Annotated in this window: 80 protein-coding genes, 2 tRNA genes, 2 pseudogenes and 2 riboswitches; of the genes and pseudogenes, 50 read left to right on the forward strand and 34 right to left on the reverse strand. The window is 63.6% G+C overall.

Annotated features, from left to right (window positions below):
• Window positions 1-128 precede the first annotated feature (128 nt).
• Window positions 129-683, reverse strand: coding sequence for a BA14K family protein (locus FJ938_RS20390; RefSeq protein WP_140696777.1), 555 nt, complete (start codon window positions 681-683; stop codon window positions 129-131).
• A 189-nt stretch (window positions 684-872) separates the two neighbouring features.
• Here FJ938_RS20390 and FJ938_RS20395 point away from each other — a divergent pair, with 189 nt between their 5' ends.
• Together FJ938_RS20395 and FJ938_RS20400 are read left to right on the forward strand one after the other, a co-directional pair.
• On the forward strand, window positions 873-1,988 hold the full coding sequence (locus FJ938_RS20395; protein WP_140696780.1) for an endonuclease/exonuclease/phosphatase family protein: 1,116 nt from the start codon (window positions 873-875) through the stop codon (window positions 1,986-1,988).
• A 21-nt stretch (window positions 1,989-2,009) separates the two neighbouring features.
• The gene (locus FJ938_RS20400) at window positions 2,010-2,726 is read left to right on the forward strand and encodes a hypothetical protein (RefSeq protein WP_140696782.1); all 717 of its coding nucleotides are present in this window, start codon (window positions 2,010-2,012) and stop codon (window positions 2,724-2,726) included.
• A gap of 23 nt (window positions 2,727-2,749) precedes the next feature.
• On the opposite strand, the gene FJ938_RS20405 is transcribed toward FJ938_RS20400, so the two are convergent.
• The 3 genes from FJ938_RS20405 to FJ938_RS20415 are packed head-to-tail and all read right to left on the reverse strand — an operon-like array spanning window position 2,750 to window position 5,967.
• Window positions 2,750-3,967 carry an ABC transporter permease gene (locus FJ938_RS20405; protein ID WP_140610448.1) on the reverse strand — a complete coding sequence of 406 codons (1,218 nt, stop codon included), beginning with the start codon at window positions 3,965-3,967 and terminating at the stop codon, window positions 2,750-2,752.
• A gap of 2 nt (window positions 3,968-3,969) precedes the next feature.
• Entirely contained in the window at window positions 3,970-4,671 is a 702-nt protein-coding gene (locus FJ938_RS20410) for an ABC transporter ATP-binding protein (RefSeq protein WP_140696784.1), read from the reverse strand.
• Between the two features lie 3 nt (window positions 4,672-4,674).
• A complete protein-coding gene (locus FJ938_RS20415; RefSeq protein ID WP_140696786.1) occupies window positions 4,675-5,967 on the reverse strand; it encodes an efflux RND transporter periplasmic adaptor subunit in 1,293 nt (430 codons plus the stop codon).
• A 101-nt stretch (window positions 5,968-6,068) separates the two neighbouring features.
• Here FJ938_RS20415 and FJ938_RS20420 point away from each other — a divergent pair, with 101 nt between their 5' ends.
• The 4 genes from FJ938_RS20420 to map all read left to right on the forward strand — a co-directional run bounded on the left by FJ938_RS20420 (window position 6,069) and on the right by map (window position 8,384).
• Window positions 6,069-6,977: a PhzF family phenazine biosynthesis protein gene (locus FJ938_RS20420; protein WP_140696789.1), complete on the forward strand. Its 909-nt coding sequence runs from the start codon at window positions 6,069-6,071 to the stop codon at window positions 6,975-6,977.
• Window positions 6,978-7,105: 128 nt separating this feature from the next.
• Window positions 7,106-7,181: transfer RNA gene (locus FJ938_RS20425), tRNA-Lys, on the forward strand.
• Between the two features lie 215 nt (window positions 7,182-7,396).
• Window positions 7,397-7,609 carry a ParD-like family protein gene (locus tag FJ938_RS20430; RefSeq protein WP_140696791.1) on the forward strand — a complete coding sequence of 71 codons (213 nt, stop codon included), beginning with the start codon at window positions 7,397-7,399 and terminating at the stop codon, window positions 7,607-7,609.
• On the forward strand, window positions 7,572-8,384 hold the full coding sequence (map, locus tag FJ938_RS20435; protein WP_140696794.1) for a type I methionyl aminopeptidase: 813 nt from the start codon (window positions 7,572-7,574) through the stop codon (window positions 8,382-8,384). The genes FJ938_RS20430 and map overlap by 38 nt, the downstream gene beginning before the upstream one ends.
• A 79-nt stretch (window positions 8,385-8,463) precedes the next feature.
• Here map and cobT read toward each other — a convergent pair whose 3' ends face one another.
• Genes cobT through cbiE form a run of 7 tightly spaced genes read right to left on the reverse strand, consistent with a single transcriptional unit; the run spans window position 8,464 to window position 14,799 of the window.
• Window positions 8,464-9,474, reverse strand: coding sequence for a nicotinate-nucleotide--dimethylbenzimidazole phosphoribosyltransferase (gene cobT / locus FJ938_RS20440; RefSeq protein ID WP_140696797.1), 1,011 nt, complete (start codon window positions 9,472-9,474; stop codon window positions 8,464-8,466).
• Window positions 9,475-9,498: 24 nt separating this feature from the next.
• The gene (locus FJ938_RS20445; RefSeq protein ID WP_140696799.1) at window positions 9,499-10,275 is read right to left on the reverse strand and encodes an adenosylcobinamide-GDP ribazoletransferase; all 777 of its coding nucleotides are present in this window, start codon (window positions 10,273-10,275) and stop codon (window positions 9,499-9,501) included.
• A complete protein-coding gene (locus tag FJ938_RS20450) occupies window positions 10,272-11,591 on the reverse strand; it encodes a cobyrinate a,c-diamide synthase (RefSeq protein ID WP_140696802.1) in 1,320 nt (439 codons plus the stop codon). The genes FJ938_RS20445 and FJ938_RS20450 overlap by 4 nt, the downstream gene beginning before the upstream one ends.
• Window positions 11,588-12,406, reverse strand: a complete 819-nt coding sequence (gene cobA / locus FJ938_RS20455) for a uroporphyrinogen-III C-methyltransferase (protein WP_140610456.1) — start codon at window positions 12,404-12,406, stop codon at window positions 11,588-11,590. The genes FJ938_RS20450 and cobA overlap by 4 nt, the downstream gene beginning before the upstream one ends.
• Window positions 12,403-13,167 (reverse strand): precorrin-4 C(11)-methyltransferase, encoded by a 765-nt coding sequence (gene cobM, locus FJ938_RS20460; RefSeq protein ID WP_140696805.1) that lies wholly within the window; start codon window positions 13,165-13,167, stop codon window positions 12,403-12,405. Before cobM ends, cobA begins: the two co-directional genes overlap by 4 nt.
• Complete coding sequence (locus FJ938_RS20465; RefSeq protein WP_140696807.1) at window positions 13,164-13,550, reverse strand: cobalamin biosynthesis protein; 387 nt, start codon at window positions 13,548-13,550, stop codon at window positions 13,164-13,166. The genes cobM and FJ938_RS20465 overlap by 4 nt, the downstream gene beginning before the upstream one ends.
• Before the next feature lie 19 nt (window positions 13,551-13,569).
• Window positions 13,570-14,799 carry a precorrin-6y C5,15-methyltransferase (decarboxylating) subunit CbiE gene (cbiE, locus tag FJ938_RS20470; RefSeq protein ID WP_140696810.1) on the reverse strand — a complete coding sequence of 410 codons (1,230 nt, stop codon included), beginning with the start codon at window positions 14,797-14,799 and terminating at the stop codon, window positions 13,570-13,572.
• Window positions 14,800-14,948: 149 nt separating this feature from the next.
• Here cbiE and FJ938_RS20475 point away from each other — a divergent pair, with 149 nt between their 5' ends.
• The gene (locus FJ938_RS20475) at window positions 14,949-15,713 is read left to right on the forward strand and encodes a cobalt-precorrin-6A reductase (RefSeq protein ID WP_140696813.1); all 765 of its coding nucleotides are present in this window, start codon (window positions 14,949-14,951) and stop codon (window positions 15,711-15,713) included.
• Here FJ938_RS20475 and FJ938_RS20480 read toward each other — a convergent pair.
• The 8 genes and pseudogenes from FJ938_RS20480 to FJ938_RS20515 all read right to left on the reverse strand — a co-directional run bounded on the left by FJ938_RS20480 (window position 15,677) and on the right by FJ938_RS20515 (window position 26,001).
• Window positions 15,677-16,441 (reverse strand): precorrin-3B C(17)-methyltransferase, encoded by a 765-nt coding sequence (locus FJ938_RS20480; RefSeq protein WP_140696814.1) that lies wholly within the window; start codon window positions 16,439-16,441, stop codon window positions 15,677-15,679. The genes FJ938_RS20475 and FJ938_RS20480 overlap by 37 nt on opposite strands.
• On the reverse strand, window positions 16,438-17,211 hold the full coding sequence (locus tag FJ938_RS20485) for a precorrin-2 C(20)-methyltransferase (RefSeq protein ID WP_140696817.1): 774 nt from the start codon (window positions 17,209-17,211) through the stop codon (window positions 16,438-16,440). The genes FJ938_RS20480 and FJ938_RS20485 overlap by 4 nt, the downstream gene beginning before the upstream one ends.
• On the reverse strand, window positions 17,208-17,840 hold the full coding sequence (locus tag FJ938_RS20490; protein ID WP_140696821.1) for a precorrin-8X methylmutase: 633 nt from the start codon (window positions 17,838-17,840) through the stop codon (window positions 17,208-17,210). Before FJ938_RS20490 ends, FJ938_RS20485 begins: the two co-directional genes overlap by 4 nt.
• A 5-nt stretch (window positions 17,841-17,845) precedes the next feature.
• Window positions 17,846-19,303, reverse strand: a pseudogene (gene cobG / locus FJ938_RS20495) (precorrin-3B synthase); the annotation flags it as partial.
• Window positions 19,300-23,043: a cobaltochelatase subunit CobN gene (gene cobN, locus FJ938_RS20500; RefSeq protein WP_140696826.1), complete on the reverse strand. Its 3,744-nt coding sequence runs from the start codon at window positions 23,041-23,043 to the stop codon at window positions 19,300-19,302. The pseudogene cobG and the gene cobN, both read right to left, overlap by 4 nt.
• Window positions 23,044-23,060: 17 nt before the next feature.
• A complete protein-coding gene (cobW, locus tag FJ938_RS20505) occupies window positions 23,061-24,098 on the reverse strand; it encodes a cobalamin biosynthesis protein CobW (protein WP_140696829.1) in 1,038 nt (345 codons plus the stop codon).
• 2 nt (window positions 24,099-24,100) lie between these two features.
• Window positions 24,101-24,529, reverse strand: a complete 429-nt coding sequence (locus tag FJ938_RS20510) for a DUF1636 family protein (RefSeq protein WP_140696832.1) — start codon at window positions 24,527-24,529, stop codon at window positions 24,101-24,103.
• Window positions 24,530-24,566: 37 nt separating this feature from the next.
• Window positions 24,567-24,772: riboswitch (cobalamin riboswitch) on the reverse strand.
• Window positions 24,773-24,801: 29 nt separating this feature from the next.
• Window positions 24,802-26,001: a winged helix-turn-helix domain-containing protein gene (locus tag FJ938_RS20515; RefSeq protein WP_140696835.1), complete on the reverse strand. Its 1,200-nt coding sequence runs from the start codon at window positions 25,999-26,001 to the stop codon at window positions 24,802-24,804.
• A gap of 329 nt (window positions 26,002-26,330) precedes the next feature.
• Between FJ938_RS20515 and FJ938_RS20520 the strand changes: the two genes are divergently transcribed.
• From FJ938_RS20520 to FJ938_RS20630, 23 genes are all read left to right on the forward strand, one after another.
• Window positions 26,331-26,696, forward strand: coding sequence for an NADH-quinone oxidoreductase subunit A (locus FJ938_RS20520; protein ID WP_140610469.1), 366 nt, complete (start codon window positions 26,331-26,333; stop codon window positions 26,694-26,696).
• Window positions 26,687-27,268: an NADH-quinone oxidoreductase subunit B gene (locus tag FJ938_RS20525; protein ID WP_015317338.1), complete on the forward strand. Its 582-nt coding sequence runs from the start codon at window positions 26,687-26,689 to the stop codon at window positions 27,266-27,268. Before FJ938_RS20520 ends, FJ938_RS20525 begins: the two co-directional genes overlap by 10 nt.
• 4 nt (window positions 27,269-27,272) lie before the next feature.
• The gene (locus tag FJ938_RS20530; protein WP_140696837.1) at window positions 27,273-27,878 is read left to right on the forward strand and encodes an NADH-quinone oxidoreductase subunit C; all 606 of its coding nucleotides are present in this window, start codon (window positions 27,273-27,275) and stop codon (window positions 27,876-27,878) included.
• Window positions 27,879-27,887: 9 nt separating this feature from the next.
• A complete protein-coding gene (locus FJ938_RS20535; RefSeq protein WP_140696840.1) occupies window positions 27,888-29,078 on the forward strand; it encodes an NADH-quinone oxidoreductase subunit D in 1,191 nt (396 codons plus the stop codon).
• Window positions 29,079-30,380, forward strand: coding sequence for an NADH-quinone oxidoreductase subunit E (locus FJ938_RS20540; RefSeq protein WP_140696843.1), 1,302 nt, complete (start codon window positions 29,079-29,081; stop codon window positions 30,378-30,380). It begins immediately after the preceding gene.
• A gap of 10 nt (window positions 30,381-30,390) precedes the next feature.
• Window positions 30,391-31,695 carry an NADH-quinone oxidoreductase subunit NuoF gene (gene nuoF / locus FJ938_RS20545; protein WP_140610474.1) on the forward strand — a complete coding sequence of 435 codons (1,305 nt, stop codon included), beginning with the start codon at window positions 30,391-30,393 and terminating at the stop codon, window positions 31,693-31,695.
• A gap of 63 nt (window positions 31,696-31,758) precedes the next feature.
• Window positions 31,759-32,454, forward strand: coding sequence for an NADH-ubiquinone dehydrogenase (locus FJ938_RS20550; protein ID WP_140610475.1), 696 nt, complete (start codon window positions 31,759-31,761; stop codon window positions 32,452-32,454).
• A gap of 73 nt (window positions 32,455-32,527) precedes the next feature.
• The gene (nuoG, locus tag FJ938_RS20555; protein WP_140610476.1) at window positions 32,528-34,609 is read left to right on the forward strand and encodes an NADH-quinone oxidoreductase subunit NuoG; all 2,082 of its coding nucleotides are present in this window, start codon (window positions 32,528-32,530) and stop codon (window positions 34,607-34,609) included.
• A gap of 2 nt (window positions 34,610-34,611) precedes the next feature.
• Window positions 34,612-35,655: an NADH-quinone oxidoreductase subunit NuoH gene (nuoH, locus tag FJ938_RS20560; RefSeq protein WP_140610477.1), complete on the forward strand. Its 1,044-nt coding sequence runs from the start codon at window positions 34,612-34,614 to the stop codon at window positions 35,653-35,655.
• 205 nt (window positions 35,656-35,860) lie between these two features.
• Window positions 35,861-36,352, forward strand: a complete 492-nt coding sequence (gene nuoI / locus FJ938_RS20565) for an NADH-quinone oxidoreductase subunit NuoI (protein WP_140610478.1) — start codon at window positions 35,861-35,863, stop codon at window positions 36,350-36,352.
• A gap of 232 nt (window positions 36,353-36,584) precedes the next feature.
• Window positions 36,585-37,205, forward strand: coding sequence for an NADH-quinone oxidoreductase subunit J (locus tag FJ938_RS20570; RefSeq protein ID WP_140610479.1), 621 nt, complete (start codon window positions 36,585-36,587; stop codon window positions 37,203-37,205).
• A 1-nt stretch (window position 37,206) separates the two neighbouring features.
• The gene (gene nuoK / locus FJ938_RS20575) at window positions 37,207-37,515 is read left to right on the forward strand and encodes an NADH-quinone oxidoreductase subunit NuoK (RefSeq protein WP_019858930.1); all 309 of its coding nucleotides are present in this window, start codon (window positions 37,207-37,209) and stop codon (window positions 37,513-37,515) included.
• Between the two features lie 9 nt (window positions 37,516-37,524).
• Window positions 37,525-39,498 carry an NADH-quinone oxidoreductase subunit L gene (gene nuoL, locus FJ938_RS20580; protein ID WP_140696846.1) on the forward strand — a complete coding sequence of 658 codons (1,974 nt, stop codon included), beginning with the start codon at window positions 37,525-37,527 and terminating at the stop codon, window positions 39,496-39,498.
• Window positions 39,498-41,003 (forward strand): NADH-quinone oxidoreductase subunit M, encoded by a 1,506-nt coding sequence (locus FJ938_RS20585; protein ID WP_140696849.1) that lies wholly within the window; start codon window positions 39,498-39,500, stop codon window positions 41,001-41,003. Before nuoL ends, FJ938_RS20585 begins: the two co-directional genes overlap by 1 nt.
• Window positions 41,004-41,022: 19 nt before the next feature.
• A complete protein-coding gene (gene nuoN / locus FJ938_RS20590) occupies window positions 41,023-42,459 on the forward strand; it encodes an NADH-quinone oxidoreductase subunit NuoN (RefSeq protein WP_140610482.1) in 1,437 nt (478 codons plus the stop codon).
• A gap of 168 nt (window positions 42,460-42,627) precedes the next feature.
• The gene (locus FJ938_RS20595; RefSeq protein WP_140610483.1) at window positions 42,628-43,449 is read left to right on the forward strand and encodes a biotin--[acetyl-CoA-carboxylase] ligase; all 822 of its coding nucleotides are present in this window, start codon (window positions 42,628-42,630) and stop codon (window positions 43,447-43,449) included.
• Window positions 43,450-43,470: 21 nt separating this feature from the next.
• Entirely contained in the window at window positions 43,471-45,141 is a 1,671-nt protein-coding gene (locus FJ938_RS20600; RefSeq protein WP_140696851.1) for a ribonuclease J, read from the forward strand.
• A 116-nt stretch (window positions 45,142-45,257) separates the two neighbouring features.
• A complete protein-coding gene (gene mce / locus FJ938_RS20605) occupies window positions 45,258-45,662 on the forward strand; it encodes a methylmalonyl-CoA epimerase (protein WP_140696854.1) in 405 nt (134 codons plus the stop codon).
• Window positions 45,659-45,943: a DUF1467 family protein gene (locus FJ938_RS20610; RefSeq protein ID WP_010910093.1), complete on the forward strand. Its 285-nt coding sequence runs from the start codon at window positions 45,659-45,661 to the stop codon at window positions 45,941-45,943. The genes mce and FJ938_RS20610 overlap by 4 nt, the downstream gene beginning before the upstream one ends.
• Before the next feature lie 654 nt (window positions 45,944-46,597).
• Window positions 46,598-47,926 carry a proline--tRNA ligase gene (gene proS, locus FJ938_RS20615; protein ID WP_140696857.1) on the forward strand — a complete coding sequence of 443 codons (1,329 nt, stop codon included), beginning with the start codon at window positions 46,598-46,600 and terminating at the stop codon, window positions 47,924-47,926.
• Window positions 47,923-49,209: a lipoprotein-releasing ABC transporter permease subunit gene (locus tag FJ938_RS20620; protein ID WP_140696859.1), complete on the forward strand. Its 1,287-nt coding sequence runs from the start codon at window positions 47,923-47,925 to the stop codon at window positions 49,207-49,209. The genes proS and FJ938_RS20620 overlap by 4 nt, the downstream gene beginning before the upstream one ends.
• Complete coding sequence (locus FJ938_RS20625) at window positions 49,206-49,889, forward strand: ABC transporter ATP-binding protein (RefSeq protein WP_181165635.1); 684 nt, start codon at window positions 49,206-49,208, stop codon at window positions 49,887-49,889. Before FJ938_RS20620 ends, FJ938_RS20625 begins: the two co-directional genes overlap by 4 nt.
• 130 nt (window positions 49,890-50,019) lie before the next feature.
• Window positions 50,020-50,313, forward strand: a complete 294-nt coding sequence (locus FJ938_RS20630; RefSeq protein ID WP_140610489.1) for a GYD domain-containing protein — start codon at window positions 50,020-50,022, stop codon at window positions 50,311-50,313.
• 462 nt (window positions 50,314-50,775) lie between these two features.
• On the opposite strand, the gene FJ938_RS20635 is transcribed toward FJ938_RS20630, so the two are convergent.
• Entirely contained in the window at window positions 50,776-51,411 is a 636-nt protein-coding gene (locus FJ938_RS20635) for a tetratricopeptide repeat protein (RefSeq protein WP_181169149.1), read from the reverse strand.
• Window positions 51,412-52,335: 924 nt separating this feature from the next.
• Between FJ938_RS20635 and FJ938_RS20640 the strand changes: the two genes are divergently transcribed.
• Entirely contained in the window at window positions 52,336-53,586 is a 1,251-nt protein-coding gene (locus tag FJ938_RS20640) for a site-2 protease family protein (RefSeq protein WP_140696864.1), read from the forward strand.
• A 162-nt stretch (window positions 53,587-53,748) separates the two neighbouring features.
• Here the strand turns inward: FJ938_RS20640 and lipB are convergent, their stop codons facing one another.
• Window positions 53,749-54,492 carry a lipoyl(octanoyl) transferase LipB gene (gene lipB, locus FJ938_RS20645; protein WP_140610492.1) on the reverse strand — a complete coding sequence of 248 codons (744 nt, stop codon included), beginning with the start codon at window positions 54,490-54,492 and terminating at the stop codon, window positions 53,749-53,751.
• A 234-nt stretch (window positions 54,493-54,726) separates the two neighbouring features.
• Here lipB and FJ938_RS20650 point away from each other — a divergent pair.
• Window positions 54,727-54,811 (forward strand) — tRNA-Leu (locus tag FJ938_RS20650).
• Between the two features lie 81 nt (window positions 54,812-54,892).
• On the opposite strand, the pseudogene FJ938_RS20655 reads toward FJ938_RS20650, so the two are convergent.
• Window positions 54,893-55,117 (reverse strand): annotated as a pseudogene (locus FJ938_RS20655) (tyrosine-type recombinase/integrase); the annotation flags it as partial.
• Window positions 55,118-55,527: 410 nt separating this feature from the next.
• Between FJ938_RS20655 and FJ938_RS20660 the strand changes: the two are divergent.
• Window positions 55,528-56,658 (forward strand): ionic transporter, encoded by a 1,131-nt coding sequence (locus tag FJ938_RS20660; RefSeq protein ID WP_140696866.1) that lies wholly within the window; start codon window positions 55,528-55,530, stop codon window positions 56,656-56,658.
• A gap of 282 nt (window positions 56,659-56,940) precedes the next feature.
• On the opposite strand, the gene FJ938_RS20665 is transcribed toward FJ938_RS20660, so the two are convergent.
• The 7 genes from FJ938_RS20665 to FJ938_RS20695 all read right to left on the reverse strand — a co-directional run bounded on the left by FJ938_RS20665 (window position 56,941) and on the right by FJ938_RS20695 (window position 66,037).
• On the reverse strand, window positions 56,941-57,624 hold the full coding sequence (locus tag FJ938_RS20665) for a hypothetical protein (protein ID WP_140696869.1): 684 nt from the start codon (window positions 57,622-57,624) through the stop codon (window positions 56,941-56,943).
• 405 nt (window positions 57,625-58,029) lie between these two features.
• Window positions 58,030-60,714, reverse strand: a complete 2,685-nt coding sequence (locus tag FJ938_RS20670; protein WP_140696872.1) for a phosphoenolpyruvate carboxylase — start codon at window positions 60,712-60,714, stop codon at window positions 58,030-58,032.
• 229 nt (window positions 60,715-60,943) lie between these two features.
• A complete protein-coding gene (gene sucD / locus FJ938_RS20675; RefSeq protein ID WP_140696875.1) occupies window positions 60,944-61,843 on the reverse strand; it encodes a succinate--CoA ligase subunit alpha in 900 nt (299 codons plus the stop codon).
• Window positions 61,844-61,857: 14 nt separating this feature from the next.
• A complete protein-coding gene (locus tag FJ938_RS20680; protein WP_140696878.1) occupies window positions 61,858-63,042 on the reverse strand; it encodes a malate--CoA ligase subunit beta in 1,185 nt (394 codons plus the stop codon).
• A gap of 44 nt (window positions 63,043-63,086) precedes the next feature.
• Window positions 63,087-64,040: a CoA ester lyase gene (locus FJ938_RS20685; RefSeq protein ID WP_140696881.1), complete on the reverse strand. Its 954-nt coding sequence runs from the start codon at window positions 64,038-64,040 to the stop codon at window positions 63,087-63,089.
• A gap of 13 nt (window positions 64,041-64,053) precedes the next feature.
• Window positions 64,054-65,244 (reverse strand): aminotransferase class V-fold PLP-dependent enzyme, encoded by a 1,191-nt coding sequence (locus FJ938_RS20690; RefSeq protein ID WP_140696884.1) that lies wholly within the window; start codon window positions 65,242-65,244, stop codon window positions 64,054-64,056.
• 124 nt (window positions 65,245-65,368) lie between these two features.
• Window positions 65,369-66,037, reverse strand: a complete 669-nt coding sequence (locus FJ938_RS20695) for a response regulator transcription factor (protein ID WP_140696887.1) — start codon at window positions 66,035-66,037, stop codon at window positions 65,369-65,371.
• A gap of 392 nt (window positions 66,038-66,429) precedes the next feature.
• Here FJ938_RS20695 and mgtE point away from each other — a divergent pair, with 392 nt between their 5' ends.
• Both mgtE and FJ938_RS20705 read left to right on the forward strand, forming a co-directional pair.
• Entirely contained in the window at window positions 66,430-67,848 is a 1,419-nt protein-coding gene (gene mgtE, locus FJ938_RS20700) for a magnesium transporter (protein ID WP_140696889.1), read from the forward strand.
• Window positions 67,849-67,984: 136 nt separating this feature from the next.
• Window positions 67,985-68,371, forward strand: coding sequence for a MerR family DNA-binding transcriptional regulator (locus FJ938_RS20705; protein ID WP_006203215.1), 387 nt, complete (start codon window positions 67,985-67,987; stop codon window positions 68,369-68,371).
• Between the two features lie 349 nt (window positions 68,372-68,720).
• On the opposite strand, the gene FJ938_RS20710 is transcribed toward FJ938_RS20705, so the two are convergent.
• Entirely contained in the window at window positions 68,721-69,197 is a 477-nt protein-coding gene (locus FJ938_RS20710; protein WP_140696892.1) for an isoprenylcysteine carboxylmethyltransferase family protein, read from the reverse strand.
• Window positions 69,194-70,192, reverse strand: coding sequence for a DUF1624 domain-containing protein (locus FJ938_RS20715; protein ID WP_140696895.1), 999 nt, complete (start codon window positions 70,190-70,192; stop codon window positions 69,194-69,196). The genes FJ938_RS20710 and FJ938_RS20715 overlap by 4 nt, the downstream gene beginning before the upstream one ends.
• Window positions 70,193-70,427: 235 nt before the next feature.
• Between FJ938_RS20715 and FJ938_RS20720 the strand changes: the two genes are divergently transcribed.
• The 5 genes from FJ938_RS20720 (at window position 70,428) to cobO (ending at window position 74,134) form a co-directional block, all read left to right on the forward strand.
• Window positions 70,428-71,627 (forward strand): MFS transporter, encoded by a 1,200-nt coding sequence (locus FJ938_RS20720; RefSeq protein WP_140696898.1) that lies wholly within the window; start codon window positions 70,428-70,430, stop codon window positions 71,625-71,627.
• Between the two features lie 156 nt (window positions 71,628-71,783).
• Window positions 71,784-71,982: riboswitch (cobalamin riboswitch) on the forward strand.
• A 35-nt stretch (window positions 71,983-72,017) separates the two neighbouring features.
• A complete protein-coding gene (locus tag FJ938_RS20725; protein WP_140696901.1) occupies window positions 72,018-72,197 on the forward strand; it encodes a CbtB-domain containing protein in 180 nt (59 codons plus the stop codon).
• A 15-nt stretch (window positions 72,198-72,212) separates the two neighbouring features.
• Complete coding sequence (locus FJ938_RS20730) at window positions 72,213-73,016, forward strand: CbtA family protein (RefSeq protein ID WP_140696904.1); 804 nt, start codon at window positions 72,213-72,215, stop codon at window positions 73,014-73,016.
• Entirely contained in the window at window positions 73,009-73,524 is a 516-nt protein-coding gene (gene cobU / locus FJ938_RS20735) for a bifunctional adenosylcobinamide kinase/adenosylcobinamide-phosphate guanylyltransferase (protein WP_140696907.1), read from the forward strand. The genes FJ938_RS20730 and cobU overlap by 8 nt, the downstream gene beginning before the upstream one ends.
• Window position 73,525: 1 nt before the next feature.
• On the forward strand, window positions 73,526-74,134 hold the full coding sequence (gene cobO / locus FJ938_RS20740) for a cob(I)yrinic acid a,c-diamide adenosyltransferase (protein ID WP_140696910.1): 609 nt from the start codon (window positions 73,526-73,528) through the stop codon (window positions 74,132-74,134).
• A 52-nt stretch (window positions 74,135-74,186) separates the two neighbouring features.
• Here cobO and cbiB read toward each other — a convergent pair whose 3' ends face one another.
• Window positions 74,187-75,158: an adenosylcobinamide-phosphate synthase CbiB gene (gene cbiB / locus FJ938_RS20745; RefSeq protein WP_140696913.1), complete on the reverse strand. Its 972-nt coding sequence runs from the start codon at window positions 75,156-75,158 to the stop codon at window positions 74,187-74,189.
• On the opposite strand from cbiB, the gene cobD reads away from it, so the two are divergent.
• Entirely contained in the window at window positions 75,157-76,203 is a 1,047-nt protein-coding gene (gene cobD / locus FJ938_RS20750) for a threonine-phosphate decarboxylase CobD (RefSeq protein ID WP_140696916.1), read from the forward strand. The genes cbiB and cobD overlap by 2 nt on opposite strands.
• The gene (locus tag FJ938_RS20755) at window positions 76,203-76,712 is read left to right on the forward strand and encodes a tyrosine phosphatase family protein (RefSeq protein WP_140696928.1); all 510 of its coding nucleotides are present in this window, start codon (window positions 76,203-76,205) and stop codon (window positions 76,710-76,712) included. The genes cobD and FJ938_RS20755 overlap by 1 nt, the downstream gene beginning before the upstream one ends.
• 4 nt (window positions 76,713-76,716) lie before the next feature.
• On the opposite strand, the gene FJ938_RS20760 is transcribed toward FJ938_RS20755, so the two are convergent.
• Both FJ938_RS20760 and FJ938_RS20765 read right to left on the reverse strand, forming a co-directional pair.
• Window positions 76,717-77,520, reverse strand: a complete 804-nt coding sequence (locus FJ938_RS20760) for a creatininase family protein (RefSeq protein ID WP_140696919.1) — start codon at window positions 77,518-77,520, stop codon at window positions 76,717-76,719.
• 214 nt (window positions 77,521-77,734) lie between these two features.
• Window positions 77,735-78,118: a RidA family protein gene (locus FJ938_RS20765; protein WP_140610510.1), complete on the reverse strand. Its 384-nt coding sequence runs from the start codon at window positions 78,116-78,118 to the stop codon at window positions 77,735-77,737.
• Between FJ938_RS20765 and FJ938_RS20770 the strand changes: the two genes are divergently transcribed.
• From FJ938_RS20770 to FJ938_RS20810, 8 genes are all read left to right on the forward strand, one after another.
• Window positions 78,111-78,482: a hypothetical protein gene (locus FJ938_RS20770; RefSeq protein WP_140696922.1), complete on the forward strand. Its 372-nt coding sequence runs from the start codon at window positions 78,111-78,113 to the stop codon at window positions 78,480-78,482. The genes FJ938_RS20765 and FJ938_RS20770 overlap by 8 nt on opposite strands.
• Window positions 78,406-79,410: an ABC transporter substrate-binding protein gene (locus FJ938_RS20775; protein ID WP_140696925.1), complete on the forward strand. Its 1,005-nt coding sequence runs from the start codon at window positions 78,406-78,408 to the stop codon at window positions 79,408-79,410. Before FJ938_RS20770 ends, FJ938_RS20775 begins: the two co-directional genes overlap by 77 nt.
• A gap of 13 nt (window positions 79,411-79,423) precedes the next feature.
• Window positions 79,424-80,254: an ABC transporter ATP-binding protein gene (locus tag FJ938_RS20780; RefSeq protein WP_140610513.1), complete on the forward strand. Its 831-nt coding sequence runs from the start codon at window positions 79,424-79,426 to the stop codon at window positions 80,252-80,254.
• Window positions 80,241-81,092: an ABC transporter permease gene (locus FJ938_RS20785; RefSeq protein WP_140610514.1), complete on the forward strand. Its 852-nt coding sequence runs from the start codon at window positions 80,241-80,243 to the stop codon at window positions 81,090-81,092. The genes FJ938_RS20780 and FJ938_RS20785 overlap by 14 nt, the downstream gene beginning before the upstream one ends.
• Window positions 81,093-81,514: 422 nt before the next feature.
• Window positions 81,515-82,816, forward strand: a complete 1,302-nt coding sequence (locus FJ938_RS20790) for a cytosine deaminase (RefSeq protein WP_140610515.1) — start codon at window positions 81,515-81,517, stop codon at window positions 82,814-82,816.
• Window positions 82,816-84,219 (forward strand): FAD-binding oxidoreductase, encoded by a 1,404-nt coding sequence (locus FJ938_RS20795; RefSeq protein WP_140696931.1) that lies wholly within the window; start codon window positions 82,816-82,818, stop codon window positions 84,217-84,219. Before FJ938_RS20790 ends, FJ938_RS20795 begins: the two co-directional genes overlap by 1 nt.
• Before the next feature lie 205 nt (window positions 84,220-84,424).
• Window positions 84,425-85,006 carry an NAD(P)H-dependent oxidoreductase gene (locus FJ938_RS20805; protein WP_140612874.1) on the forward strand — a complete coding sequence of 194 codons (582 nt, stop codon included), beginning with the start codon at window positions 84,425-84,427 and terminating at the stop codon, window positions 85,004-85,006.
• A complete protein-coding gene (locus tag FJ938_RS20810) occupies window positions 85,006-85,593 on the forward strand; it encodes an NAD(P)H-dependent oxidoreductase (protein ID WP_140612873.1) in 588 nt (195 codons plus the stop codon). The genes FJ938_RS20805 and FJ938_RS20810 overlap by 1 nt, the downstream gene beginning before the upstream one ends.
• Window positions 85,594-85,743: the final 150 nt, after the last annotated feature.

Here is an 85,743-nt window from a genome sequence, read left to right on the forward strand (position 1 = left end):
TCAGGGGCGGGTCGCTTCAACATGACCCAGTGAATCAAAAACCCCCGGCAAATGCCAGGGGTTTGTCAGCAGTCTGACGGCGCCTCGCGGCGCCGTTTTCATTTCGACCCGACCGATCTGGTCGCACCTCACCTATAAGGCGACCAGCACTGCTGGCGCGGGCCATTGTAGGGCTGGAACGTATTGTCCCAGGCGCGATACGACCGGTACCTGTTATAGCACCACCGGACATGGGCACTCGAAAGCCGGCCCGCGCGATAATAGTGGCGCGGCGGCGGCGCATAATAGTCGTAGTTATTGTACAGGCTGCCAAGGCCGAGACCCAGGCCAAGGCCCAGGATCGCGGCACCCGCGCCATCATCGTAGTAGCCGCCGCGGTAGTGGCGATGGCGCCAACGCCAATTGTCGCCGCGGTTCCAGTCGCCACGATTCCAGTTGCCGCGTCCCCAGTTGCCGCGGTTCCAGTTGCCAGACCGGCGCCATCTCCATTCGTTGTTGAACGTTCCGTTGTTGTTGCCCGCCCAGTCTTCGCGGACCGGCGTGACGGTCGGCGCTGCTGTGCTGACGGGAATCGACAGGTCCGGCTGCAGGATCGGTCCGGCGGCGGACGGCGCCGTTATGCCGGAGACAATGCCGAGCGCAATCAGCCCGGATTTGATGGTGGAAGAAAAGAGCGAATTCATTGCACTCTCCAAGAGGTACAGGCCCCACGCCTACCCTAGGAATGGAGCCAATGTGGATGTTTGCGTCTGAACGGCGGATGAACGGAAAGGTTCCGTCAACCATGGCGCGAAATGCCACAGGTCCAGACGATCTGGGCTTGTGGCCCTGCCGGCTTGTTTTCTCCGCCGCTTGCAGGCAAAGGTCACGGCATGTCGCTGCGCCTTGCCACTTTCAATGTCGAGAACCTGATGAACAGGTTCGATTTTTCCGGCTATCGCAATCAGCTCAACGAGGATCGGACGCTGGCGCTGTTCGATATCCAGAGCGAGGCCGAGTACAAGATCCTGGAGCAGGCCCGCGCCATCGCGCAATCAGACGACACGCGCCAGCTGACGGCGCTGGCGATCGCCGCCACCCAGGCCGACATCATCTGCATGCAGGAGGTCGACAACATCGAGACGCTTAAGGCCTTCGAATACGGCTATCTGTTCAAGATGGTGGGGCAGGGCTACCGCCAGAAATACACCACGTCAGGCAATGATTCGCGCGGCATCGACGTCGCCGTGATGATGCGCAGCGAGTCCGCGCAGGGACAGCCGATCGAATTCGTGCGCATGACCAGCCACGCCTATACCACCTATGAGCAGTTCGGGTTGCACACGCCGGAACTCGAGGCGCTCGGCAAGCAGGCCAATGAGCGCATCTTCCGGCGCGACTGCCTTGAAGTCGACATCACCGTGGGCGGTGCCCCATTGACTCTCTACCTCGTGCATTTCAAATCGATGGGGCCGCCCCGCAACGGGCTCGACGGTCGCGAGGCGACGATGCCGGTCCGCATCGCCGAGGCGCAAGCGGTGCGCCGCATCATTGAGGAGCGCTTCGGCAAGGAGCACGCCGCCGACAAGCGGTGGGCGATCTGCGGCGACATGAATGATTACCGCCAGCGGGTGAAGATTGCCGGCGATGATGTCGGCGGCTACCGTTTCGAGGTGGTCGACGAGGCCCGGTCCAGCATCGACGTGCTGACGGCTGGCGGCTTCTGCGAGAACGTCGTCGAGCGGCGACCGGAAATGAACCGTTGGACTTTTTACCATACCCGTGGGCCCGAAGAGCGGCATCTCTGCCAGCTCGATTATATCCTGCTCTCCAGGGGACTGGCGGCCAGGAATGCCACCGCCGTTCCCGACATCATCCGCAGTGGCCAGCCCTGGCGCACGATCTTTCCGGCAGGCCAGGAAGTCGAGCGCTTCCCACGCGCCGGCTGGGACCGGCCAAAGGCATCCGACCATTGCCCGGTGGCGATCACACTGGACATGGTTCGATAGGCGGCACTGGGGTTGATACAGATGAGTTTCGACCTGCCGCGCAATGTCATCCTGCCGGTCGATACCATCGACGTCCGGCTCGATCCCGGCCCGCACCCTTTCGCGCGGGACAATGAAAGGGCAATCGCCGAAAACTGGCAGCGCGAGATAGCAGCCAATCCGGCGCTGTTCGACGGCACCGTGGTGTTGCTCTCGCGACTTGCCTGGGGCGACAACCGCCTCGTCGGCCGCTGCCATGCGGTCAACTATTCCACCTTCATGCTCTGGCGTAAGCGGCGCGAGAATTCCGGTGCCGAGCACGCCTATGCCCATGCCATGCTGGTGGCCGGCGACAACGCGCTGGTGGCGATCCGTATGGGCGCGCGAACGGTCAGCCCCGGCCGCGTCTATTTCGCAGCCGGCTCGTTCGAGCCGCTCGACTTCCGCGACGGGCGGGTCGATGTCGATTTCAACATGATCCGCGAGGTGCGCGAGGAAACCGGCCTCGACCTGTCGAATGCCGAACGAGGCAAGCGCTACCACGCCCTGTCGACGGCAAGCGGTACGGTGATCTTCCGCCGCTATCACCAGACGGAACCGGCCGACGAGATCGCGCGGCGAATCTCGGCCTTCGTTGCCACCGAAACCGATCCGGAGATCGAGGGGCCGGTGATCATCCGCCATGCCGCCGACCTTCCGGATGGCCTGGCGCCGCACATGAAGCCGCTGGTCGAGTGGCATTTCGAAAGCGGCAAGTAGGATAGTCCTGGCCTCGGTGCCTTCTACTCGTGCCGCAGCGCGTCGATCGGGTCGAGCCTGGCGCCGCGTAGCGCCGGAAAGAAGCCGAACACCATTCCGATCAGCGCGGAGAAGCCGACGGCGAGCAGGATGACGGCCGGGCTTGGCGCGAAGGGGATGGTCAGGGTCACCGAGGCGAGGCCGGCCAGTGCCAGGCCGATGAGGATGCCGATGATGCCGCCGAGCAGCGACAGCACCGTGGCCTCGACCAGGAACTGGATGAGGATGTGCTTTTCATGCGCGCCGATGGCGAGCCTGATGCCGATCTCGCGCGTGCGTTCGGTGACCGAGACCAGCATGATGTTCATGATGCCGATGCCGCCGACCAACAGGCTGACGCCGGCGACCGCGCCCAGCATGCCGGTCATGGTGGTGGTGGCGCTGGCCATGGCGTCGGCGATCTGCGTCATGTCGCGGATGGCGAAATCGCTTTCGCGGTCGGGCGTGACGCGGCGTGCGTCACGCAAAATGTCCTCGACGCGCGGCTGCAACTCGCTGGTTGGCGTGCGATCGTCTGCGGCGATATAAATGTTGTCGATATCGCGGTTGCCGGCGATGCGACGCTGATAGGCATGCAGCGGCATCAAAACGACGTTGTCCTGGTCCTGGCCGAAGCCGGTATAGCCCTTGGGCTCGAGCAGGCCGATGATCTTGCAGGAGGTGCGGTTGACGCGGATGATCTCGCCCTCGGGATCGCCGGCGCCGAAGAATTGCTGGCGCACCGTCTCGCCGATCAGGCACACGCCGGTGCCGGAACGGGTTTCGGAATCGCTGAAGGGGCGGCCGGACACCAGCTTCCAGTCGCGTGCGTCGAGATAGGCACTGTCGGTGCCGGTGACGCCCGAAGTCAGGCTCTCGGTGCCGAAGATGACGCGCACCTGTTTCTGCGAGGCTGGCGAGATGGCGCGCGCGCCGGTGAGATGTGCGACCAGCGCCGCCAGGTCTTTCTCGGCCAACGGACGCACCACCTGGTCAAGCCCGCCCGGGCCTCCCGGACCTGCAGGGCGGCCGGCCCTGACGACCAGCAGGTTGCTGCCGAGCTTCGAGATGTCCGCCTTGACCTTTTGCGTGGTGCCGGAGCCGATGGTCAGCATGGCGATGACGGCGGCCACGCCGATGACGATGCCCAGCAGCGTCAGGAACGAGCGCAGCACGTTGCGGCGGATGGAACGAAGCGAGAGGCGGACGGTTTCCCAGATCATGGTCAGGCCGTCTCCATGGTGTCGGAGGCGACGTGACCGTCCAGGAAGCGGATTGTGCGTTCGGCGTATTCGGCGACATCGGCCTCATGCGTGACCATGGCGATGGTCAAGCCAAGCTCCTTGTTCAGCTGCGTCAGCAATTCCATGATCTCATGGGTGCGGGCAGTGTCGAGGTTGCCGGTTGGTTCGTCAGCGACCAGAAGGGTCGGCCTGGTGACGATGGCGCGCGCGATCGCCACGCGCTGCTGCTGACCGCCGGAGAGTTCCGCCGGCGTATGGTGCTCGCGGCCGACAAGGCCGACCTGGGCCAACGCCTGCATGGCAAGGTCGCGGCGCTCGCGGGCGGCGACGCCGCGATAGATCAGCGGCAGTTCGACATTCTCTGCGGCGGTGGTGCGCGCCAGCAGATTGTAGCCTTGGAAGACGAAGCCGACATAGAGGTTGCGCAGCATGGCGCGGCGGTTACGGTCGAGCCGGCCGGCGTCGACGCCCATGAAGGAATAGGTTCCGGCCGTCGGTGTGTCGAGGCAGCCGATGATGTTCATTGCCGTCGACTTGCCGGAGCCGGACGGCCCCATGATGGCGACGAATTCACCGCGCCGGATCGCAAGGTCGACGCCGGCCAGCGCGTGCACCCGCGCCTCGCCTTGGCCATAGCTCTTCCAGACCTTGTCGAAGGTGATGAGGGGCGCACCCGCGGCCACGGCTTAGCTCCGCAACTGCGAGGCGGTGATCACCTGTGCGCCTTCCTCAAGGCCCGAGGTGATCTCGGTCAGTTCGCCATCGGTCGAACCGATCTTGACGTTGACCGGATGCGGCCGGCCGTTCTCCAGCACATAGAGCGTGCGCGAGCCGTCGGTGGGGGCCGTTGCCGCCTGACGCTGGCGATTGCCGCCGGGACGCCCCATGCGGCCGGTGAACAGATCGCTGAGACTCCAGCCACGCGCGGCCTGTTGCGCCGGGCGATAGCGGAAGGCGGTTGCGGGTACGGTGAGCACATCCTTGGCTTGCCTCGTGACCACAGAAACAGTGGCGGTCATGCCGGGGCGCAGCAACAGCTCGTTGTTGTCGACCTCGAGCCGCGCATTGTAGGTGACGACGCCATCGGTCGTGACCGAGGCATAGGAGATGTCGCGGATCTCGGCATCGAATGGCCGGTCGGGGAAGGCATCGACGGTGAAGCGCGCATGCTGGCCCGGCTTGACCGCGCCGATATCGGCCTCGTCGACCGCCGCCACCAGTTCCATGTTCCTCAAATCCGCGGCGATGACGAACAGCACCGGCGCCTGCAACGAGGAGGCAACGGTCTGGCCCGGGTCGACCGAGCGCGTCAGCACGATGCCGTCGATCGGCGCGTAGATGGTGCTGTTGGCAAGATCGGTCTGCTGCGACTTGAGATCCGCGTTGGCGATGGCGAGATTGGCCTGGGCGCTGTCGAGTGCGGCCTTGGAGCGGTCGCGCGTCGCGGTCGCCGCCTCCAGCGACTGGTCGGTGGCCATGCCGCGCTTGGTCAGGGCCGCCGCGCGCGCCAGCGCGCTCTCGTTCTCGGCCAGCGTCACCCTTGCATCCTCGACATTGGCGGCCGCCGCCTTGGCCGAGGCCTGCGCCCGCTCGATCTGGACCTGCAGCTTGGCGGTGTCGAGCGCGGCCAGCACGTCGCCCTTCTTGACCTGCTGGTTCTCGTTGACCGAAACCGAGCGTATGATGCCGGAGAGCTGGCTGGAAATGTCGACCTGAGTGAGCGGCTGCAGCTTGCCCGTTGCCGACACCTGGACGGTGAGGTCGGCCCTGGCGGCTGGCACGGTGGTGTAGTCGATCCTGGCAGGCGTGCCGGCATACCATTGATACAGGCCAAGGCCGGCGGCAAGCACGATCAGGGTGAGCAACGCATAGAGCCAGCCACGCCGCCGCGTCTTGCGCCGGCCCTTGCTGTCGAGGCCGAGCGCCGTCTCGATGGCGGAATCCGATTCCGTCTTTGGCGGATTGACAATCTGGTCCACGCTGGACCCCTATGATGCGTAATGACCGTATCCGTGCACAGATCAGGCTTGACGGTTCAAATATCAAATTAAATTTCGCCCATGTTGGGATTGAGGCAGGAATGCAAACCCGGAATTACTTGCTTTACGACGTGTTTACGACCGAGCGGCTGGCCGGCAACCCGCTGGCCGTGGTGTTGGATTGCAAAGGGCTGGACACGGCCGCGATGCAGGCCATCGCGCGAGAGTTCAATCTGTCCGAAACGGTTTTCGTGCTGCCGCCGGACAACCCCAAGCATAGAAACCGCATCCGCATCTTCACGCCCGACTATGAAATGCCGTTCGCCGGTCATCCGACTGTCGGGTCAGCCATCGCGCTGACGGAATTGGAGGGGGAGGGCAGCGCCGGCATTTTCGTGCTGGAAGAGAATATCGGACCGGTGCGCTGCGCCGTCAGCAAGCATAATGGCGTCACCTTCGCCGAATTCGATCTCGCCAAACTGCCGGAACCCCTGGACCTGTCTGCCGATCCGCAGGCGATCGGCGCCGCGCTCGGGCTGGCGCCGCATGAGATCGGTTTCGAGAATCACCGTGTCGCGTTCTGGTCGGCGGGCGTGCCCTATGTGACCATTCCGGTTGCCAATCTCGAAGCGGCGGGCCGGATCCGGCTGGATAACCAGGCCTGGTCCGAACTGGCGCCGCGCAAGAGCGAATGGGCCTTCGCCAGTCCCTACGTCTACTGCCGCGAGACCGTGAATCATGAAAGCGCGTTCCATGTCCGCATGATCGTCCCCGGCACGCCCTCTTATGAAGACCCGGCGACCGGTTCGGCGGCGGCGGCCTTTGCCGGCGCCATTATGCATTTCGACGGCCCGACGGACGGGGTTTCGCAACTGTGGATCGAGCAGGGGCTCGAAATGGGCCGCCCGTCGCGCATCCGCCTGGAACTCAACGTGGAGGGCGGAAAACTGGCCTCCGCGCGCATTGGCGGCCATGCAATCAAGGTGGCGGAAGGCAAGCTTTTCGGGTGATCTGCCGGGCTTCGCCAAAGGTTTGAGAGACCCTCGGTACGATTTGTCGGGAAATGATTCCGGCAGGGCTGGACAGGATCGGTATCGGCGGCTATATGCCCGCCAACGCCGGTTTTTGCCGGCCGAGTGGGTGCGTAGCTCAGTTGGTAGAGCAGCTGACTCTTAATCAGCGGGTCCACAGTTCAATCCTGTGCGCACCCACCAAATTTCTTCAAAGACTTGGTGGATAGACCCTGAAAGCGAGACACGTTTAGCGCGTCTCGGGCCATACGTCTTATCGTGATCTTTTGACCTGCAACGATGCTCGGCCGGCCTGTAGTCAGGCCCTGTTGAGCGGCTTGCGGTGGTGAGGCCGACGCCCTTGGCTTTCTCGGTTGCTCTATATATATTTCATATACGAACCGTATATGGAGGTGCCGATGGGCATCGTGAACATTGATGATGACTTGCACGACCAGCTGCGCAGGGCGAGCAAGGTATCGTATCGTTCGATCAACGCGCAGGCCGCCTATTGGATCAAGGTCGGCATGCTGTGCGAGACCAATCCGACGCTCAGTTTCACGGAGATCATCGAGCGCGAACTCGGTTCCGCAGGTGTTTCGGCTCAATCACTGGCTTTCAGCGAAGCATGACGAAGCAGCCCGGGAACTGGCCTTGCTCGCCGAATCCGGCCGGCTGCTGGCATCCGTCTTCGGGCTGCTGGATCGAACCTCGCTCGCCGGTGTGTCGACACTTCAGATCAATGACATGGTCGAGCGTTTCATCGTTCACGATCTCCAGGCCCGACCCGCGAGCAAGGGCCAATATGGCTATGGTTTTGTGTTGAATTCTTCGGTGAACGATGTGGTCTGCCACGGCATTCCGTCGCAATCGGACGTGCTTCGGGACGGCGATATCGTCAATTTCGACATCACGCTGGAGAAGGACGGCTATATCGCCGATTCCAGCAAAACTTATCTCGTTGGCGAGGTCGCTCCAGCCGCCAGGAGGCTGGTCCAGACCACCTACGAGGCCATGTGGATGGGCATCCGGGCTGTTCGCCCGGGCGCACGGCTCGGAGACATCGGCTGGGCGATCGAACGCCATGCCAAGCGAAATGGCTATTCCGTGGTGCATGACTATTGCGGTCACGGCATCGGCAGGGAGATGCATGAGCAACCGCAGGTTCTGCACTTCGGAAAGCCGGGAACCGGCCTCGTGCTCCGCGAGGGCATGGTCTTCACGATCGAGCCGATGCTCAATCGAGGCCGACGGACTGTCAGAACCGAGGCTGACGGCTGGACTGTCGTGACCAGAGACGGGTCGCTTTCCGCGCAGTTCGAGCACACCGTCGCCGTCACGGCTTCCGGTGTATCGGTGCTGACGCTGCGCCCTGACGAACCGGCCGCGCTGAAAAACGCGGCTTAGAAACGGCCCAACCGGAAAGCAATGCTCTTTTCCAGGGCAGCAGCATCGTCAGCGCCAATTCCGCCTTTGCTGCCTGAGCCTATTTCTCCGAAACACCTGCCTCGGCAAAGCTTGCCATGCGCGCATGGCACTCCAGCGCCGAGCGGACGATGTTGACGGCGAGGCAGGCGCCGGAGCCTTCGCCGAGCCGCATGCCGAGATCGAGCAGCGGCGGCAGATCGAGGGCTTCGAGCAAGCCACGGTGGCCCGATTCGGCCGAAACATGGGCGGCGATGGTGTGAGCGAGCCCGGTCGGATGCAGCCTTGCCAGCGGAGCGGCCGCGGCGGTGCAGACGAAGCCGTCGAGCAGCACGGGTATGCCCAGATGCCGTGCGGCCAGCGTGGCGCCGAAGATGGCGGCAAGCTCGCGCCCGCCGAGCGCGGCAGCAATCCCCAGCGGGTCGGCGAGGGCGGCGGCATGGCGCTTCAGGCCGGCTTCGATGGCGACCACCTTGCGCTTCAGGCCGGCGTCGTCGACGCCGGTGCCGCGCCCGGTCCATTTTTCCGCTCCACCGCCGAACAGCGCCGCCGAAATGGCGGCGGCCGGCGTGGTGTTGCCGATGCCCATCTCGCCAAAGCAGACGAGGTCAAGGTCTTTTGTGACCGCATCATAGCCGGCCGAGACGGCGGCAAGGAATGTTTTCTCGTCCATTGCCGGCACTTGCGTGAAGTCGCCGCTGGGATGATCGAGATCGAGCGGGATGACGTCGAGTTCGGCGCCGGCGACGCGGGCGAGCTGGTTGATTGCGGCGCCGCCGCCGGCGAAATTCGCCACCATCTGCACGGTGACTTCCGACGGATAGGCCGACACGCCCTGCGCGGTGACACCGTGGTTGCCGGCGAAGACTAACACCTTCACCCGGTCGAGTTTCGGCATGTCGCGGCCTTGCCAGCGCGCCAGCCATGCCGCGATGGGCTCAAGTCTGCCGAGGCTGCCTTGCGGCTTGGTAAGCGTGTCCTGGCGGCGGGCGACGGCATTGGCCGCTATGTCGCTGCCGGCGGGCAGGTCAAGGCAGGCCGCGCGCAATTCGTCGAGGGATTTGAAGGGCATGGCGGCAAGGTCTCCAAAAGAGAATCAGGAAAGGGCTACGGAAGCGACGAGCAGCACCGCGATTTCGCTCACCTGTTGCAGGGCGCCGATCGTGTCGCCGGTCTGGCCACCGATCTGGTTGAGGCAAAGGGCGTGGAACGCGGCAAACAGCAGGCCAAGCAAGATCAGCGCGGCGATGGCGCCGCCGGGGCCGAGCAGGAGCAGGGGAATCGCGCCAAGCACGGCGCCGGCTATGGCGGTGTCGAGCGAGACAGGACCAGCGCCGGCCGACAGGCCGTCGGAGCGCGCCGCCGGCAAGAGATGCATGAAAGCGCCAAGCACCCCGCGCGAAGCGGCGTGGGCAGCCACAAGGGCAAAGAGCGCCTGTGTGGGGTCGACGAATTCCGAAAGCACGTTCCAGCGGATCAGCAGCGACAGAGCCAGCGCCACCGCGCCATAAGCGCCGATGCGGCTGTCGCGCATGATCTCGAGTTTGCGGCCACGCGACTTGCCGCCGCCGAAACCGTCGGCGACGTCCGAAAGTCCGTCTTCATGCAGGCAGCCTGTGGTGATGACGGTTGAGACGAGGCCAAGGGCGGCCGCCGGCCCCATGGCAAGGCCAAACCGTTCCGCCGTGGCAAAGACGATGGCGCCGATCAGGCCGACGACGATGCCGGCAACCGGTGCGGCCCAGATCGCGGCGGCGAGACTGCGGCCGCGAAAGTCGAGGATGGGCAGGGGCAGGCGGGTAAAAAACACCAGACAGAGCGCGACATCGTCGAGGATCTGCCGGGGCGAAAGGGTAAGATTTGGAAGCTTCACGCGCCAGCCCTCGCTATCGCATGGAAGAAGGTGCCACAAACATGGCCGCGCCGGTAGCCGGAAGCGCCGATCGGATTGCCCTGGCCATCGGCGAGGTCGGCCAGCGGTTCGTCATTGCCGGTGGCCGTCATCTGCGCATAGTGGAATTCGTGGCCACGGATCAGCGCGCCTTGCGGCCCCAGCGGACAGTCCGCACGCAGCCGCGCCTCGCGATAGCCGAGGTTTATCTTTCGCTTGGCAAAGCTGGTGGCATGGCCGAGCAGGCCAAGCATGCGATGCGTTTCGCCGGAGGCATCCTCCAGCGCTTCTCCAAGCACCATGAAGCCACCGCACTCGCCATGGACGGGCTTCGCCTCCGCGAAGCGAGCCATCCCGGCACGGAAATTCGCGGCAGCGGCGAGCCGCCTGGCATGGAGCTCGGGATAGCCGCCCGGCAACCAGCAGACATCGCACTCCTCTTCAGGCGCTTCGTCGGCGAGCGGCGAGAACGGAACGATCTCCGCGCCCGCCTTGCGCCAATAGGCCGCGACATGCGGATAGAGGAAGGTGAAGGCAGCGTCCTCGGCCAGCGCGATGCGTTGACCGGGCGGCTGCAGCGCATCGGTGAAATCGCCGACTGCCGGATTGAGCGGCGTTGCCAGCGCCATGACTGCATCGAGATCGAGCGACTTCTCCGCCATGTCGGCCAGCCTGTCGAGATGCGCCATCAGGTCATCATATTCGCCGGCCTGGACGAGGCCGAGATGGCGCTCGGGCAGATTGAGCGTGGGATCGCGCAGGATAGCGCCGACCACCGGCAGGCCGATCGCCTCGATGGCGTCGCCGGAAAGCCGCCGGTGCCTCTCGCTGCCCAGCCGGTTGAGCACGACGCCGGCCATGCGCACATCCGGATCGTAAGTGGCAAAACCCTTGGCGACGGCCGCCGCCGTGGTCGACTGGCCGGAAACGTCGAGCACCAGCAGCACCGGCAGGCCATAGAGCCGGGCGAGATCGGCGGCCGAGCCGGTGCGCCCCGGCGCGGCCGGAATGCCGTCGAACAGGCCCATGGCGCTTTCGAGGATGACGAAATCGGCATCGTCGGCCGCCTGTGCGGCGAGCGCGTTGAGCAGCGACGGCGGCATCGCCCAACTGTCGAGGTTGACGCCGGACAGGCCCGTAGCAGCGGCATGGAAGCCGGGATCAATGTAGTCGGGGCCCGATTTGGCACCGCGCACCTTCAGGCCGCGCCGGGTGAGCGCGCGCAGGATGCCGATGGTGACACTGGTCTTGCCCGAGCCGGAGCGCGGCGCGCCGATGATGATGGCCCGCGCCGTCATGCCCCGCCCGCCAGTGCCGCGCGCATGGCGACGATGCCGCCGACGACGATCAATGCCGGCGAGGCCAGGCCGGCAGCGGCGGCTTCCTCGGCAATGGTGGCGAGCGTGGCGACGACGGTCCGCTCCCGAGGCGTGGTCGCGGCGACGATCACAGCCGCCGGCGTCGACGGCGCCAGGCCGCCATCGAGCAGTGCCGCTGCTATCAGCGGCAGATTGGCCATGCCCATATAGACCACGACAGGCTGGCCGGTGCGGGCGATTGCCGCCCAGTCGATGTCATCGTCTGTGCCGGCGGCGTGGCCGGTCGCCAGGATCACCGCCTTGTTGATGCCGCGCATGGTGGCCGGAATGCCGGTGGCGGCCAGCGCGCTGAGGCCCGATGTCAGGCCCGGCAGAACACGAAACGGTATGCCTTCGCGTGCCAGTGCCAAAGCCTCTTCGCCGCCCCGGCCGAAAATATAGGGATCGCCGCCCTTCAGCCTGACGACGCGGCGGCCTTCACGTGCCAGCCGCACCAGCAGGGCGGTGATGTCGTCCTGTTTCATCGAGGGCTTGCCGCCGCGCTTGCCCGCAAAGAAACGCTCGGCATTTCCGGCAACAGCCACGACATCAGGTGAAACCAGCGCGTCGTAGACCAGCGCATCCGCTTCGGCCAGCGCCGCCAGCACTTCCAGGGTCAGGCAGCCGGGGTCGCCGGGACCGGCGCCGGCCAGCCAGACATGGCCCGGCTCAAGCGGACGCGGCTTGAAGTTCAGCCGCGCGAGCGCCTGTTCGAGCGTTGCGTTTTCGCCTTTGTTGCTGGTACTGCCGTTCACAATCCGTCCCGTCCGCGAAAACGCCGCTGGTAGTGGGCGTCGTACAATGAACTCTCGCCGAAACCTTCCGCCGCCAGCGAGCGGCCGACGAAGATGATCGCCGTGCGCTCCATCGGATCGGCCGCGAGCCGTGCCTCTATCGTCTCCAGCGTACCGGTCAGCACGCGCTCGTCCGGCCAGGAGGCGCGAAAGACGATCGCGACCGGGCAATCACCGCCATAGTAAGGTGTCAATTCGGCGACGACGCGGTCGACGGCATGGACGGCAAGATGGATGGCCAGCGTGGCGCCGGTGCGGCCGAAACCGGCCAGCGTTTCGCCGGGCGGCATTTTCGAGGCGCGGCCGGAGATGCGGGTCAGCACTAGGCTCTGCGCGACTTCGGGAATGGTCAGTTCGCGGCGAAGTGCTGCGGCGGCGGCCGCGAAGGAAGGAACGCCTGGCGTCAGCGTGTAAGGGATGCCGTGCTTTTCAAGCCGCCGAATCTGCTCGGCAACCGCGCTCCACACCGACAGATCGCCCGAGTGCAGCCTGGCGACATCATGGCCGGCATTGTGGGCATCGAGATACGCGGCCTCGATCTCATCGAGCGACATCGGCGCGGTGTCGATCAATTTTGTGCCCGGGGCGCAGTGCTGCAGCAATTCGGGTGCCACGATCGAACCGGCGTGGAGGCACACCGGGCAGCTTGCCAGGAGCCTCGCACCACGCAGCGTGATGAGGTCGGCCGCACCCGGACCGGCGCCGATGAAATGGACGGTCATGGCGCGTCTCCGCTGATAGCGATGGCGCAGGTGACAGGACCGAGCACGGTGCGCGGGCCGAGCAGCGTCGCGCCCTTCCCGGCAACCGCAAGGGCCGACGCTTCGGAAACCGATGGCGTGCCGGCCGATTCCTGCGACAGGCTGGAGTTGCTGAGCGTCCCCGACGAGGCAGCCCGAAGGGCAGCGTCATCGACGATGATGACCGGGAGGTTCAGCGTGCGACCGGCGGCAGCAACCGCTTCTTCATCCTTCTTGAGCGCGGCGGTGGCCAGCGCCGAAAGAGCCGACATCGCCAGCCCATGCGCTTCGAGCGCTGTTTCTATCGCGGCAAGCACGTCTTCAACCTGTACGCCCTTTCGGCTGCCGATGCCCGCGACCATCATGGCTTGACCCGGCTCCCCATCATGGCTTCACCCAAGCCCACTGCGTGACCGGCATCGCCGGCCGCCAGGCCTGCATCGAGCCGACCGGCGAGGCGCGCGAAATGGCGATGCGGGTGAGATCGCCGCCCAATTTGATGTGTTGGGCAAGAAGCAGGGCTTCCATCTCCAGCGTTACCGCATTGGCGACCAGGCGGCCACCGATGCGCAGCGCCTTGATGGCGGCGTTCAGCACTCCGGTGTCGCTGCCGCCGCCGCCGATGAAGATCGCGTCGGGCGTGTCCAGCCTGGCCAGCGCCTTGGGCGCGCTGCCTTCCACCACGACAAGGCCGGGAACGCCGCAAGCCGCCGCGTTGCGGGTGATGCGGGCGGCTCGGGTCGGGTCGGCTTCAATGGCGATGGCGCGCATCGCGGGGTGGGCAAGCATCCATTCGATGCCGATCGAGCCGGAACCGGCGCCGATATCCCACAGCAATTCGCCGCGCCTTGGCGCCAGCGCCGAAAGGGTGACGGCGCGGATTTCGCGCTTGGTGATCTGGCCGTCATGATCGAACAGGTGATCGGCAAGGCCCGATCTGAGCGGCAGGACGCGGGCCTGCGGATTTGAATCAATCTCAATGGCCAGCACGTTGAGCGGATTGACGTTTTCGAGGTCGAAGGCATCGGCGCGCGCCGAACGTTGGATCTCGTCCGGTCCGCCCAGAGCTTCCAGAACGGTAAGCCGCGATGCGCCGAAGTCGAGTTCGGCGAGCAGGCGGGCGATTTCCGCGGGCGTCTCGCCATCGGATGTCAGCGCCAGGATGCGCGCGTTGGGCTGCAGCAGCGGCCGGATCAGGTCGAGCGGCCGGCCATGCAGGGAGACGGTCTCGATATCCTGCAGCGCCCAGCCCAACCGGGCGGCGGCCAGGGAAATGGCCGATGGCGCGGGGATGACATGCATCTCTTGGGGCCTGACCTTGCGGGCCAGCGTGGCGCCGACTCCGTGAAAGAACGGATCGCCGGAGGCGAGCACGCAGACGCGCCTGCCGGCCAGCGCCAGCACGTCGCGCATCCCGGCATCGAAAGGGATCGGCCAGGGACGCGGCTCGCCCTTGGCGAAGGGGGCGACCAGCGCCAGATGCCGCTTGCCGCCGAAGATGATTTCCGCCTTGGCAATCCGCTGCTTGGCCTCGTCGCCGAGACCGGCTAGACCGTCCTCGCCGATGCCGACGATCGTGAGCCATTGGAGTGTTGGCTGCTTCTTGTTTGACATGCCAGCGCTGCCCCTCATCCGCCTGCCGGCACCTTCTCCCCGTATAGAGACGGGGAGAAGGGACCAGCCGCAACGCTGGCGATCCCCCTCTCCCCGTCTTTACGGGGAGAGGGTATGGGTGAGGGGCAGCGCCGACGTGGTCCACTAGGATGACTATGAAGACGATCCTGATCCTTGGCGGCACCACTGAAGCCCGGCAACTGGCGGGAAAGCTGGTCACGCGCGCCGCGGTCACGCTGTCGCTGGCCGGCCGCACGGAAAGTCCGGTCGCCCAAGGCGTTCCGGTGCGAAGCGGCGGATTTGGCGGCGCCGATGGTTTGGCCGCTTACCTCACGGACAGGTCCATCGACCTGCTGATCGACGCCACGCATCCCTATGCGGCGCGAATCTCCGCCAACGCGGCGCAAGCCGCGCAACTGACCCGTGTACCGATCCTTGCCTTGCGCCGCCCGGGTTGGGAGCCTGTCGAAGGCGATCGCTGGATTGAGGTCGATACCGTCGGCGCTGCCGTGCAGGCGCTTGGGGATACGCCGCGCCGGGTGTTCCTGGCGCTTGGTCGGCAAGAGGTCGCGGCTTTCGAGGCCGCCCCGCAACACCATTACCTCATACGCAGCGTCGAACCGGTCGAGCCAGAGTTGGCGGTGCCGGATGCGGCCTACCTGCTGGCGCGAGGGCCGTTCCGCGAATCGGAAGAGTGTGCGCTTTTGGAGGGGCAGAGCATCGACATCGTCGTGTGCAAGAACAGCGGCGGTGCGGCCACTTACGGCAAGATTGCCGCCGCCAGGGCGCTTGGCATCGATGTGGTCATGATCCGCAGGCCCGATCTGCCACAGGTGCCTTCGGCTGAGAGCGTCGATCAACTGGCCGCGATGGTGGATCATTTTGTCGAGCCCGCGACCGAACGCGGCGTATAGACCAGCGCCGGCTTCTCCCCGCGCTTGATGATGCGAGTTTCCGGCGAGCCGATGATGATGCAGGTCGCCATGTCAGCCTTCCGCGCGTCGGCGTCCGCCAGCAGATAGATCTCGATGCGCTCGTCCGGGCGGCCGGCGGCGCGGCCGAAGATCACCGGCGTGGTGCCAGGCAGGATCGCGGTGAGGCATTCGAAGGCGCGGCCAAGCTGCCAGGGGCGCGCCTTGCTGATCGGGTTGTAGAGCGCGATGACGAAGCCCGCGCCGGCTGCAGCCAGAAGACGCAGCTCTATCAGCTCCCATGGCTTCAGATTGTCGGATAGCGATATGGCGCAGAAATCATGGCCAAGCGGGGCGCCGATCCGGGCGGCGACGGCAAGCATGGCGGTGATTCCGGGAACGACAGCGACATCTATCGCGCGCCATTCGTCCGGCCCGGCCTCGATCGCCTCGCAGACTGCGGCAGCCATGGCGAAGACGCCGGGATCGCCACCTGAGACCACGGCGACGTCATGGCCCTCGGCGGCTTTGACCAGCGCATCCTTGGAGCGGGCGAGCTCCTCGCGATTGTCGGAAGCGACGCGGGTCTGGTCGGGGCGCAAATCGAGCCGGTCGAGATAGGGCTTGTAGCCATAGAAGAATTTTGCTTCCGCCACAGCGCGGCTGGCTTCCGGCGTGACCTGATCGGCATTGCCGGGGCCGAGACCGATGACGGTGAGGCGGCCGCTCATGCAGGTGCTCCCAAGGCGCCGGGCCGGCCGGACCAGCCGGCGACCAACACGATGGCGAAATAGGGTGCTTTGTCGTCCTGTTTATCGGCCAGCTTCATCGAGATGCTGCCGGCCATGGTGCCACGCTCGACATAGACGGCGCGCGTCAGCTTGCCTGTCGCCTCCAGCGCCCGCCTGACCTTGGGCAGGTTGCGGCCGACCTTCATGATGACGGCGGCATCGGTGTCGGCTAAGCGGCGCGTCAACTCGAATTCGCTCATCGTGCCGGGCAGCACGGTCAGTACGTCGTCGCCCTGGACGATCGGCAGGCCGGTCTCCGACCAGCAGCCTGACATGGCGGTGACGCCGGGAATAACCTCGGTCGGGAAACGATGCGCCAGCCTGACATGCAGATGCATGTAGGAGCCGTAGAACAGCGGATCGCCTTCGGACAGGACGGCCACGATCCTGCCAGCTTCGAGATGTTCGGCGACTTTTTCGGCCGACTCCTCGTAGAAACCGGTGATCTGCGAGCGGTAATCGTCGTGATCCTTGTCGATTTCGGTGGTCACGGGATAGAGCAGCGGCAGTTCCAGCATATCCGGCCGGAAGCGCGCTTCGACGATGGCGCGGGCATTGCTGTTGTTGCCGCGCTTGGCGAAATACGCCACCACATCGGCTTCCGCCAAAGCGCGCGCGGCCTTCAGCGTCAACAAGTCCGGGTCGCCGGGGCCGGTGCCGACGCCGACGAGACGTCCTTTTGCCAATCCTTCCTTGACGGGGGCGTTCACAGGCCCGGCCTCGCCAGCGAATTGAGCGCGGCGGCGGTCATGGCGCTGCCGCCAAGCCTGCCGCGCACGATGGCATAGGGCACGCCATAGGAATTCTCGGCCAGCGCATCCTTGGATTCGGCGGCACCGACGAAGCCGACCGGCATGCCGATGATGGCCGCCGGTTTGGGCGCGCCGTCGCGCAGTTTTTCCAGGAGGTAGAAGAGCGCTGTCGGCGCGTTGCCGATGGCGACGACCGCGCCGGCCATGCGTTCGCCCCACAAGTCGACGGCCGCGGCCGAGCGGGTGTTGCCGATATCCCTGGCGATTTCATGCGTGCGCGGATCGCGCAAGGTGCAGATCACTTCGTTGCCGGCCGGCAGCCTGGCGCGGGTGACGCCATGGGACACCATCTCCGCGTCGCAGAAGATCGGTGCGCCGGCGGCAAGTGCATTGCGGGCAGCAGTGACGAAACCGCTGGAGAAAACGAAATGACTTGATGCTTCGACCTGGCCGCAGGCATGGATCATGCGGATGGCGACATCGGCCTCGGCTTCCGAGAAGCGCGACAGATCGGCCTCGGCGCGGATGATGGCGAAGGAGCGCTCGTAGATCGCCGTGCCGTCGTGGATGTAGTCGTAGGCGGCCATGCTCATTCCCGTCGGTAAGCCTCTGCGATGCCGGCCAGCCCCAGCCTTGTAAGGCAAGCTGCGGCGGTCTCGCCTTGATATCGTGCGCTGCGGATCATCGCCGCGACGCGGCCGATGCCGCGCGCGGCGTCATAGCCCGGCCTGTAGCCGGCAGGAAGGGCCTTTGCCGTCGCGTTCACGACAAGTCCGGCTCCGTTTTCGCCGCCGACGATTGTTAGTGTTGCCGGGCCGGGATGCGCGCAGCCCTTGCCACAGCCCGAAATGTGCAGGGTGAAGTCTAGAATGTCGGCGTTTTCGGCGGCAATCGCCTCGGCGATGTCGCGTGTGGGGATCCGACCGGAGGCGCAGGCCGGCGTGCCGGGGCAAGCGGCGATTCGGGTGCGGGGGTCGGCGGGGGAGGTGACGAAGCCGAGAGAGGAGGCGGCGTCTTGAAGGGATTGGTTGGTGTGCGCCGGTTGACCGAGGAAGAGCAAGGCACGGCCCGGGGCGAGGCGGATTTCGGTGGTGCCGAAGGCGATGGCGCTTTGCACGAGGCCGATGATCCTGTTCGCCGGCATGCTGCCGAAGGGAAGGCCGATGCCCAGGGCTAAGCCAGTTTCCAGGGTGAATAGACCGATAGGACGGCACTCCGTCCCACCCCCTTCTGTCCTGCCGGACATCTCCCCCGCAAGGGGGGAGATTGGCAGCTCCGATGCCGATGCTGTTCTTGTAATGCCGGTTACTGGCGAGGGCCGCGATGAGGGCTTGATCTCCCCCCTTGCGGGGGAGATGTCCGGCAGGACAGAGGGGGGTGTGAAGGAATGCCAACCTGCGAGACCTGCTAGCTGCCTCTCCGTCAGATCTCTCGCGTGGGCCTCTCGACCCTTCTCGGCAACCATCCGAAGTGCTGCCACGGCGATATCGCATGCCGCTTCGTCTTTCGCCAAACCAAGGGCCCTGGCGGCCCGCCCATCACCCGCGACAAATATGTCCCATTGGCTTCCAGCATCGGTGAGTGTTGCGACAAGCCTGACATCGGCCGTCACCGCATCCATCGCCAGTTGCCCGCCTCCGTCCACGATAACCGAAACCTTCGGGCCAAGCCTTGCCGTCAGCCCGGCGTCCTCGATCGCCACCCTGATCCGCTCAGCCAGCGGTCGCGGATCGGCGATCTCCTGGGGATCGATGCCCGCCAGCGGCCCGGTCTCGACCGGCACGCCGGTACGCACCGCGATGCCCAACGCGTTGACTTCCGCCGCCAGCGACCGTGCGCTTTCCGTTGTCAGCCCACGTATCTGCAAGCTGCCGCGTGCCGTCACCTCCATGATGCCGTTGCCATGCCGCAGGGCGGATACTGCAACCTCGATCAAGAGCTTCGGCGATAATCCTCCAGCAACCGGGTTGAGCCGCACCAATAGCCCGTCCCCGGTCTGCATCGGCGCGGACAGGGCCGGGCAGGCCCCGCGGCGTGAAAAGGCGTTCATGCCGCCACCCCAAGCGCCTCGGCCTCGGCGATCAGCGCGGCGAGGTCGTCGTCGATCGAATTGCGCAGGGGGTGCCAGAGACCGCGCCGGCGCGCCGACAGGAAGCGCTCGGCGATGACTTTCGCGGCGGCGGGATTTTCGCGCAGGATGAAGGCGCGAACTTCGGGATCGCCAACATAGGCATCGTGCACGGCCTCGATCAGCGCGCCTGAAATAACATGGGTGGTCTCGGCGAAGCCGACCAGCCGGTCGACCGTTTCGGCGAATTCCGATGCGCCGCGCGGGCCATGGCGCATCTGGCCTGATATGAAGCGTGAATTGACGGCGCGGGCACGCACCACCCGCGCTACGGCTTCGCCAACGGATCGCGGCTTTGGCTTTTGCGGATCGCTCGTGTCGAGCACGATGACGTCGGCATTCCGGCCGAGGGCCGCAAGCGCGGCCGAAAAGCCGCCGATGAAGGCGACATCGGCTGATCCTTCGAGAATGTCGCGGCCGGGATCGTCGCCGGTGTGGACGAGAAGATCGGCCTCGGCGATGCGCCCCTCGAAAGCGCCGGGTGCGGAGATGCCATCACCCCCGGCACCGCCATAGGCGTGCGAGGTGGCATCGAGATAGGCACGGCCGATCTCTTCGCGCGCGCCCCAGTCGCCGCTCGACAACAGCTCCTCGACGCCGGCGCCGTAAGTGCCGGGCGAGGTGCCGAAGATCCGCGGGCTGACCTTGCCGTCGGCGCGGGTCTTGGCGGCGAGCGGGTTTTCCGAATCGTCCTCGTCACGCGCGGCGACGGCGCTGGCGGCGGCATCGATCAGCGCGATCTGGGTCGGGAACATGTCGCGGAACAGGCCTGATATCCGCCAGGTGACGTCAACGCGGGGGCGGCCAAGCGTGGCCGGCGGCAGCACCTCGATGCCGGTGATGCGGCCGGTGGTAGTGTCCCATTGTGGCCGGCAGCCCATCAGCGCCAGGCCCTGCGCGATCTCCTCGCCGCCGGTGCGCAGCGAGGCCGAACCCCAGAGGTCGATCACCAGCGAGCGCGGCCAATCCCCATGCGACTGCATATAGGCGCGAACGACCTCCTCGGCCGCTGCTTTGCCCAGGTCATAGGCGGTCGGCGTCGGCATGGTGCGCGGATCCGACGTGAACAGATTGCGCCCGGTGGGAAGCACATCGGAGCGGCCACGCGCGGGTGCGCCGGCCGGGCCGGCCTTGACGTGGCGGCCATCGAGTGCGGCAAGCAGCGCGGCCTTCTCGGCGTTCGCGCTCTGGCGGCGCATCGCGTCGGGCTCTTTCTCGGAGGCGCGGCCGTAGATGTGCAGCCCGTCCTTGATGGCGAAATCCTTGAGGTCGCATAGCCAGGCATCGATACGGCGCAACGCCTCGTCGGGCGCATCGGTCTTGGCGACCCCGGCTTCGGAGGCGAGGCCGTTCTGTTGCGCGGTGTCGACGATCAGCCTGGCCAACTGATCGCGGCGCCGCCGGTCGAGCCCATCGGCCTGGGCGTATTCGTCGACCAGGCGTTCCAGCCGGTGCTGGTCTTCGTCCAGGCCAGCGCCGGTCAGCGGCGGCGGCAGATGGCCGAGCGTGACGGCGGCGATACGCCGCTTGGCCTGCGCCGCCTCGCCGGGATTGGAGATGATGAAGGGATAGATGACGGGTAGGGGGCCGGTCACGATTTCGGGAAAGCAGTTCTCAGAAAGCGCCACCGTCTTGCCCGGCAGCCATTCCAGCGTGCCGTGGGCGCCGACATGGATGAGGGCATGGACGCCGAGCGATTTCCGGAGCCACAGACCGAAGGCGATCAGGGCATGGCGCGGGGGGAGCGTCGGATCGTGGTAGTCGGCTCGGCGGTCGGCGGAGCGGCCGCGATCCGGGGCGAGTGCTACGTTGACGTTGCCGAAGGCGGCGGCGCGGAAGGGGAATTTCGCCGAGGCCGGCGCGCGTACACCCCCCTCTGTCCTGCCGGACATCTCCCCCTCTAGGGGGGAGATTGGCAGTTTCGACGCTCCGCCTACTCCGGCAACATTGGAGATTGGCGAAACCGGCAATGACAGCGCAATCTCCTCCCTAGAGGGGGAGATGTCCGGCAGGACAGAGGGGGGCGCCTCGCGCAAACCTGTCTCGTCTTGGGCCTTACCCCAAGCTGCTTCGACTGCGGCAATTGCAGCAGTCGGTAACTCTGTAGAAAGATCGAGATAGTCCTCCAGCCCCAATCCTTCTTCGCCGCACTCCAGCAAATCCAGCAGTTCCCGCGGCGTTCGCGGAATCCCGTCGACGGCATAGCCCTCTTCGCTGAGGTCATGCAGCATGGCCAGCACGCTCGACGGTACGTCGAGGCCGACGGCATAGCCGGTGCGGCCGGGGGCGCTCGGGTAATCCGGGATCAGGATGGCGAGCTTGCGCCGGGCGCGAGATGTCTCCTGCAGGCGGACAAAAGCTGCTACACGATCGGCAACCTGCGCTACCCGATCCGGCTCCGGCCGGTTGGCGAAAGCGCGGTGGCCGAGTGCCGGATCGACGTCGCTTTCGCCCTTGAAGGAAATGGCGCCGGCGAGGATGCGGCCGTCGAGTTCGGGCAGCACGACATGCATGGCAAGGTCGGCGGGTGCCAGGCCGCGCTGATTCTTTTCCCAGACGTCGCGGCGCGTGGTGGCGACGATGACCTGGAAGACGGGGACGCCGGCGCGATCGAACAGGGTTTCGATGCCGGGCTCCGCGCCGGACGCGAAAGCGGTCGCGGTGATGATGGCGGCGGGCTTCAGCGTGGCGAGGGCGGTTTCGACGAACGCGAGGGATGCCGGGTCCTTCAGGCTGGAGACGAAGATAGGGACCGGTGCCATGTCTTGCGAGCGCAGCGCCTCGACAAGCGCATCGATGGGTGCAATGTCTGCGGCGAGCAGCATCGAACGGTAAAAGAGGATGGCGATAATGGGGACGCCGGGGTTGTCAGCGCCGAGTTCTGTCGCACCTCCCTCTGTCCTGCCGGAAATCTCCCCCGCAAGGGGGGAGATTGAGCTTTCGTCGGCGATTTCGCCAATCGTAGATGTTGAAGATGACTCTATTGTCGACTGAGCAGAAAAAGTGCCGGGGCCGATGACCGCTGATCTCCCCCCTTGCGGGGGAGATGTCCGGCAGGACAGAGGGGAGTGTGACGGATCTCCAGCGCTGAACGCAGTTGTAACAACCCCTTGTCCCGGCTGATAATAACCGGCCTTCGGCACAGCGACCGGTTCGGTGACATCAGCATCCTGTCCCGCCAGCCCTGCCAACCTCCGCACCAGCGAACTCATATTGGCCGGGCCGCCTTCGCGGAAATAACCGAGCAGCGCGTCCAGTTCCGCGCGCGGCAGCGTCGAGGCTTCGATCAGCCTGAGATCCTCGTCGTGGCTTTCACCGGGCAGCAGCGCCAGTTTTATGCCGCGTTCCCGGGCGGTCGCGGCAAGCTGGTCGCAGCCATAGCGCCACCAGTCATAGCCGCCGAGGATGCGGACGAGAATAACTCTGGCGTGGCGGGCGACGCTGTCGATCCAGAGGTCGACGGACATGGGGTGGCGAAGGTCACGCAGCGCGGCCAGCCGCATCGAGGGCAGGCGGCCGGCATCCGACTTCCACGCGGCCGCCAGTCCGGCGAGGTCGCTGTCGGTGAAGGACAGGGCCACGATATCCGCCGGCGTCTGCCGCAGATCGACCGGCTCGGCGATATCGTCGAGCGAGGCGGATGTCGTGGTGAGGATGTGCATCGCGGCCGTGCCTGAAATCAGCCGGCGAGTATGCGCTCGATTGCCCGGCGGTTCAGCCCCTTGAGGCCGATGACGACGAGACGCGAGCGGCGATCGTCCTCTGCGGTCCAGGCGCGGTCGTAATAATGGTTGACGCGCGGACCGACGGCCTGCAGCAGAAGCCGCATCGGCTTGCCGCCGACCTCGACGAAGCCTTTTACGCGCAGCACGTTTTCCTGTTCGGCGGCGTCGGCGACGCGTTTTGCCAGCTCGTCCGGATTGGCGATCGAGGGGATATCGACAATGAAGGTGTCGAAATCGTCATGCTCGTGGTCGAATGCGCCGTCGTGATGGGACTTGCGGTTCTCGATGTCGTCCTCGACGGCGAGGCCGAGCCCGAGCAGTACGGAGGGATCGACCTTGCCATAGGACGTCGGCACGATCTTGACGGCCCGGGCGGAGTGTTCGTTGACGATTGCGTTGGCGCGGGCCGAACCGGCGGCGTCCATCAGGTCGCTCTTCGACAGGATGATCAGGTCGGCGCAGGCGATCTGGTCCTCGAACACTTCCTCGACCGGGTCGTCATGGTCGAGGCTGTCGTCCCCGGCGCGCTGCGCCTGCAGGGCGTCCATGTCGTTGGCGACGCGGCCTTCGGCCAGCGCGGGGCCGTCGACCACTGCGATCACGCCGTCGACGGTCACGCGGCTCTTCACCGTCGGCCACTGGAAGGCCTGGACCAGGGGCTTCGGCAAAGCGAGGCCTGAGGTTTCGATCAGGATATGGTCGACTTTCGGCGTCAGCGACAGGATCCGGTCGAGCGCCGGAACGAAATCGTCGGCCACGGTGCAGCAGATGCAGCCATTGGCCAGTTCGACGATGTTTTCCTCCGGACAGGTGTCGATGCCGCAACCCTTGAGGATCTCGCCGTCGATGCCGATGTCGCCGAACTCGTTGACGATGATCGCGATGCGCTTGCCGCCGGCGTTTTCGAGGAGATGGCGGACCAGCGTCGTCTTGCCGGCGCCGAGAAAGCCGGTGACGACGGTGCAGGGAACGCGGGAGACGGAAACGGTCATGGTCAGTCTTTCAGCAGGTCGAGGGGAGGGATGCGGGCAACGAGGCCGCGCTTGAGGGAATCGGGCCGGCCGCGCCATGGGATGAGGCCGTCGCTCGAGGTGGCGAAGAGCTTGGCGCCGGTAACGAGGTCGGCGCCGCTGCTCGTGGTCAGGTCGCCGAAGACATAGCTCCAACAGCTGTCGCGCAGGATCGCGGCGCTGAGCCGGCGTTTGCAGTTGCCGAGACATTCGACCGTGCGGACGCGGACGTTCTCGGATGCCGCCGCGCGGCGCGTGTCTTGTGCCAGGAGTTCGCCGGCGCGGGGATGGGCGTCGGAGCCGGTTTCGTCGCGGCAGGACGCGCAGACGATAACGGTGACGCCGGACAAGGCATCGCCATCGGCGGACGATATATCCGCTGCACCAGCCGAAAAACTGCCGTTGTGGTCCAAAACCGGGCTCCTTGCCCGGAAACCCGCCGGGCGATCGGATTCTTCTGTCGCAGACGGCAGGTCTCCTGGCTCGCGGGTCATCGCCTTGGTTAGCCGCCTTCCCGGGAACTCCCAGTGGCTTTCGGCCTTGGCTCTTCGCTTACAGTTGCGGGGACAGCCGCGGATTTGAGACCGAAATCCCGCACCGCATTCCCTCTTAGCCCCAGCCGTTGCGGGCAGGGGACCGTCTGGAGCGGATTTAGGCTTTTGCAGGCAGCTGTGTCAACGCGCGGCTACGACATGGCGATGTCGGCCAGCGCCGGGCCCAGATCGCCGGCGGGCGTCACGTCGATACGTTCAAGGCCAAGCCAGACCTGCATCTGCTTCAATTCCTCGAAGAGCTGGGCGGCGGTTTCAGGCGGCGCTCCGGGCTCGGCATAGGCCGCGGGCACGCGCAGCACGCTTGCCGGTCGGTCGGCCCGAAGGTCGACGCGAGCGACGATCCTGTCGCCAAGCAGGAAGGGCAGGACATAGTAGCCGTACTGGCGTTTTTCGGCCGGAGTGTAGATCTCGATGCGGTAATGGAAATCGAACAGCCGCTCGGTGCGCGAGCGCTCGAAGACGACCGGATCGAACGGTGCCAGCAGGGCGCGCGCTTCGATCTTGCGCGGGAGACGGGCATCTCTATGGAGGTAAGCCGGCTTGTTCCAGCCCTCGACACGCACCGGCAGCAACTCGCGCAGCTCGACCAGTTCCTCCAGCCGGCCCTTCATGTCTGCGGGCGACAGGCGGAAATAGTCGCGCAGGTCGCCGGCTGTAGCCACGCCATGGGCGCGGGCGGAAATGCGCAGCAATTCGCGATGCGCGTCCTCGGCCGCCGGCACCGGCAGATCGAGGATCGCTTGCGGCAGCACGCGCTCCGGCAGGTCATAGAAGCGCTCGAAGCCGCGGCGGTGCGCGGTGGTGATGCGGCCGGCCCAGAACAACCATTCGAAGGCGTGCTTGGCGTGGCTCCAGCCCCACCAGCCGCCCGAACCTTTCTGGCCCTCAAGCGCCGAGGCGGCGATCGGGCCGCGATCGGCGACTTCCCGATAGATCTCTTCGATGTAGGCGGCGTGCTCGCGGCCCCATTTGGCGAGGCCCAGATACATTTCCTCGCCTTGCTCGGCGCGCTGCATGCGCCAGCGCATCAAGGGATATGTCTCGACCGGCAGGAACGAGGCTTCATGCGCCCAGTATTCGAACACCGTGCGCTTGCGCGTCACGGCGGCATTGTCGAGGAGCGCGAGCGGGTAGGGGCCAAGCCGCGAATAAAGCGGCATATAATGCGCGCGCACCACCGCGCTGACGGAATCGATCTGCAGCAGGCCGGTGCGGGAGAGCACGCGGGCGAAGTGGCGGCGGTCCGGCGTGCCACTTGGGCGGGGGTCGAGAAAGCCCTGAGCGCCGAGCGCGATGCGCCGGGCCATGGCGAGCGAGATTTTTTCCTTCATCGGGAGCCCTTGCCCTGATCGATTTGCGGATTTTAGCCGGTGATTCCGGCATGCTAGCAGGCAAATGGCGGTAGATATGTCAGGAGATAAAAGTGGAGTAGAAAGTGAAGGAAATCAAACAGGAGCGCATCGGACCAGTTTCTTCCGTTATGCCGTCCAGCCCGGCGTTTTGAACAAGGTTTGACTTGCTTCGCTGGAAGTGCTGCGCTAACCCTCGCCGCGTTGCAGCATAGGCCCCTTAAAACGGTTCAGCGGTTAAACTGTCACGCTTCCGCATTAAGGTCCGGTGCTGTAACAAAAGTGGATTGGCGCCAACGGAAAGCCGCTGCATGAACGCACTTCTCAGTTCGTACCTGCCCATCGTCCTGTTTATCGCAGTGGCGGCGGTCGTCGGCATCGCGCTTATCGCGGCGCCGTTTCTGGTGGCCTACCGCAACCCCGATCCTGAAAAGCTTTCCGCCTACGAGTGCGGTTTCAACTCGTTCGACGACGCCCGCATGAAATTCGACATCCGTTTCTACCTGGTGTCGATCCTGTTCATCATCTTCGACCTGGAAGTGGCCTTCTTGTTTCCCTGGGCCGTGTCCTTCTCGAAGATCGGCATGCTCGGCTTCTGGTCGATGATGGTGTTTTTGGCAGTGCTGACCATCGGCTTTGCCTATGAATGGAAAAAAGGAGCGCTGGAATGGGATTGAACGACAGTTCAGGCACCCTCGTCGCGCCGAAGCCCAAGGGCATTATCGATCCCAACACCGGCAGGCCGGTGGGGGAGGACGATCCCTTTTTCCTCGAAATCAACAATGAGCTCGCCGACAAGGGATTTCTTGTCACCTCGACAGAGGCGCTGATCACCTGGGCGCGCAGCGGCTCGCTGATGTTCATGACCTTCGGCCTCGCCTGCTGCGCGGTCGAGATGATCCACACCTCGATGCCGCGCTATGACTCGGAGCGGTTCGGCGTGGCGCCGCGTGCGTCTCCGCGCCAGTCCGACATCATGATCGTCGCCGGCACGCTGACCAACAAGATGGCGCCGGCACTGCGCAAGGTCTACGACCAGATGCCGGAGCCCCGCTACGTCATCTCGATGGGCTCCTGCGCCAATGGCGGCGGCTATTACCACTATTCCTACTCGGTGGTGCGCGGCTGCGACCGCGTCGTGCCGGTCGACATCTATGTGCCCGGCTGCCCGCCGAGCGCCGAAGCACTGCTCTACGGCATTCTTCTCCTGCAGAAGAAAATCCGCCGCACCGGCACGATCGAACGGTAAATCCATGGCCGCATCACTGAGCGAACTGTCGAGCTATCTCGGCGAGAAAATGAGCGGACGGATCTCGGACGCGGTGTTCGCCTATGGCGAACTCACCATTCATGTCGAACCGCGCGACCTCGTCGAAGTGATGACCTTCCTGCGTGACGATGCGCGCTGCCAGTTCATCTCGATCATCGATATCTGTGGCGCCGACTATCCGTCGCGGGCCAAGCGCTTCGACGTCGTCTATCATCTGCTGTCGCCGAAACAGAATGTGCGCATCCGCGTCAAGGTGCAGGCCGACGAGGAGACGATGGTGCCGTCGATCACCGGCGTCTATCCCGGCGCCGACTGGTTCGAGCGCGAGACCTACGATCTCTATGGCGTGCTGTTTTCGGGCCATCCCGACCTGCGCCGCATCCTCACCGACTACGGTTTCGATGGTCACCCGCTGCGCAAGGATTTCCCGCTGACCGGTTTCGTCGAGCTGCGCTACGACGACGAAGCCAAGCGCGTCATCTACGAGCCGGTCGAGCTCAAGCAGGAATTCCGCAATTTCGATTTTTTGTCTCCTTGGGAAGGCACGGACTACGTGCTGCCTGGAGACGAAAAAGCCAAGACGAATTGAGGCGCCAGAATGGCCGAAACCTCCGTCCGCAATTTTAACATCAACTTTGGGCCCCAGCACCCCGCCGCCCATGGTGTTCTGCGGTTGGTTCTCGAACTCGATGGCGAAGTCATCGACCGCGTCGATCCGCATATCGGTCTACTGCATCGCGGCACCGAGAAGCTGATGGAGCACAAGACCTATCTGCAGGCCGTGCCCTATCTTGATCGGCTCGATTACTGCGCGCCGATGAACCAGGAGCACGCCTTTGCGCTTGCCGTCGAGCGGCTGCTCGGCATCGAAGCGCCGAAGCGGGGCCAGCTGATCCGCGTGCTCTATTGCGAGATCGGCCGTATCATGTCGCACATCCTCAATGTGACGACGCAGGCGCTGGATATTGGTGCACTGACGCCGCCGCTGTGGGGCTTCGTCGAGCGCGAAAAGCTGATGGTGTTCTATGAGCGCGCCTCCGGCTCGCGCATGCATGCAGCCTATTTCCGCCCGGGCGGCGTGCATCAGGACCTGCCGCAGAAGCTGGTCGAGGACATCGGCAAGTGGATCGATCCGTTCCTGAAGTCGATCGATGATCTGGATGCGCTGTTGACCGGCAACCGCATTTTCAAGCAGCGCAACGTCGACATCGGCACGGTGTCACTGGCCGACGCCTGGGCCTGGGGCTTTTCGGGCGTGATGGTGCGCGGTTCGGGGGCGGCGTGGGACCTGCGCAAGTCGCAGCCATACGAATGCTATTCGGAAATGGATTTCGACATTCCGATCGGCAAGAACGGCGACTGTTTCGACCGCTACCTCGTACGCATGGAAGAGATGCGCCAGTCGGCCAGGATCATGCGCCAGTGCGTCGATCTTCTGCTCGGCAAGGAAAGCACCGGTCCGGTGTCGAACCTCGACGGCAAGGTGGTGCCGCCGAAGCGTGCGGCGATGAAGCGTTCGATGGAAGCGCTGATCCATCACTTCAAGCTCTACACCGAAGGTTACCGCGTGCCGGCCGGTGAGGTCTACGCGGCCGTCGAGGCGCCGAAGGGCGAGTTCGGCGTCTATCTGGTCTCCGACGGCACCAACAAACCCTATCGCTGCAAGCTGCGCGCCCCCGGCTTCGCGCATCTTCAGGCCATGGATTTCCTGTGCCGCGGCCACATGCTGGCCGACGTCACCGCCGTCCTCGGCTCCCTCGACATCGTGTTTGGTGAGGTCGATCGCTAAATGTCAGTTCGCCGTCTCGCAGAAGCCAGCGTCCAGCCAGCCTCCTTCGCCTTCAACAGGGCGAACGCGGCAGCGGCGAAGCAATGGATCAAGAAGTACCCGAAGGGCCGCGAGCAGTCGGCGATCATCCCACTTCTGATGCTGGCGCAGGAGCAGGAAGGCTGGGTCACCAAGGCGGCGATCGAGACGATTTCGGACATGCTCGGCATGCCCCGTATCCGCGGGCTCGAAGTCGCGACCTTCTACACGCAGTACCAGTTGAACCCAGTCGGTACACGCGCTCATATCCAGGTCTGCGGCACCACGCCTTGCATGCTGCGAGGCTCGGAAGCGCTGATGGATGTGTGCCGCTCGAAAATCCACCACGACCAGTTCCACACCAATGACAAAGGCACCTTGTCATGGGAGGAGGTCGAGTGCCTCGGCGCCTGCGTCAACGCGCCGATGGTGATGATCTTCAAGGATACGTTCGAGGATCTGACGCCCGAACGGCTGGCCGAGATCATCGATCTCTACGGTGCGGGCAAGGGGGCTTCGGTGCCGCCAGGACCGCAGAACGGCCGCACAGGCTCGGAACCGGCCTCGGGCCTGACGACGCTGACAAGCGAGAAGGCGATCCTGAAATCGACCCGGGACAGGGAAGCCAGGGCGGCGGCGAAAGCAGCCAAGGCTGCGGCCGTTCCAGCGAGCGCGCCTGCGGCCGTTGTCTCGCAGCCGCCTGCTGCTCCGGCACCGACGGCTCCGGTCGCGCCATCGAAGTCCAGCAAGCCGAAGACCGATGCGCTGGAAACGAGCCCGGCGATGATGACACCGTCGCCGGTCAAGGTCGCGCTGGCCGAGGAGAAGGCGGCAAGCGTCAGGCCGCCGCGCCACTCTGCCGCTAACGCCAACCAAGCTGCCCCGGAAGTCGAGGCGGTTTCGAAGCCGCGCAGCGGGCCGAAGCCCAAGACCGAACCAGCTGGCGCTTTCAAGTCGCCGGAAGCCAAGCAGCCTGTCGCCAAGACGGCAAAGCCCTCGCTCGAAGACAAGAACCGCCCGGCCGGCATCGAGCGCCCGGCTTCGGTCGACGATCTCAAGCTGATCTCGGGCGTCGGGCCGAAGATCGAGGGCATCCTGCATACGCTCGGCATCTACACCTTCGCGCAGGTCGCTTCGTGGCAGAAGGCCGAGCGCGAGTGGGTGGACGGCTATCTTTCCTTCCAAGGCCGCATCGACCGGGACGACTGGGTCAAGCAGGCCAAGGCGCTCGCCAAGGGCGGCGTCGCCGAATACATCCGCGTCTTCGGCAAGAAGCCGGTCTGAGGGACGAACAATGCTTCAGGACAAAGACCGTATCTTCACCAACATCTACGGCCTCTTCGACAAGTCGCTGGCCGGCGCGATGGCGCGCGGCGCCTGGGACAACACGCCCGGCATCGTCGCCAAGGGGCGCGACTGGATCGTCAACGAGATGAAGGCGTCGGGCCTGCGTGGCCGTGGCGGCGCCGGTTTCCCGACGGGCCTCAAATGGTCGTTCATGCCCAAGCAGAGCGACGGCCGTCCCAGCTATCTGGTCATCAATGCCGACGAATCCGAGCCAGGCACCTGCAAGGATCGCGACATCCTGCGCAATGACCCGCACACGCTGGTCGAAGGCGCGTTGCTCGCCGGCTTCGCCATGGGCGCGGTTGCCGCCTACATCTATGTGCGCGGCGAGTTCATCCGCGAGCGCGAGGCGCTGCAGCGCGCCATCGACGAGGCCTATGAGGCCAAGCTGATCGGCAAGGGCAACACCTCCGGCTATGATTTCGACGTCTACATGCATCACGGCGCCGGCGCCTATATCTGCGGCGAGGAAACGGCGCTTCTGGAAAGCCTCGAGGGCAAGAAGGGCCAGCCCAGGCTGAAGCCGCCATTCCCGGCCAATGTCGGCCTCTATGGCTGCCCGACCACCGTCAACAATGTCGAATCGATCGCTGTGGCGCCGACCATCCTGCGCCGTGGCGCGGCATGGTTCTCGTCCTTCGGCCGGCCGAACAATGTCGGCACCAAGCTGTTCTGCGTCTCCGGCCACGTCAACAATCCGTGCACCGTCGAAGAGGCGATGTCGATCCCGTTCCGTGAGCTAATCGAGACGCATTGCGGCGGTATTCGCGGCGGCTGGGACAATCTGCTTGCCGTCATTCCGGGCGGCGCCTCGGTGCCGCTGGTACCGGCAGAGCAGATCATCGACACGCCGATGGATTTCGACGCGCTCCGCGACCTCAAATCCGGCCTCGGCACGGCGGCCGTCATCGTCATGGACAAGTCGACCGATGTCGTGAAGGCGATCGCGCGGCTGTCCTACTTCTACAAACACGAGAGCTGCGGCCAGTGCACGCCATGCCGCGAAGGCACCGGCTGGATGTGGCGGGTGATGGAGCGCCTGGTGCGCGGCGAGGCGCAGAAGCGCGAGATCGACATGCTGCTGGACGTCACCAAGCAGGTCGAGGGTCACACGATCTGCGCGCTGGGCGATGCGGCGGCGTGGCCGATCCAGGGTCTGATGCGGCATTTCCGCGGCGAGGTGGAGCGGCGCATCGACGAGTTTTCGCGCAACGCGCACCGGGCCGAACCGGTGATGGTGGCGGCGGAATAGAAGAATTTGCGACTGCGGGAATAACGGGGCGGGGGCGAACGAAGAAACGACCAGGAGAACTCTATGGCGCCGTATTCGACACCCTACTCATTGATGCCCAATTTGGACCAGCTCGAGAAAATGAACCAGGACCTGACCAGGATGATGCCGAAGGAGATGGCCAGCGCCGTCAACCTTCTCGTGCACCCTGTCGCGGGCGCGGCGGCGATGTCGGCGCTTGGCATCGGGTTCGCCAACCACGCGTTCGGCGTCTGGATTGGCGCGCTTTCTGGGGCCGCCGAGGCGTCACAGCGCCTCATGCAGCCGCTGATCGAGGATTTCGAGGCGCGCGTCGATCAATTCGAGGACGCGAACTCGTCCTCCATCAGGGCGCGGGCTACGGCGAAGAGCCTGATTGCCGAGGCGCAGTCCTTCGCGCAGGAAGTCACGGACATCGCCGCCAAGGAAGCCGCCACCACGGCGCCGGTGGCTGATGCCGGTCCGGCAGCGGATGAGGCCGCCGATGTGCTGCTGCCGGAGGATTTCCGCCAGCCCAAGGCAATCGACAAGCCGGCGAAGCCTTCGGATCTGAAGGCGATATCGGGCATTGGCCCGAAGCTGGAGAAGGTGCTGAACGGTCTCGGTATCTGGACGTTCGCCCAGATCGCCGCGTGGTCGCCGCAGGAGATCGCCTGGGTCGACGACTATCTGTCGTTCAACGGCCGCATCGGCCGCGACGAATGGACTGCCCAGGCGGCGGCGTTGGCCGCGAAGACCTGAATGAAATGTCGGGCGCTGCGTCAGCCGCGCCCGGGAAATGAGATTGCGGGAAATCCGCAGGGGTTTGAGACGAATGGCAAAGCTCAAGGTCGACGGGAAAGAAATCACTGTACCCGACCACTACACGCTGCTGCAGGCGGCGGAGGACGCGGGCGCGGAAGTGCCGCGCTTCTGCTTCCATGAGCGGCTGTCGATCGCCGGCAATTGCCGCATGTGCCTGATCGAAGTGAAGGGCGGGCCGCCCAAGCCGCAGGCTTCCTGCGCCATGGGCGTGCGCGACCTGCGCCCCGGCCCCAATGGCGAGCCGCCGGAAATATTCACCAACACGCCCATGGTCAAGAAAGCCCGGGAAGGCGTGATGGAATTCCTGCTGATCAACCATCCGCTGGATTGCCCGATCTGCGACCAGGGCGGCGAGTGCGACCTGCAGGACCAGGCGATGGCCTTCGGCGTCGATTCCTCGCGCTATCACGAGAACAAGCGCGCGGTCGAAGACAAGTATATCGGTCCGCTGGTCAAGACGGTGATGAACCGCTGCATCCACTGCACGCGCTGTGTCCGCTTCACCACCGAAGTCGCCGGCATTTCCGAACTCGGCCTGATCGGCCGCGGCGAGGATGCCGAGATCACCACCTATCTCGAACAGGCGATGACCTCGGAGCTGCAGGGGAATGTCATTGACCTGTGCCCGGTCGGCGCGCTGACTTCCAAGCCCTTCGCCTTCCAGGCGCGGCCGTGGGAACTGACCAAAACCGAATCCATCGACGTGATGGATGCGGTCGGCTCGGCGATCCGCATCGATAGCCGTGGCCGCGAAGTGATGCGCATCCTGCCGCGCGTCAACGAGCAGGTGAACGAGGAGTGGATCTCCGACAAGACCCGTTTCATCTGGGACGGATTGCGCACGCAGCGCCTCGACCGGCCCTATGTGCGCAAGGACGGCAAGCTGGTTCCGGCAAGCTGGGCCGAAGCGTTCGCCGCGATCAAGGACGCGGTGTCGAAGACATCGCCCGACAAGATCGGCGCCATTGCTGGCGATCTCGCCGCGGTCGAGGAAATCTACGCGCTGAAGCTCTTGATGGCCTCGCTCGGTTCGAAGAATGTCGACTGCCGTCAGGACGGTGCCGCGCTCGATCCGGCGCTGGGACGCGCCAGCTACATCTTCAACCCGACCATCGAGGGTATCGAGCAGGCCGATGCGGTGCTGATCATTGGCGCCAATCCGCGCTTCGAAGCCTCGGTGCTCAACGCCCGCATCCGCAAGCGCTGGCGGATCGGCGATCTGCCGGTCGGCGTCATCGGCGAGATCGGCGACACGCGCTATGACTACGAACTGCTGGGCGCCGGGCCGGACTCGCTGAAGGATTTGGCCGAGGGCAATGGCAAGTTCTTCCAGACGCTGAAGAAGGCGACGCATCCGCTGATCATCGTCGGCCAGGGCGCGCTGGCGCGCGCCGATGGCGCGGCCGTGCTCGGCCAGGCGGCAAGGCTTGCCGCTGCCGTCAACGCCGCCCGCGCCGACTGGAACGGCTTTGCCGTTCTGCACAACGCGGCCGGACGTGTCGGCGGCCTCGATCTCGGCTTCGTGCCGGGCGAGGGCGGCAAGAACGTCGCCGGCATGCTGGGTGAAACGGACGTGCTGTTCCTGCTCGGTGCCGACGAGATCGACATGGGCAAGACCGGCGGCGCCTTCGTCGTCTATATCGGCACCCATGGCGACGCCGGCGCGCACCGGGCCAATGTCATCCTGCCGGCGGCTGCCTACACGGAAAAGTCCGGCACCTACGTCAACACCGAAGGGCGCGTGCAGCAGACCAACCGCGCCGGCTTCGCGCCGGGCGATGCCCGCGAGGACTGGGCCATTTTGCGGGCGCTGTCGGATGTGCTGGGCAAGAAGCTGCCGTTCGATTCGCTGCCGCAACTGCGCCACAAGCTCTACGGTGAGTACCCGCATCTTGCCCGCATCGATCAGGTCGCGGCCGGCAATGCCGAGGACATCGCCAAGGTGGCGAAGCTCGGCGGCCGGCTGAACAAGGGTACGTTCACCTCGCCGGTCAAGGATTTCTACCTGACCAACCCGATCGCGCGGGCGTCTGCCGTAATGGCGGAATGCTCGGCGCTGGCCAAGAGCGGCTTCAAGCAGGCGGCGGAATAAGCATGGACACTTTCTTCTTCCTCTATGTGGCGCCGGCGCTCTGGATTCTGGCCGAGTCGGTGCTCCTCATCGTCGTGCTTCTGATCGGCGTCGCCTACCTGCTCTATGCCGACCGCAAGATCTGGGCGGCGGTGCAGCTGCGTCGCGGCCCGAACGTCGTCGGCCCGTGGGGCACGCTGCAGGCCTTCGCCGACCTATTGAAGTTCGTTTTCAAGGAACCGGTGATCCCGTCCGGCGCCAACAAGGGCGTTTTTCTCCTCGCGCCGTTGGTTTCTGCCGTGCTGGCGATCTCGGCCTGGGCGGTCATTCCGGTCAATGAGGGCTGGGCGATCGCCAACATCAATGTCGGCATCCTCTATGTTTTCGCCATCTCCTCGCTCGAGGTCTATGGCGTGATCATGGGCGGCTGGGCGTCGAACTCGAAATATCCTTTCCTCGGCGCGCTGCGTTCGGCAGCGCAGATGGTGTCCTACGAAGTCTCGATCGGCTTCGTCATCGTCACCGTGCTGCTGTGCGTCGGCTCGCTCAACCTGTCCGACATCGTGATGTCGCAACAGGATGGGCTGGGCACCAAGCTCGGCCTGCCCAACACCTTCCTCGACTGGCACTGGCTGTCGCTGCTGCCGATGTTCGTCATCTTCTTCATCTCGGCGTTGGCCGAGACCAACCGCCCGCCCTTCGACCTGGTGGAAGCCGAGTCGGAACTGGTCGCCGGCCATATGGTCGAATATTCGTCGACGCCGTTCCTGCTGTTCTTCCTCGGCGAATATGTCGCCGTCGTGCTGATGTGCGCGCTGGCCACCATCCTGTTCCTCGGCGGCTGGCTGCCGCCGTTCAACTTCGCGCCCTTCACCTGGGTGCCCGGCGTGATCTGGTTCGTGCTGAAGATCTGCTTCATGTTCTTCATGTTCTCCATGGTGAAGGCCTTCGTGCCGCGCTACCGCTATGACCAGTTGATGCGGCTTGGCTGGAAGGTGTTCCTGCCGATCTCGCTGTTCATGGTGGTCGCCACCGCCGCCTTCCTCAAGATCGCGGGGTTTGCGTGATGAGTAATTTGTCTGTCGGCTTTTTGGGAGCAATTGTCGGCCTTCTTATCGCGTTGTTCGAATATCTGGTTCTGCTGCCTCGTATTTTGAAGCAACTAAGTGCGGACGCTGTAAAGCCGATAACATTTGTGTTTCGTGTCGTGACGCCCATCCTATTTGGATGTGCGGGCTATTTCATTGCAATAAACCTGTATGGGAGCGGCCAATGAACGCGCTAGCTCAGGCCGCCAAATCGCTGCTGCTGCAGGATTTCGTCAGCGCCTTCTTCCTGTCGATGCGCCAGTTCTTCGCGCCGAAGGAGACGATCAACTATCCGCACGAGAAGGGGCCGGTGAGCCCGCGTTTTCGTGGCGAGCATGCGCTGCGCCGCTATCCCAACGGCGAGGAACGCTGCATCGCCTGTAAATTGTGCGAGGCGATCTGCCCGGCGCAGGCCATCACCATCGAGGCCGGTCCGCGCCGCAATGACGGCACGCGCCGCACGGTGCGCTACGACATCGACATGGTGAAGTGCATCTATTGCGGCTTCTGCCAGGAAGCCTGCCCGGTCGACGCCATTGTCGAGGGGCCGAATTTCGAATTCGCGACGGAAACGCGCGAAGAGCTCTACTACGACAAGGACAGATTGTTGGCGAATGGCGACCGGTGGGAGCGCGAACTGGCGCGCAACATCTCGCTGGACGCGCCCTATCGGTGATTGGCGTCCTTCTCCCCGTTTACGGGGAGAAGATGCCGGCAGGCAGATGAGGGGCGGCGCCAAGGTCGCCAATCTTTGCGCTGCCCCTCATCCGGCCCTTCGGGCCACCTTCTCCCCGTAAACGGGGAGAAGGAACAAGAAAGTGGACGGCGCAACGTCGCCCGTCTAAGGAACACGCGAATTCGGACCGGAGTCGGGACGGAGTCGGAATTAGGAACCCCGGGGGAACCCCATGCTGAGTGGACTAGAGGCGGCCTTCTTCTACCTCTTCGCCTTTGTCGCGGTGGCGTCGGCGTTCATGGTCATTTCGTCGCGCAACCCCGTGCATTCGGTGCTGTTCCTGATCCTGACCTTCTTCAACGCCGCCGGCCTCTTCATGCTGACCGGCGCCGAATTCCTGGCCATGATCCTGCTCGTCGTCTATGTCGGCGCGGTCATGGTGCTGTTCCTGTTCGTCGTCATGATGCTTGACGTCGACTTCGCCGAGATGAAGGAAGGCGCCCTGCAATACGCACCGATCGGTGCGCTGGTCGGGCTGATCCTGGCGGCGGAACTGATTGTGGTGCTGGGCGGCTATACATTCGCGCCGCAGCTCGCCACGGCGGTCTCGAAGCCCATTCCGGATCTCGCCGCCCGCTCCAACACGGCAGCTTTGGGCGACATCCTCTACACCGACTACCTCTACTACTTCCAGGTTTCGGGCCTCATCCTGCTGGTCGCCATGATCGGCGCCATCGTGCTGACGCTGCGCCACAAGGAAGGGGTCAAGCGGCAGTCGATCGCAGCCCAGGTCGCCCGCACCGCGGCGACCGGCATGGAAATCCGCAAGGTCAAGTCGGGCGAAGGAGTCTGAGATGGTCGTCGGCATCGCACATTATCTGACCGTATCGGCGATCCTGTTCACGCTCGGCGTGTTCGGCATCTTCCTGAACCGCAAGAACGTCATCGTCATCCTGATGTCGGTCGAGCTGATCCTGCTTGCGGTCAACATCAATTTCGTCGCCTTTTCGGCCGCACTTGGCGATCTGGTCGGCCAGGTGTTCGCGCTGTTCGTGCTGACGGTCGCGGCGGCCGAGGCTGCGATCGGACTAGCCATTCTCGTCGTCTTCTTCCGCAACCGCGGCTCGATCGCGGTCGAAGACGTGAACATGATGAAGGGTTGACGGGCTATCATGTATCAAGCGATCGTCTTCCTTCCGCTGCTCGGCTTCCTGATCGTCGGCCTGTTCGGCAATTCGCTCGGCGCCAAGGCATCGGAATACATCACCTCGGGCTTCCTGGTGATATCAGCCGTTCTGTCGTGGGTCGCCTTCTTCACCGTCGGCTTCGGCCATGGCGAGGTGTTCACCGTGCCGGTGCTGCGCTGGATTCAGTCCGGCGGACTGGAGGCGTCCTGGGCGCTCTGGATCGACACGCTCACCGTGGTGATGCTGGTGGTGGTCAACACCGTCTCGGCGCTGGTTCACATCTATTCGATCGGCTACATGCATCACGATCCGGACAGGCCGCGCTTCTTCGCCTATCTGTCGCTGTTCACCTTCGCCATGCTGATGCTCGTGACCGCCGACAACCTCGTGCAGATGTTCTTCGGCTGGGAAGGGGTGGGCCTCGCGTCCTATCTGCTGATCGGCTTCTGGTACAAGAAGCCCTCGGCCAATGCCGCGGCCATCAAGGCCTTCGTCGTCAACCGCATCGGCGATTTCGGCTTCGCGCTCGGCATCTTCGGCGTGTTCGTGCTGTTCGGCTCGGTCAATCTCGGCACCATCTTCGCCAATGCGGCAACATTCATTCCGGCTGAAGGCGCGCCGCAGGGCGCCGCCGTGCTGACCTTCCTTGGCCATGCGCTGGACAAGCAGACGGCGATGACCGTCGTCTGCTTGCTGCTCTTCATGGGTGCCATGGGCAAGTCGGCGCAGGTGCCGCTTCACACCTGGCTGCCGGACGCCATGGAAGGCCCGACGCCAGTCTCCGCGCTTATCCATGCCGCCACCATGGTGACGGCCGGCGTGTTCATGCTGGCACGGCTTTCGCCGCTGTTCGAACTGTCGCATTCGGCACTGACGGTGGTGACCTTCATCGGCGCCTTCACTGCCTTCTTCGCGGCGACCGTCGGTCTGGTGCAAAACGATATCAAGCGCGTCATCGCCTATTCGACCTGCTCGCAGCTCGGCTACATGTTCGTGGCGCTGGGCGTCGGCGCCTATGGGGCTGCGATCTTCCATCTGTTCACGCATGCCTTCTTCAAGGCTTTGCTGTTCCTCGGTTCGGGCTCGGTCATCCATGCCGTTTCCGACGAACAGGACATGCGCAAGATGGGCGGCCTGAGAAAGCTGATCCCGACCACCTACTGGATGATGGTGATCGGCACGCTGGCGCTGACCGGTGTCGGCATTCCGGTGACCGTCATCGGTACCGCCGGCTTCTTCTCCAAGGACGCAATCGTCGAAGCGTCCTTCGCCGGCCATAATTCGGTTGCGGGCCTTGCCTTCGTGCTCCTGGTCATCGCCGCCTGCTTCACTTCCTTCTACTCCTGGCGGCTGATCTTCATGACCTTCCACGGCCAGGCGCGGGCGAGCCATGAGGTGATGCACCACGTCCATGAATCGCCGCCAGTCATGCTCGGGCCGCTTTACGTGCTGGCGGCCGGGGCGCTGTTTGCCGGCATCATCTTCCACGGCGCCTTCATCGGCGAGGGCTATGCCGAATTCTGGAAGGCCTCGCTGTTCACGCTCCCGGACAACCACATCCTGCATGAGATCCACGAATTGCCGCTCTGGGTCGAACTGTCGCCCTTCATCGCCATGCTGATCGGCCTGGCGGTGGCGTGGAAGTTTTACATCCGCTCGCCGGAATTGCCCCCGAGCGTCGCCGCCAACCATCGCTTGCTTTACGCCTTCCTGCTCAACAAGTGGTATTTCGACGAACTCTACGACTTCCTATTCGTGCGGCCCGCCAAGCGTCTTGGCCATTTCCTGTGGAAGACCGGCGACGGCACCGTCATTGACGGCCTTGGTCCGGACGGCATTTCGGCGCGGGTCGTCGATGTCACCAACCGCGTGGTCAAGCTGCAGACCGGCTATCTCTACCACTATGCCTTCGCCATGCTGATCGGCGTTGCCGCACTCGTCACCTGGATGATGCTCTGATGACCGCCTGGCCAATCCTCTCGCTGGTCACCTTCCTGCCGCTGGTTGGTGTTCTGCTGATCCTGTTCATCAACGATGACAGCGAAAACGCACGCCGCAACATCCGCGCCATCGCGCTGTTGACCACGGCGTTCACGTTCATCGTCTCGCTGTTCATCTGGACGGGCTTCGACAATTCGCAAGCCGGCTTCCAGTTCGTCGAGAAGGCGGCCTGGCTCGACTCCGGAATCTCCTACCATATGGGCGTCGACGGCATTTCCATGCTGTTCGTCATCCTGACGACCTTCCTGATGCCGCTCTGCATCCTGGCGTCGTGGGACGCGATCGAGAAGCGCGTCAAGGCCTACATGATCGCCTTCCTGCTGCTGGAGATGCTGATGATCGGCGTGTTCTGCGCGCTGGATATCGTGCTGTTCTACGTCTTCTTCGAAGCCGGCCTGATCCCGATGTTCATCATCATCGGCGTGTGGGGCGGCAAGCGGCGCGTCTATGCCTCGTTCAAGTTCTTCCTCTATACGCTCGCCGGCTCCGTGCTGATGCTGCTCGCCATCATGGCGATGTTCTACCAGTCCGGCACGACCGACATTCCGACGCTTCTGACGCATAGTTTCCCGGCCAATATGCAGACATGGCTGTGGCTCGCCTTCTTCGCTTCCTTCGCGGTGAAGATGCCGATGTGGCCGGTGCACACCTGGTTGCCGGACGCGCACGTCGAGGCGCCGACGGCCGGCTCGGTGATCCTGGCCGCCATCCTCTTGAAGATGGGCGGCTACGGCTTCCTGCGTTTCTCGCTGCCGATGTTCCCGTTGGCGTCGGAAATGTTCGCGCCGCTGGTGTTCACCCTGTCCGTCGTTGCCATCATCTACACCTCGCTGGTGGCGTTGATGCAGGAGGACATGAAGAAACTGATCGCCTATTCCTCCGTCGCCCATATGGGCTTCGTCACCATGGGCATCTTCGCCATGAACCAGGAAGGCGTGCAGGGCGCGATCTTCCAGATGCTCAGCCACGGCCTCGTCTCCGGCGCCCTGTTCCTGTGCGTCGGCGTCATCTACGACCGCATGCACACGCGTGAGATCGCCGCCTATGGTGGACTGGTCAACAACATGCCGAAATACGCCACTGTGTTCATGGTCTTTACCATGGCCAATGTGGGGCTGCCCGGCACCAGCGGCTTCGTCGGCGAGTTCCTGACCATGCTTGGCGTGTTCCGCGTCAACACCTGGGTGGCCTTCTTCGCCGCCACCGGCGTCATCCTGTCGGCCGCCTATGCACTCTGGCTCTACCGCCGGGTGATCTTCGGCGCGCTGACCAAGGATAGCCTGAAGGGGCTGCTCGATCTGTCGCCGCGCGAGAAGGCAATAATCTACCCGCTTGTCGTGCTGGTCATCTTCTTTGGCGTCTATCCCGCTCCCGTCTTCGACGCGACGGCCCAATCGGTCAAGTCGCTCGTCACCAATGTCACCGCATCCATCGGCGCCGCGCAGACCGCGGCGGCGAATTAACCCAAGGGTTTTGCGAACCATGACGCCGGACCTTCTCTCCAGCCTGTCGCTCTCGACGCCCGAGCTGATCCTTGCCATCGGTGCGCTCGCGCTGCTGATGGTCGGAGCCTATTCCCGTTCCAACACCGCCAATACGGTGACTGGCCTTGGTGTCGCCGTACTGGTCATATCAGGCGCCTGGCTGATCTTTTCGACCGGGCAGGGCAATGCCTATGGCAACGCCTTCGTCCAGGATTCCTTCGCCCGCTTCATGAAGGTGCTGGCCCTGGTCGGCTCGGCGGTGACGCTGATCATGTCGATGCGCTTTGCCAAGGCGGAACGTTTCGACAAGTTCGAATATCCGGTGCTGATCCTGCTGTGCACGCTCGGCATGATGCTGATGATCTCGGCCAACGGCATGATCGGGCTCTATCTCGGCCTCGAACTGCAGTCGCTGGCGATCTACGTGCTGGCGGCGATCAACCGCGACAATCTGCGTTCGACCGAGGCCGGCCTGAAGTATTTCGTCCTTGGCGCGCTGTCGTCCGGCATGCTGCTCTATGGTATCAGCCTGGTCTACGGCTACACCGGCAATACCGGCTTCCACGAGATCGCCACCGCACTCGGCGGCGGCGGGCGTCAGCTTGGCCTCGTTTTGGGCCTGGTCTTCGTGCTGGCCGGCCTTGCCTTCAAGATCTCGGCGGTGCCGTTCCACATGTGGACGCCCGACGTCTATGAGGGCGCACCGACACCGGTGACCGCCTTCCTGGCGGCCGCCCCGAAGATGGCGGCGATGGCGCTGATCGTGCGCGTCACCATGGGCGCATTCAAGCCGATCGCATCCGACTGGCAGCAGATCATCGTCTTCATCTCGATCGCCTCGATGGCGCTCGGTGCCTTTGCCGCTATTGGCCAAACCAACATCAAGCGGCTGATGGCCTATTCCTCGATCGGCCATATGGGCTACGCGCTGGTCGGCCTTGCCGCCAACAGCCAGGCCGGCGTGCGCGGCGTCGCCATCTACATGCTGATCTACCTGGTGATGACGCTCGGCACCTTCGCCTTCATCCTTGCCATGCGGCGCAAGGAAGGCAATGTGGAGCAGATCAGCGACCTGGCGGGCCTCGCCTCGACCAATCCGATCATGGCGACGATCCTCACCATCCTGATGTTCTCGCTGGCCGGCATTCCGCCGCTCGCGGGCTTCTGGGGGAAGTGGTATGTCTTCCTCGCCGCCATCAATGCCGGCCTCTACGCGCTGGCCATCATCGGCGTTCTGGCCTCGGTGGTGGGCGCCTACTATTATCTGCGCATCATCAAGATCATGTGGTTCGATGAGCCGGTTGGCGGTTTCGTGCCGATGGCCAGCGAGTTGCGCCTCGTGCTCGGCGTCTCCGGCGCCTTCGTGCTGTTTTATGTGCTGATCGGCGGACCGATCGGCACCTATGCCGAAGCCGCCGCCAAGACCTTCTTCTAGCTGGTGAGTAAGTTTGACATTCGCCTCTCGGGACGCACCAAGTGGTGCGCGAATGTCAAATTTGAAAACTCCACTGGAAACTCATATTTGGCTGGTGGTCCTTTGATTCTGACATTCGCTCACTGCGCTGCTGGAACGGGATGCGAATGTTAGAATCGGACCACTAGTATGGCATTTCGGCTGGCTCCAACCTCAGTCTCGGAAGGGTTCCGGCTCGAAGCGCATGACAGCGTCGGCTCCACCAATACGGTGGCGCTGGACCACGCCCGGGCAGGCGACCCGGGCAAGCTATGGGTGGTTTCCAGGAAGCAGGAAAGCGGGCGCGGCAGGCGCGGCCGCGCCTGGGTGTCGCCCGAAGGCAATCTGGCGGCGACCTTGCTCGTCATCACCGGTGGTGAGCTCCGCCTTGCCGCGACGCTGGGTTTCGTTGCCGGCCTCTCGCTTGCCGATGCGCTCGACGCGGTGGTGCCCAAGGGCCGCATCGCCATCGGGCTCGATGGTGCGAGCCAGGGACAAAACCGTTTCGAGTTGAAATGGCCAAACGACGTGCTTGCCTCCGGCGTCAAGCTCGCCGGCATCCTGCTGGAATCGGCGGTTCTGGACGGCGGCCGCTTCGCGGTCGCGGTCGGCATCGGCGTCAATGTCGTGGCGCACCCCGAGGACGTGCCTTATCCGGCGACATCGCTGCACGCGCTTGGTGCGGCTTGCGACGCGGAAACACTGTTCCTGGCGCTGTCGGATGCGTGGAGCGAGAATGCACGACTGTGGGATGAAGCGCGCGGCCTTGCCGCCGTCAGGCGGCGTTGGCTGACACGCGCAGCGGGACTTGGCGGTGAGGTTGCTGTCAGAATTGACGGTAATGTGGTGCGTGGCGTGTTCGAGACCATTGACGAGGACTGCCGTTTCGTGATCCGCGACGATGAGGGGACTGTTGTGACGATCGCCGCCGGCGATGTGCATTTCGGCGCGGTTGCATCCGCCCGGGTATAATGGGCTTGGAAGGGAAAAATCATGGCGAAAGCGGAAAACGCCGAACTCGTCTTCGTGCCGCTCGGCGGCGTTGGCGAGATCGGCATGAACTTCGCCCTCTACGGCTACGGCCCGCCGAGCGCGCGCGAATGGATTGTCATCGATGTCGGCGTTACCTTTCCGGACGCCGCGCATCCGGGCGTCGACCTGATCCTGCCCGACACGCGCTTCATCGAGGAGAACCTCGCCAATCTGCGCGGCATCGTCATCACCCACGCGCATGAGGATCACTATGGTGCGCTGCTCGACATCTGGCCGAGGCTGAAGGCGCCGGTATGGATGACGCCGTTCAGCGCCGGGTTGCTGGAAGCCAAGCGGCAAGGCGAGCAGGGCGCGCCGAAGATCCCGCTGACGATCTACCGCGCCGGCGAGAAATTCACCGTCGGCCCCTTCGAGATCGAAGCCATTCCGGTCGCGCACTCCATTCCCGAGCCGATGTCGCTGGCGATCACGTCGCCGGCGGGCACCGTCATCCACACCGGCGACTGGAAGATCGACCCGGAGCCGACCATCGGTCCCAAGACCGACGAGGCGCGCTTTCGCGCCTATGGCGACAAGGGCGTGCTGGCGCTGATCTGCGATTCGACCAATGCGCTGCGGGAAGGCGATTCGCCTTCGGAAGTCGCAGTCGGCGAGGGCCTCAAGGGCGTCATCCAGGCCGCCAAGGGCCGCGTCGCCGTCACGACGTTTTCCTCCAATGTCGGCCGTATCGTTTCCATCGCCAGGGCGGCACGCGATGCCGGCCGCCAGTGTCTCGTGCTCGGGCGCTCTCTGAAGCGCGTCATCGACGTGGCCGACGAGCTCGGCTACATGGACGGCCTGCCGGAGTTCATCGCCGAGGAGGATTTCGGCTTCATCCCGCGCGAAAACCTGGTGATCATCTGCACCGGCAGCCAGGGCGAACCGCTGGCGGCGCTTGCAAAGCTCTCGCGTGACGAGATGAAATCGGTGTCGCTGACGGCGGGCGACACGGTGGTGTTTTCGTCGCGTACCATTCCCGGCAACGAGAAGGCGATCCTCGAGATCAAGAACCGTCTCATCGATCTCGGCATCAAGATCATCGAGGACGGCGACGCGCTGGTGCATGTCTCCGGCCATCCCCGCCGCAGCGAATTGCGCAAGATGTACGAGTGGGTGCGCCCGCAGATCGGCGTCCCCGTGCATGGCGAGGCGGCGCATCTGGTGGCCCAGGGTTCGCTGATGTCGACCTCCGGTATCGGCCAGGTGGCGCAGGTGCGCGACGGCGACATGCTGAGGCTCGCGCCGGGACCCGCGACCATCATCGACCAGGTGCCGTTCGGCCGTATCTACAAGGACGGCAATCTGATCGGCACCGACCAGGCAATGGGCATCCGCGACCGGCGCAAACTGTCCTTTGCCGGCCATGTCGCGGTCAATGTCATCCTCGACGAGAAATATGAGCTGGCCGGCGACCCAGACCTTGTCGCCATCGGCGTCGCCGAGGCCGATGCCAGCGGCGAAACGCTGGAAGACCTGATGATCGATGCGGCCGTCGGCGCGGTGGATTCGATCCCCCGTCAGCGCCGAAAGGACCTCGACCTCGTGCAAGAGGCGGTGCGGCGCGCGGTGCGTGGCGCGGCCAACGAAGCCTGGGGCAAGAAGCCGCTGGTGACGGTGTTCGTCACCAGGTGACGAACAAGGGAGTAGGGGAGTAGGGCAATAAGGCAGTAGGGTGGAAGCCGAAAATAGATCGGATGCCTCCTCGTGGACTGTCTTCCGTACTGCCCTATTGCCTCGAAAGAAAGCCAATGCTCGGACGTCTCAACCATGTCGCGCTTGCAGTGCCGGATCTGGCCGCCGCCACCGCTGCCTACTGCAACACGCTCGGCGCCGACGTGACGGAGCCGCAGGCTCTGCCGGAGCACGGCGTCACCGTGGTGTTCGTCAATATCGGCAACACCAAGATCGAACTGCTGGAGCCTTTGGGCGAGGGCTCGCCGATCGCGGCGTTTCTCGCGAAGAACCCGACCGGCGGCATGCATCATCTCTGCTACGAGGTCGACGACATCCTGGCCGCGCGTGACCAGCTTAAGGCCGCCGGCGCCCGCGTGCTGGGCGATGGCAACCCGAAGACCGGCGCCCATGGCAAGCCGGTGCTGTTCCTGCATCCGAAGGATTTCTTCGGCACGCTGATCGAACTGGAGCAATCATGAGCTGGGTTTCGTTCACCGCCCTGTTTTTCGCGACCTGGTGGGTGGTGCTGTTTGCCGTGCTGCCGTTCAGTGTCCGGACGCAGGATGATGATCACGACGTGACGCTGGGCACTGTTCCAAGCGCGCCGCGCGGGCCGCACATGCTGCGCGCCGTGATCCGCACTACCATCGCCACGGCCATCCTCATGGGCATCTTCTATGGCCTGACGCACGGGCTGGGATACAGCCTCAACGACATCCCGCACATCGTGCCGGATTTCGGCCAGACTCCAGCGAAGTAGATCGCCCGGCAAGGGCGCTGCGCTGCATCGAGATCGCGAGGATGCGGCCCGCGATGCTGCCGCGTTTTCGCGGCCATACACCTGCTGACGCAAGGTCATGTGACCTGGCAACTCACCGCGCTAACCAGATGATTGCACAAAAAAAATGCAAGGCACAAGGCCTTGCAATTAAACGCGTCCGATCTGTTTCCGGTTTCCGGCGGCAGCGAGTAACCGCGCCTAGATCGCATCCTCCCAAGACTTTGACCGCGTAGGAGAGCAGATTTTTCTCCGCCCTCTCGGTTATCGCGGCACACTAGCCTAAGCCGAATGAAAAAGTCACGAAGAATTTTGCCTCGAAACAGGCATTCTCGTGCTGCACTGCACAATAGTATGGCATGGTTTGCTTTCGAAACGACCAGCAAGGCGTGGTGCAGCCTTTACGGCATGTCCTGAATTGACGCGCGCAAAGAATTGAAGGCCAAGCCCAAAGACGATCGGTGCGCTTCATTGTCGGCGCGGCCTGATCGGAAACCGAAGGATTCCGGGCTGAAACGCGGCATTGTGCCGGTGTGGCCGGGTTTCCAATCCGTCATGAAATGGCTATGAAGCCGGGGCAAGCAAGCCTGCGTCGCGCCGATTCTGGCGTGGCCGTTCTCATTCACGGACCAGTCCATGCGTTTGTCGCGCTATTTCCTGCCTATCCTCAAAGAAAATCCGCGCGAGGCCGAGATCGTCTCGCACCGATTGATGCTGCGTGCCGGCATGATCCGCCAGCAGGGGCAGGGCAGTTTCTCTTGGCTGCCACTTGGCAAGCGGGTGCTGGACAAGGTCTGCCAGATTATCCGCGAGGAGCAGAACCGCGCCGGCGCGCTGGAAATCCTGATGCCGACCATCCAGTCGGCCGATCTGTGGCGCGAAAGCGGCCGCTACAACGACTATGGCAAGGAGATGCTGCGCATCAAGGACCGCCAGGACCGCGACATGCTCTACGGTCCGACCAATGAGGAAATGGTCACCGAGATTTTCCGCGCCTATGTGAAGTCCTACAAGGATTTGCCGCTCAACCTCTACCACATCCAGTGGAAGTTCCGCGACGAGGTGCGGCCGCGCTTCGGCGTCATGCGCTCGCGCGAGTTCCTGATGAAGGACGCCTACTCCTTCGATCTCGACTTCGAGGGCGCGAGAGCCGCCTATAACAGGATGTTCGTCTCCTATCTCAGGACCTTTACGCGCATGGGCTTGCAGGCGATCCCGATGCGCGCCGACACCGGGCCGATCGGTGGTGATCTTAGCCATGAATTCATCATCCTGGCCGACACCGGCGAGAGCCAGGTTTTCTGCCATCGCGACTATCTTTCGCTTGCCGTGCCCGGCGCGAACACCGACTTCGCTAATGACGGCGAGATCGCTGACATCGTCAGGACGTGGACGACGCCTTACGCCGCCACGGACGAAATGCATGACGAGGCGGCCTGGGAAAAGGTCCCCGACAGCGACAAGGTTTCGGCACGCGGCATCGAGGTTGGCCACATCTTCCATTTCGGCGAGAAATATTCGAAACCGATGGGCGCCAAGGTGACCGGCCCCGATGGCAAGGATCATTTCGCCTCCGGCGGCTCCTACGGCATCGGCCCGTCGCGGCTGGTCGCGGCAATCATCGAGGCCAGCCATGACGAGAACGGCATCATCTGGCCGGAGGCGGTGGCGCCCTTCGACATCGGCTTGATCAACATGAAGGTCGGCGACGCCGACTGCGACCGCGTCTGCGACGAGCTCAATGCCGCCTTCACCGCTGCAGGCAAGGATGTGCTCTACGACGACACCGACCAGCGGCCGGGCGGCAAGTTCGCCACCGCCGACCTGATCGGCCTGCCCTGGCAGGTGATCGTGGGGCCACGCGGCGTGGCCGCCGGCGAGGTCGAGATCAAGAATCGCAGGACCGGCGAGCGCGTGACGCTGCCGGTCGCCGACGCCAAAAAACGCTTCGGTGTTGCGGCATGAGCGAGGCGGCCGCGGCAAGATCGGCGGGCGCCGGCCCCTTTTCCATCTTCGAACGCACGGTGGCGTGGCGTTACCTGCGTTCGCGGCGCAAGGAGACGGTGATCTCGGTCATCGCCTCGATCTCGTTCCTCGGCATCATGCTGGGGGTGGCGACGCTGATCGTGGTCATGGCCGTGATGAACGGGTTCCGTGCCGAGCTTTTGACGCGCATCCTTGGCGTCAACGGCCACCTGATCGTGCAGCCGCTCGATTCTCCGCTCGAGGACTATGCTCAGGTCGCCAGCCGTATCAACGGTGTGGCCGGCGTCAAATATGCTCTCCCGCTGATCGACGGCCAGGTGCTGGCGCAAGGCAATGTCGGCGGCGGCTCGGGCGCGCTGGTGCGCGGCATTCGCGGCGAGGATCTCGGCAAGATCGCGATCGTCGCCAGCAACATCAAGCAGGGCACGCTCGCCAATTTCGATGCCGGCGAGGGCGTGGCCATCGGCAAGCGCATGGCCGAAAATCTCGGCCTGACGCTGGGCGACACCATCACGCTCATCTCGCCGGACGGCGACGTGACGCCGCTCGGCACGACGCCGCGCATGAAGGGCTACAAGATCGCGGCGATCTTCGAAGTCGGCATGTCGGAATATGACAGCTCGATCGTCTACATGCCGTTCTCCGAGGCGCAGCTCTATTTCAACATGGACGGGCGTGCGCAGACGATCGAGATCTATGTCGACAATCCCGACGATGTCGACGCGCTGAAGCCGAAGATAGAGGAGGCGGCGCAACGGCCGATCGACCTCGTCGACTGGCGCCAGCGCAACGAGACGTTCTTTTCCGCGCTTCAGGTCGAACGCAACGTCATGTTCATGATCCTGACGCTGATCGTGCTGGTGGCGGCGCTCAACATCATCTCCGGCCTTGTCATGCTGGTGAAGGACAAGGGGCACGACATCGCCATCCTGCGCACGATGGGCGCCTCGCGCGGCGCCATCCTGCGCATCTTCCTGATGACGGGCGCCGCGATCGGCGTGACCGGTACCATTGCCGGCGTGCTGCTCGGCGTGGTCATCTGCCTCAATATCGAATCGATCCGCCAGTTCTTTTCCTGGATGACCGGAAAGGTGCTGTTCAATCCCGAGCTCTACTTCCTCAGCCAGCTGCCGGCGAAAATGGATCCGCGCGAGACGACCTATGTCATCATCATGGCGCTCGGCCTGTCCTTCCTGGCAACGGTGTTTCCGGCATGGCGGGCGGCCCGCCTCGATCCGGTCGAAGCCTTGAGGTATGAGTGATGGCCGAGGCCATTATCGAGCTGAAGAGCGTCGAGCGGCATTATGTCCAGGGGCCGCGCAAGCTCACGATTTTGAACGGCGCCGATTTTTCGCTGCGACGCGGCGAGATGGTGGCGCTGGTGGCGCCATCGGGCACCGGCAAGTCGACACTGCTGCATACGGCCGGCCTGCTGGAACGTCCCGATGCCGGCGATGTCATCCTGTCGGGCCGGGCCTGCGGCCGGCTGTCCGACGACGAGCGCACGGCGATCCGCCGCAACGATGTCGGCTTCGTCTACCAGTTCCATCACTTGCTGCCGGAGTTTTCCGCGCTGGAAAACATCATGATGCCGCAGCTGATCAAGGGGCTGCCGCGCAAGGAAGCAGCTGAACGCGCGGCGCAGTTGCTCGACTACATGCAGATCGGCAAGCGCGCATCGCACCGGCCCGCCGAGCTCTCCGGCGGCGAGCAACAGCGTGTCGCCATTGCGCGTGCGGTTGCCAATGCGCCGCTGGTGCTGCTGGCTGACGAGCCGACCGGCAATCTCGACCCGGTCACCGCTTCCTATGTCTTCGAGGCACTGGAGGCGCTGGTCCGGCAGTCGGGCCTCGCGGCACTGATCGCCACTCACAATCACGAGCTGGCATCGCGCATGGACAGGCGCGTCACGCTTGCCGACGGCAAGGTTGTCCCATTGTAGGCTGCGCAACGGTGCGCGATGGCCTGTCTGGCCGCCTGTGGTTCGCACACCCAGCTCGTGTTATCTTAGGCTCTGGGAGACGGCGGACGCGCCGTGAGCGCCCGCCCGCTCCCCATTGTGGGAGGAACGAATGGCTTACTACGTGCTGCTCTCGAATTTCACAGACCAAGGTATCAAGAGCATAAAGGATACCCAGAAGCGTGCCGAGGCCTTCAAGGCGATGGCCAGCAAAAGCGGCGTCAAGGTTCACACCCTGTTGTGGACACTTGGCCAACACGATGTCGTGGCGATTGCCGAAGCCGACGACGACATTGCCGCGACCGCACTATCCCTGTCGATCGCATCGCTGGGCAACATCAGAACTCAGACTCTGAGGGCGTTCGACACGGCAGATATGGCCAAGGTAATGGCAAAGATGGCCTGACCGGTGGCCGTGCTGCCGTGCGCGAGCAATCGAAGCCGGCGCCGTAAGTTGGAGATAGAAGGAAATTTTGCACCTCGGCTGGCAGCTACCGGCCGCCCAAATAGTGCAGCGGCAATCGGCTGCGACAGCCACTTCAATGGCAAAGGCATTCATGCCGTCCGGTTAGAGCGGTTTACAGTTTCACAGAAACGGTGAACTGCTCTAACTCTTTGCCGCAATTCCGGACGGAAAACCGTTTCCCACTTTTCCTGGAATTGCTCAAGCTCTTTGTTTTGACGCAATTCCGAATGGAAAACCGTTTCACACTTTTCCTGGAATTGCTCAAGTCACCGCGCCTCTCATCAAGGGGTTGAAGGCCTCCTACTTGCGGCGGGCTTAATGCCAGCGATCGCAGCCGCGACTTCCCGATCATCGGGAACTGCCCGGATATAGATGTGAAGATCGCTTGCCGCGGAGTTGAGATCACCAAGGGCGAGGTGCGCCATGCCGCGCTGCTTCAGCGCGGCCAAATTGCCGGGGTCTTGGGCAATGGCGCGAGAGGTCCTCGACAGCCTCACTCACACGGCCGGCTTCCATCTTGATCCTCGCACGTTCGACCATGAACCCTGCATTGTTGGGATCGAGGGAAATTGCTCGGTCGAGATCGCTCAAAGCAGAAGCAAACTGTTTCAGGTCTTCAAAAACAAGACCACGGCTGTGATAGACAAAGGCTTTGTGCGGCGCCAAGTCTATCGCGTGATCGGCGTCCGCGAGTGCTTCCTGATAAAGGCCGAGGGATCGCAGGGCGGCCACACGATTGTCGACATAGCCAGCCACGGCCGGATTCGCCACGATGAGGCGCGAGAAATCTTTGACAGCTTCGGAAAATATTCCGAGTTGCATGAGCGCATTGCCCCTTCGAAGAAGAAGGCGATCGGTCATCTCTCCGCCAGGTCGACCTCTCAAGGCAATCGAGCAATAGGAAACCTTGTCGTTCGGTGTCTTCGAATGAATACAGCGCTCTATGTCAGCGTTGGAGGCTTTTGCGTCCGAAATGCTATTAAGGAGAACGACCGGGATCAGGCCCATCGCCAAAATTCCAAAAACCCGCCAAGCCATAACAAAACTCCCCATAGCCCCACACGCGAAATATCATGAGAGATTTGCCAGTGACGAGGGTACTTTGATGAGAAGAATGCATCGAACTCCCAAAGTCGTCTGGGACATCGGACAGGCCGATCCCGATTGAGCGCGCCTCAAGCAGGCGGCGGCCAGCGGATGACAGGCAAGGGAAAATACGGTGGTGCCAATCAGGCTGACCGTTGGCGAAAGCGCATGAGACAAGGCCGCCGATGGCGACTTTCCCGCGGTGGTGTCACAGGGGCACTGGTCGTGTTGGCGATTGCGATCTGTTCCGCCTTAATCGCACTGAAGGCTCATTGGTGGCTCTCAGGATAGGGTGATCATCATTCCGATAAACTCGCCGGGCGAAGACCCCAACAACCTCGAAGCCCGGCGAGCCTACAACCTGATCAGAGGACGCGATCAGGACCGGGATCAACCGGCAACACCTACGGAGCAAGACGGATGCCATCCCCTTCGTCTTGAAATGAGACAGGAAGCCTGCTGGCGCGGCGCAATTGTCAGAACCATCCGTCGTCGTCATGCGCCGTGTCGGCGCGGCAGCCTTGAACGGTCTGCTGGCACCGTCTTGTCAAACGACCCTCCGGACCGGTTAACCGTTCACTAACCGTGTCAAATTCTCCTCCTATCCCCCTATGCTCGGTCGTTGACATTCGAACAAAATTAGAACAAAATACGAACATACAAACAACAGGAGAGAGTTATGACCGATCTGGTTCAGGATGTCGTCTCGCTTGTCTGCATGAGCACGTTCCTCATTTCCATGGCGATCTGGATCGGAGCCATGTGAATTGGCGGCGTGCCGTCGCTGTTTCCTCGATGGCCAGGGCCACTCCGCCCGTTAAGCCTTTCTTGCCGCCCCGACGTTAGGGTACCCTGAAGGCAGGGAGCAACGTCCAGGTGTCGCCGATCGTTACGGCCATTCTCGTGGCCAGCAATCTCGGGCTGATCTTTCTCTTGATGACCATGCCGCTTGGTTTGCGCACGGTCAGGGTGAGCCGCGTGGTTGCCATGGACCGCCAGCGCCTCTGGCAGGCGCTGTGGCCGCTTGGCAGCGATGCCGGCTGGTCCGGTGAGATCCTGTCAGCCGAAGCGCTGGACGGGGAGGGCGTGACCCGCATCATGCTGTCGTGGGAAGGCCGCGACGGCAAGCCGATCGAGCGCAGGTCAAAGTTTGGGGACGTTGTCGAGGGCAGCCGGTTTTCGATGCGCGTCATCGAGGATACCGTGCTCGATAGTTCTTTCTGGAAGGATTATCAGGAGACCACCGAACTGGTTTCCGAGGGTCATGGCACAAGGGTGACCCTTGGCCGGACCGACCGCTACCGCGGCATCGCCTTCCTGGTGTTCCGTTACTTCGCCATGCGCCGCGAGCTCTCCAAGCTGCAGCGCTGGGCGACGACCGGGCGTTATCGCAAAGGCGGCTGGTTCGAGCATCCGCTGAGCCAGATCGGCTTTGCGGTGCTGTCGGCATTGATCCTGTGGCCGTTCTTCGGTCTCCATCTCGGCGGGCTGGCGCTGGCCGCGATCCTGACGTCGGTCGTGGCCTTGCACGAGCTCGGCCACATGGCGGCGTTCCGGCTGATGGGACACCGCAAGGCGCGGATGATCTTCATCCCGCTGCTCGGCGGCATCGCCATTGGCGGCCGCCCCTACAACAGCCGGTTCGAAGTGGCCTTCGTGGCATTGATGGGGGCGGGGTTCTCCGCCTTCCTGGTGCCGATCGTCATTGCTGCCAGCGCGTTTGCCGGCGGCGAGGGGCACAAGGCCGCTGCCGCGCTGCTCGCGGCGCTGGCAGGCTGCGCGGCCCTGTTCAACATCGCCAATCTGGTGCCGGTGTGGAAGTTCGATGGCGGCCAGGTGCTGCGCCAGATCTGCCCCGGGCCGATCGCGCTGGCGCTGGCCTCGTTCTTCCTGCTCTCGGCTTTCTTGATGCTCGGCCGGCAGGCCGGGTTCTCATCCGGCTTCCTGCTCGCCGCCGGCGCAGTCTTTTCGATCCTCAGCCTGCTGACCATGGGCAGCGGCGTGAAGCCGCGCCACGAACTGGAACCGATCCGCACGATCGACCGCTTCGCCATCGCCGGCGCGCTGGTGGCGGTGTTCGTCATCCATGGCTGCGGCGTCCTGTGGGCGTCGGCGCAACTGATCTAAGGTGCATGGATATTCAGGTGATGCCGGCCTGCGAATGGTTTTCTGCGCTTCCGGTGCTCACATACCCAAAAGTACGCTCCGCTCCGGTTCTCAAATCCACCATTCTCGACTCGGCCTGACCTGACTCTCAATATACCCCAAGCAGTTTCGGAGCCAGGAAGCTCAGCCGGCCTTGCGGTCGGCCTCGGTAGGCATAGCCGCGGCGGGGCCGAAGACGTCCTCGAAAGCGGATTTCAGCGCCAGATCGAGGTCCCCCATTGTCACGGGAAGACCAAGGTCGACGAGGCTGGTGACGCCATGGTCCTGAACACCGCATGGCACGATGCCGCCGAAATGGGAAAGGTCCGGCTCAACATTGATGGCGATGCCGTGAAAGCTCACCCAGCGCCGCAGCCGGATGCCAATCGCGGCGATCTTGTCCTCGGCCGGCGAGCCGTCCGGCAGGGCAGGGCGATCCGGCCGCACCACCCAGACGCCGACACGGTCCTCGCGCCGTTCGCCGCGCACGTTGAAGGCGGCGAGCGTGCCGATGATCCACTGTTCGAGCGCGGCGACGAAGGCGCGAACATCTTCTCGACGCCGCTTCAGGTCCAGCATGACATAGGCAACCCGCTGGCCGGGCCCATGATAGGTATATTCGCCGCCGCGACCGGCCGAAAACACCGGAAAGCGGTCGGGATCGATCAGGTCCTCGATACGGGCGCTCGTGCCGGCGGTGTAGAGCGGGGGATGTTCGACCAGCCAGACCATTTCTCCGGCCGCTCCGCTGCGGATCGCCTCGGCGCGCGCCTCCATGAAAGCCAGCGCATCGGGATAAGCGGTGAGGCCAGGCTCGACCAGCCATTCGACCGGCGCCGAACCGGGGAGCGGCAGGAACGACGTGGCGATCTGGCTGCGTTCTGGCATGGCTTTTCGTTTTTCGCTTGTGCATCCCACGGGTCAAGCCCGAAGCATGTGTCCGGGCGACATGCATCCGCTCTCATATGGCGATATCAGGCGTAAACGTCCAGTTGCGGGCGCTCATTCCAATCCTGTGGACCGTTATGCCAATCGCTTGAGATTATTGCTCGCCACGCACTTGTTTCGCCGGAAACGATTTGCTACACGCCGCGAGCCGGTCGGTTCCGGCTCCTACCACGTGCGGTCGTGGCGGAATTGGTAGACGCGCAGCGTTGAGGTCGCTGTGGGGCAACCCGTGGAAGTTCGAGTCTTCTCGACCGCACCATACGATTTTTTGACCAATGAAATCATTACGAAATTTCACCATTATCCCGCACCTGAACCGGGGGTGCGGGCGTTGGGCGTTCTCGATCTTTTCCGAAGCGGCCATAGCCAGGCGCTTGCGATCGGCCGTTTTCGTGTAGAGCGAGGCCATGGTTCCACCGGTCCAACCGAACAAAGCTTCGAGCTCTCGCATCGTTGCGCCGGCCTCGGCGGCTCGGGTGGCGCCAATTTTACGCACGCCATGAGCTGACTTTTTCACGCCAGCCGCATTACAGGCGGCGCGGAACATGTTGCCGAAGCTTTCCTTGGTGACAGGCTTGCCGTGGCCCTGTGTCAATGCCCTGGCAAGCCAGTTTCTTTGACTTCACAGTAAAATGTGGATTCGCAAGCCAAGGTGATTGGCGAGCGGCCGTCTGTTCCGTACCGATTAGCGCGCGCGGCTGTAGCGAATGCCGCTTTCAACGCGGCCAATCGACCGTCGGCCGATTGCTAGGTTTCGCATTTGCCAGTAATCAATTTCAGTGCCTATCCAAGTTATAAGATAAACATCATCTTTCTATCCGCCGGCCGCCGGAAGGCCGTAGCGCTGGCAGTTTTTCTAGCTTCCAAACCATAAGGCTTTGCCCACTCGACGGAAGCGTCAGACGGCAACTTCACTTAACGAACGGTGGCATTTTTCGGAGCACGAGTTCAAAGACACACCCGTAGGCAACACTAATGAACGCCAACGAAATATCAATCACACGCGCTAGCGGGCGGGCCATTGTCCCATATGTGCTGCCGCCAACTGCTCTTGCAGCCGCTTTGGCAGTTCACATCAGCGGGCTGTCGGTTGATGAAGGTGCGATGAGCGTGAGAGTGCTGATCGGAGCGATCTCCAGTGCGCTGCTGTTTGTCACAGTCTTTGTCGTGCTCCATCATGCCGAGGCGGTCGCCAGGCGGTTGGGAGAACCTTATGGGACGCTGGTGCTTACCGTCGCCGTGACGGCGATCGAAGTCTCGATCATCGTCTCGATGATGTTGCATGGAGCCAACAATCCCACACTGGCGCGCGAGTCCGTGTTCTCGACAGTCATGATCACGTCGACCGGTGTGGTAGGCGTGTGCCTCACTCTGGGTGGATGGAAACATCGCAAGCAGGCGATTCTTCGCCAGGGCACAAGCGCCTACCTGGCGGTTCTTATCGCGCTGACCGTCCTAACACTCATCCTGCCGACCTATACGCGCGCCACCGGCCCGGGCACTTTTTCAACCGCGCAGCTGGCTTTTGTGAGCATACTGTCGGTGCTGCTCTATGCAGGTTTTGTTTTCGCACAGACAGTTCGCCATCGAGACGACTTCGTGGATGGGCAATCAAGTCACTCGCACGGCGGCGAACCCGAAGCGCGAGATGGGATAACCGCTAACGTACTCCTCATGATGGCTGGGCTGATTGGGATCGTAATGCTGGCGGAACAGGTTGCGGGTACCATCGAAAATGCGCTCATGTCTCTTCAGGTCACACAAGCTGATGCCATCGTTGGCGCGTTGATCGCGGCTCTGGTCTTGATGCCTGAAGCAGTGTCTGCGATACGCGCCGGACTGAACAATGAATTGCAGCGCGGCCTGAATGTCGCGATGGGATCAGCATGCGCTACGATAGGCTTGACGATCCCGGCGGTTGCTTTCGCCAGTTTAATTACCGGAAGGGGATTAACTCTTGGCATTCCGGCGAGCGACACGGTACTTCTGATCTTGGCGCTTTCGGTAAGCACCGTCAGTTTTGGGACAGAAAGAACCACGTTCCTTACGGGCCTCGTGCATATCGTTATTTTTCTGGCCTACGTTTTTCTGATTTTTATCCCGTAGCCAGGTTCATCAAGGCTAGAAGGCCTGAAAACATGCTTCGATTTTGACGCCAACCATTCTCATCGCGTTGGCCTGACGGCAATGCTGGGCGATCGCCTTGGCGTCGTTGTAAAGCTCTGACGCTCAAAGACATGGGTTATTTCAAAAGCACGGCTTGTTGAGCCGTGCCCTACGGGTGATGCCGGGGCACCAATTATATTACCCCTGTTGAGAGTTGTCGCCTTCTTTCCCGGGCTATACGGTGGCAGTAGGGTATTATGTTAATTCCGTGGACCCCTCACATCATCGGGCTTGGACGGGCAGGAAAAGGGTATGCACCCTCTCTTGCAACGGGTGGGTGTTTGGGACCCCTACATGCTTCCTCTGGCGCTCTAGGGTGTCACGCCAGTCAGTTTTCGTCTGCGGGCAATTGCGGCCAGAGCCGCTTTTGTCGCCAATGAAGTAGATGAACAGGAGGTGGGCCGGGACGTTCTGTTTATGGAGGAAGTTCAAGACCGCGAGTCGATTGCAATACTGATAGTAGCCGTTAAGCCAATCCCGTTCCGGGCTTACGCCAAGAGCCTGCTTGGTGGCTGCTAGGGTCGCCGCAATCCGAGCCCGACTGTGCTCGCTTGAGGCCGAGCACGAGGAAGCCACTTCCCCTTCATGCGCTTTGGCCTCGACCAGTAGCCATTGCCATTGGCCAGCTATCTGTACCCTGCCAACGCCATCCCAATTTGGGGGATTGCCGGTGCTTGGCCAGATCTTTCGCCACGCACTTTGCAACGGAACATCATGACTGAGGAAATTGAGTCCTTTCCATTCCCGGAGTTTCCCTGGATTGTTCGGATCGGGCGGTCCGGGGAGCCACTCAAGGTCCTCTGAGCCGGTGGTCGTTTGAATTGCGCTGTTCAGACTGATGCGATCAAATTCCAAGTACCGGAGCAAGTGAAATTCGCTCCCGTATCCATTGCCCAACTTACCCATTTTTTCTTCCACCCCTGCGGCCATATCCTTGTATAGGCTGGCGGTATCGTGGCGACGAGCCCTGCTGGCTCAGAACAGCTTTGTGCCTCGTGCAGGTTCTGCCCTCTTACCGCGCATCGCAGCAGTGAGGATCCGACCCGTCCGCCATGTACTGATGGTGCTCCCGTCCAACTCCAGATGCCCGACGAACGACCTCGAGATTGACCGTCGGTGACGGTCGCTGACCTGACAGAAGGTCTGAGCGGGGCCTCCATATGCCCGACTGCTGCAACTCGCCGAGCGCCGAGAAGACAGCGCCGGCATGGCCCGTGCGCCGGCCTTTGGAGCGGAAAGGCTGGCGCTATAGGGGCGATTGGCCCTGGACGATGATGCAATGCGACGAAGGCAGTTCGGCAGAAGGTGGGCCTATCCCGTCCACCCGAGGCCAGCCGAGATGCAATTGATCGATACGAGCAGAGCGTCGGTCGCCCGCTTTTGATCCGCCGTCCCGATCTTTGACCTGACTTCGCGCAGCAGTTCGACCTGCAGCCGGTGAATGTCATCCATCTGCCGCCGCAGATTGTCGAAACGCCGCTTGAACATCGGAAAGCGTGCGGAAAGATCGCCTCCCGTGAGGTCACCGATCAGGCGTCGCGTCAACTCGTATTCGGCGGCGATGCGGGCGTAGATTCGCCCAGCCGCTTGGCTGTCGGACACCAGGCCGGCGTAGAGCCGCGCGATCTCCATGTCGGACTGGTAAAGCGTCTTCTCGGCCTCGTCGACGATCAGGCGGAAGAAGCGCGAATGCTCGAACATGCGGGCCAGAAGATCGCGCCCGGCCTCGCCGCGCACTGTGACGAAGGCGCTCAGCGCGCTGCCGATGCCATACCAGCCGGTCAACAGATGACGGTTCTGGCTCCAGGCGAACACCCAGGGAATGGCGCGCAGGTCGGCAATGCCGCTGGCGCCGAAACGGCGATCCGGCCGTGAGCCCATTTTCAGCAGCGCCAGTTCCGCGACCGGGCTCGCCTGGTTGAAATAATCGAGAAAGCCGGGCTCGGCCATCAACCCGGCATAGGATGCCTGCGACATGCCTGCCAGCGCTTCCAGCGCTTCGTCGAACTCCGGCGTTTCCTTCGGTTCGACACTGCCGGGCGATCCGACGCTATGGGCCAGCACGCCAGCGGCGAGAACCTCGAGCTGGTTGAGGCCGGTGCCGCGATTGGCGAATTTCGACGATACGACCTCGCCCTGTTCGGTCACCCGCATGGCTCCGGCGACGGTGCCTGCCGGCTGTGCCGCGATTGCCCGGCCGGTCGGCGCGCCGCCACGGCTGACAGAGCCGCCGCGACCATGAAAGAAGCTGATCCTGACCCTATGCTTACGGCCGATGGCAGCGAGGCGCTTTTGCGCCTTTGCCAATTCCCAATTGGAAGCCAGGAAACCGCCGTCCTTGTTGGAATCCGAATAGCCAAGCATGATCTCCTGGCGCGCGCCGAAATCCCGCACCGTCCGCCTCACCAGCGAAATGCCGAGCAATTCGTTCAGGATGACGGGTGCTGCCTGCAGATCGGCGATGGTCTCGAACAATGGCACGATCCGCAGCCTGATTGTGCCGCCGCCGTCAGGCGCGGTGGAGAGTCCGCAATATTGCGCCAGTAGATAGACCGCGAGCAGATCGTCGGCCGAGCGGGTCATGCTGAGAACGAAAGAGCCGACGGCGTCGGCATCCGAGCTGGAGATCTGTTCGCGGATGACGGAGAATGTCGAAAGCATTTCACCTGCTTCCGGCGAAAGCCGGCTTGCGTCGATCTCCAGCCGTTTGCCCTCACTTAAGGCGGCGCGAATGCGCGCCGACCATTGCGGTGTGCCGGCCGCGACCGGACCTGCGGGATTTGTCAGCGCAAACAGCTCGGCCAGCACACGGTTGACGACCGTGGAGTTCTGCCGGATGTCGAGCGAGACGGTACGGAAGCCGAAGCTTCCGACCTGCCAAAGCAGGGGCTGCACGAAACGCCTGGCTACCGCGCGCCCTCCGATTGCTTCGAGAACGCATGACAGGCCGTTCAGATCGGCACGAAACGCCTCCGCCGAGAGGTACGCCGCCGGGCCGCCGTCTCGCGTGGCCTCCAGCCGGGCAAGCAAGGCCGAAGCGAACTGGCGAAGCGGTTCGTCAGGGTTGCGGATGGCGATCTCTTGCGCCTGTCCGCTTTTATCAAGTGCCATTTGCAGCACCGGCTTGAAGCTGGCCGGCAGGTCAATGACGTTCGAGCTGGCGCTGAGCACCCTCACCAGCCGCTGCACCTGTGTCAGATACCAGCCTATGGCGGTATTGCGGTATTCGGCCACGGCATGGGCGGTGACCAAAGCCGTCACGTTTGGATTGCCATCGCGGTCGCCGCCGATCCACGAGGCATAGCGCATGAAAGAAGGGATTCTGATCGGCTCTCCCGGATAGTGACGCTCGAAAGCGCCTTGAAGCTTGCCGTAGAGCTGCGGCGTCGCCTCGAAGATGACTTCGCGAAAGAAATGCAGGCCCCAGGCGATTTCGCGTTCGACCGTCGGACGCTCCAGCCGCAGTTCGCCCGTCATCCACAGAAGTTCGATCTCGCTTTCCAGATCGGCGACCAACAGGTCACGTTCGTCCGGCGCCCAGCGCGGCTGGTCGAGTTCGGTCAGCTTGCGATAGATACGGCGGTGGATTTCCAGAACCGTGACGCGTTTGGCCTCCGTCGGGTGCGCGGTCATGGTCGGGCCGACACAAAGCTCATCAAGGGCCGCCTGGACTTCGCCCGCCGAGTGGCCGTTCGCCGCCATCTGCGCGATCACGCTGGCGAACGACCCGGGCACTTCGTCGACACCCGCGCCTTGTTCGAGTTCGCGACGCCTTCGCATGGCAAGCAACTCGTCGGCAATCGTCAGCAACTGGAACCACACGCCGCTCGCCTGAAGCGCCGGGATGCGCTGCTCCGCGGCAAGCGAGACAAGCGACCTGCGTCCGCTTAGAACAGCGGCGATCTCCGGCTCGCGCGCGCTTGCGACCTGAAGCAGCAGGCGCAACAAAAGGCTGCGCTCGTCCTCACGAAATCTGATGCGTCTGCTCTGTTCCAAACCGGTTTCCTGACCCGTCCATCAATTGCGCTGCAGCCGCGCCCTTAGAGCGATTCAGTGACTGCGTGAGACGCCGAACCGCTCCAAGTATCTGTTTTTTCGCATCGCTTGCGTTGGACGCGGTGTCGAAGCGTTCTGAGGAGTTTCCTGCCGATCCGTGGACCCGCGTTTCCGCCACCCCCAAACAGACTTCCCATTTCGCGTTATGCGGCCTTCGGCCGGTCGGCCATCAAGCAGCCTTCTTCATGCGTGCCAGCGTATCCGCCACGACCTCGCCGAAGGAGGATGGTGTCGGCACGATGACGACGCCGGCCTCCTTCAGGATTTCGACCTTCTCCTGCGCCGACTCGCCGAAGGCCGAGATGATGGCGCCGGCGTGGCCCATGCGGCGGCCTTTCGGCGCCGAAAGGCCGGCGATATAGGCGATCAATGGCTTGCGCATGTTGTCGCGCGCCCAGATCGCGGCTTCGGCTTCCTGCGGCCCGCCGATCTCGCCGATCATCACCACGGCATCGGTCTCGTCATCCTGTTCGAACAGCCTCAGAATGTCCTTGAAGGACGAGCCGTTGATCGGATCGCCGCCGATGCCGACGCTGGTCGACACACCAATGCCGAGCGCCTTCATCTGCGAGGCGGCCTCGTAGCCGAGCGTGCCGGAGCGCCCGACGATGCCGATGCGGCCGGGCAGGTAGATCGAGCCGGGCATGATGCCCATCAGCGCCTGTCCCGGCGTGATGATGCCGGCGCAGTTCGGGCCGACCAGCCGCATGCGGTCTTCGAAGCGGTAGCGGCGCATGTAGCGCTTGACCTGCATCATGTCCTGCGAGGGGATGCCGTCGGTGATGCAGACGCAGAGCTTTATGCCTGCATCGGCGGCCTCCATGATCGAATCGGCGGCGAAGGGCGGCGGCACGAAGACAATGCTGGCCTCGGCGCGAGTTTCGCGCACCGCGCCCTTGACCGTGTTGAAGACGGGCAGGCCGAGATGTGTCTGGCCGCCCTTGCCGGGGGTGACACCGCCGACGAGCTTGGTGCCATAGCGCTTCATGTCCTCGGCGTGGAAACTGCCGATCTTGCCGGTGAAGCCTTGCACGATAACGCGCGTGCTGCGGTTGAGCAGGATTGCCATGGTTTCGACCTCCCTCAGGCTGCTTTTTTCTCGTTGGCCGCACGCCATGCGGCGACGGCCTTTTCGGCGGCTTCGGCCAGCGTGTCGGCGACGATCACCGCCTCGCCGGAATCGGCCAGGATGCGGCGCCCTTCCTCGGCCTTGGTGCCGGAGAGCCGCACAACCAGCGGCACGGTCACGCCAACTTCACGGATCGCCTTGACGACGCCTTCGGCGACCCAGTCGCAGCGGTTGATGCCGGCGAAGATGTTGACGAGGATGGTCTCGACATTCTTGTCGCCAAGCACGGCGCGGAAGGATTTCGCCACCCGCTCGGGCGAGGCGCCGCCGCCGATGTCGAGGAAGTTGGCCGGCTCGCCGCCGGCGATCTTGATCATGTCCATGGTCGCCATCGCGAGGCCGGCGCCATTGATGATGCAGCCGATGTTGCCGTCGAGGCCGACATAGGAGAGGCCGCGGTCGCTGGCGAAGGTCTCGCGCGGGTCTTCCTGGCTCTTGTCGCGCAGTTCGGAGATTTCCGGCCGGCGGAACAGCGCGTTCTCGTCGAACGACATCTTGGCGTCGAGCGCGACCAGGTTGCCGTCGCGTGTCACCACCAGTGGATTGATCTCCAGCATCGAGGCGTCGTAGTCGCGGAACACCTGGTAGCAGCTGAAGATGGTCTCGGTCGCCTTGCCGATCAGGCTGTCCTCCAGCCCGAGCCCGAAGGCGATCTCGCGCGCCTGGAAGCGCTGCATGCCGACGCCGGGATCGACAGTCGCGCGGATGATGGAATCAGGTTTTTTCTCTGAGATGTCCTCGATCTCCATGCCACCGGCGGCCGAGGCCACGATCATGACGCGTTCTTCCTTGCGGTCGAGCACGAAGCCGAGATAGAGCTCCTGGGCGATGTCGACCGCTTCCTCCAGATAGAGCCGCGAGATCAGCTTGCCGCGCGGGCCGGTCTGATGAGTCACCAGCTTGCGGCCGAGCATCGCTTCGGCGGCGCTCGAGATCTCCTCGTCATTGGTGCACAGCTTGATGCCGCCGGCCTTGCCGCGCGCGCCGGAATGAACCTGCGCCTTCAGCACCCATTTGCCGCCGCCGATCTCGCGCGCCCGGTAGGTCGCCTGTTCGGGGCTGTAGGCCAGCCCGCCGCGCGGCACATGCACTCCGTGACGGGCGAGCAGTTCCTTGGCCTGATATTCGTGGATGTCCATTGTTATCCTCCCGTAAACTCATGCGTGGCGACGCGCGACTCTCGTCAGCGAGCAGGTTGGCCGGCGCGTTCGATGGCTTCGTTGACCACCAGGACGTTCCTCGCCATGCGCTCCGATGCGGCGTCGATCATCTTGCCGTCGAGGGCGGCCGCCCCCTTGCCGAGCGCCTCGGCCTCCTTCAGCACCTCGAGGATGCGCCTGGCCCGCGTCACCTCCTTCTCGGGAGGCGAGAAGACGTCGTTGGCGAGCGCGATCTGCGAGGGGTGGATCGCCCATTTGCCTTCGATGCCGAGTGCGGCGGCGCGCTTGGCTCCGGCGGTGTAGCCGTCAGGATCGGAGAAATCGCCGAACGGCCCGTCGATGGCGCGCAGGCCGTAGGCGCGGCAGGCGACCGTCATTCGCGACAGCGCGAAATGCCACTGGTCGCCGGGATAGTCGGGATTGAGGCCGCCGATGTTGACGGTGCGCGCCTTGCAGCTTGCCGCATAATCGGCGACGCCGAAATGCATCGCCTCCAGCCGGCCGGGTGTGGCGGCAATGGCCTCGACATTGGCCATGCCGAGCGCGGTCTCGATCAGCGCTTCGAGGCCGACGCGGGTTTTGTACCCCTTGGCCATCTCGATCTGGTTGACCATGGCCTCGACCATATAGAGGTCGGCCGGCACGCCGACCTTCGGCACCAGGATCGTGTCCAGGCGGTCGCCGGCCTGTTCCATCACATCGACCACGTCGCGGTACATGTAATGAGTGTCCAGACCGTTGATGCGCACCGAGACGGTCTTGCCCTTGGCGCGCCAGTCGATGTCGTTGAGCGCCTGGATGATGTTCTTGCGGGCGCGTTCCTTGTCGGGCGGGGCGACCGCGTCCTCGATATCGAGGAAGACGAAGTCGGCGGCGCTGTTCGCCGCCTTGTCGATCATCTCCGGGCTGGAGCCGGGAACCGCCAGCTCGCTGCGCTGCAGCCGCAATTTCTTAAGGTGGTTGATGGTGTGGCTCATCGTTGGCTCCCTCTCACGCCGCTTCGGCGACCGGCATCTGCGCCGAGGCGCGGAAGTGCTGTATGGCCGCGCCGACGCCGGAGCCCGGCGCCAGCCGCACGCCGCAATCGAGCAGCGCCATCTCGGCCGCCGAAAGCGAGGCGAGCACCATGACCTCGTTCAACCAGCCGAGATGGCCGATGCGGAACACCTTGCCGAACACCTTGTTGAGGCCGCCGCCGAGCGACGTCTGGTAGGTGCCGTAGGCGCGCTTGACGACGTCGCCGCTGTCGATGCCTTCCGGAACCAGGATGGCGCTCACCGTATCGGAATGCCATTTCGGCGCCTTGGCGCAGAGTTTCAGGCCCCACGCGTCGACCGCCTTGCGCACGCCTTCAGCGAGACGATGGTGGCGGGCGAAGATGGCGTCGAGCCCTTCGTCCTCGATCAGGTCGAGCGAGGCACGCAGGCCGCGCAGCAGCTGCGTCGCCGGCGTGTAGGGGAAATAGCCGGCATCGTTGGCGCGGATCATGTCCTCGAAGGAGAAGAAGCAGCGCCGGTGGGTGGCGGTTCTCGAAGCGACAAGCGCCTTTTTGCTCACCGACAGGAAGCCGAGACCGGCGGGCAGCATGAAACCTTTCTGCGAGCCGCTGACCGCGCAGTCGACGCCCCATTCCTCCTGACGGAAATCGATCGAGCCGATCGACGACACGCCGTCGACGAAGAGGAGGGCAGGATGGTTTGCCTCATCGAGTGCGGCGCGGCAGCCAGCGACGTCGCTGGTCACGCCGGTCGCCGTCTCGTTCTGCGTGCAGAAGACGGCCTTGATGCGGTGCGCCTTGTCAGCCTTCAGCCGCTCCGCGTAAAGCTGTAGCGGCACGCCGGTCCCCCATTCGCAGTCGATGGCATCGACTTCGAAGCCGAGGCGCTCGGCCATGTCGACCCACAGATGCGAGAACTGGCCGAAGCGCGACATCAGCACGCGGTCGCCGGGGCTGAGCACATTGGTCATCGCCGCTTCCCAGGCGCCCGTGCCCGAGGATGGATAGATGAAGACGCGGCCGTTCTCGTTCTTGAAGACGCGCTTGATGTCCTCGAACAGTGGCAGCGTGAGATCGGGGAAGGACGCGGCGCGCATGTCCTCCATTGGCAGGTTCATCGCCTGCCGGACCTGTTCGGGGATGTTGGTCGGCCCCGGAATGAAAAGATGGGTGAAACCGGCCATGGTGCGAACTCCTCCTGATCAAGCAAAGCGGTGACGGAGAGTTTCGTTTCGATGGCGAATGGAAGCCACACCTTGGCGGGTAAGATCTTGCCGCGTGCGGGTGGGACTGGCCTACCCGTTTGGCCTACCCGAAAGGCTGTTTCTGGGTACGCTTCTCGCGCGCATAGAGCGCTACGGCCATCGCCCGGTTGCGGACGTCGAGCTTGTCGTAGAGATTCTTGAGGTGGTATTTCACCGTGTTCTCGGAAATGCCCGTCCGCGTCGCGATCTGCAGATTGGTCCAGCCGTCGGAGAGCACCGCCAGCAGCTCGCGCTCGCGGACCGTGAGCAGCGCCAGCGGCGTGTCGTTGACCTTGTTGATGTCGATAAAGGGGATGCAGATGCGCCCGTGCGCGACGGCCAGCATCGTCTCGAAGATGATGGCCGGATCGTCGAACTGAAAGCAGTAGCCCTGGGCTCCCAGCCGCACGCACTGCTTCAGGATGCCGATGTCATGGTCGTTTGAAAACACCGTTATGCGCACATCAAGCTTGCGGCCCTGGACCTCGGCCAGAACATCCGCGCCATCCATGTCGGAGAGCTTCCAGCCGATGACGGCGACGTCGAATTCGCCCGCCATTGCCAGTTCCAGGAAATGCTTGCCGCTTTGCACCGAGGCCAGAAGTTCGAAGCGCCCGTCGCATTCCAGCATTTCGCGCAGGGCCGATATGACGAGCGGATTGCGTTCGGCGACGACCACGCGAACGCGCCGCTCTTCGATTGCCTTGTTCGGTTTCTGCGAGCTGATCTTCAAGGGCTTCCGGCTGTTCGGGTTTCGGCCTGGGCGGTCCAGCCGATGCGTGGACCTGCATCATGACAATTCTGACCCAATTGCATAGGGGTGCTCTTTCCCCTGCGACATGCGCTGTCGCGCCGCCTGAACACCAAGCGCATCTTGTTCTCGTGAATTCGACAAGTCCGGGCTCGACTGCCAGTACCGCATCGGCGCAAATCATCGCCAATGGAAAGTGTCCGTTTCGTTCGGGATTTCCGTGGGTTAGAGCAACAGGTTGCGAACTCGAATCATGCTATGGTTCTATCCTTCTTTTTGTTTCAGCCTCGGACCCAAAACCGGTTTCCACTTTTCAAGATCATGGTCTAGACCTGACAGGCATCTTTTCGGGATTCTGATGGCGGGAGGCGCTGGTGGAAGGCCAGGACAAGCAGACGACCTCCGCCAAGGCGGCTGACGAGGCCCACGCCGACATCTATGGCGAGCACGGCGCGGTGCTTTCGTCCTTCCTTGCGCAGATCGGGGCTGCGATCGCCGACCGCGACACGCTGACCCTCAAGCGTGAAGTCGACCATCTGCACCAGTCGGAACTAGGCGACCTGATCGAGGCGCTGCATCCCGACCAGCGACAGGCCCTGGTCGAACTCCTGGGCGCCGATTTCGACTTTTCCGCACTGACCGAGGTCGATGAGGCGATCCGCATGGAGATCGTCGACAACCTGCCCAACGCGCAGATCGCGCAGGCGGTGCAGGAACTCGATTCCGATGACGCGGTCTACATTCTCGAAGACCTTGAAAAGGAAGACCAGGACGAGATCCTGTCGCAGTTGCCGTTCACCGAACGCATCAGGCTGCGCCGCTCGCTGGACTATCCGGAAGAGACCGCCGGACGGCGCATGCAGACGGAGTTCGTCGCGGTGCCGCCGTTCTGGACCATCGGCCAGACGATCGACTACATGCGCGAGGACAAGAACCTTCCCGACCGCTTCAGCCAGATCTTCGTCATCGACCCGACCTTCAAGCTGCTTGGGGCTATCGACCTCGACCAGATCCTGCGCGCCAAGCGCTCGGTCAAGGTCGAGGAAGTCATGCACGAGACGCGCCACGCCATCCCGGCCACCATGGACCAGGAAGAGGCCGCGCGGGAGTTCGAGCAGTACGACCTGCTTTCGGCCGCCGTCGTCGACGAGAATGAACGGCTGGTCGGCGTGCTGACCATCGACGACGTCGTCGACGTCATCCAGCAGGAGGCCGAGGAAGATCTCCTGCGCATGGGCGGTGTCGGCGACGAGGAGCTTTCCGACACCGTGCTTGCGACCTCGCGTTCGCGCGTTCCCTGGCTGCTGGTCAACCTTGTCACGGCATTCCTTGCGGCATCGGTGATCGGCCTGTTCGACCACACGATCGAGCGGATCGTAGCGCTCGCCGTGCTGATGCCGATCGTGGCCGGCATGGGCGGCAATGCCGGTTCGCAGACCATGACCGTCACCGTGCGGGCGCTGGCGACCAAGGACCTCGATATCTACAATGCCGCCCGCATCATTCGCCGCGAAGTGGGTGTGGGCTTCATCAACGGCATCGTCTTTGCCGTTCTGATCGGCATCGTCGCCGCGGTCTGGTTTCGCGATGCCAATCTCGGCGGGATCATAGGAGCCGCCATGATCATCAACATGTTCGCGGCCGCACTTGCCGGCATCCTGATCCCGCTGCTGCTCGACAGGTTCAAGATCGACCCGGCCGTGGCATCGGCGGTTTTCGTCACCACCGTCACCGACTGCGTCGGCTTTTTCGCTTTCCTCGGCCTTGCAAGCTGGTGGTTCGGCGTCAGGTAGCGGTCTCAATTGACTTTTACGTAAATGCCGTGCGAGGCTTGCTTGGGGTGCCGCGTCGATTCCGGCGAGGCGAGGGTTTGTTTCGGGACAGAGGGCGGCGCATGGCGATCGCCCGGGATTCCGGCACGGAGTGACAATGCGGGAATATTATTCGATCACCGAACTGACCCGCGAATTCGACGTGTCGACGCGGACGCTGCGTTTCTACGAGGACGAGGGACTGGTGCAGCCCGTGCGGCGCGGCCGCACGCGCCTGTTTCGTCCCTCCGACCGCCATCTCATCCGGCAGATCATGCGCGGCAAAAGGCTCGGCTTCTCGATCAACGAGATCCGCGAGATCATCCAGATGTACAAGGAGCCGCCGGGCGAGGTCGGGCAGCTCAAGCTGATGATCAAGCGCATCGAGGAAAAGCGCGAGGACCTCCGGCAAAAGCGCCGCGACCTCGAGGAGACCCTGGCCGAACTCGACCAGGCCGAGGAATCCTGCGTCGAGCGGCTGGTGGAACTGGGTGTGAATACGTGAACCGCTCGCAGCCGAAGACTTCAGCATTCGTCCAGGCCAACTTTCGCACACGTCCGAGATTGGGCGGAGCCTCCCGGACTTCGTCATCCTTGGGCGTAGCGACGCGAAGCGGAGCGAAGACCCAAGGATCCATGCCGTTACCTTGATCGTAGAGTGCCGCGGGGCAGAATTCTGAACCGTTGCAACGCCTTAACGTCACGGCATGGATCCTAGGGTCTGCGCGGCGTCGCTTTGCTCCTTGCTTCGCCCTAGGATGACGAAGTTAGGGAGGTTTCGGCCAATCGCCAAGGAATGCGATCTGCTTGCGCTGCTCCAGCAGCCTGTCATTACGGGACCGGCGGACGCTGCCTCAAATCCAGCGTCGCACCCGTTTGGTGTAGTCGCGGTATTTCTTGCCGAACTTCGCCGCCAGGATCTTTTCCTCGCCTTCGATCGCGACCTTCTGCGTAACGAACGCGGCGATGAAGGCAAACAGGAAGAACCAGGCTATCCCCGAGACGAAGGCGACGCCGATCAGCATCAGGGTGAGTGCCAGGTAGATCGGGTTGCGGGTGATGCCGAACGGACCCGAGGTGACGAGATGATCCGGCAGGGCGGTGGGGCTGAGCGTGGTCTTGGCCCGCATCATGGCGCGGATAGCGGTGACCCAGAGCGCCGCGGCGCCGAACAGCGCCACCCAGCCGGCCGCGAACAGGATGTCGCCCAGAAGATCGTCGATCCAGGGCAAGGGGTAGAGCATGCCGAGGATGACGCTGATAGCGATGGCCGCGGCGTAGATCACCGGTGGCCAAGGGATCACTCCGGGCTTCGGCTGGCTGTCGGTCATTGCGTTCCTCCCTCCGTCATCTTGCCCTCGGTCTTGGCGGTGCACATGCCGGCAAGATCGGACAGATGGGCTCTCCAGTCCGCAGTCTGGTCGTTGTTGTAGAGCCGATCAAGAGAGGCCTCGCCTTCGAGCGTATCGAGCATGCAGCCGCAATAGCTCGAACAGAAGGTTGCGTCGCGCGTCTGCTCGCACGAGCGCTGGCAGGTTTTCAGGAAATTGACCTGCGGGGTTTCGACCTGGGCCGGCATGACTTGCGAAAACAGCCAGACACAGCCTATCAGCAGCGGCTGGTGGATCAGGTAGAAGGCGAGGCTGTGGCGGCCGATGAAGACCAGCGGATTGGCCAAGCGGCCGGGCGCGATGCCCGCCAGGCGTGCTCGCAGGCCGGAGGAGGTGGCGAGCTTCGTCACCCCAATGCCGACGAGCACCGCGCCGAACCATGGAAACAGCGGCACGTAGTCGTTGGAACGCGGATTGATCGCCGACAGGCCGATCCACCACAGCCAGGGATGGTCGAGGGCCTCGAAGCGCAGGTAGACGGGCGCCGCGATGATCAGCGCGGCAACGACAAGCGTCAGCAGCGCGGGCAGCCGCAGGAAGGCAAGCCCAAGCAGGCTGGCGAGCGCGATCTCGTGCAGGATGCCGAAGAAGATGAAGCCATCGGGCGTGGCGATGCGTGTGACGACCGAAATGGCTATCGCCGCGCCCGCGATCATGGCGAACCGCTTCCAGAAGCCGTTCCAGCGGATCTGCTTGTCATGTGCGAGGTAGAGGCTGACGCCGACCAGGAACAGAAAGGTCGAGGCGATGCAACGCGCGTAGATTTTCCACCAGCCGAAGGCGGTAAGGCCGGGATCGGTGTAGCCGAAGAACTCAAGGTCCCAGGTGAAGTGATAGCTCGCCATGGCCAGCAGCGCGATGCCGCGAACGACGTCGATCGCGGCGATGCGCTTCGATGGCTCCGGAACGGGTGCGGTCGGCGTATGGATGGTCATGGTCTCGCGATCTGATTCAGCCCCGTTTGAGGACTATCACGGTTCAACCAGACAGAAGAAGGCCGGGACCGTCGGCATAGCGCCGAGCCGCGCCGGCCCTTTGGGATCTCGCTTTAGGCCAGCGCCGGAAAGCCTTTGACCAGCTTCGTTTTTCCCCGCACGCGCGTCGGTTTCCTCTTATTGGCACCGAAATGGCCAAGGCAGATTTGGCCGGTGATTCTGCTTTGGGGAAGCAATGTCCACCCATGTGCGCCATCCGATCTGGCTCCCGGCCCTCAAGGCCACGGATGCGCGCACCTTTGCCTCGCTCTACGCGGTCGAGTCCTTCGCTCGCGCCACGGTGTCGAGCGTCATCCCGATCCAGGCCTACGAGATTCTGCACAACGAGCAGATCGTCTCGATCCTTTATACCATCGTGGCGCTGCTCGGCCTATCGGTGACCTTGTTCATGCCGATGCTGATCCGCCGCTTTGCGCGGCGCTGGGTCTACACCGCCGGCGCCTGCCTGCTCGCCATCGGATCGCTCTTCTTCGTCACCCATACGCTTGCCGGACAATTGGCCGGCATGCTGTGCCGGGTCATGGGCGCCAGCGCGTTGTCGATCACGCTCAATCTCTACATCATGGACCATATCCGCAAGACCGACTTCATGCAGGCCGAGTCGCTGCGCATGGCGTGGTCGATGTTCGCCTGGACCGGTGGGCCGACGCTCGGCATCTTTCTTTACGCGCATTTCGGCATCTATGCCGCGCATGGCGCGGTGGCGGTGTTCGCTTCGATCTTGCTGGCCCTGTTCTGGTTCTATCGGCTCAGCGACAACCAGTCGATCCAACCGGGCAAAACGCGTCCGGTCAATCCGCTCGCCAATATCGGCCGCTTCGTCGCGCAGCCGAGACTGAGGCTCGCCTGGCTGATCGCCTTCGGCCGCTCCTGCTTCTGGACGACGTTCTTCGTCTATGGACCGCTGTTCATGGTCATCACCGGCGAGGGCGAACTGGCCGGCGGCCTGCTGGTCTCGGCCGGCAACGCACTTCTGTTCATGGCCATCTTCTGGGGCAAGGCCGGAAAGCGCTTTGGCGGCCGCAAAACCATGACCTTTGCCTATTTCGCCATGTCGGCCACGCTTCTGGCGGCAGGTGCGGTCGGCGAGAGCCTGCCGCTGCTCACTGGCGCCTTCCTGCTTTGCGGCGCCTTCTTCACCATTGCGCTCGATGCGCTGGGTTCGACCGCCTTCATGCGCTCCGTGCACTCCTATGAGCGCGCGCAGATGGCCGCGGTCTATCGCACCTATCTTGATTTTTCCGAGTTGACCCCGCCGCTGGTCTATTCCGTCGTGCTGGCGTTCTTCGGGCTGGGCTCGGTGTTCGTCACGCTCGGCCTGCTGGCGGCGTTTTGCGGCTTCGTGACCTGGCGCTATCTGCCGAAGTCGCTTTAACCGGCCTTGAAAATTCTACTCCGGCGGACATCTGTCGCGATTTTGGGCTTCCGGGTACCAATAGAACAAATGCGGCACAAGCAAACTGATCTCGACATGGCGCATTCGCAATGGTCGCCGGCGGAATTTGGTTTGCCGCGGGCGTCGATTCTGCCTATAGTCCAGCCTGTCGTCGGTTCCGTTTTGGAGCCAAGAGGGAATACGGTGCGGGCTGAGTTCTTGCCCAATGCCGTGGCTGCCCCCGCAACTGTGTGCGGTAGTCCTCTCCATAGGCCACTGAAGATTTTTCTTCGGGAAGGTGGAGAAGGGCGCTGATCCGCGAGCCAGGAGACCTGCCGGCGACAGGAAAATGACTTCGATGCCCTCGGGTGGAGGGCGAAAGGACAAGAGATGAATACCGCTTCCGTCTCCCTCGGCGCCTCCGTCTCCTCGCAGTCGCGCCTCATGCAGCTTGCGCTTGCCGCGCTGCTCGGCATTTTCGTCGTTAGCTTTGTCGGCTTTTCGCACATCGATGCGGTCCACAATGCCGCCCACGATTACCGTCATTCGATGGCATTTCCCTGCCACTGACGAGGATTTGACATCATGAACCTGTTTCGCAACGTCGTGTTCATCGCGGCGATCGCAGGGCTCGTGGCTGGCGTCGTTCTCGCCTGCATGCAGGCCTATGCCACCGTGCCGCTGATCCTCAAGGCTGAAGTCTATGAGCAGGCCGGCGGCGGCCACCATCACGACCACGCCGCACCGGCAGCAGCAGATACCAACGTTATGAGCCCTGCCGCGCCGGCAGGAAATGCCATGACCTCCGCCGCGCCGGCACCGGCTGAAGCAGCCGCCCCGGCGTCGGAAGACGAAGGCTGGGCTCCGGCCGACGGTTTCGAGCGTTTTGGCTTCAGCGTGCTTGCCAATATCGTCACTGGCATCGGCTTCGCGCTGGTCCTGGTGGCGGTCTCGGAATTCGCTGGCGGCATCGGCAATTGGCGTCAGGGCGTGTTCTGGGGCCTGGCCGGCTTTGCCATATTCACACTGGCGCCCGGCCTCGGCCTGCCGCCGGAATTGCCGGCCATGCCGTCGGCGGATCTCACGCAGCGCCAGATCTGGTGGGTGGCGACCGTGGTCGCGACCGCCGTGGGGCTAGGCCTGATCGCATTCCGCAAATCGCTGCCGCTTGCGATCCTTGCCGTCCTGCTGATTATCGCCCCGCATGTCATCGGCGCGCCGCAGCCCGACAGTTTCGAGACGCCGATCCCGGAGGGTCTGCATCATCAGTTCGTGGTGGCGGTGACGCTGACCAATCTGGTGTTCTGGCTGGTGCTCGGCGCCGCCGTCGGCGTGGTGCGCGGACGCTTCACCGGCACCGCCACCAGCCTGCGCGACAGCTTTGCCTGATCGCAGCAAGCTGACCTTCATCATCGGTGGTGCGCGCTCCGGCAAGAGCGCGCACGCCGAAATCCTGGTGACGGCTTTGCCCTCGCCATGGATCTATATCGCCACAGCCGAAGCCTATGACGACGAGATGCGTGAGCGCATCGCGCTGCACCGCTCGCGGCGTGTCGACGGCTGGGCGACCATCGACGCGCCACTCGATCTCATAGGCGCGATCAAGGCTTTGCCCGACAACCAGCCGATGCTTCTCGACTGCCTGACGCTGTGGCTGACCAATCACATGCTGGCCGAACACGATATCGCAACCGAGTGCCGTCGGTTGGCGGACGTGTTGTCACGGCCGCGCGGTCCGTGGTTCGTGGTGTCCAATGAAGTCGGACAAGGCATTGTGCCGGACAATGCGCTGGCGCGCCGTTTTCGCGATGACGCTGGACGGCTCAACCAGCAGGTCGCGGCGGTCGCCGATACGGTGCTGCTGATGGTGGCGGGGCTGCCGCTCAAGGTGAAATGACATGACCGAAGACAAGGATACGGAACGCCATCGCGCCAAGATGGCCAAGCGCAAGGCGGTGCAGGATGCCGAGGTGGCGAGCAAAACCGTCGAGAAGGGGCTGCTGATCGTCAATACAGGCCCGGGCAAGGGCAAGACCACGGCCGCCTTCGGCTTGGCGCTGCGCATGCTTGGCTATGGCAAGCGGGTCGGCGTCGTCCAGTTCATCAAGGGCAAGTGGCACACCGGCGAGAAGGACGCGTTCGCTGCTTTCGGCGACCGTGTCGTCTGGCACGCGATGGGCGAGGGCTTCACCTGGGAGACGCAGGACCTGAAGCGCGACATCGCCGCCGCCGAGGCCGCCTGGGCCAAGGCTCTGGAGTTGATCGCCGATCCTTCGATCAGCCTGGTCGTGCTCGACGAGCTCAACATCGCGCTGCGCTATGATTATCTCGATCTCGACAAGGTCGTTGCGGCACTGAAGGCGCGGCGCGAAGGTCTGCACATCGTCGTCACCGGCCGTAATGCCAAGCCGGCGCTCGTGGAGGCGGCGGATCTGGTCACCGAGATGGGACTGACCAAGCACCACTTTTCGGCAGGCGTGAAGGCGCAGCAAGGCATCGAGTTCTGAGAGTTTTGCGGGCTGTGTGCGAGGCGTTCGGGAAATAGCCTCGCTGATTCCGTTACGCCACGATGACAATCACGGAGACCACCCCGAACAGCGCAATCAGCAGATAGTCGGCAACGCGGTAGAGCTTCAGCGCCCGCCTGATGTCGCCGCTGTCGACGTCGCGGCGGCCGCCTTCGCCCATGAAGACGTCGTCGACCACCACGCCGCCATAGCTGCGCGGTCCGGCAAGCGCAAGGCCAAGCGCTCCGGCCATGGCCGCTTCCGGCCAGCCGGCGTTGGGCGAGCGGTGCTTTTTGGCATCGCGCCACACCGCAGTCCAGGCGTTGCGGGGATCGGCTTCCTTGACCAGGAAAGCAGTCAGCACGATCAGCAGAGCCGTCAGCCGCGACGCCGGCAGGTTGATCCAATCGTCGAAGCGCGCCGCCGCCCAGCCGAACGCCTCGTGGCGCGGGGTGCGGTGGCCGATCATCGAATCGGCGGTGTTGGCCGCCTTGTAGGCAGCACCCCCGGCTAGCCCGCCGACGCCTGTCCAGAAGGCGGGGGCGACGATGCCGTCGGAAAAATTCTCGGCCAGGCTTTCGATCGCCGCGCGGCAGACGGCGGCGCGGTCGAGCGTCTCCGGGTCACGACCGACGATTCGCGAGACGGCGACACGGCCCATGGCGAGGCCACCCGAGTCGAGCGAGTCCGCCACGGCCTCGACATGCTCATACAGGCTCTTCTGCGACAGGAAAGACGTCGCCAGAAGGGCGGCAATGATCAGTCCCAGGGGAACGAACCAGAGCAGAAGGATCTGCACGCAAAGGCCGATCACCGCCGGTATCAGCACGATGACCAGAAGCGCCCGGACGCCGCGTTGGCGACGCAGCGCGTCGGGATCAGTGGCGCGGTTGAGCCTGCGATCGAGAAAGGATATCAGGCTGCCGAACCACGTCACCGGATGACCGATGGCGCGAAACAGCCAGTCCGGATAACCCAGGACGAATTCGACGGCCAGTGACAGGAAAGCGATCAGGACTGACATGAAGCTTCTTGAAGGAGCGGTGGACCATGGTGGAAGTCTTGGCCGGGCGAGGGCGCTTTTCCCCAACGCCTTGCTGCCTTTCGTCGACCTCTCGACCGGTATCAATCCGCACTCCTACCCGCTTTTCGACTTGCCCGCCACCTCGCTGTCGCGTTTGCCAGAAGCAGGCCGCGGGCGCGAACTGACGGAAATCGCGGCCCGCACCTACGGCGCGCCGTCGCCAGCCCACGTCGTCGCGGCGCCCGGCACGCAGATCCTGTTGCCGCGCGTGGCATCGCTGGTGAGGCCCGGCAAGGCATTGGTGCTGGGGCCGACCTATGCCGAACACGCCCGGGCGGCGGCGATCGCCGGGCACGAGGTGGTCGAGGTCAGCGATTTTGCGGCGCTCGCCGACGCCGACCTTGCCATCATCGTCAATCCCAACAACCCGGATGGGCGCGTCATCGAGCGCGACCGGTTGCTGGTGCTCGCCGCAGGATTGCGCGCCAAGGGCGGCCTGCTGGTCGTCGACGAGGCGTTCATGGATGTCGGCCCGCGCGAACACAGTCTGGCCGGCGATGTCGGGCAGGGCGGCATCGTCGTGCTGCGCTCGTTCGGCAAGTTCTTTGGCCTGGCTGGCCTGCGGCTTGGATTCGCGCTTTCCGATACGCCGACGGTGGACCTGCTGGAAACGCAATTCGGCCCATGGGCCGTCGCCGGCCCGGCGCTGGAATACGGTATCCGCGCGCTTGCCGATGTCGGCTGGCAGGACGCGATGAGGACATCGCTCGCGGAGGCATCGGCACGGCTCGACGCGCTGTTCGGCCGCTTCGGCGTGCCCGTTGCCGGCGGCACCACGCTGTTCCGCTATCTCGGCCTGGCGGATGCCGCCGGCCTGTTTTCCGCGCTTGGCGAGCACGGTATCCTGCTGCGGCATTTCTCCGACCGGCCGCATGTCCTGCGCGCAGGCCTGCCGGGGAGTGACGAAGAACGGCGGCGGCTCGAATCCGCTCTTGCCGGCTGGGCTTCGCGGCGCGACGATAGCGCCAGGGAGATCGCGCGATGATGATCCATGTCTGTTCGCTGGCAAAGGTCGAGGAAACGGTGGCGAGGACCGGTGCCGACCGCATGCTATCGCTGCTCGCCGCCGGAACCGAGGTTGTCCGCCCGGCCTCGATCGCCAGGGAAAACCATCTGCATCTGGTCATGCACGACATTGCGGTGGCGCAGGACGGTATGACCATGCCGGGCGAGGATCACGTGCGCAACCTGCTCGATTTCGCGCGCCGGTGGGACCGCGCAAGGCCGATGGTGGTGCATTGCTATGCAGGCATCAGCCGTTCGACCGCTTCGGCCTACATCATCGCCGCCGCTCTGGCGCCGAAACGTGACGAGGCCGAATTGGCTCAGACATTGCGGACGCTGTCCCCCTCGGCGACACCCAATCCGCGCCTGATTGCCGTGGCGGATGCACTGCTTGATCGCAATGGCCGCATGATCGAGGCGATCCTGTCGATCGGCCGTGGCGCCGACGCCTTCGAGGGTACGCCTTTTGCGCTGAAGATCGACGCTTAGGAGACTATCTAAGCCACTCCGCGAGCTTTGCCTTGCGCACGTCCTTGAGCAGGCTGATGAACCCGTCGGCCTGATATTCTGCCGTCAAGCGTCCTTTTTCGGCTGTCGCGATGCTGGCGTCGCCGACCACGCCGTTCGGGTTCAGGTCGCTGGCGAGCCAGGCAAAGGCGTGCGTGCCGGTGTGGCGCAGCAGCGAGAATTCCTTCTCGGCGCGGGCGACGTTGGAAACGAAATTGTCGGCCCTGCCCATGGCGACAAGGTCCGGCCGGAAATGCAGCATCAGCGAAGTCTCGACATCGCCGCCATGGATGCCGTGACGATCCTCGAGCTCGGTGTACATGCCGGCCGGCCGGCCAAAGCGCTGCCAGCTCGTCTTCACCACCAGCATCCTTTCGCGCACGCGCAATTCACGCGTGATGATGCCCATGATCTCCTCATTGCCGCCATGCGAATTGACGACGACGAGCTTGCGCACACCGGCGCGCGCGACCGACAGGCCAAGCTCGGTCCAGGCCTCGACCAATGTCGTTGCCGGCAGGGTGAGGGTGCCCGGCGCGTGCAGATGCTCGTTCGACTTGCCCACCGCCTGCACCGGCAGGATGCGGATGTCGAGATCGTCGGGCAGACGCGAAATGACCGTGTCGAGCATGCCGTTCATGATCGAAGTATCGGTCGAGACAGGCAGGTGCGGCCCATGCTGCTCGATCGCCGCAACCGGCAGCACGGCGATCGTCGCCTCCGGATCGATCGAGGCATATTCGGTAGTCCGGTAGTCACCCCACCAGACGCGTTTTTTTGTTTTGTCCATTCTGACCTCGAAGAAACTGAAGCACGTCAGCCCCGCCCCTCACCCTTACCCTCTCCCCGTGAAGAACGGGGAGAGGGGTGGCCAGCGCTGGAGCTTCTCCCTTCTCCCCGTCACTATACGGGGAGAAGGTGCCGGCAGGCAGATGAGGGGCGGCGCCGAGCTTTGATAGTTAGACCTTAGACCATCGGCCAGTCGATTCGTAGCGCGGCGCTTCTCATCCTGCCGCGATTGCCTCGACCTCGACCTTGAATTCGGGCCGGGCAAAGCCGGAAACGATCATCAGCGTCGAGGCCGGCGCCGGGCTCGAAAACAGCCGGTCGCGGACATCCATATAGGGCCGCAAATGTGCGCGGTCGGTGACATAGGCATTGATTCTCACGATGTCCTGCAGTCCCAGCCCCGCCTCGCCGAGCACCGCCGCGAGGTTGCGGAAGCAGAGCTCGGCCTGGGCGCCGGCGTCCTCGGGAATCTGATCGTCCGCGGTGATCGCGACCTGGCCCGAGCACAACACCAGCCGCTTGCCCGCCGGCACCTCGACACCGTGGCTATAGCGGGCAAAGGGCGGCTTGATCGACTTGGGGGTGAGAAACTTGAACATGGCAATCTCCGGTTTGCCGTCAGCCTGGGACGGGTTTCATTACAGCTTCCAGATGGCGGTGCACAGCTTCAAGATGGCGGTGCATGTCGCCGGTGCGATTGTGGACAGGCGTTCAAAAAATGGGCACGATGCCTCCGGTGCAGCACGACCTTTCCGGCTTTCGCAGATGGCTGTGGTGCAGGCGGGCGGGTCCCGGCGCGAGACGCCAGTGGCATGTGTCTTGCTTCTTGAATCTTCGGTGTCGAGCCTGGCGCGTGGAGCGCCGGAGCAAACAAAGGGTGGTGTCGATGTACGGAAAACAGAAGATCTCGGTGGGCGTGGCAGCCTTGCTGGCCGCCAGCACGCTGGGGGCCGCGGCGAATGAAAAAGTCACCTTCGGCACCAACTGGCTGGCCGAGCCGGAACATGGCGGATATTACCAGGCCGTGGCCGATGGCACCTATGCCGCCTGCGGCCTCGATGTCACCATCATGCAGGGCGGCCCGCAGGTCAGCGGCCGGCCGATGCTGCTGGCAGGCAAGATCGATTTCTACATGGGCGGCAATCTGCTGTCGGCCTTCGATGCCGTGCAGCAGGGCATTCCGATGCGAGTCGTGGCGGCCGACTTCCAGAAGGATCCGCAGGTCATCATGTCACACCCCGGCGAGGGGCTCGACAAATGGGAGGATCTGAAGAACGCCGACCAGTATATTCTGGGCGACGAGGGCGTGCAGACCTTCTTCCAATGGATGGTCATCGAGCTCGGCTTCGATGCCGCCAAGCGCGTGCCTTACACCTATAACACCGCTCCCTTCATCGCCAACAAGAAGTCGATCCAGCAGGGTTACGTCACTTCAGAGCCGTTCGCGGTCCAGAAGGCAGGCGGCTTCGTGCCGAACCAGTTCCTGCTGGCCGACTATGGCTGGGACACCTATTCGACGACGATCGAGGTGATGCAGGACACGATCGACAAGAAGCCGGAGGTGGTCCAGTGCTTCGTCGATGGCTCGGCCAAGGGCTGGTACAAATATCTCTACGGCGACAACAAGGCCGCCAACGACCTGATCAAGAAAGACAATCCTGACATGACGGACGAGCAGATCGCTTTCTCGATCGAGCAGATGAAGAAGTTCGGCCTTGCCGATTCCGGCGACACCGAAAAACTCGGCATCGGCGCCATGACGGATGCGCGGATCAAGAGTTTCTACGACAAGATGGTCAAGGCCAAGGTCGCACCCGGCGGCATCGACATCAAGAAGGCCTACACGCTGGCCTTCGTCAACAAGGGCGTCGGGCTCGAGCTAAAGAAATAGGCCGGGGTCCGGCATGATAAGGGAAAAGGTGGCGCAAGCGCCCGCGAACGCGTCGGACGTCGCTCCGGCATTGCTGGCATTGCGCGGCGTCGGCAAGGTCTTTTCCAACGGCGTGACGGCGCTGAGCGATGTCGATCTGACGATCCGGGAAGGGGATTTCCTCAGCCTGCTCGGGCCGTCCGGCTGCGGCAAATCGACGGCGCTGCGGCTGATCGCCGGCCTCTCGACGCCGACCTCCGGCGTGCTTGACTGGCGCGGCGGCGGTTCGCTCGATCGCGCCAATATCGGCTTCGTCTTCCAGGAACCGACGCTGCTGCCCTGGGCCAGCGTCTTCGACAATGTCTGGCTGCCGCTCAGGCTGAAAGGCATCTCCCGTGCCAAGGCTGCTCCGGCGATAACGGAGATGCTGGCACGGGTCCACCTGACCGGTTTCGAGGATGCGGTGCCGCGCGAACTGTCCGGCGGCATGAAGATGCGGGTCTCGATCGCGCGCGCCATGGTGACCAGGCCGCGCGTGCTGTTGATGGACGAGCCCTTCGCCGCGCTCGACGAGATCACCCGCTTCAAGCTCAACAACGACCTGCTGGAACTGTGGCAGGACGAGCGCTTTACCGTCGTCTTCGTCACCCACAGCGTCTTCGAGAGCGTGTTTCTCTCCAATCGGGTGGTCGTCATGGCGGCGCGGCCGGGCAGGGTCTTCGACGAACTTGCGATCGAGGCATCCTATCCGCGCGATGAGGTGTTTCGCACCTCGCCAGATTATGCATCCCTTTGCCGGCAAGCCTCGGACGTGCTGGTCAATGCCATCAATTCAACAGCAGGCTCGCACCATGACGGCCATTGACGAGCGGGCGATTAAGCTCGACCCGGAGGAAGCGCGCCGGGTGCGCCAGGAGCGGCTCGAGCGGATCGGCCGCTGGGTGCTGCCGCTGGCGATCATGATCCTGGCCATCTGGCTGTGGGATCGCATCTGCGTGTGGAACGCGATCCCGCAATATATCCTGCCGCGTCCCGGCGTGGTGCTGTGGACGCTCTACAACGATGCCGGCCTGCTGTTCTCGGCACTGCTGGTCACCTTGCGCATCACCTTCCTCAGCTTGGCTCTCGCCGTTGTCGGCGGCGTCGGGCTGGCGGTTTTGTTCGCGCAATCGAAATGGGTGGAGATGTCGTTCTTCCCGTTCGCCATCGTGCTGCAGGTGACGCCGATCGTGGCGATCTTTCCGCTGATCAACATCTATGTCGACAACCAGACGACCAAGCTTCTGCTGTGCGCCTGGATCGTCGCCTTCTTCCCGATCCTGTCCAACACCACGCTCGGCCTCAACTCCGTCGACCGCAATCTGCGCGATTTGTTCAAGCTCAACGGCGCGACCCGCTGGCAACAGTTGCGCTATCTCAGGCTGCCGGCGGCGATGCCGTATTTCCTCGGCGGATTGAAGATCGCCGGCGGCCTGTCACTGATCGGCGCCGTAGTGGCCGAGTTCGTCGCCGGCGCCACCGGCCAGTCGTCTGGGCTTGCCTCGCGCATCATCGAGGCCGGCTACCGGCTCAATGCGCCAAGGCTGTTCGCGGCGCTGTTCCTGATTTCGCTGACGGGAATCCTGATCTTCCTGGTGCTGTCCCTGATTTCGCATCTCATTCTGCGGCGCTGGCATGAGAGCGCACTGAAGCAGGAGCGGTAAGGAATGTTCAGGCCGGAGACACCGCGAACAGACGTGCGCAGACATCGCGAACAGTTTTACACCGCCGCATCCTTCGGTGGTCGTCACGGCATGGATCCTCGGGTCTACGCGTCCGCTTCGCTCCCGCTCCGCCCGTGGATGACGAAGGACGGGAAGGCAAATGCAAATCGCCAATGCTGGAGATTTGTAGGAACCCCGGTATCTTCGACGTTTGCGATTGGCGGCGGCATCCTTTCTCTTCGTCATCCTAGGGCAGAGCGGGAGCGAAGCGGACGCGTAGACCCTAGGATCCATGCCGTTTCCTCCGAGCTCGACGGCAGCGCAAGATTGTTCGCGATGTCTCCACACGCCTGTTCACAAGATCTCCAGTCCAAACGCCGCCTTGAGGGGACGGTGTTACATTGGACAGAGGGAGATAGGGCTTGATCCCGACATCTGGTTCTTATCACCTCGCTAATGTTCGGCTTCATCAGTCGCTCACGCCCGACCTAGCTGCAACCTTCGACAGCGATGGCTTTGCGCTTGCCGACATTACCGTCGCCGACGGCAGGATTTCCAGCATCGCAGCGCGTGACCGCGCAACGGCGCCGGTCGACGCGGTCGATCTTGGCGGGCGTATCATTCTGCCCTGTTTCGTGGACTGCCATACGCATATCGACAAGGGCCATATCTGGCCGCGAAAACCCAATCCCGACGGCACTTTCATGGGCGCGTTGAATGCCACCGGCACCGACCGCGCTGCCCGCTGGAGTGCGCACGATGTTGCGCGGCGCATGGATTTCTCGCTGCGCTCGGCCTACGCGCATGGCACCAGGGCGCTGCGCACCCATCTCGACAGCGTCGCGCCGCAGGAGGAGATCTCCTGGCCGGTTTTCGAATCGATGCGCGAGACATGGCGCGGCCGCATCGAATTGCAGGGCGCCTGCCTGCTCGGCATCGAGGGCGTGCGCGACAGGAAATGGTTCGACGGGCTGGCGAAACGGGTTGCCGCCGCCAAGGGCGTGCTCGGCGTCGTCACCTATATGGTGCCGGATCTGGAAGAGCTGCTCGACCATGTCTTCGCGCAAGCGATCGAGCATGGGCTCGACCTGGACTTCCACGCCGATGAGACCGACGACATCGCCGCCATCTCGCTGAAGAAGATCGCCGAGGCCGCACTCTGGAACGGCTTCGAGGGCAAGATCCTCGTCGGCCATTGCTGCTCGCTGGCGCGTCAGCCCGATCTTGAGGTGCTAGACACGCTGGACAAGGTGGCCAAGGCCGGGTTGGCGGTAGTCTCGCTGCCGATGTGCAATCTCTATCTGCAGGACCGGCGGACCGACCACACGACACCACGCTGGCGTGGGGTGACGTTGCTGCACGAGATGAGGGTGAGGGGCATTCCGGTCGCGATCGCTTCCGACAACACGCGCGATCCCTTCTATGCCTATGGCGATCTCGACATGCTGGAGGTCTACCGCATGGCGACGCGCATTCTGCATCTCGACCATCCGGTCGCCGATTGGCCGCAAGCGGTCACCGCGACGCCGGCGAGCGTGATGCGGCTCGACGGCTTCGGCACGCTTGCCGCCGGCGGCGATGCCGATTTCATCCTGTTCAAAGGTAGGAGCTGGACGGAATTGCTGTCCCGGCCCGAATCGGATCGCATCGTTGTGCGCGCCGGGCGCGCGATCGACCGGCAATTGCCCGACTATGCCGAACTCGACGAACTAATGGTGGAATGATGGATATTTCGGCGCTCAAGCGCGATCTCGACGGGATAAAACTCGACGACAATCCGGCCATCGTCCAGCAGAAGAGCCGCGACTTCTACTGGTACAGTCCAGTACTGAAACAGCAGCTCGACCACGTCACCGGCGACCTGATCGTGACGCCGAAGGACGAGACCGAACTGATCCGTGTGCTTGCCGCCTGTCACCGGCATGGCGTGCCGGTGACGCCGCGCGGCAGCGGCACCGGCAATTATGGGCAGGCGATGCCGCTTTCGGGAGGCGTGGTGCTCAACCTCGCCGAAATGAACGAGATCAGGTCGATCGGCCCGGGCCGCGTGGTGACCGGACCAGGCGCGGTGCTGGCCGACATCGACAAGGCAGCGCGCGCGCATTCCGGGCAGGAGCTGCGGTTGTCGCCCTCCACCTACAACACCGCCTCGATCGGCGGCTTCATCGCCGGCGGTTCGGGCGGCGTCGGCTCGATCAATTTTGGCGGGTTGCGCGATTTCGGCAATGTGCTGCGGCTGCGCGTGGTGACGATGGAGGCCGAGCCGAAAGTACTCGAACTCGCCGGCGAGGATCTGCACAAGGTGACCCATGCCTACGGCACAAACGGCATCATCTCGGAGGTCGAGATGCCGCTGACCGCGGGCTATGAGTGGGTCGATGTCATCGTCGGCTTCGACAGCTTCATGGGCGCGGCGCGCTACGGCAACGCGCTTGCCCGCCAGGATGGCATCCTGACCAAGCTGATCACGCCGATATCAGCGCCGGTGCCGCAGCTCTATTTCAAGCGGCACCAGAAGTTTTTCAGGGAAGGGCAAAGCATCTGCGTCGTGATGGTGGCGCGGCATGGGCTGGATGCCTTCCTTGCCTTCACCCGGCGGGTCGACGGCGACGTGATCTTCAACGCCGCCGTCGCAACGCCGGACGAGAAGAAGGGCTTGCCGCCGGCCTACGAGCTGGCCTGGAACCATACGACGCTGAGGGCGCTGCGCGTCGACCCCGACATCACCTATCTGCAGTCGCTCTATCCCTTTCCCAACCAGCTGGCGCTGGTCGAGAAGATGGACGCGATGTTTCCAGGCGAAGTCTTTTCGCATCTCGAATTCGTGCGGCTGGACGGCAACATCACCTGTTTCGGCCTGCCGCTGGTCAAGTTCACCACCGAGGCGCGGCTCGACGAGATCATCCGGCTGCATGAGGAGAATGGCTGCCCGATCTTCAACCCGCACCGCTACACACTGGAAGAGGGCGGCATGAAGCAGACGGATGCGGTGCAGCTCGCCTTCAAGCGCGAGACCGATCCGCAAGGCCTGCTCAACCCCGGCAAGATGATCGCCTGGGAAAACCCGGACTACGACTATCGTTCGGGCCGGACTTTTTTGTTCAAGGGGCTGCAGAGGGTGGGATGAGGAGAGGTTCGCGCGCGTCCACCCCCCTCTGGCCTGCCGGCCATCTCCCCCTCAAGGGGGGAGATCAACTGTCGCCTCGGCTTTCGCCAATCACCAATGCCAGAACGGAAGGGAAGCGTCGAAACTGCCAATCTCCCCCCTTGAGGGGGAGATGCCCGGTAGGGCAGAGGGGGGTGCCTCGCGGTGACCTGCGGGATCTTCTCCAGTGAATATCCTCGTCCTCTTTGCCCATCCGGTCGAGACCAGCTTCAATGCCGGCCTGCACCGCATGATCATCGAGCAGCTGAGGGCGGCGGGCCATTCGGTCGACGACTGTGACCTCTACGCCGAGAATTTCGACCCGAGGCTGACGCGTAAGGAGAGGCTGGACTATCACAACCAGCGCGGTCCCGGGGAAGCTGTTGCGCCCTATGTCGAGCGTCTGTTGCGGGCCGATGCGCTGGTGCTTTCCTACCCGGTCTGGAACTACGGCTTCCCGGCGATCCTGAAGGGCTTCTTCGATCGCGTCTTCCTGCCCGGCGTGTCGTTCAAGCTGGTCGACGGCAAGGTGCAGCCTTCGCTGCACAACATCAAGAAGGTCGCAGCTGTCACCACCTATGGCGGCAGCCGGTTTCGCGCCATCTTGATGGGCGATCCGCCGCGCAGACTGATCAAGCGCATGCTGCGCGCCACGGTAAAGCCCGGCGCCTCGGTGACTTACCTCGCGCACTACGCGATGAACCTGTCGACCGACCAAACGCGGAAGGCCTTCATGACCAAGGTCGCGGACAGGATGGATGCGTTCTGATGCGGGTCCTCGTGGTCTACTGCCATCCGGTGCCGGAAAGCTTTTGCGCCGCCATCCGTGACACCGCCATCGACGTGCTGAGGCGCAGAGGCTGGGAGGTGCGGCTGCTCGACCTCTATGCCGAGAAATTCGATCCGGTGATGGGCTGCGAGGAGCGGCGGACCTATAATGAGCGAGCGCCGCAGGATCCGGCGCTGAAACCGCATTTCGAACTGCTCAACTGGGCCGAGGCGCTCCTGTTCGTCTATCCGACCTGGTGGTACGGGCTGCCGGCGATGCTGAAGGGCTGGCTCGACCGGGTGTGGGCCACCGACATCGCCTTCAAGCTGCCGGCCGGCAAGGGCGGGATCAAGTCGCTGATGACGCATGTCACCAAGGTCGGCGTCATCACCACCTGCGGCGCGCCGACCTGGTGGAGCGTCGTCGTCGGCCAACCGGGGCGCAAGACCCTGCTGCGTGGCATGCGGGCACTGTGTGCGACGCGCTGCCGGACGTTTTTCCTGGCACACTATCTGATGGATGCCTCGACGCCGCGGACACGAGCTGCGTTCCTGGCGAAGGTGCGGATGAGGCTGGAGAGGTTTTGATGGACTTTACCCTCCCCCTTGTGGGGAGGGTCGCGCAGCAAATGCCGCTCGGGCGGCTTTTGCGAAGCGGGGTGGGGGTCTCGTAGGGCGCACCCCCACCCCGTCCCGCAATCTCCGCTTCGCTCCGACTGCGAGCCGACCCTCCCCACA

This window comes from Mesorhizobium sp. B2-4-14 (assembly GCF_006442155.1).
Taxonomy (GTDB): Bacteria; Pseudomonadota; Alphaproteobacteria; order Rhizobiales; family Rhizobiaceae; genus Mesorhizobium.

Excerpts from the sequence above, each read along its gene's own strand:
- FJ938_RS20390 (WP_140696777.1), bottom strand. The coding sequence starts at position 683 with ATGAATTCGCTCTTTTCTTCCACCATCAAATCCGGGCTGATTGCGCTC.
- FJ938_RS20395 (WP_140696780.1), top strand. The coding sequence starts at position 873 with ATGTCGCTGCGCCTTGCCACTTTCAATGTCGAGAACCTGATGAACAGG.
- FJ938_RS20400 (WP_140696782.1), top strand. The coding sequence starts at position 2,010 with ATGAGTTTCGACCTGCCGCGCAATGTCATCCTGCCGGTCGATACCATC.
- FJ938_RS20405 (WP_140610448.1), bottom strand. The coding sequence starts at position 3,967 with ATGATCTGGGAAACCGTCCGCCTCTCGCTTCGTTCCATCCGCCGCAAC.
- FJ938_RS20420 (WP_140696789.1), top strand. The coding sequence starts at position 6,069 with ATGCAAACCCGGAATTACTTGCTTTACGACGTGTTTACGACCGAGCGG.
- FJ938_RS20430 (WP_140696791.1), top strand. The coding sequence starts at position 7,397 with ATGGGCATCGTGAACATTGATGATGACTTGCACGACCAGCTGCGCAGG.
- cobT (WP_140696797.1), bottom strand. The coding sequence starts at position 9,474 with ATGCCCTTCAAATCCCTCGACGAATTGCGCGCGGCCTGCCTTGACCTG.
- FJ938_RS20450 (WP_140696802.1), bottom strand. The coding sequence starts at position 11,591 with ATGACGGCGCGGGCCATCATCATCGGCGCGCCGCGCTCCGGCTCGGGC.
- cobM (WP_140696805.1), bottom strand. The coding sequence starts at position 13,167 with ATGACCGTCCATTTCATCGGCGCCGGTCCGGGTGCGGCCGACCTCATC.
- FJ938_RS20465 (WP_140696807.1), bottom strand. The coding sequence starts at position 13,550 with ATGATGGTCGCGGGCATCGGCAGCCGAAAGGGCGTACAGGTTGAAGAC.
- cbiE (WP_140696810.1), bottom strand. The coding sequence starts at position 14,799 with ATGTCAAACAAGAAGCAGCCAACACTCCAATGGCTCACGATCGTCGGC.
- FJ938_RS20475 (WP_140696813.1), top strand. The coding sequence starts at position 14,949 with ATGACTATGAAGACGATCCTGATCCTTGGCGGCACCACTGAAGCCCGG.
- FJ938_RS20480 (WP_140696814.1), bottom strand. The coding sequence starts at position 16,441 with ATGAGCGGCCGCCTCACCGTCATCGGTCTCGGCCCCGGCAATGCCGAT.
- FJ938_RS20490 (WP_140696821.1), bottom strand. The coding sequence starts at position 17,840 with ATGGCCGCCTACGACTACATCCACGACGGCACGGCGATCTACGAGCGC.
- cobN (WP_140696826.1), bottom strand. The coding sequence starts at position 23,043 with ATGCACATCCTCACCACGACATCCGCCTCGCTCGACGATATCGCCGAG.
- cobW (WP_140696829.1), bottom strand. The coding sequence starts at position 24,098 with ATGACCGTTTCCGTCTCCCGCGTTCCCTGCACCGTCGTCACCGGCTTT.
- FJ938_RS20515 (WP_140696835.1), bottom strand. The coding sequence starts at position 26,001 with ATGAAGGAAAAAATCTCGCTCGCCATGGCCCGGCGCATCGCGCTCGGC.
- FJ938_RS20520 (WP_140610469.1), top strand. The coding sequence starts at position 26,331 with ATGAACGCACTTCTCAGTTCGTACCTGCCCATCGTCCTGTTTATCGCA.
- FJ938_RS20525 (WP_015317338.1), top strand. The coding sequence starts at position 26,687 with ATGGGATTGAACGACAGTTCAGGCACCCTCGTCGCGCCGAAGCCCAAG.
- FJ938_RS20530 (WP_140696837.1), top strand. The coding sequence starts at position 27,273 with ATGGCCGCATCACTGAGCGAACTGTCGAGCTATCTCGGCGAGAAAATG.
- FJ938_RS20535 (WP_140696840.1), top strand. The coding sequence starts at position 27,888 with ATGGCCGAAACCTCCGTCCGCAATTTTAACATCAACTTTGGGCCCCAG.
- FJ938_RS20540 (WP_140696843.1), top strand. The coding sequence starts at position 29,079 with ATGTCAGTTCGCCGTCTCGCAGAAGCCAGCGTCCAGCCAGCCTCCTTC.
- nuoF (WP_140610474.1), top strand. The coding sequence starts at position 30,391 with ATGCTTCAGGACAAAGACCGTATCTTCACCAACATCTACGGCCTCTTC.
- FJ938_RS20550 (WP_140610475.1), top strand. The coding sequence starts at position 31,759 with ATGGCGCCGTATTCGACACCCTACTCATTGATGCCCAATTTGGACCAG.
- nuoG (WP_140610476.1), top strand. The coding sequence starts at position 32,528 with ATGGCAAAGCTCAAGGTCGACGGGAAAGAAATCACTGTACCCGACCAC.
- nuoH (WP_140610477.1), top strand. The coding sequence starts at position 34,612 with ATGGACACTTTCTTCTTCCTCTATGTGGCGCCGGCGCTCTGGATTCTG.
- nuoI (WP_140610478.1), top strand. The coding sequence starts at position 35,861 with ATGAACGCGCTAGCTCAGGCCGCCAAATCGCTGCTGCTGCAGGATTTC.
- FJ938_RS20570 (WP_140610479.1), top strand. The coding sequence starts at position 36,585 with ATGCTGAGTGGACTAGAGGCGGCCTTCTTCTACCTCTTCGCCTTTGTC.
- nuoK (WP_019858930.1), top strand. The coding sequence starts at position 37,207 with ATGGTCGTCGGCATCGCACATTATCTGACCGTATCGGCGATCCTGTTC.
- nuoL (WP_140696846.1), top strand. The coding sequence starts at position 37,525 with ATGTATCAAGCGATCGTCTTCCTTCCGCTGCTCGGCTTCCTGATCGTC.
- FJ938_RS20585 (WP_140696849.1), top strand. The coding sequence starts at position 39,498 with ATGACCGCCTGGCCAATCCTCTCGCTGGTCACCTTCCTGCCGCTGGTT.
- nuoN (WP_140610482.1), top strand. The coding sequence starts at position 41,023 with ATGACGCCGGACCTTCTCTCCAGCCTGTCGCTCTCGACGCCCGAGCTG.
- FJ938_RS20595 (WP_140610483.1), top strand. The coding sequence starts at position 42,628 with ATGGCATTTCGGCTGGCTCCAACCTCAGTCTCGGAAGGGTTCCGGCTC.
- FJ938_RS20600 (WP_140696851.1), top strand. The coding sequence starts at position 43,471 with ATGGCGAAAGCGGAAAACGCCGAACTCGTCTTCGTGCCGCTCGGCGGC.
- mce (WP_140696854.1), top strand. The coding sequence starts at position 45,258 with ATGCTCGGACGTCTCAACCATGTCGCGCTTGCAGTGCCGGATCTGGCC.
- FJ938_RS20610 (WP_010910093.1), top strand. The coding sequence starts at position 45,659 with ATGAGCTGGGTTTCGTTCACCGCCCTGTTTTTCGCGACCTGGTGGGTG.
- proS (WP_140696857.1), top strand. The coding sequence starts at position 46,598 with ATGCGTTTGTCGCGCTATTTCCTGCCTATCCTCAAAGAAAATCCGCGC.
- FJ938_RS20620 (WP_140696859.1), top strand. The coding sequence starts at position 47,923 with ATGAGCGAGGCGGCCGCGGCAAGATCGGCGGGCGCCGGCCCCTTTTCC.
- FJ938_RS20630 (WP_140610489.1), top strand. The coding sequence starts at position 50,020 with ATGGCTTACTACGTGCTGCTCTCGAATTTCACAGACCAAGGTATCAAG.
- FJ938_RS20635 (WP_181169149.1), bottom strand. The coding sequence starts at position 51,411 with ATGGCTTGGCGGGTTTTTGGAATTTTGGCGATGGGCCTGATCCCGGTC.
- lipB (WP_140610492.1), bottom strand. The coding sequence starts at position 54,492 with ATGCCAGAACGCAGCCAGATCGCCACGTCGTTCCTGCCGCTCCCCGGT.
- FJ938_RS20660 (WP_140696866.1), top strand. The coding sequence starts at position 55,528 with ATGAACGCCAACGAAATATCAATCACACGCGCTAGCGGGCGGGCCATT.
- FJ938_RS20665 (WP_140696869.1), bottom strand. The coding sequence starts at position 57,624 with ATGGGTAAGTTGGGCAATGGATACGGGAGCGAATTTCACTTGCTCCGG.
- sucD (WP_140696875.1), bottom strand. The coding sequence starts at position 61,843 with ATGGCAATCCTGCTCAACCGCAGCACGCGCGTTATCGTGCAAGGCTTC.
- FJ938_RS20680 (WP_140696878.1), bottom strand. The coding sequence starts at position 63,042 with ATGGACATCCACGAATATCAGGCCAAGGAACTGCTCGCCCGTCACGGA.
- FJ938_RS20685 (WP_140696881.1), bottom strand. The coding sequence starts at position 64,040 with ATGAGCCACACCATCAACCACCTTAAGAAATTGCGGCTGCAGCGCAGC.
- FJ938_RS20690 (WP_140696884.1), bottom strand. The coding sequence starts at position 65,244 with ATGGCCGGTTTCACCCATCTTTTCATTCCGGGGCCGACCAACATCCCC.
- FJ938_RS20705 (WP_006203215.1), top strand. The coding sequence starts at position 67,985 with ATGCGGGAATATTATTCGATCACCGAACTGACCCGCGAATTCGACGTG.
- FJ938_RS20710 (WP_140696892.1), bottom strand. The coding sequence starts at position 69,197 with ATGACCGACAGCCAGCCGAAGCCCGGAGTGATCCCTTGGCCACCGGTG.
- FJ938_RS20715 (WP_140696895.1), bottom strand. The coding sequence starts at position 70,192 with ATGACCATCCATACGCCGACCGCACCCGTTCCGGAGCCATCGAAGCGC.
- FJ938_RS20720 (WP_140696898.1), top strand. The coding sequence starts at position 70,428 with ATGTCCACCCATGTGCGCCATCCGATCTGGCTCCCGGCCCTCAAGGCC.
- FJ938_RS20725 (WP_140696901.1), top strand. The coding sequence starts at position 72,018 with ATGAATACCGCTTCCGTCTCCCTCGGCGCCTCCGTCTCCTCGCAGTCG.
- FJ938_RS20730 (WP_140696904.1), top strand. The coding sequence starts at position 72,213 with ATGAACCTGTTTCGCAACGTCGTGTTCATCGCGGCGATCGCAGGGCTC.
- cobO (WP_140696910.1), top strand. The coding sequence starts at position 73,526 with ATGACCGAAGACAAGGATACGGAACGCCATCGCGCCAAGATGGCCAAG.
- cobD (WP_140696916.1), top strand. The coding sequence starts at position 75,157 with ATGAAGCTTCTTGAAGGAGCGGTGGACCATGGTGGAAGTCTTGGCCGG.
- cbiB (WP_140696913.1), bottom strand. The coding sequence starts at position 75,158 with ATGTCAGTCCTGATCGCTTTCCTGTCACTGGCCGTCGAATTCGTCCTG.
- FJ938_RS20755 (WP_140696928.1), top strand. The coding sequence starts at position 76,203 with ATGATCCATGTCTGTTCGCTGGCAAAGGTCGAGGAAACGGTGGCGAGG.
- FJ938_RS20760 (WP_140696919.1), bottom strand. The coding sequence starts at position 77,520 with ATGGACAAAACAAAAAAACGCGTCTGGTGGGGTGACTACCGGACTACC.
- FJ938_RS20765 (WP_140610510.1), bottom strand. The coding sequence starts at position 78,118 with ATGTTCAAGTTTCTCACCCCCAAGTCGATCAAGCCGCCCTTTGCCCGC.
- FJ938_RS20775 (WP_140696925.1), top strand. The coding sequence starts at position 78,406 with ATGTACGGAAAACAGAAGATCTCGGTGGGCGTGGCAGCCTTGCTGGCC.
- FJ938_RS20780 (WP_140610513.1), top strand. The coding sequence starts at position 79,424 with ATGATAAGGGAAAAGGTGGCGCAAGCGCCCGCGAACGCGTCGGACGTC.
- FJ938_RS20785 (WP_140610514.1), top strand. The coding sequence starts at position 80,241 with ATGACGGCCATTGACGAGCGGGCGATTAAGCTCGACCCGGAGGAAGCG.
- FJ938_RS20795 (WP_140696931.1), top strand. The coding sequence starts at position 82,816 with ATGGATATTTCGGCGCTCAAGCGCGATCTCGACGGGATAAAACTCGAC.
- FJ938_RS20810 (WP_140612873.1), top strand. The coding sequence starts at position 85,006 with ATGCGGGTCCTCGTGGTCTACTGCCATCCGGTGCCGGAAAGCTTTTGC.